This window comes from Nannocystis pusilla, assembly GCF_026626665.1.
Classification (GTDB): Bacteria; Myxococcota_A; Polyangia; order Nannocystales; family Nannocystaceae; genus Nannocystis; species Nannocystis pusilla.
This window is the reverse complement of the sequence record NZ_JAPNKE010000002.1, coordinates 7839167-7953612: the sequence shown is the minus strand read 5'-3', so window position 1 is coordinate 7953612 and position 114446 is coordinate 7839167. Positions and strand designations below refer to the sequence as shown.

Annotated in this window: 98 protein-coding genes and 10 pseudogenes (2 of these 108 running past the window's edge); 53 read left to right on the top strand and 55 right to left on the bottom strand. The window is 72.1% G+C overall.

All coding sequences use genetic code 11. The features are described 5' to 3' along the window. Both OV079_RS34975 and OV079_RS34970 read right to left on the bottom strand, forming a co-directional pair. Positions 1–884, bottom strand: the 5' portion of a protein-coding gene (locus tag OV079_RS34975; RefSeq protein WP_267773722.1) for a DUF5924 family protein. Its footprint begins 175 nt before the window's first position; the window shows 884 of its 1059 coding nt (coding positions 1–884); its start codon is at positions 882–884; its stop codon lies off the left edge, out of view. A gap of 212 nt (positions 885–1096) precedes the next feature. Continuing rightward, positions 1097–2089, bottom strand: a complete 993-nt coding sequence (locus OV079_RS34970; RefSeq protein WP_267773721.1) for a hypothetical protein — start codon at positions 2087–2089, stop codon at positions 1097–1099. 432 nt (positions 2090–2521) lie between these two features. On the opposite strand from OV079_RS34970, the gene OV079_RS34965 reads away from it, so the two are divergent. From OV079_RS34965 to OV079_RS34955, 3 genes are all read left to right on the top strand, one after another. Further along, positions 2522–3064 carry a hypothetical protein gene (locus tag OV079_RS34965; protein WP_267773720.1) on the top strand — a complete coding sequence of 181 codons (543 nt, stop codon included), beginning with the start codon at positions 2522–2524 and terminating at the stop codon, positions 3062–3064. Between the two features lie 7 nt (positions 3065–3071). Next, positions 3072–3608 carry a molybdenum cofactor biosynthesis protein B gene (gene moaB / locus OV079_RS34960; protein WP_267773719.1) on the top strand — a complete coding sequence of 179 codons (537 nt, stop codon included), beginning with the start codon at positions 3072–3074 and terminating at the stop codon, positions 3606–3608. A gap of 124 nt (positions 3609–3732) precedes the next feature. Next, positions 3733–4173 (top strand): hypothetical protein, encoded by a 441-nt coding sequence (locus OV079_RS34955; RefSeq protein WP_267773717.1) that lies wholly within the window; start codon positions 3733–3735, stop codon positions 4171–4173. Positions 4174–4227: 54 nt separating this feature from the next. Here OV079_RS34955 and OV079_RS34950 read toward each other — a convergent pair. The 7 genes and pseudogenes from OV079_RS34950 to OV079_RS34920 all read right to left on the bottom strand — a co-directional run. After that, positions 4228–5049 (bottom strand): annotated as a pseudogene (locus OV079_RS34950) (MBL fold metallo-hydrolase); the annotation flags it as partial. A gap of 121 nt (positions 5050–5170) precedes the next feature. Continuing rightward, the gene (locus OV079_RS34945) at positions 5171–5578 is read right to left on the bottom strand and encodes a DALR domain-containing protein (protein WP_267778729.1); all 408 of its coding nucleotides are present in this window, start codon (positions 5576–5578) and stop codon (positions 5171–5173) included. Between the two features lie 232 nt (positions 5579–5810). Next, positions 5811–6749: pseudogene (gene cysS / locus OV079_RS34940) on the bottom strand (cysteine--tRNA ligase); the annotation flags it as partial. A 20-nt stretch (positions 6750–6769) separates the two neighbouring features. Further along, the gene (locus tag OV079_RS34935; protein ID WP_267773712.1) at positions 6770–7120 is read right to left on the bottom strand and encodes a hypothetical protein; all 351 of its coding nucleotides are present in this window, start codon (positions 7118–7120) and stop codon (positions 6770–6772) included. Beyond that, entirely contained in the window at positions 7117–7992 is an 876-nt protein-coding gene (locus OV079_RS34930) for a hypothetical protein (RefSeq protein WP_267773711.1), read from the bottom strand. The genes OV079_RS34935 and OV079_RS34930 overlap by 4 nt, the downstream gene beginning before the upstream one ends. Before the next feature lie 65 nt (positions 7993–8057). Beyond that, positions 8058–9269, bottom strand: a complete 1212-nt coding sequence (locus tag OV079_RS34925) for a COG1361 family protein (RefSeq protein ID WP_267773710.1) — start codon at positions 9267–9269, stop codon at positions 8058–8060. A gap of 210 nt (positions 9270–9479) precedes the next feature. Next, positions 9480–11138, bottom strand: a complete 1659-nt coding sequence (locus tag OV079_RS34920; RefSeq protein WP_267773708.1) for a S41 family peptidase — start codon at positions 11136–11138, stop codon at positions 9480–9482. Positions 11139–11319: 181 nt separating this feature from the next. On the opposite strand from OV079_RS34920, the gene OV079_RS34915 reads away from it, so the two are divergent. The 5 genes from OV079_RS34915 (at position 11320) to bioD (ending at position 14208) form a co-directional block, all read left to right on the top strand. Continuing rightward, positions 11320–11808, top strand: coding sequence for a hypothetical protein (locus tag OV079_RS34915; protein ID WP_267773707.1), 489 nt, complete (start codon positions 11320–11322; stop codon positions 11806–11808). Positions 11809–11927: 119 nt separating this feature from the next. Continuing rightward, positions 11928–12305 carry a tellurite resistance TerB family protein gene (locus OV079_RS34910; protein WP_267773706.1) on the top strand — a complete coding sequence of 126 codons (378 nt, stop codon included), beginning with the start codon at positions 11928–11930 and terminating at the stop codon, positions 12303–12305. Positions 12306–12359: 54 nt separating this feature from the next. Further along, a complete protein-coding gene (locus OV079_RS34905; RefSeq protein WP_267773705.1) occupies positions 12360–12962 on the top strand; it encodes an SPFH domain-containing protein in 603 nt (200 codons plus the stop codon). Next, positions 12959–13435 (top strand): SPFH domain-containing protein, encoded by a 477-nt coding sequence (locus tag OV079_RS34900; protein WP_267773704.1) that lies wholly within the window; start codon positions 12959–12961, stop codon positions 13433–13435. The genes OV079_RS34905 and OV079_RS34900 overlap by 4 nt, the downstream gene beginning before the upstream one ends. A gap of 47 nt (positions 13436–13482) precedes the next feature. Beyond that, positions 13483–14208: an ATP-dependent dethiobiotin synthetase BioD gene (bioD, locus tag OV079_RS34895; RefSeq protein ID WP_267773702.1), complete on the top strand. Its 726-nt coding sequence runs from the start codon at positions 13483–13485 to the stop codon at positions 14206–14208. Positions 14209–14247: 39 nt separating this feature from the next. Here bioD and OV079_RS59125 read toward each other — a convergent pair. Continuing rightward, positions 14248–15223: pseudogene (locus tag OV079_RS59125) on the bottom strand (IS110 family RNA-guided transposase). Between the two features lie 393 nt (positions 15224–15616). Further along, positions 15617–16648 (bottom strand): PEGA domain-containing protein, encoded by a 1032-nt coding sequence (locus tag OV079_RS34880; protein WP_267773701.1) that lies wholly within the window; start codon positions 16646–16648, stop codon positions 15617–15619. A 560-nt stretch (positions 16649–17208) separates the two neighbouring features. Between OV079_RS34880 and OV079_RS34875 the strand changes: the two genes are divergently transcribed. Further along, positions 17209–17553 carry a hypothetical protein gene (locus OV079_RS34875; protein ID WP_267773700.1) on the top strand — a complete coding sequence of 115 codons (345 nt, stop codon included), beginning with the start codon at positions 17209–17211 and terminating at the stop codon, positions 17551–17553. Between the two features lie 128 nt (positions 17554–17681). On the opposite strand, the gene mltG is transcribed toward OV079_RS34875, so the two are convergent. From mltG to ruvX, 3 genes and pseudogenes are all read right to left on the bottom strand, one after another. Continuing rightward, entirely contained in the window at positions 17682–18692 is a 1011-nt protein-coding gene (gene mltG, locus OV079_RS34870) for an endolytic transglycosylase MltG (RefSeq protein ID WP_267778725.1), read from the bottom strand. Next, complete coding sequence (locus OV079_RS56475) at positions 18656–19018, bottom strand: hypothetical protein (protein ID WP_267773699.1); 363 nt, start codon at positions 19016–19018, stop codon at positions 18656–18658. Before OV079_RS56475 ends, mltG begins: the two co-directional genes overlap by 37 nt. Next, positions 19015–19468 (bottom strand): annotated as a pseudogene (gene ruvX, locus OV079_RS34860) (Holliday junction resolvase RuvX). The gene OV079_RS56475 and the pseudogene ruvX overlap by 4 nt, the downstream one beginning before the upstream one ends. Before the next feature lie 133 nt (positions 19469–19601). Between ruvX and OV079_RS34855 the strand changes: the two are divergent. From OV079_RS34855 to OV079_RS34840, 4 genes are all read left to right on the top strand, one after another. Beyond that, positions 19602–20966 carry a cytochrome P450 gene (locus OV079_RS34855; protein WP_267773697.1) on the top strand — a complete coding sequence of 455 codons (1365 nt, stop codon included), beginning with the start codon at positions 19602–19604 and terminating at the stop codon, positions 20964–20966. 674 nt (positions 20967–21640) lie between these two features. After that, positions 21641–22654, top strand: a complete 1014-nt coding sequence (locus tag OV079_RS34850) for a DUF1552 domain-containing protein (protein WP_267773694.1) — start codon at positions 21641–21643, stop codon at positions 22652–22654. Continuing rightward, the gene (locus tag OV079_RS34845; protein WP_267773692.1) at positions 22582–22926 is read left to right on the top strand and encodes a hypothetical protein; all 345 of its coding nucleotides are present in this window, start codon (positions 22582–22584) and stop codon (positions 22924–22926) included. The genes OV079_RS34850 and OV079_RS34845 overlap by 73 nt, the downstream gene beginning before the upstream one ends. Before the next feature lie 130 nt (positions 22927–23056). After that, positions 23057–25351 carry a DUF1592 domain-containing protein gene (locus OV079_RS34840; RefSeq protein WP_267773691.1) on the top strand — a complete coding sequence of 765 codons (2295 nt, stop codon included), beginning with the start codon at positions 23057–23059 and terminating at the stop codon, positions 25349–25351. Between the two features lie 9 nt (positions 25352–25360). Here the strand turns inward: OV079_RS34840 and OV079_RS34835 are convergent, their stop codons facing one another. After that, on the bottom strand, positions 25361–25885 hold the full coding sequence (locus OV079_RS34835; RefSeq protein WP_267773690.1) for a peptide deformylase: 525 nt from the start codon (positions 25883–25885) through the stop codon (positions 25361–25363). Positions 25886–25994: 109 nt separating this feature from the next. On the opposite strand from OV079_RS34835, the gene OV079_RS34830 reads away from it, so the two are divergent. Genes OV079_RS34830 through OV079_RS34820 form a run of 3 tightly spaced genes read left to right on the top strand, consistent with a single transcriptional unit; the run spans position 25995 to position 28005 of the window. Next, the gene (locus tag OV079_RS34830) at positions 25995–27068 is read left to right on the top strand and encodes an NAD(P)/FAD-dependent oxidoreductase (protein WP_267773689.1); all 1074 of its coding nucleotides are present in this window, start codon (positions 25995–25997) and stop codon (positions 27066–27068) included. Then, positions 27017–27151 carry a hypothetical protein gene (locus OV079_RS34825; RefSeq protein ID WP_267773687.1) on the top strand — a complete coding sequence of 45 codons (135 nt, stop codon included), beginning with the start codon at positions 27017–27019 and terminating at the stop codon, positions 27149–27151. The genes OV079_RS34830 and OV079_RS34825 overlap by 52 nt, the downstream gene beginning before the upstream one ends. Then, positions 27148–28005 carry a sigma-70 family RNA polymerase sigma factor gene (locus tag OV079_RS34820; protein WP_267773686.1) on the top strand — a complete coding sequence of 286 codons (858 nt, stop codon included), beginning with the start codon at positions 27148–27150 and terminating at the stop codon, positions 28003–28005. Before OV079_RS34825 ends, OV079_RS34820 begins: the two co-directional genes overlap by 4 nt. 381 nt (positions 28006–28386) lie before the next feature. On the opposite strand, the gene OV079_RS56470 is transcribed toward OV079_RS34820, so the two are convergent. The 5 genes from OV079_RS56470 to OV079_RS34795 form a co-directional block, all read right to left on the bottom strand. Next, the gene (locus OV079_RS56470) at positions 28387–29610 is read right to left on the bottom strand and encodes a phosphotransferase family protein (RefSeq protein WP_267773685.1); all 1224 of its coding nucleotides are present in this window, start codon (positions 29608–29610) and stop codon (positions 28387–28389) included. Continuing rightward, positions 29607–30374, bottom strand: a complete 768-nt coding sequence (locus OV079_RS34810) for a M50 family metallopeptidase (protein ID WP_267773684.1) — start codon at positions 30372–30374, stop codon at positions 29607–29609. The genes OV079_RS56470 and OV079_RS34810 overlap by 4 nt, the downstream gene beginning before the upstream one ends. A 521-nt stretch (positions 30375–30895) precedes the next feature. Beyond that, positions 30896–31114, bottom strand: a complete 219-nt coding sequence (locus OV079_RS34805) for a hypothetical protein (RefSeq protein ID WP_267773683.1) — start codon at positions 31112–31114, stop codon at positions 30896–30898. Then, on the bottom strand, positions 31111–32055 hold the full coding sequence (locus tag OV079_RS34800; RefSeq protein WP_267773681.1) for a hypothetical protein: 945 nt from the start codon (positions 32053–32055) through the stop codon (positions 31111–31113). The genes OV079_RS34805 and OV079_RS34800 overlap by 4 nt, the downstream gene beginning before the upstream one ends. Before the next feature lie 569 nt (positions 32056–32624). Next, positions 32625–35342 (bottom strand): tetratricopeptide repeat protein, encoded by a 2718-nt coding sequence (locus tag OV079_RS34795; protein ID WP_267773679.1) that lies wholly within the window; start codon positions 35340–35342, stop codon positions 32625–32627. 229 nt (positions 35343–35571) lie between these two features. Between OV079_RS34795 and OV079_RS34790 the strand changes: the two genes are divergently transcribed. Next, positions 35572–36015 (top strand): hypothetical protein, encoded by a 444-nt coding sequence (locus OV079_RS34790; RefSeq protein WP_267773678.1) that lies wholly within the window; start codon positions 35572–35574, stop codon positions 36013–36015. A gap of 419 nt (positions 36016–36434) precedes the next feature. Here OV079_RS34790 and OV079_RS34785 read toward each other — a convergent pair whose 3' ends face one another. Further along, positions 36435–36602, bottom strand: coding sequence for a hypothetical protein (locus OV079_RS34785; protein ID WP_267773677.1), 168 nt, complete (start codon positions 36600–36602; stop codon positions 36435–36437). Between the two features lie 137 nt (positions 36603–36739). On the opposite strand from OV079_RS34785, the gene prmC reads away from it, so the two are divergent. The 3 genes from prmC to OV079_RS34770 all read left to right on the top strand — a co-directional run bounded on the left by prmC (position 36740) and on the right by OV079_RS34770 (position 40798). Then, positions 36740–37654 carry a peptide chain release factor N(5)-glutamine methyltransferase gene (gene prmC, locus OV079_RS34780; protein WP_267773676.1) on the top strand — a complete coding sequence of 305 codons (915 nt, stop codon included), beginning with the start codon at positions 36740–36742 and terminating at the stop codon, positions 37652–37654. Positions 37655–37777: 123 nt separating this feature from the next. Next, positions 37778–38839, top strand: a complete 1062-nt coding sequence (locus tag OV079_RS34775) for a hypothetical protein (protein ID WP_267773675.1) — start codon at positions 37778–37780, stop codon at positions 38837–38839. Positions 38840–39244: 405 nt separating this feature from the next. After that, a complete protein-coding gene (locus OV079_RS34770) occupies positions 39245–40798 on the top strand; it encodes an RNA-binding protein (RefSeq protein ID WP_420829565.1) in 1554 nt (517 codons plus the stop codon). A gap of 1193 nt (positions 40799–41991) precedes the next feature. Here the strand turns inward: OV079_RS34770 and OV079_RS34765 are convergent. The 4 genes from OV079_RS34765 to OV079_RS34750 form a co-directional block, all read right to left on the bottom strand. Then, positions 41992–42645: a hypothetical protein gene (locus OV079_RS34765; RefSeq protein WP_267773673.1), complete on the bottom strand. Its 654-nt coding sequence runs from the start codon at positions 42643–42645 to the stop codon at positions 41992–41994. A 1-nt stretch (position 42646) separates the two neighbouring features. Continuing rightward, entirely contained in the window at positions 42647–43462 is an 816-nt protein-coding gene (locus tag OV079_RS34760; protein ID WP_267773672.1) for a helix-turn-helix domain-containing protein, read from the bottom strand. 29 nt (positions 43463–43491) lie between these two features. After that, entirely contained in the window at positions 43492–46164 is a 2673-nt protein-coding gene (locus OV079_RS34755; RefSeq protein ID WP_276602878.1) for a cation:proton antiporter domain-containing protein, read from the bottom strand. Between the two features lie 157 nt (positions 46165–46321). Continuing rightward, a complete protein-coding gene (locus tag OV079_RS34750) occupies positions 46322–47815 on the bottom strand; it encodes a pentapeptide repeat-containing protein (RefSeq protein WP_267773671.1) in 1494 nt (497 codons plus the stop codon). A 78-nt stretch (positions 47816–47893) separates the two neighbouring features. On the opposite strand from OV079_RS34750, the gene OV079_RS60650 reads away from it, so the two are divergent. From OV079_RS60650 to OV079_RS34730, 5 genes and pseudogenes are all read left to right on the top strand, one after another. Continuing rightward, positions 47894–48760, top strand: coding sequence for a methylmalonyl-CoA mutase family protein (locus tag OV079_RS60650; protein ID WP_267773670.1), 867 nt, complete (start codon positions 47894–47896; stop codon positions 48758–48760). Then, positions 48667–49290: pseudogene (locus OV079_RS60645) on the top strand (methylmalonyl-CoA mutase family protein); the annotation flags it as partial. The gene OV079_RS60650 and the pseudogene OV079_RS60645, both read left to right, overlap by 94 nt. Before the next feature lie 352 nt (positions 49291–49642). After that, positions 49643–50161, top strand: coding sequence for a cobalamin B12-binding domain-containing protein (locus OV079_RS34740; RefSeq protein WP_267773669.1), 519 nt, complete (start codon positions 49643–49645; stop codon positions 50159–50161). Positions 50162–50249: 88 nt separating this feature from the next. Further along, positions 50250–52328: pseudogene (scpA, locus tag OV079_RS34735) on the top strand (methylmalonyl-CoA mutase); the annotation flags it as partial. A gap of 135 nt (positions 52329–52463) precedes the next feature. Next, a complete protein-coding gene (locus OV079_RS34730; RefSeq protein WP_267773666.1) occupies positions 52464–54521 on the top strand; it encodes an Hsp70 family protein in 2058 nt (685 codons plus the stop codon). On the opposite strand, the gene OV079_RS34725 is transcribed toward OV079_RS34730, so the two are convergent. Next, positions 54457–55158, bottom strand: coding sequence for a M12 family metallo-peptidase (locus tag OV079_RS34725; protein ID WP_267773665.1), 702 nt, complete (start codon positions 55156–55158; stop codon positions 54457–54459). The genes OV079_RS34730 and OV079_RS34725 overlap by 65 nt on opposite strands. Positions 55159–55460: 302 nt before the next feature. Here OV079_RS34725 and OV079_RS34720 point away from each other — a divergent pair, with 302 nt between their 5' ends. Then, positions 55461–56252: a hypothetical protein gene (locus OV079_RS34720; RefSeq protein ID WP_267773663.1), complete on the top strand. Its 792-nt coding sequence runs from the start codon at positions 55461–55463 to the stop codon at positions 56250–56252. Between the two features lie 368 nt (positions 56253–56620). Here OV079_RS34720 and OV079_RS34715 read toward each other — a convergent pair whose 3' ends face one another. Next, positions 56621–56818 carry a hypothetical protein gene (locus OV079_RS34715; RefSeq protein ID WP_267773662.1) on the bottom strand — a complete coding sequence of 66 codons (198 nt, stop codon included), beginning with the start codon at positions 56816–56818 and terminating at the stop codon, positions 56621–56623. Further along, positions 56779–59076: a hypothetical protein gene (locus OV079_RS34710; protein ID WP_267773661.1), complete on the bottom strand. Its 2298-nt coding sequence runs from the start codon at positions 59074–59076 to the stop codon at positions 56779–56781. The genes OV079_RS34715 and OV079_RS34710 overlap by 40 nt, the downstream gene beginning before the upstream one ends. A gap of 366 nt (positions 59077–59442) precedes the next feature. Between OV079_RS34710 and OV079_RS34705 the strand changes: the two genes are divergently transcribed. From OV079_RS34705 to OV079_RS34680, 7 genes and pseudogenes are all read left to right on the top strand, one after another. Beyond that, positions 59443–60408 carry a threonine ammonia-lyase gene (locus OV079_RS34705; RefSeq protein WP_267778722.1) on the top strand — a complete coding sequence of 322 codons (966 nt, stop codon included), beginning with the start codon at positions 59443–59445 and terminating at the stop codon, positions 60406–60408. A 24-nt stretch (positions 60409–60432) separates the two neighbouring features. Then, positions 60433–61707, top strand: coding sequence for a hypothetical protein (locus OV079_RS34700; RefSeq protein ID WP_267773660.1), 1275 nt, complete (start codon positions 60433–60435; stop codon positions 61705–61707). A gap of 215 nt (positions 61708–61922) precedes the next feature. After that, positions 61923–63626 (top strand): vWA domain-containing protein, encoded by a 1704-nt coding sequence (locus tag OV079_RS34695; RefSeq protein ID WP_267773659.1) that lies wholly within the window; start codon positions 61923–61925, stop codon positions 63624–63626. Between the two features lie 15 nt (positions 63627–63641). Next, positions 63642–64178, top strand: coding sequence for an oligoribonuclease (orn, locus tag OV079_RS34690; protein ID WP_267773657.1), 537 nt, complete (start codon positions 63642–63644; stop codon positions 64176–64178). A gap of 5 nt (positions 64179–64183) precedes the next feature. Further along, positions 64184–64705, top strand: a pseudogene (locus tag OV079_RS59115) (MFS transporter); the annotation flags it as partial. A 34-nt stretch (positions 64706–64739) separates the two neighbouring features. Then, entirely contained in the window at positions 64740–65372 is a 633-nt protein-coding gene (locus tag OV079_RS34685; RefSeq protein WP_267773656.1) for an MFS transporter, read from the top strand. A 10-nt stretch (positions 65373–65382) separates the two neighbouring features. Further along, positions 65383–67722 carry a tetratricopeptide repeat protein gene (locus OV079_RS34680; RefSeq protein WP_267773654.1) on the top strand — a complete coding sequence of 780 codons (2340 nt, stop codon included), beginning with the start codon at positions 65383–65385 and terminating at the stop codon, positions 67720–67722. Positions 67723–67894: 172 nt separating this feature from the next. On the opposite strand, the gene OV079_RS34675 is transcribed toward OV079_RS34680, so the two are convergent. The 8 genes and pseudogenes from OV079_RS34675 to OV079_RS34640 all read right to left on the bottom strand — a co-directional run bounded on the left by OV079_RS34675 (position 67895) and on the right by OV079_RS34640 (position 74078). Beyond that, positions 67895–68992 carry a DUF1552 domain-containing protein gene (locus OV079_RS34675; protein ID WP_267773652.1) on the bottom strand — a complete coding sequence of 366 codons (1098 nt, stop codon included), beginning with the start codon at positions 68990–68992 and terminating at the stop codon, positions 67895–67897. Beyond that, positions 68989–69222 carry a hypothetical protein gene (locus OV079_RS34670; protein WP_267773651.1) on the bottom strand — a complete coding sequence of 78 codons (234 nt, stop codon included), beginning with the start codon at positions 69220–69222 and terminating at the stop codon, positions 68989–68991. Before OV079_RS34670 ends, OV079_RS34675 begins: the two co-directional genes overlap by 4 nt. 103 nt (positions 69223–69325) lie before the next feature. Next, a pseudogene (locus OV079_RS34665) lies at positions 69326–69547 on the bottom strand (DUF1585 domain-containing protein); the annotation flags it as partial. A gap of 10 nt (positions 69548–69557) precedes the next feature. Beyond that, positions 69558–70574, bottom strand: coding sequence for a DUF1592 domain-containing protein (locus tag OV079_RS34660; RefSeq protein WP_267773650.1), 1017 nt, complete (start codon positions 70572–70574; stop codon positions 69558–69560). Continuing rightward, a complete protein-coding gene (locus tag OV079_RS34655) occupies positions 70574–71038 on the bottom strand; it encodes a DUF1587 domain-containing protein (protein WP_267773649.1) in 465 nt (154 codons plus the stop codon). Before OV079_RS34655 ends, OV079_RS34660 begins: the two co-directional genes overlap by 1 nt. A 16-nt stretch (positions 71039–71054) precedes the next feature. After that, positions 71055–71693 (bottom strand): hypothetical protein, encoded by a 639-nt coding sequence (locus tag OV079_RS34650; protein ID WP_267773647.1) that lies wholly within the window; start codon positions 71691–71693, stop codon positions 71055–71057. Positions 71694–71887: 194 nt separating this feature from the next. Beyond that, positions 71888–72538, bottom strand: a complete 651-nt coding sequence (locus OV079_RS34645) for a hypothetical protein (RefSeq protein WP_267773645.1) — start codon at positions 72536–72538, stop codon at positions 71888–71890. A gap of 436 nt (positions 72539–72974) precedes the next feature. Beyond that, positions 72975–74078 carry a cytochrome-c peroxidase gene (locus tag OV079_RS34640; protein WP_267773643.1) on the bottom strand — a complete coding sequence of 368 codons (1104 nt, stop codon included), beginning with the start codon at positions 74076–74078 and terminating at the stop codon, positions 72975–72977. A gap of 74 nt (positions 74079–74152) precedes the next feature. Between OV079_RS34640 and OV079_RS34635 the strand changes: the two genes are divergently transcribed. From OV079_RS34635 to OV079_RS34605, 7 genes are all read left to right on the top strand, one after another. Next, positions 74153–74692 (top strand): hypothetical protein, encoded by a 540-nt coding sequence (locus tag OV079_RS34635; protein WP_267773642.1) that lies wholly within the window; start codon positions 74153–74155, stop codon positions 74690–74692. 52 nt (positions 74693–74744) lie between these two features. After that, positions 74745–76406: an ATP-binding protein gene (locus tag OV079_RS34630; RefSeq protein WP_267773640.1), complete on the top strand. Its 1662-nt coding sequence runs from the start codon at positions 74745–74747 to the stop codon at positions 76404–76406. Positions 76407–76620: 214 nt separating this feature from the next. Beyond that, positions 76621–77310 (top strand): hypothetical protein, encoded by a 690-nt coding sequence (locus tag OV079_RS34625; protein ID WP_267773639.1) that lies wholly within the window; start codon positions 76621–76623, stop codon positions 77308–77310. Positions 77311–77410: 100 nt separating this feature from the next. Beyond that, entirely contained in the window at positions 77411–80323 is a 2913-nt protein-coding gene (locus tag OV079_RS34620; RefSeq protein WP_267773637.1) for a hypothetical protein, read from the top strand. A gap of 8 nt (positions 80324–80331) precedes the next feature. Continuing rightward, complete coding sequence (locus OV079_RS34615; RefSeq protein WP_267773636.1) at positions 80332–80607, top strand: hypothetical protein; 276 nt, start codon at positions 80332–80334, stop codon at positions 80605–80607. 48 nt (positions 80608–80655) lie between these two features. Further along, a complete protein-coding gene (locus tag OV079_RS34610) occupies positions 80656–80802 on the top strand; it encodes a hypothetical protein (RefSeq protein WP_267773635.1) in 147 nt (48 codons plus the stop codon). Further along, positions 80799–81404: a patatin-like phospholipase family protein gene (locus OV079_RS34605; protein ID WP_267773633.1), complete on the top strand. Its 606-nt coding sequence runs from the start codon at positions 80799–80801 to the stop codon at positions 81402–81404. Before OV079_RS34610 ends, OV079_RS34605 begins: the two co-directional genes overlap by 4 nt. A gap of 501 nt (positions 81405–81905) precedes the next feature. On the opposite strand, the gene OV079_RS34600 is transcribed toward OV079_RS34605, so the two are convergent. The 5 genes and pseudogenes from OV079_RS34600 to OV079_RS34580 form a co-directional block, all read right to left on the bottom strand. Next, entirely contained in the window at positions 81906–82391 is a 486-nt protein-coding gene (locus tag OV079_RS34600) for an epoxyqueuosine reductase family protein (protein WP_267773632.1), read from the bottom strand. A 46-nt stretch (positions 82392–82437) separates the two neighbouring features. Then, positions 82438–82863: pseudogene (locus tag OV079_RS59110) on the bottom strand (epoxyqueuosine reductase); the annotation flags it as partial. Between the two features lie 137 nt (positions 82864–83000). After that, positions 83001–83219, bottom strand: a complete 219-nt coding sequence (locus tag OV079_RS34590) for a hypothetical protein (RefSeq protein WP_267773629.1) — start codon at positions 83217–83219, stop codon at positions 83001–83003. After that, a complete protein-coding gene (locus tag OV079_RS34585) occupies positions 83216–83818 on the bottom strand; it encodes an NUDIX hydrolase (protein ID WP_267773628.1) in 603 nt (200 codons plus the stop codon). The genes OV079_RS34590 and OV079_RS34585 overlap by 4 nt, the downstream gene beginning before the upstream one ends. Before the next feature lie 20 nt (positions 83819–83838). Then, positions 83839–85095: a metal-dependent hydrolase family protein gene (locus tag OV079_RS34580; RefSeq protein WP_267773627.1), complete on the bottom strand. Its 1257-nt coding sequence runs from the start codon at positions 85093–85095 to the stop codon at positions 83839–83841. Positions 85096–85328: 233 nt separating this feature from the next. Between OV079_RS34580 and OV079_RS34575 the strand changes: the two genes are divergently transcribed. The 6 genes from OV079_RS34575 (at position 85329) to rimK (ending at position 88413) form a co-directional block, all read left to right on the top strand. Continuing rightward, positions 85329–85697 carry a YkgJ family cysteine cluster protein gene (locus OV079_RS34575; RefSeq protein ID WP_267773625.1) on the top strand — a complete coding sequence of 123 codons (369 nt, stop codon included), beginning with the start codon at positions 85329–85331 and terminating at the stop codon, positions 85695–85697. Positions 85698–85700: 3 nt separating this feature from the next. Beyond that, positions 85701–86138 carry a hypothetical protein gene (locus OV079_RS34570; protein ID WP_267773623.1) on the top strand — a complete coding sequence of 146 codons (438 nt, stop codon included), beginning with the start codon at positions 85701–85703 and terminating at the stop codon, positions 86136–86138. 14 nt (positions 86139–86152) lie between these two features. Beyond that, positions 86153–86317, top strand: a complete 165-nt coding sequence (locus OV079_RS34565; protein WP_267773621.1) for a hypothetical protein — start codon at positions 86153–86155, stop codon at positions 86315–86317. A gap of 155 nt (positions 86318–86472) precedes the next feature. Continuing rightward, a complete protein-coding gene (locus OV079_RS34560; RefSeq protein ID WP_267773619.1) occupies positions 86473–86898 on the top strand; it encodes a hypothetical protein in 426 nt (141 codons plus the stop codon). A 154-nt stretch (positions 86899–87052) separates the two neighbouring features. Next, positions 87053–87505 (top strand): ATP-dependent zinc protease family protein, encoded by a 453-nt coding sequence (locus OV079_RS34555; RefSeq protein ID WP_267773618.1) that lies wholly within the window; start codon positions 87053–87055, stop codon positions 87503–87505. Further along, positions 87502–88413, top strand: coding sequence for a 30S ribosomal protein S6--L-glutamate ligase (gene rimK / locus OV079_RS34550; RefSeq protein WP_267773615.1), 912 nt, complete (start codon positions 87502–87504; stop codon positions 88411–88413). The genes OV079_RS34555 and rimK overlap by 4 nt, the downstream gene beginning before the upstream one ends. 549 nt (positions 88414–88962) lie before the next feature. On the opposite strand, the gene OV079_RS34545 is transcribed toward rimK, so the two are convergent. From OV079_RS34545 to gyrA, 6 genes and pseudogenes are all read right to left on the bottom strand, one after another. Further along, positions 88963–89298, bottom strand: a complete 336-nt coding sequence (locus OV079_RS34545; protein WP_267711994.1) for an ATP synthase F0 subunit C — start codon at positions 89296–89298, stop codon at positions 88963–88965. A gap of 40 nt (positions 89299–89338) precedes the next feature. Then, a complete protein-coding gene (gene atpB, locus OV079_RS34540; protein ID WP_267773614.1) occupies positions 89339–90127 on the bottom strand; it encodes a F0F1 ATP synthase subunit A in 789 nt (262 codons plus the stop codon). A gap of 2 nt (positions 90128–90129) precedes the next feature. Continuing rightward, the gene (locus OV079_RS34535; protein ID WP_267773612.1) at positions 90130–90546 is read right to left on the bottom strand and encodes an ATP synthase subunit I; all 417 of its coding nucleotides are present in this window, start codon (positions 90544–90546) and stop codon (positions 90130–90132) included. A gap of 2 nt (positions 90547–90548) precedes the next feature. Further along, positions 90549–90860: an AtpZ/AtpI family protein gene (locus OV079_RS34530; RefSeq protein ID WP_267773610.1), complete on the bottom strand. Its 312-nt coding sequence runs from the start codon at positions 90858–90860 to the stop codon at positions 90549–90551. A 15-nt stretch (positions 90861–90875) separates the two neighbouring features. Further along, positions 90876–92224: pseudogene (gene hemL, locus OV079_RS34525) on the bottom strand (glutamate-1-semialdehyde 2,1-aminomutase). A 47-nt stretch (positions 92225–92271) separates the two neighbouring features. Beyond that, entirely contained in the window at positions 92272–94869 is a 2598-nt protein-coding gene (gene gyrA / locus OV079_RS34520; RefSeq protein ID WP_267773609.1) for a DNA gyrase subunit A, read from the bottom strand. A 383-nt stretch (positions 94870–95252) separates the two neighbouring features. Between gyrA and OV079_RS34515 the strand changes: the two genes are divergently transcribed. Next, positions 95253–95684, top strand: a complete 432-nt coding sequence (locus OV079_RS34515) for a host attachment protein (RefSeq protein ID WP_267773607.1) — start codon at positions 95253–95255, stop codon at positions 95682–95684. Positions 95685–95760: 76 nt separating this feature from the next. On the opposite strand, the gene OV079_RS34510 is transcribed toward OV079_RS34515, so the two are convergent. From OV079_RS34510 to OV079_RS34500, 3 genes are all read right to left on the bottom strand, one after another. Continuing rightward, complete coding sequence (locus OV079_RS34510; RefSeq protein WP_267773605.1) at positions 95761–96786, bottom strand: aldo/keto reductase; 1026 nt, start codon at positions 96784–96786, stop codon at positions 95761–95763. 279 nt (positions 96787–97065) lie between these two features. After that, positions 97066–97245, bottom strand: coding sequence for a hypothetical protein (locus OV079_RS34505; protein WP_267773604.1), 180 nt, complete (start codon positions 97243–97245; stop codon positions 97066–97068). 253 nt (positions 97246–97498) lie between these two features. After that, positions 97499–98326, bottom strand: a complete 828-nt coding sequence (locus OV079_RS34500) for an EI24 domain-containing protein (RefSeq protein ID WP_267773603.1) — start codon at positions 98324–98326, stop codon at positions 97499–97501. Positions 98327–98831: 505 nt separating this feature from the next. Here OV079_RS34500 and OV079_RS34495 point away from each other — a divergent pair. Together OV079_RS34495 and OV079_RS34490 are read left to right on the top strand one after the other, a co-directional pair. Further along, on the top strand, positions 98832–100058 hold the full coding sequence (locus OV079_RS34495) for a metallophosphoesterase (RefSeq protein WP_267773602.1): 1227 nt from the start codon (positions 98832–98834) through the stop codon (positions 100056–100058). Between the two features lie 420 nt (positions 100059–100478). Continuing rightward, on the top strand, positions 100479–101234 hold the full coding sequence (locus OV079_RS34490; RefSeq protein WP_267773601.1) for a hypothetical protein: 756 nt from the start codon (positions 100479–100481) through the stop codon (positions 101232–101234). A gap of 13 nt (positions 101235–101247) precedes the next feature. On the opposite strand, the gene OV079_RS34485 is transcribed toward OV079_RS34490, so the two are convergent. The 5 genes from OV079_RS34485 to OV079_RS34465 form a co-directional block, all read right to left on the bottom strand. After that, positions 101248–101742: an SRPBCC family protein gene (locus OV079_RS34485; protein ID WP_267773599.1), complete on the bottom strand. Its 495-nt coding sequence runs from the start codon at positions 101740–101742 to the stop codon at positions 101248–101250. After that, positions 101739–102080 carry an ArsR/SmtB family transcription factor gene (locus tag OV079_RS34480; RefSeq protein WP_267773597.1) on the bottom strand — a complete coding sequence of 114 codons (342 nt, stop codon included), beginning with the start codon at positions 102078–102080 and terminating at the stop codon, positions 101739–101741. Before OV079_RS34480 ends, OV079_RS34485 begins: the two co-directional genes overlap by 4 nt. Positions 102081–102534: 454 nt before the next feature. After that, entirely contained in the window at positions 102535–102900 is a 366-nt protein-coding gene (gene queD, locus OV079_RS34475) for a 6-carboxytetrahydropterin synthase QueD (RefSeq protein WP_267773595.1), read from the bottom strand. Between the two features lie 81 nt (positions 102901–102981). After that, positions 102982–104037: a histone deacetylase family protein gene (locus tag OV079_RS34470; protein WP_267773594.1), complete on the bottom strand. Its 1056-nt coding sequence runs from the start codon at positions 104035–104037 to the stop codon at positions 102982–102984. Between the two features lie 16 nt (positions 104038–104053). Continuing rightward, positions 104054–104953, bottom strand: a complete 900-nt coding sequence (locus OV079_RS34465; RefSeq protein ID WP_267773593.1) for a YihY/virulence factor BrkB family protein — start codon at positions 104951–104953, stop codon at positions 104054–104056. A 281-nt stretch (positions 104954–105234) separates the two neighbouring features. On the opposite strand from OV079_RS34465, the gene OV079_RS34460 reads away from it, so the two are divergent. From OV079_RS34460 to OV079_RS34445, 4 genes are all read left to right on the top strand, one after another. Further along, positions 105235–107208 carry a BamA/OMP85 family outer membrane protein gene (locus OV079_RS34460; RefSeq protein ID WP_267773592.1) on the top strand — a complete coding sequence of 658 codons (1974 nt, stop codon included), beginning with the start codon at positions 105235–105237 and terminating at the stop codon, positions 107206–107208. A gap of 664 nt (positions 107209–107872) precedes the next feature. Continuing rightward, positions 107873–112237 (top strand): translocation/assembly module TamB domain-containing protein, encoded by a 4365-nt coding sequence (locus tag OV079_RS56465; protein WP_267773590.1) that lies wholly within the window; start codon positions 107873–107875, stop codon positions 112235–112237. A gap of 101 nt (positions 112238–112338) precedes the next feature. Further along, the gene (locus OV079_RS34450) at positions 112339–113784 is read left to right on the top strand and encodes an IS1380 family transposase (RefSeq protein ID WP_267778721.1); all 1446 of its coding nucleotides are present in this window, start codon (positions 112339–112341) and stop codon (positions 113782–113784) included. A 484-nt stretch (positions 113785–114268) separates the two neighbouring features. After that, positions 114269–114446 carry the 5' portion of a CsbD family protein gene (locus OV079_RS34445; RefSeq protein ID WP_346660444.1) on the top strand. Its footprint extends 17 nt past the window's final position, so only the first 178 of its 195 coding nucleotides appear in the window; the start codon lies at positions 114269–114271; its stop codon lies beyond the right edge, outside the window.

Below are 114446 nucleotides of genomic sequence, written 5' to 3'. Positions count from 1 at the left end.
TCGAGCCCGCGGTGGCGCCACACGTGCAGCAGGTTGTCGCCGCGGCCGCCGGGGGTGACGACGTCGGTGAGCGCGTGCATCTCGGTGATCAGCGACTCGTGCAGGGCGCTGACGTGCATGCTGAGGCGTCCGTCGGGCAAGAGCGTCGGCCCGACGGCGCCGACCGACACGTACATCGGCACCGGCGGGATGCCGCGCCGGCCGGCGTAGGCGGTGAACACGGCCGCGCCGACGGCGGCCATCAAGGCGAAGAACCACGCCGGCTTGAGCAGGTTCTTGAACGGCACGTGCATCGTGAAGAACACCACCGTCGCCAGCGCGGCCGCGGCGAGCAGGGTGACGAGCGTGCGCGTGTCGGGGAAGATCGCCGGCAACACCAGGTTGAGGCAGGCGAACAGGATGAACAGGTAGACGACCGAGGCCGGGGCCTTGTAGCGCATCAAGACCTGGTCGAACACGACGTCGACGGTCGACAGCAGCGCCAGGAGGCCGAGCAGGTAGAGGAAGAAGCGGTTGTCGGCGTCGAGCGTGGCGGCCTTCCAGTAGAAGGGCACCAGGAAGAACAGCATGCTCTGGTAGAGGTTCTTCAGCGCCGTGGTCATCACGTAGAAGCGCAGCTTCGACTTGGCGTCGGTGACCTTGTCCTTCTGCCCGCGGCCCTGGCCGAAGTGGCGGAAGAACAGGACGATCACCAGCCAGCCGGCGCACAGCAGCACGACCATCCAGCGCGCGCGGTCGTAGCCCTCGGCGGCGTACATCATGACGAACGCGCCGAAGGTCATGGCGTAGGCCGAGTGCAGCCACCACAGCAGGTGGCCGTGCTTGGCGAAGAAGGCGCGGATCTTGGCGAAGCGCTTGACGGTGGCGATGTCGCCGACCGACATGTCCTTCGGGACACCCGAGGTCGCCCATGTCCTCGCCGACCTGCGCCAGCTCGGCCGCGGCGATCTGCAGGTCGGGGCTCAGCGACGCCGTGGGCGTGCCCGGCTCGGTCGCGTCGGGGCCGGCGTTCGCGTCGGGGACGGCGTTCGCGTCGGTCGGCTCGCTCTTCGGTTCCTGCGGCGTCTCGGCCATCCGGTGGGTGAGGATGCGCGATTCACGAGCCGGTGCCAACCGTCGTCGTCGCGGTGGCGTCGCCGGTGGGGCTGGTGGTGCCGCCGGTGCCGTCGGTCTCGCCGAGCCCGCCGGTCTCAGGCATGGGCTCGGGGCGGTCCGTGGCCCACTGCACGCGCTCGGCCGTGAAGTTGAAGTACATCCACACGCCCTGGCCGTAGAGGCCGTGGTTGTCGATGTCGCTGAAGGTGTTCATGGCGTCGACTTGGCAGCCGGCGCCGCCCGCGAGCACGTTCCACGGGACGAAGCTGATGCCGTTGGCCTGGCCGGCCGGCATCATCGCCGCGGCCGCGGGCATGAAGCCGCGCAGCGCGCCCTGGACGAGCTTCTGCGGCTCGCCGTCGACCGCGTAGGCGGCCGCGAGCTCGACCTCGACGAGGGCGAGGTCGAGCGGCGTCATGCCGGTCTGCGCCGCCAGCCGCACCGGGGTGCCGGAGATCCGCTGGCTGACGATGCAGGGCGCGGGCGGCTGCGCCGGGGCGTCGTAGGCCGAGTTGAGCGAGTTGGGCTCGGTGCCGCCGCAGCTGCCGGCCTCGCGGTTGAAGGCGTCGGCGTCGACGGTGTGAGTGCCGGCGACCATGCGGTCGGTGCAGTTGGTCGGCTCGCCGGCGATGCACAGCGCCGACACGAACTGCAGCTTGGTGACCGCGCTGTTCGGGTCGAGCGGCCGCAGGACGAGGACGTTGCTGACGTCGTAGTCGGCGATGCCCTGGGCGATGAAGCCGTTGAGCGTGGCGGTCGAGTCGGTGCACACGCCGAGCACGGTGTCGAAGGTGTAGGTGTGCGGGTCGACGAGCTCGAGCGAGGTGATCCGGAAGGCGACCGGGCTCTCGGGCGGCGGGTCGGGACACACGCCCGTGTTGGCGCACAGGCCGTCGAGGTACTCGTTGCTGTAACAGGCGGCGCCGAGGCCGACCGCGAGCGCCAGCGCGGGGCGCATCAGAGCGGCGACGAGACGGCGACCGGCGACGAGCAAGGCGGCGCCATCATAGCGAAAATCCGCGCCGCCCGACCGCCGTCCGCGATGTGTGTTGCCGCCGCTCGGCGCCTGTCGCACCATCACGTCCATGAACTCGCTTATTCCGGCGCGCGACGGCCTCAAATCCAGGCCGGCGGGCGCTGACTCGACGGTTGCTCTCGCCGATCCTGCCGCTGGTGGCCGGGATCGCCTGCCTCGCGGGCGCGTGCGAGCTCCGCGTGTACAACGAGTCCGAGACGGCGTCGGGCAGCGACACGAGCAGCACCGACGGCGACGGCGCGCCCGAGGTGTGTCTGCGCTACGTGGCCTGCCTGAAAGAGATCGACGCCGAGGCCGGGGCGGAGGCGGAGGCGACCCACGGCGCGAACGGCAGCTGCTGGGCCGGCGACGAGACCGCCGCGGCCGACTGCCTGGCGCTGTGCGACGCGCATGCGCAACTACGCGAAGGCGTTCCCCGACGTCGCGGCCTGCGAGGACGAGGGCATCGTGTCCGACGTCGAGTTCGAGATCGGTCAGGCAGTGTTCGACCCGGTCGACCCGTTCCTGCCCCCCGTGTACGCGAAGCTCGAGCCCGGCGCGACGCTGCCGGTGGTCCGCGGCGGCCAGGGCCTGCTCATGCTGCCGTTCGGCCTCCGCGGCAAGAACTTCGTCATCACCGAAGACCCCAACGACTGGGACAACCCGATGATGCCGCGCGTCGACATGTGGGTCGACATCGACGGCCACAACGTCGGCTTCGGCGGCCACTTCGCCCGCCTCAACAACTACTCGGTCGGCTTCTACCCGCTGGACGACGGCATGGGCACGCTCGAGCACATGTACATCGCCATCATCGTGCCCGACGCGATCGCCGATCCCCAGACGCTCACCAGCCAGCCGGGCAAGGTGCACATCGAGCTCAACACGTTCGGCGAGCCGACGGCCATCCAGGAGCTGGAATTCGTGGTGGCGCCGGAGATCCAGGAGTATTGATCCCGCCATGACGACCGGCCCGGCCCGCGAATTCATCCCCGTCCACGTCGCAGTGCTGACGGTCTCCGACACCCGCACGGTCGAGACCGACACGTCCGGCCGCCTCGCGGTCGACCGCCTCACCGAGGCCGGCCACCGCGTGATCCGCCGCGCCATCGTCCGCGACGACCGCGAGGACATCCGCGCGGCCCTGCAGGGCTTCATCGACGACCCGGAGGTCGAGGTGGTGATCACCACCGGCGGCACGGGAGTGACGCCGCGCGACGTCACCCCCGAGGCGCTCGCGCCGCTGGTGACCAAGCCGATCCCCGGCTTCGGCGAGCTGTTCCGCTGGCTCAGCTTCGCCGAGATCGGCACGTCGACGATCCAGAGCCGCGCCGAGGCGGCCCTGTGCGGCACGACCTACGTGTTCCTGCTGCCCGGCTCGACCGGGGCGGTCCGCACCGCGTTCGACAAGATCCTGCTGCAGCAGCTCGACCACCGCCACAGGCCCTGCAACTTCGTCAAGCTGCTGCCGCGGATCCGCGGCGAGCGGCCGGGGTGAGCGCGGGCTCTTCCCGTGCCGTCCTCGGGCCAGGGGTGCGCGCGCGCCTGCGGGCTCGAGGCCGGCTCGTGGTGGGCGCCCGGCCCCACGACCGCGCCGGGCGCGGTTGGTATGTTCGGGCCAAATGCGTCACGCGATCCTGGGCAGCTGGATGTGTTGTTGGGCGGTTGTGTCGTCGGGCTGCGACGGCGACGAGGTCGTGCCCGGCGGCGAGGCGGCGGAGCTCGATCTCGCCGTCGAAGCCGCGCTCGAAGCGGACGGCGCCGACTTCGAGTGTGCTGCCCGCGTCGAGCCGGCCTCGCTCGTCGGCGACGGCGAGCCCGCGGTGGCCGGGGAGATCTGCGGCGAGTGGGCCGAGGTCGACGTCCTCGCCCTGCCGTCGCCCGAGCCCTTGACCGGAGTCTGCCACGATTGGACCGAGACGCGGTGGGTCGTCTCGGGCGTCGCGTGCAGCTCGAGCGGGACCTGGAACATCGGGCAGAAGCGCGAATGCTCGCAGTGCGCGCCCAACCCGGCGTCGTGCTCGGGATGGGTCGCGTACACCATGGAGTGCGCGAAGGGCTGAGCCCTGCTGGAGGTCCGAGGGGCATGTCTGACGAGACATGGCCCAGGGGACAGCCTAAAGCACTTGCTGGCCGGCGACCAGGTCGTAGACGTGGCCGGGCAGGGCGATGCGGAAGCCGGCCGCCTCGACGCGGGCGCGGTAGTGCTCGAGGTTGTCCTCGTGGTGCATGATCACGAGCTTGCGCCGGACCGCCTCGGGCAGGGCCTCGAGCTTGTCGAAGAAGCCGTGGACCTGGCCGGGATAGTCGATGAAGGTGCAGTCGTGGAAGTAGATGCTGGTGCGCGGCTCGATGCTGTGGAGGAACGCGGCGTCGACGGTGCCGTCGCCGGACCACCAGGCGATCTTCGGCTGCTGCGGGTCGTCGCCGACGTGCAGCTCGAGCGCGCACGACGGCTTGCCGGGCACGTGCTCGTTCTCGCGGGTGACCACGCGCAGGCCGTCGACCTCGAAGGTCTCGGAGTGGTTCCACGGGTTCTTGCGCGGCGGCTCGCTGGCGGCCGAGGCGATGACGTCGAAGAAGTGCTGCAGGGTGCCGCAGCGCAGGTTGCCGCGGCCGTCCTGCAGGTAGCGCAGCGACGGCGCCAGCGTCTCCCACACCTCGTCGCGCACGGCGCTGTGCGAGATGTACTTCGGCAGCGGCCCGCCGCGGCTCGAGGCCATCACCTCGGCGTGGGTCTCGAAGTAGCGGACGAACGCGAAGTCCTCGAGGCCGAAGACGTGGTCGCCGTGGCAGTGGGTGATGATCTGGCCGTGGATGTCGTGCCAGGCGTAGCCGGCCGCGTGCAGCTGGTCCGGCGCCTGGCGCCCGCAGTCGATCAGCCAGCGCTTGCCGTCGCGCAACGTGACCATCGAGCAGGTCGTCCCGTAGCGGCGGGAGAACGCGCCTCCGCCCCGAACAGGCGCAGCGTGATGGTTTGACTGCTGGCGGACACGACCTTGTCGTTGTAGTGAAGCGCTCGGCTGCGGCGATGCAAGCCCTCGGGCCGCGGGAAGCGGCTCAGAGGGTCCAGGTGGAGCGGTCGACGCCGTCGCGGACGAGGACCCCGATCGAGCTTAACTCAGCTCGCAGGCGGTCCGCCTCTTTCCAGTCTTTTTTGGCCCGGGCCTCGTCGCGGAGGGCGACCTTCCGCTCGACATCGTCCACGTCGAGGCCGAGCCGCGCGGCTTTGCGAGCCCGGCGCCCCAGCAGCCAGGTCTCCGGGTCGGCCGCGAACAGGCCCAGCATGCGCGAGACGGCCGGGAAGTCGGCGAGGAAGCGGCGCAGCGTGGCCGTACGGCCCGCGGCGGCGCCCTTCTTCTTGGCCTCGAGCAGGCGGTTGATCTCGCGCAAGGGCTCGCTCAGGGCGGCCACGGCCGCGGCCGTGTTGAGGTCGTCCCGCAGGGCCGCGGTGAACGCGGCGAGCATCCCGCTCACGCTCGCGGAGACCGCGTTCTCCGGCGAGTCCTCAGACTCGTCCAGAGCGCGGCGAGCGCGCGAGGGTGTCGTAGACGTAGGCGACCCGCTCGTCGGCCTCCTCCAGGCCGGGGAAGCGGATGTGCGCCCGCAGGCGGTCGCGGTCGAGCGCGGCGCCGCACTCCGGGCACGCGCTGCCCTGCTGCGCCTCGGTGTCGAGCGGCCGCGCGCACGCCGGGCACGGGACCTCGACGTCGAAGTTGAGGCCCGAGCGGTAGTGGACCCCGATCAGGAACCACCGCACGGCCTCGGGCGGATAGAGCGCCGTGACCTCGCGGATGGTGAAGAAGTTGCCGAGGCTCTTCGACATCTTCTCGCCGGCGAAGTCGACGAAGCCGTTGTGCATCCAGTGGCGGGCGAAGGTGCCGTGCCCGCACGCGCCCTGCGACTGGGCGATCTCGTTCTCGTGGTGCGGGAAGATGAGGTCGCGGCCGCCGGCGTGGAGGTCGAAGGTCTCGCCGAGGTGGACCTTGCTCATCGCCGAGCACTCGATGTGCCAGCCCGGCCGACCAGGGCCCCACGGGCTCGGCCACGCCGGCTCGCCGGGCTTGGCGGCCTTCCACAGCGCGAAGTCGAGCGGGTTCTCCTTGAGCTCGCTGACCTCGACCCGCGCGCCGGCCTGCATGTCGTCGAGGCTGCGCTTGCTCAGCGCGCCGTAGGTCGAGAAGGCGGCGACGCGGAAGTACACGTCGCCACCTGACTCATAGGCCAGGCCGCGGGCGATCAAGGTCTCGATGAGGGCGACAATCTCGGGGATCGTGCCAGTGACGCGCGGCTCGACGTCGGGCCGCAGGCAGCCGAGCGAGTCGAGGTCCTCGTGGTAGGCCGCGGTGTACTTGGCGGCGACCTCGCCGGCGCTGATGCCCTCGACCTGGGCCCGCTTGATGATCTTGTCGTCGATGTCGGTGACGTTGCGGACGAAGGTGACGCGCAGGCCCTGCTCGCGCAGGAAGCGGACCACGGTGTCGGCACAGATGGCGGAGCGCGCGTGCCCGACGTGGCTCAGATCGTAGACGGTGGGGCCACACAGATAGAGGCCGATGTGTCCCGGCTCGATCGGCTCGAGCGGGCGCTTGCTCCCGCTCATGGTGTCGTAAAGAAGCAGCGTGGGCGTCGTACTCATCTCGGGCGAGGCAGTGTGCCTCATGCCCGCCGGGCGCGCCAGCCTGCGACCAGGCTGGCGACGTTCCACCCGACGACCAGCAGCACCAGGCACCACATCGCCACCTCGAGCCAGCGGTCGCGCGGGCGGACGCCGACGTCGATCACATAGCCCTGCGGGTCGACGACGACCGGCCGTTCGAGCCGCACGGCCCTGACGTCGCCGGGATCGAGCACGAGCTTGCCGCCCTGCAGCGGCCGCGGGACGAGCTTGCCGTCCTGCACGTCGAAGCCCGGCTTGGCGTTGTCCCCGGGCACGAAGCTGAACTTGCCGCCCTCGGCAGTGATGTCGCTCGCAGGCACGGGGTAGCTGGTGATCCACGGCAAGATCACCGCGCCCACGCTCGGGTCGGCCGGCTTGGCGCCCTCGGGGATGACCGCCGCGACCGACAGCTTGGCCTGCGCCGACTCACGCTCGCCGGCGGGGAGGCGCACGTAGAAGCTGTAGAAGCGGCTGCTGCTCTGCTCCGGCGGCGCGTAGTAGGGGAAGCCGAGCGCGGCCACGGCCGCCTCCGCGGACGCCTGCGAGTCGAAGCTGCTGCGCCCAGCTGGACCTGCACGTCGGGCTGCTCGACGACCAGCGTGACGGTGGCCTTGGTGCCGAGAGCGAGGCTCTCGCCGCCGGTGTCGACGACGGTGAGGGCGTCGCCCTGGCGCTTGCCGAGCGCGTCGAGCAGCGCGGCGGGGGTCGCGTCGCGCTCCTCGACGATGCGCTCGCCGTCGAAGTGCTGCTGAATGGCGGCGAAGTTGGGCGAGTCGGCGAGCCGGCGGATGCGGCCCTCGAACACGCCCTCGAACTGCTGCGGCGCGGCCTCGGTGGTCCGCGGGATGGCGGCGAACAGGCTGCCGCCGCCCTCGATGATGCGCAGGTAGCCGATCGTGCGCCCGCTGCCGCCGCCCTTGGGCTCGAGGCGCAGGCGCGCGGCGTGCTGGACGTCAGGGGTGCCGCGGAGGACGACGTAGGTGTCGTCGAGGTCGCCCGGGAGGCCCTTGTCGACGAAGGCGGCGGCGTCGCCGAGATCTTGCGGCTCGCTGCCCTGGAGGAAGTAGCGGACGTCGCCGAACATCCAGTAGAGCAGGTAACCGCCGAGCGCGACCACCGCGACGTCGATGATGGGAGAGCGGCGCCGACGCGGGGCGCCGGCCATGGAATCGGACCCGGAGGGCCGGGGAGAGTCGTCTGCTGGATCCGTCGCTTCGCTCACGACAACCTCGCTATATCACAGGGACGTGCGGGCTGTGGGACCGCCCTCGCGGGGGAGGTTCCCCGTCACTCGCGAAATACCCAGACCTCGCGGGTGGCCTCGATGTCGTCGCCGTCGCGGGCGGTGACGAGGATCCGGTTGCTGCCGGGCTCCAGCGGCACCTGCGCGGAGAATTCGAGGCTGCGGGCGGCGGCGCCCTGGTGCGCGGGATTGGCCCGGTAGTCGAGCTTGCGCTCGACCTGGGCGGTGCCCGGCGGTTTGACGGCGACGACGACGTCGCGGACCCGACCCTCGTGGCGCGCGGTGCCGCGGATCTCCACCGTCGCGCCCGCGGCTACCGGCGCCACCGGGTCGAGCTCGATCACCGGCGGCTGCACCAGAAGGGCCGGCCGATCCGGCAGCTTGCTGCCCTTGCCGGGCGCGCCGCCGGCCTTGACGAGGTCGCTGGGCAGCCAGGCGCGACGGCCGGGTCCGGCAAGGGCGGCGCTCCATCCGCCGGCGGTGCCGAGGATGTCGAGCGCGGTGCCGCCGGCGACCTCGGCGATCTGGCGCGACTGACCGTCGGCGGCGTTGTAGAGGCGCACCGGCTCCTCGCCGGCGACCACGCGCGCGGGCCCGGCGACGAAGCCGGACGCGGGCGGGCCGAGCGGGACGTCGAACTTGTGGCGCACGCTCTCGCGGACGACGACGTCGGCGACGATGACCTCGAGCTCGACGGGCTTGTTCGGGTCGGCCTGCTCGCTGACGCTGAGGCCGAAGGCGCCGCGCACGGCGCCCTTGGCGAGGATCTTCCCCAGCTGCAAAAAGCCCTCCTCGAGCAGCACCTGGGCGCCGGACATGTTGTGGATGAGGGCGCGGGCGTCGGAGCTGTCGGCGCCGCTGTCGTTGCGGATCTCGAGCGCCAGCAGCACCTGCTCGCCGGGTTGCAGGACGCCGTCGCCGTTGCCCTTGACGGCGAACGGCGGCTCGCCGGGGATCGGCGGCGACTTGGGCCGCTGCGGCGCGGCGGCGGCGAGCTCGGGGTCGTCGACGATCCAGTAGTCGTAGGCGAAGCGCGGCCGCGGCAGGCCGGCGATGTCGAAGCGCACGGTGGTGGTGGCGTCGGCCGCGGGGCCCGGCTCGCCGGCGTGGACGTCGACCCGCAAGGTGTCGACGAGGTCGGTGTGCCAGGCCATGACGTAGAGGCGGACGTCGCGGCTGACGGTGGCGCCCGGCTCGATGCGCCCGAGCAGCAGCTCGATGCCGTCGAGCTCGTCGCGCAGGCAGTCGGTGATCACGTGGACGCGCTCGGCAGGTTCGCTGCCGCGATTGGTGACCTCGACGCGCAGGGTGAACGGCTGGCCGGCCGCGATCTTCTTGTCGTCGACGACGCGCGCGCAGCTCGAGCGTGGGGTCGCTGCCGGCCCCGAGCGCGCCGGCCCAGTCGATCTTGGTGGCGGCGATGCCGTCGGCGATCTTCTGATCCTCGCGGGCGGCGATCTCGCCGGTCAGCGCGGCGAGCTTGGCGGCGCGCTGCTTGCTGTCCGAAGGCCAGCCAGCGCGTCGGCCACGTCGCGGGCGATCTGCACCTCCGGGTCGGCCATCGCCGCCGGGCCCTCGGCGGGGCGCGGCAGCGGCGTGCCCTGGCGGCCGGCGAAGTAGCGCAGGCGCGGCCCGTCGCCCGCGGCCTTGCCGGCGAACGCGGCCTCGTGCTTGGCCGAGGGCAGGTGCGCGACCTGGGTCGACTCGCGGCGGCGCTCGAACCGCTCGGTGTCGAAGTAGTTGGCGACGGCGGTGATGTCGCTGAGCTCGACGGGGTAGATCGAGAGGTCGGGGCGCACGCCGACGGTCTGGATCTTGGTGTCGCCGGCGACCTGGTACTCGGCGATCGTCATCTTCAGCGCGAGCTCGCGGCCGTAGAGGTTCTGCGGCTTGAGCAGCTGCACGGTGCCCTTGCCGAAGCTCGGGCGGCCGACGACGACGCCGCGGCCGAGCGCCTTGACGCCGCCGCTGACGATCTCGGCCGCCGAGGCGGAGTCCTCGTTGATCAGCGCGACCACGGCGGCGTTGGCCGGCAGGTTGATCGCGGGCGCGGCGTCCTCGGCCTCGCGACCCAGGGCCGAGCGCACGATCACCAGCTCGCCCTCGGCGACCAGCGCGTCGACGACCTCGACCGCTTGCGTGAGCAGGCCGCCGCTGTTGTCGCGCAGGTCGAGCACCACGCCGCGCAGCGCCTCGCCCGCGGGCGTGAGGTCGGCGAGGGCCTTGCGCACCTGCTCGCCGGTGTTCTCCTGGAAGGTGGAGATCTCGAGGAGGGCGATCTTGCCGGGCAGCAGCGAGGCGGTGACGCTGTCGACGCGGATGATCTTGCGCGTGATCGTCAGCGTCAGCGTCTCCTGGCCGCGCTGGATCTTGACCGAAACCTTGGTGTCGACCGGGCCGCGCAAGAGCGACTGCGCGTCGGGGGAGCGCAGGTTGACCGTGCTCTGCTTGTCGATCTGCAGCAGCAGGTCGCCGTCCTTGAGGCCGGCCGCCGCGGCGGGGCTGTTGGGCAAGACCTTGACGATCCGGATCCGCCGCTCGTCCTCGCGGATCTCGGCCCCGATCCCGCCGAACTGGCCGCGCGTCTTGACGCCGAGGTCGGTGTGCTCCTCGGGCGTGAGGAGGATCGTGTGCGGGTCGAGCGGCGCGAGCATGCCGTTGATCGCGGCGTACTCGACCTTGTGCGTCGCCTCGGCGTCGAGGCGCAGGCTGTCTTGCACGAACGCGAGCACCTCCTCGAGGCGGTCGGCGACGCTCGGCAGGTCGGTCAGCCCGGCGAGCGAGAACTCGCGGCGGAAGTCGGCCACGGTGACGGTGGCGGCGTCGCCGGCGACCGCGGCGAAGAACTCCGGCGTGTTGAGGCCGAGGTGGCGCAGGGCCTCGGCGAACTGCTCGCGCGGGTTGATGCGCTCCTTGTCGAAGTACTCCGCTTGCACGACCCAGGCTGCCCACACGGTCAGCGGGAAGCGGCGGCGGTCAAGCTGCAGGCGGGCGGCGACGTCGACTTCCGGTTCCGCCGCCTCCTCCGCCGGTCGGGCGGCCGCCGCGGCCTCGCCGGGATCCTTCGCGGAGCAGCCGCAGAGCAAAACGGAGGCGAGACCCGCGGCGAGGCGACGAGCGACCATCGGCGCTAGCATAACGTCCGGCGGCCCCTGCCGATGGCCGATGTGGGGGCGTCCAGGGCAAATCTACGAATCATCGCGACGATGATGGTTTTTGTCGCGAGCGGATCCCGCGCCCCCGGCCAAGTCACTTGAAACACTGATCATGCCCCCTGGCACGGGACAGGCATGTCAAGTTTTCCGCTTGCGCACCACGAACCTGCTCTCCCTCGTTGTGGCCATGCTCGTGGTGGGTTGCGTCGACGCGCCCATCACTCCGGAGCACATCCTGCCCGACGGGCAACTCCGCTCCGATCTGTCGTCGTCCCAGGCCGCGTTCGCGGCCACGCCTGCCCGCCCGGTCGGGCGCGCGGTCCAGGTCGCGGCCGTGCTGGCGGCGCAGCCGGCCGGGCCGCTGGTCGACGCTGCGACGTTCACCGCCGAGGCCGGCTCGGTCCACCTCCACCTGCGCGCCGACAGCCTGCTCGAGCCGCGCCCGGTGACCTTCGTGTGGACTCACGGCGAGTCGCGCGAGGAGGTCCCGGGCGTCCTCGCGCCGACGACCACGCTGGCGCTCGCGGCCAGCCATCCGCTGAACCCCGACGAGCGCGGGCGGTGGAAGGTCGAAGTGTTCACGCTGGCGGGGGACGAGCCCGCGCAACTGCTGCTCACCCGCGAATTCGAGGTTCTCTAGACGCTCATTGCTTGGTGGCGTCGAGTCGTGCGACGCCCGCGGTCCAGGCTGGACCGCGGGCGTTTCTATTTGCGGCCGGCGCTGGCGGCGGCGGGTTCGTGCCCGTACCATCTCGGGCCATGGAGAGCCAGCAAGGCAGCATGACCCCCGAGGAGATCGACGTGTTCGCCCGCGGTCTGCACCACCTCGCCAGCGTGGACGGCATCGACCCGCGTGAGGTGGAGCTCATCGCCGACTTCCTGCGCGAGGCAGGCGCCAGCATCACCATCGACGACCTGAAGGACACCAGCTTCAGCAAGTTCGAGGCGGTGCAGGTGCTCGACAAGACCTACCTGCGCCGGATCTTCCTCAAGACCGCGATCGCCCTGGTCCACCGCGACGGGCACACCAGCCTGGCCGAGCGCCGCGCGCTCGCCGAGCTCGCCGACGTGTTCGGCCTGAGCAACGTCGAGTTCGTCGAGCTCGAAACCGAGGCCCTCGGCGCGGGCCTGGCCTGAAACCAACCGGCCGCCTCACCCTCTCGAATCACCCGCAGCAGCACCGGAGCGACCATGGGCATCCTCAGCTTCATCAAGGGCCAGTTCATCGAGATCATCGAGTGGCTGGACAACACCAACTACACGCTGGTCTACCGCTTCCCCGACGACGACCACGAGATCAAGAACGGCGCCAAGCTGGTCTGCCGCGAGAACCAGGCCGCGATCCTCATCAACGAGGGCCAGCTCGCCGACGTGTTCGGCCCCGGCACGCACACGCTCAGCACGCAGAACCTGCCGATCTTGTCGCGCCTGAAGGGCTGGAAGTACGGCTTCAGCAGCCCGTTCAAGGTCGAGATCTACTTCGTCAACCTGCGCCAGTACGTCGACCAGAAGTGGGGCACCGCCAACCCGGTGCTCATCCGCGACCCCGAGTTCTCGGTCGGCGGCCGCCCCGGGCGCGTGCGGATCCGGGCCTTCGGCTCGTACAACTTCAAGATCTCCGACCCCGGCACGTTCTTCAAGGAGATCGTCGGCACCCAGGGCCTGACGACCACCGACTCGATCGCCGAGTACCTGAAGCGCCAGCTCGTCAGCAAGTTCACCGTCGCCGCCGGCAAGAGCGACCTCAGCGTCGCCGACATGGCCGCGCACTACAACGTGCTCGAGACGCGGTGAAGGGCGACCTGGCCGAGGAGTTCGGCAAGCTGGGCCTTTTGCTGACCAGCTTCGTGATCGAGAACATCTCGCTGCCGCCAGAGATCGAGAAGGCGCTCGACGCCGCCGCGGCTCAGGCGGCCCGCGGGGTCGACAACACGATGGCCTGGGAGGGCCTCGGCGTGATGCGCGACGCGGCCCGCAACCCCGGCGCCGGCGGGGCCTCGTCCGCCGGGATGGGCATGGGCATGGGCATGGGCATGGGCCAGATGATGGCCCAGATGATGGGCGGCATGGCCGGCGCCATGAACCCGCAGCAGCAGTTTCACCCGCAGCAGCAGCAGCAGTTCCAGCAGCAGCCGCAGCAGCAGGCGCCCGCGGACGACAACAACCTCGAGGCCAAGCTGCGCAAGCTCAAGGCGGCGTTCGAGGCCGAGCTCCTCACCGAAGAGGAGTACAAGGCCAAACGCGCCAAGCTGCTCGAGGCCTTCTGAGCCGGAACCGCGACCCCGGGCCTGCCGAGCACGCAGGCCCGCCGCGGGTGTTCCTGGTCGGCACCGACACCGACTGCGGCAAGACGACCCTCGCGTGCGCGCTCCTCCGCGCGGCCGCGGGGGCGGGGCTGCGCGTGCTGCCGTTCAAGCCCGCGGCCAGCGGACCGTCAAGGCCGGAGGCAGATCCCGATCGCCTCGCCGCGGCCAGCGACCTCGGCGTGTCGGCCAGCGAGATCTGCCCGCTGCGCTACAGCGAGCCGCTGGCGCCCGGGATCGTCGAGGACGCCGCGGCGTTCACCGCCGGTCCTCGGCTGGATGTCTCCCAGGACATGCTGCAGGAGACAGGGCCGATCGGGCATGTCCGATCGGTCATGGAGAACCTCGAGGCGGCGCACCGACCCGAGGTGACGCTGGTCGAGGGCGCAGGCGGGCTGTGGGTGCCGATGCCCGGCGGGACCTGGCTGCCGGCGTGGATCGCGGGGCTGCGCGCGGCGCCGGTGGTGGTCGGTCGCCTGGGCCTCGGCGGGGTCAACCACGCGCTGTTGACGATCTTCGCCCTGCGCGCGCTGGGCCTGCCGCCGCGCGGGTTCTTCCTGGTCGACACCCACGCGATGCCCGACGCGGCGCGCACTCACAACCCGGCCGTGGTCGCGGCCGCGAGCGGGCTGCCGTGCCTGGGCGTGATGCCCCACGCGGCAGCCGATGCGTCGTGGCTGGCCGCGGACGCGTGGGCGACGATGACGGACTCCGCGCACGGAGCGCCTGGTCTTTGAGACATGCGCGGCGCGCTGATGTCTCTCAGGACATGCCGCTCAGCAACCGTCATGCGTGTCAAGGAGAGCCGACCACCTGGAGTGGGTCCGGACCATCGCGTTGAGAATCACGAGAAGCTTGCGCATGCATGCGACGATGGCGACCTTGTCGGGCTTCCCAGCGGCTCTCAGACGCGCGTAGTACTCGGCGAGCGTGGAGTGTAGCGGAGGCTCACGGCGGCGCGTGTGGTGCTGTACAGCGCGCGTCGGATGTCATGCCGTCCGCCTCGGATGTGCCGTTCGCCGCGCATCTTGCCCGAGTCACAGTTGAAGGGCGCGACGCCGACGAGCGCCGCGATTGCGGAGCGGCCGAGCTTGCCGAGCTCGGGTAGGCCTGCGAGCAGAGTCATCGAGAGCACCCGTCCGACGCCGGGGACGCTCTGGAGCAGCTTGTCGGCCTCGCGCCAGATCGGGCTGTCCTTGATGAGGCGCTGAAGCTCCTTTTCGACGCTCTTGAGCTCCTGGCCGAGCCACTCGATGTGACGCTCGAGACTCGCTCGCTCTCGCTTGTGCAGCGCTGTGCGCAGCCGGTTGTTCTCGCTGATCTGGTTCTCCTGAAGCTGCTTGCGCCGCCGGACCAGCGAGTCGATCTCCATCGTCTGTTCGTCCTTGAGCGGCCGCGGCTCGGGCTCGAAGGCTTCACCGAAGCCGGCGATCACGGCCGCGTCGATCTTGTCCGTCTTCGCCAGCCTGCCCTTGGCCCGCGCGAAATCCGGATCTGCCGTGCGTTCACCACGGCGATCGGGAGCTGCGCGGCCGCCAGCGCGGCTGCCAGCGGGATCTCGTAGCCGCCGGTCGGCTCCATCACGATCAGCTGCGGACGTGTCTCCTGCAGCTGCTCGATCAGCCCCGCGATGCCCTCCGGCGTGTTCTTCACCTCGATCACCGTCCCGCGGCTTCCGAACGCCACGTGCAGGCTGTCCTTCAGAATATCGATGCCGATGTACGGACCTTTGCTGTCGTTCGTCTGGGTCATGGCTGGTTTTCTGAGTGATCCCGCGTCCCTCCCACCGCCCTCCCTTGCGAGATTCGAGCTCGGCCAAGCCGGCTCAGGCAACCGTTCGGGCTCTTGGAGGAAACTTGATCACTCCGCGATCAAGCGCTGATGCGCGGGCTGAGTCCTGGACATGAAAGCGATCTGCGGAGTGCTGGGACGAAGGTCGTATCCACACCGCCGCGAAATTCCAGTTTGCTCGCTTACCAGGACTTCCGTGGAAAAAAGCGGAGCGGCCAGCGATCCTTGCTGACAGGCGGGCTCGTGCACCAGGACATGTTCGATCTGCTCGCCGCTCCAAGAGCTCGCGGCGCTTCTCAGGTCACCGCGAGCTGCGGCCCTGATACAAGGACATGTCCCGAGCGGCAGGCCCTTTTAAAATTGCCCGCGGAGGATCAGGCTGCCCGGGCCGATGCCGAGCTGGCGGACGCCGCGGCGGGCGGCGCGCTTGTCACCGGCGTCGGTCTTGGGCCGGGAGTTGATGAGGATGACCGTGCCGAGGGTGAGGAGCGCGGCGCCGGCGATGGTGGCGGCGACGCCGTACCACTTGGTGTTGAAGAGGTACTTGCACTCTTTCTCGCCGGTGATGCCCGGGTTCATCACGTTCTCGCCCTCGCAGTCGAGCGAGTAGTTGCGGCCGTCGATCGCGGTGAGGGCGATGCCGCCGCCGATGCCGAGGATGCCGACGGCGATCGAGGCGTAGCCCCAGCCCTTGCCGGGCAGGCGGCTCGGCAGTTTTTCCAGGGCGTACTGCAGCTCCTCGCCGACGCCCTCGACGAAGGTGACCTCGCGCTCGAGGGCGATGAAGCCCTCCTTGCTGATCCGGATGACGTGCTTGCCGGGGACGATCGGGCGGTTCAGCGGGGTGGTGCCGGCGATCTCGCCGTCGATGGTGACGAGCGCGCCGGGCGGGTCGGTCTGCAGCTTGAACGAGGCCGGCCCCTTGGCCAGAGCGTCGAGCTTGAGCCGCAAGGTGGCGGCGGCCGAGTCGATGAGGCCGCTGGCGTCGACGACGCCGCAGATCTCGCAACCATCCTGGGTGGCGGCGATCCGCTGGCCGTCGGCGCCGTTGAACAGGTCGACGTGGACGTTGTAGTCGCGGTCGCGCACGGTGACGGCGGCGCGGACGATGTAGGCGGCGCCGGTCTTGGTGGCGATCGACTTGTAGCAGACGGCGTTGTCGCAGCTGGCAGCGCCACTGTCGGCGGTGATGACCTGGTCGGGCGTCAGCACGGTGAAGTTGCCGCGCTGCAGGCCGCTGCTGAGCGACTGCGTGAGCGGATTCTGGTCGGCCTCGCTGAGCGAACCCTCGATCACGAGCGGCAAGATCGCCAGCTTCGCGCCCGCCTGCTCGGCGCCCTCGCCAGGAGCCACGAACATCGGCACGGGCCGCGGGGCCGCAGCCAAGACCTCACCGATCCCCGAAGTGCTGAGGCACACACTGGCGGCCATCGCCACCGCAAGGCTCCGTCGCGCGAGGTCCATCTCGTCCCGAGGCTATCACGCTTGACCTTAGCCCCTCCACCATCCCACCCTGTGCATGCCCCGGTGACCCCCCTCCGCACCGCTTTGCTCGCCGCGTCGCTCGCGTTCGCGCTCGCTTGCCCGCAGGGGCCCGCCGCGGAGCCACCGCCTCCGCAGCCCGCGCAGACCCCCGCACGCGCGCCGGAGCCGTGGCTGTACGGGCCGGCCCTGCGCGACAGCATTCCGGCCGGGCTCGCCGTGCGCCCGGTGTTCGAGCTCGCCGACGGCCGGCACGGGCGGGCGGAGATCGGCGTGGCGGTGGCGAGGCCGGGCGCGGCGCCGCGGCTCGAAGTGTGGGAATTCAGCCAGAACAACCCGCGTGAGCGGCTGGAGCGGGTCGGCGAGGCGCGCGAGCTGGTGGCCCTGGAGGGGCCCGCGAGGCCCGCGGTCAGCTCGACGCGATACGCACGGCGATCGCCCACCCGGGCAACGAGTTCGTCCGCATGCGCGGCCTCGACGGCGAGCCGGAGGCGATCGTCGCCGAGCTGCAGCGCCTGGCGGCGGCCGTGCGCGACGATGCGGCGAGCCCGGAGCTGCGCGCGCAGGCCCTGGCCGACCTCACGCGCGCGCTCGACGATCACCTCCTGTTCACCGAGAACCGCCTGCCCGAGCTGCTGGCAGCGTCGAGCCGTGAGCTCACGGTGGCCGCGCGCGAGGCGATCGGCGAGCGCCGCGTCACCGTCACGCTGCGCGAACCACCGCACCGCCTGACGTTCGCCCGCACCGGCGACCGCTGGGCCCTCAGCGAGCTGCAACTGGCAGCGCCGCCGAGCGCCAAGGCTCCCTGAGCCCGCGAGCGCTGCGTCGGTCCGGGGCCTGATTGTCCGGAGATTCGACGAATGTCCGAAGGGACAGGCTTCATGGTCGGTCCGGGGCCTGCTTGTCCGGAAAGTTGGCGGATGTCCGAAAGGACATGTCATGCGACGAGGTGACTCGACCGCGGCGTGTCCGAAGGGACAGATGGGCCGCCTGGCCCTCGGCGAGCCCTTCGGTTGGTCTGCCCGCTCACATGTCGCGAAGGACATGTGACTCGGCGGCCCACGCGGGGCCGACTACTCCGCGTCGGGGTCGGCGGCCCCGGCGGCCGAGCCGTCGCCGACGGCGCCCTGGCGCATGAACTTCTCGACCGCGGCCTCGTGCTCGGCGATCGTCTTTGAAAATGGTGCGTCTTGTCGTTGCGCGACACGAAGTACAAAAAGCGCGACTTCTTCGGCGCGAGCACGGCCTCGAACGCGGCCTTGCCGGCGTTGGTGATCGGCCCCGGCGGCAGGCCCTCGTGCGTGTACGTGTTGTACGGGTTGTCCGGGTCGCGCAGGTGGATCCGGCGGATCCGCCCCTCGAACTTCTCGCAGGCCGCCGACTTCTTCACCGCCGCGGTGCAGCCGTAGATGATCGTCGGGTCGGTCTCGAGCCGCTTGGGCTGGAACGACGAGAAGCGCAGGCGGTTGAGGAACACGCCGGCGATGAGCGGCCGCTCGTGCTTGGCGGCGGTCTCCTTCTCGACCAGCGAGGCCATGATGATGATCTCGCGGTCGCCCCAGCCGAGGGTCTTCTTCAGCTCCTCGAGCGCCTCACGGTGGCTGCGCTTGAGGTTGTCGAACACCTTGCGGTGCTGCTCGACCATGCGGCGGATCACCTGGTCCGGCGTGGCCGCGGTCGGGAACTTGTAGGTGTCGGGGTAGAGGTAGCCCTCGACGCTCTCGCCCTCGATGCCGAGCTCCTTGAGCAAGGCGGGATCGCGCATGGTGGCGAGGATCACCGAGGCGTCGCCGTAGCCGGCGACCGCGAGGATGTCGGCGACCTCGAGGATGTTGCGACCCTCGGGGATCGTCACCCGCGTCTCTTCGGTGCGCTGGGCCCGGACGAGCTCGGCGAGGACCTGCTCCGGCGTCATGTCGGCGCGGAAGGTGTGCGCGCCGGCGGTGATCTTGCCGGCCGCGCCGCGTGCAGCACGAACAGCTTGAAGTAGAGGCCCTCGTCGTCGGGGATCACCCCGGCCTCGAGCAGCTGGGCCAGCACCTGCGGGAAGCTGGCGCCCTTGGCCACCTCGAGGGCGATCGGCTCGGCGCTGCCGACCCCCGGGCGATCGGGGTAGTCGATGACCCGCTGGTACGTGCGCGACAGCCACACGCCGCCGACCACCAGCGTGACCGTCACCACCACCAGAGCCACGTATTGCGCCCAGCGCGAGCGCCGCGGTCGCCACCACGGCAGGCGCTGGCGCTTGCTCGCTGCGCTCGAGGCCTGGGTCATGTGCCTGTCTCTCCGGACATGTCCTTACGGCGCTGGCCGTCGAGCCAGCCCTGGAGGATGAACTGGGCCGCGGCGGCGTCGATGACCTGCTTGCGGCGCGCGCGACACGTCGGCCTGCAGCAGCGCTCGCTCGGCGCCGGCGGTGCTGAAGCGCTCGTCCCAGGTGAAGGCGCGGGGCGAGCCCGGGAGCGCGCTCAGGGCCGGCTCGAGGATGGCGAGGAAGCGCTGGACCTGGCGGGCGCGGTGGCCGACGGAGCCGTCGAGCTCGAGCGGGAGGCCGACCACGACGGCGCCGGCTTCGAGCTCGCGGGCGAGCGCGGCGACGGCGGCGGCGTCCTCGGCGTGACCGCGGCGCGTGAGGACCTGGCGTGGACTGGCGATCGTGCCGCTCGGGTCGGACACGGCGACGCCGATCGTCTTGCTGCCGACGTCGAGGCCGAGGGCGCGCATGCCCGGGGTTTTTAGCACAGCGGGGCCTCCTCCGGGCAATTCGCGAGCTTCGGCCCGAGCTTGCGCGGGCTCACCGCACACTCGGGGAGGCCGGTCTTGCGCGCGCCCGGCCGGGAGGTCGATGCTCCGCCGCATGCTCGATCAGGTCCCGCACGCGCCGCAGAAGCTGCCTGTCGTCGGTCACATGGCCGCGCTCATGGCCGGGGCGCCGTGGGACGTGACGGAGCGGTGGCTGCGAGAGCGCGGGCCCACGGTGCGGCTGCAGATCCCCGGGGCCAGCTACCTCGTGACCTCGGACCCCGAGTTCATCCGCCACGTGATCGTCGGCGCCGCCGACAACTACGTCAAGGACCTGCGCGCCATGGGCGCCTTCCTCGACATCCTCGGACATGGCCTTTTGACCAGCGACGGCGAGCTGTGGAAGAAGCAGCGGGCGGTGCTGGCGCGGGCGTTCCGCATCGAGGCGCTGCGCAACGTCGCCGAGGCGTCGATCCGCGCGGTCGACCGGCTGGCCGCCGTGCTCGACGCGCACGCGCGCAGCGGCAGGCCGGTCGACATCGGCGCGCAGATGCGGCGGCTGACGCTGCAGGTGATCGCCGAGGCGACGCTGCAGATGCCGCCGCACCAGAGCGACGACGTGCTGCCGCGGCTCTACGAGCCGTTGGTGGAAGAGGCCAACAAGCGGGTCTGGCTGCCGTTCCGCGGCTACCTGCCGACGCCGGCGAAGTTCCGCTACGACCGCTCGCTGGCCCAGCTCGACGCGTTCTTGGCCGAGAAGATCCGCGCGCGCCTGAAGGCCCGCCGCGCCGACCCGAAGGCGCGCCCGGCCGACATGCTCGACATGCTGCTCATCAGCCTCGAGGAGCGCGGCTGGGACGACGACAGCGAGCGCCTCGTCAGCGACGAGCTCAAGACGATGCTGTTCGCCGGCCACGACACGTCGAGCGCGATGCTGACGTGGACGCTGCACGCGCTGACGCAGCAGCCGGCCGAGCTCGAGCGCCTGCGGGCCGACGCCGCCCTCGTGTTCAACAAAGGCGACGCCGTGCCCGACTACGAGCAGCTCAAGCGGCTCGACTTCGCCGGGGCGTGCCTCAAGGAGGCGCTGCGGCTTTACAACATCGTGCCGGTGGTCGTGCGCGAGGCGGTGGTCGACGACCGCTTCGGCGAGCTGGTGATCCCGCGCGGCACCAAGGTGATGGTGCACATGCAAGCGCTGCACAAGGACGCGCGCCACTGGCCCGAGCCGGAGGCGTTCCGCCCCGACCGCTTCCTCGGCGACGAGCCGGTCGGCCACCGCTGGCTGCCGTTCATCACCGGGCCGCGCAGCTGCGTCGACCAGCACTTCTCGCTGCTCGAGGCGAAGATCGTGCTGTCGCGCCTGGCGCTGCGCTACGAGTTCTCACCTGTCCCCGAGAACAGCGACGCGCGCCACCGCTTCAACATCCCGGTCGGCCCGGCGGCGAGCATCTGCATGCACGTGCGACCGCGGGCGTGAAGCGCCGCGGGGCGGCGAGCGCCGCTCACCGCTCGCTGCTCGCTGCGAAGCGAGTTCTCACCTGTCCCCGAGGACAGCGAAGCGCGCCACCGCTTCAACATCCCGGTCGGCCCGGCGGCGAGCATCCGCATGCACGTGCGACCGCGGGTGTAGCTGTCCGGACCACGGCCAACAGCAAGGGCGGCTGCCCGCACCGTGGATGTCTTTGCGGACAGGTTATCCGTGAGGTGGCCTCGGCGAGCGCCGGGACATCCGTCACGAGCTGTCCTCGGGGACATGCGCTCGTTCACGTTACAGACGTGACAGGTCGAGCGTTCAGGACGACCCCGAGGCCGATCTCTCGCGCGGCCCATGGCGAGCTCTGCCGGCGTGGCGGCGCCGCGGAGCGGCCGGAGTTCCGGCGGGCTCGGCCGTGGCGCGGAGTCATATGTCCTCCGGGACAGGCGAGCGAACGAGCCGGAGAGGCGGGGCGGCGGGGACATCATTCCTGTCCCGAGGGACACATTTAAATTGTGTCGGCGTCCTGTCATCAATGGTCCGCACCCGTGGATCCCCGCGCGAGTTGCGAGGCGTGGGCGCGGGTGTGCACCGGGCGTTCATGGACAGGACTTACATGTGCCGAATCGACGCGCATCGACAGATGCGCCGCCGCTCCGCTATGCAGGAGCGAGTCTATGTCGATACGTCGTCGAAGCGTCCTGCACGGCCTCGGGATCGGTCTGGTCGCCGCCCCCTTTTTGAATCTGCTGACGGCGCCGAGCAGTCGGGCCGAGGGCGGGCCGACGGCGCGGCGGCTGATCGTGTTCTTCAGCCCCAACGGCACGATCCCGCAACACTGGAAGCCGAGCGGGACGGAGACTGACTTCAGCTTCCCGGCCGGCTCGATCCTGGAGCCGCTGGCGGAGATTCAGGATCAGCTGATCGTCGTCGAGGGCCTCGACTTCTTCGGCGCCGACAACCACGAGGGCGGCATGGCGGCGATGTTGACCGCCAGCGGCACGGCCTCCGACGAGTCGGGCGGGATGTCGATCGACCAGTACGTGGCGGCGCAGGTCGGTCAGGACACGCGCTTCTCGTCGCTCGAGTTCGGGGTCCAGACGTCGGCGTGGGGCGGCGGGGTGCAGACGCGCATGTCGTACGCGGGCCCGGGCGCGTGGGTCACGCCGGACGACGACCCGATCCACGTGTACGGGCGGCTGTTCGGCGACTTCATGGGCGGGGACGAGGCCGCGGCGGCGCTGCGGGCCCGGCGTCAGCGCGTGGTCGACCTGCTGGTCGACGAGGCCAGCGCGCTGCGCGGGCGCCTCGGCAGCGAGGAGCGGCCCAAGCTCGACGCGCACCTCGACGCGCTGGCGAAGGTCGAGAAGGGCCTGATGGGCGCGGTGGGCTGCGGCTTGCCCGAGTCGCCGATGGGCGGAGGCACGCAGGACAACGCGAACTTCCCGAACATCACGACGGCGCAGATCGACATGATGGTGGCGGCGCTGGCGTGCGACATGACGCGGGTGGCGTCGCTGCACTGTCGCACACGGTCAGCCCGACGGTGTGCTCGTGGCTCGGGGTGGCGGAGGGGCACCACTCGCTGTCGCACATCGACGACTCGAACGTGGCCGGGGTGGCCCAGTTCGTCGAGTGCGAGCGGTGGATGGCCGAGCAGTTCAAGTACCTCGTGCAGAAGCTGGCGATGACGCCCGAGGCCGACATGCAGGGCTCGATGCTCGACAACTCGATCGTGCTGTGGGCCAAGGAGATGGGCGACTCGCGGCTGCACACGTGCGTCGGCGTGCCGTTCGTGATCGCGGGCGGCGCGGGCGGGCGCTGGCAGACCGGCCGCTACCTCAAGTACAGCGGCGAGTCGCACGGCAAGCTCATGGTGTCGCTGTGCCAGGCGATGGGCCTGAGCAACGAGACGTTCGGCAACCCGATGGTCGGCAACGGCCCGCTCCCCGGTCTGGTGTGAGGAGGACGAGGACGATGCGCACGATTCACGTCAGCAACCTCGCGATCTTCCTGAGCCTCGCGGCCTGCCAGAGCGGCGGCGGGGGGCGGGCACCGACTCCGACGGCGACACGGCGGCCACCGGCACGAGCATGGGCACGAGCAACGGCGACCCGACCGACGGCGGCGGCGATTGCCCGAGCGACGCGCAGTTCTTCGAGACCAGCGTGTGGACGCCGATCCTCAGCAAGACCTGCATCACCTGTCACAACCCCGAGGGCCTGGCCAAGGACACGCGGATGGTGCTGCTGGCCGAGGGCGAGGAGGGCTGGCTCGAGGCCAACTTCGCCGCGGCGAAGGAGGTCGCGCTCGACGACGACGGCGGGACGTCGATCTTGCTGCTCAAGCCGACCAACCAGCACCCCGACATGCACAAGGGCGGGATGGTCGTGACGCCCGACACCGAGGCCTACGACGCGCTGGCCCAGTTCGTGGCGCGCAGCCAGGGGACGTTCTCGTGCACGGGGCCCGACGGTGAAGGCGCGGCCGGCTGCGACGAGGGCGGGGCCGGGGTCAGGCGCGTGCGACGGCTCAGCCACGTCGAGTACAACCGCACCCTGAGGGCGGTGCTCGGCGCGCCGACCGAGCTCGGGCTCGGCTTCGCGGCCGACACGGTGGTGCAGGGTTATACGAACAACGCGGGGGCGCTGGTGGTCTCGGGGCTGCTCGCCGATCAGTACCGCGACGCGGCCGAGAAGATCGCGGACCTGATCGTCGCCGATCTGCCCACGCGGCTCGGCTGCGACCCGGTGGCCGACGGCGAGGAGACCTGCGCGCACGACTTCATCGCCCGCTTCGGCAAGCAGGTGTACCGCCGGCCGCTCACCGCCGACGAGCAGGCGCGCTACGAGACGCTGTGGAAGGAGGCCGCGGCGATCGAGAAATTCGACGGCGGGATCCGCTGGACCATCGCGGCGATGCTGCAGTCGCCGGGGTTCCTCTACCGCACCGAGCTCGGCGAACACGCGGGCGAGGGCATCTACGAGCTCACGCCGTACGAGCTCGCCAGCGAGCTGTCGTATCTGATCGTCGGCGGCCCGCCCGACGCCGAACTGATGGCCGCGGCCGACGACGGGACGTTGAAAGATCCGGACGTGCTGCGGATGCAGGCCACCCGCCTGCTCGCCGGCGCCGACGCCGACGCGACGCTGCACCGCTTCGTCGACGAGTGGCTGCACATCGATCGCCTGCGCACGGTGCCGCGCGACGCGATGCTGTACCCCGAGCTGACGCCGCAGATCCGCGAGGCCATGCTCGGCGAGACGCACCGGTTCGTCGGCGACGTGTACCGCGGCGGCGGCTCTCTGGCGGAGCTGCTGACCGCGAACTACTCGTTCATGACCGACGAGCTGGCGAGCTACTACGGGGTCGAGGCCGGCGCGGGCGAGCCCGATCCGGCGGGCTTCAAGCGGGCCGACGCCGCCTCGTCGGCGGGCCTCCTGACGCACGGGGCGGTGATGACGACGCACGCGCTGCCGACGTCGTCGTCGCCGATCCACCGCGGCAAGCTGGTGCGCGAGCGGCTGCTGTGCCAGGACATGCCGCCGCCGCCGCCGGCGCTCGACACGTCGCCGCCGCCGGTCGACCCGGGCCTGAGCACGCGCGAGCGCTACACCCAGCACTCGGCCGATGCGACCTGCGCGGGCTGTCACGCGCGCATCGACCCGATCGGCTTCGGCTTCGAACACTACGACGCGATCGGCCGCACGCGCTCGATGGACGGGATCCACGCGATCGACGCGACGGGCGAGGTCCTGCTGACCGACAACACGAACGGGCCGTTCGACGGGGCCGACGAGCTGGCGCAACTGCTGGCGGGGAGCCCGGATGTCGAGGCCTGCTACACGCTGCAGTGGGCCCGCTACGCGGTCGGCTCGGCGGCGGGCAGCGAGCTGAAGTGCGTGCAGGACGATCTGACCGCGGCGTTCGTCGAGGCCGAGGGCCGGCTCGACAGCCTGGTGCTGGCGCTGGTCGGCACGCGGTTCTTCCGCGAGCGCGGCGGCGCGCCGAGCCCGGGCGGCGACCCGACGACGGGCGAGGACCCGACGACGGGCGGCGAGACGACGACGGGCGACGAGACGACCACGAGCGGCGGCAGCACCACCGGCGAGCCGCAGCCGGGGCCGATGACGTCGCCGGGCATCGACGTGCAGATCACCCAGGACTCGAAGTGGGAGCAGGGCGAGTGCAACTCGGTCACGGTCAGCAACACGACGGGTGCGCCGATCGTGTGGCAGGTGGTGATCGCGATGCAGGGCACGATTCAAAACGCGTGGAACGCCAAGTACACGCAGGACGCGATGCACTTCGTGTGGACCGGCGAGCCCTACAACGCGGAGGTCGCGGCCCAGGGGACCACGAGCTTCGGCTTCTGCATCCTCTACTGAGGTCGCAGGTCAGCGATCGACCATGGCCGCGTAGCGCTCGGGCTCGCGGTCGTGGTCGGCGCGCGTGACGATCGCGTCGGGGCCGTCGGCGCGATCGACCGCGAGGATGCCGTCGAGGTGGTCGAGCTCGTGCTGCAAGAGCTCGGACTCGGCGGCGGGCAAGCGCTCACGCAGGTGAAGTCGGCCGTGTTCGTCCTGGTACCGGACCGAGATCGAGGTCCACCGCCTCACGCGCACGAGCAAGTCGGGAAAGCACAGGCAGTCGTCCCAGAGGGTGAAGGTCTCGTCGCCGTGCCACACGATCTCGGGATTTAATAAAGTCCGTGGACCGTCGCCGAGGTTCATGGCGACGAGGCGCAGATCGATGCCGAGCTGCGGCGCCGCGATCGCGCGGCCGAAGCCGTGCTCGGCGCGGAACTCGGCGAGGGCGCGGTGCAGCCGCTCGACCGCGAGCGGGAGCTCGGGCGCGGCGAGGTCAACGGGTCGAGCGACCGCACGCAACCGCGGGTCGCCGAGGCGGAGGATCGCGGACACGGCGGGACGATCGCACGGAGCGTCGGAGAGGAGGTCGTGGTGCGCGAAAAAAATCGTGTCACGCGGCGCGGGGGCTGCCTCGTCATGCCGGCGAACCAGGAGAACTCGCATGACCCCGCATCTCGTCGTCATCGGTACCGGCTACGCCGGCCTGCTCGCGGCCCTGCGCGCCGCGCGGATCGCCCGCGGTCGCGTCGCCGTCACCCTCGTCGGCGCCAGCGACCAACTCGTCGAGCGCGTCCGCCTCCACGAGCAGGCGGCGACCGGCCGCAGCGTCGCGCACCCCATCGCTGCGCTGATCGCCGGCACGGAGGTCCGCTTCGTCCACGCGCGCGCGCTCGAAGTCGCGCCCGGGCGGCTCGTCACGGACGCGGGCGTGCTCGAATTCGACCGCGCCATCGTGTGCACCGGCGGCTCGGTCGACCTCGACCTCGTGCCCGGCGCGCGCGAGCACGCCTACGCCATCGACGGCGACCGCATGAGCCGGCTGTTCAGCGAGGCGCGGCGCGTTGCCGCGCGCGGCGGCCGGCTTGCCGTGTGCGGCGGGGGGCTCACGGGCGTCGAGATCGCCACCGAATTGGCGGAGGCGCTGCCCGGCCTGCGGGTCAAGCTGGTGGCGGCGAGCGAGATCGTGCCGGGGCTCAGCCGCAAGGCGCGCGAACACGCGCGGGCGGTGCTGGGGCGCCTCGGCGTGGCGGTGCGGGAGGGGGTCCGGGTGACGGCGGTGGCGGCCGACCACCTCGACAGCGCGGCCGGGCCGATCGGCTTCGACCTGTGCGCCTGGGCGGCCGGCTTCCGGGCGGTGCCGCTGCTCGCCGGGCTCGGCTTGCCGATGGCAGCCGACGGGCGGGTGATCGTCGACGCCTACCTCCACGCCCGGCCGGACCTGCTGGTGGCCGGCGACGCGGCGGCCTGCGCGGCGGCGGGCGGCGGCTGGCTCGGGGCCGGCTGCAAGACCGCGATGCCGATGGCGGCGCACGCGGCCGACACTGCGGTGGCCGAGCTGACCGGCGGCACGGTGCACGAGTTCCGCTACGCCGACCCGGGCTACTGCGTGAGCCTGGGCCGGCGGGATGGCATCGTGCAGTTCATGGACGGGGCCGGGCCGCGCGAGCGGATCGTGAAGGGCGCGTGGCGGCGTGGATCAAGGAGCAGGTGTGCCGCTACACGATGCTGGCGCTGAAGGCCGAGCAGCGGCGGCTGCTGGCGTATCGCTGGCGGCGCGGGCCGGTGCGGCCGCTGGTGGCGGTGGAGGCGGCGCCGTGAGCCCGGACGAGGCGGCGACGCTGTTCGGGGCCCATCGCTCGCGGCTGTTCGGGCTGGCGTATCGCATGCTCGGCAGCGCGGCCGAGGCCGAGGACATCCTGCAGGAGGCGCACGTGCGCTGGCAGGCGGCCGACCACGCGGCCATCGAGGCGCCGGGTGGGTGGCTGACGACGGTCGTCTCGCGGCTCTGCCTCGATCAGCTCAAGTCGGCCCGCTCGCGGCGCGAGGCCTACGTCGGCACGTGGTTGCCCGAGCCGTTGCCCACCGAGCGGACCGGGTCGGCGCCGGATCTGGAGTCGATCTCGCTCGCCTTCCTCGTGCTGCTCGAGGCCCTGAGCCCGCTCGAGCGGGCGGTGTTCGTCCTGCGCGAGGTGTTTGATTACGACTTCTCCGAGATCGCCGCGATCGTCGGCCGCGAGGAGGCGGCGTGCCGGCAGCTGGCCCACCGCGCGCGCGAGCACGTGCGCTCGAAGCGGCCGCGGTTCGCCCGCTCGCGCGAGCAGCACGAGCAGCTGCTGGGGGCCTTCCTCGGGGCGGTCGCCCAGGGCGACCTCGACGGGCTGCAGCAGCTGCTGGCGGACGACGTGGTCGCCTGGTCCGACGGCGGCGGACGAGCGCGGGCCGCTCGCAACCCGGTGCTCGGGCCCGACCGCGTGGCCCGCCTGCTGGTCGGGACGGCCAAGAAGGGCGGCGCTCACGGCACGCTCTCGCTGGTCGAGATCAACGGCTGGCCGGCCGCGGTGCTGTGGGACCACGGGGTGGCCGTGGCGGCGGTGTCGATCGAGGTCGACGACGAGAAGATCCACTCGGTGCAGATCATGGTTAACCCGGACAAGCTGGCGGCGCTGAACTGACTGTCCTTTCGGGCATGCTCTAAGGTCATGTCCATTGGGACATGCTTTGAGGAGCATGTCCTGGCGGACATTGCCATTACGCGATGAGATCGCTGTCGGGGCCGACCCGGGCGGCGCGGGTCCGTCCTTCGAGCTCCTCTACGACGGCCCAGGCGGCGCGCTGCCGAGTTTGCCCGGCCAGGGTCGGCGAGACGAGCTCGCCGGACAGCGCTGCGGCGCTCTGTTGCCAGCGGCTACCCGGCCAGGCGTCGGTGCGACGAGCTCGCCGGACAGCGCCGTGGCGCTCTGTTGCCAGCGGCTGCCCGGCCAGGCGTCGGTGAGACGAGCTCGCTGGACAGCGGCGTGGCGCTCTTCGTGCCGGCGAGTGTGCGGCGGATCGGCCTAGGGAGCGCGCTCGAGAGCGACGGCGAGGGCGCGGCGGCCGAGGGCGCGAAAGGCCGGGTCGTCGTGGCGCTCGGCCCAGGCCAGGGTGGCCGCGGCGTGGAGGGCCAGCAGGACGTCGAGGCGGGCGGCCGCATCGGCCGTGAGCGGGCCGTATCCGGCGAGGAAGGCCTCGGCGAGGTCGGGGCGGTCCGGCCAGACATCGGTGCGCAGCTTGACGAGGTCGGCCTCGGGGGCGTCGAGGCGGGCGTGCTCGAAGTCGAGGACGCACAGTCTGTCGGCGTCCAGCAGCCAGTTGTCGGGGGTGAAGTCGCGGTGGCACGGCACCCGGCGGACGCCGGCGAAGGCGTCGCGGCGGGCGGCCAGGCGCTGCAGTGCGTCGCGCTCGGCGGGGGTCAGCAGGTCGCGGGCGCGGGCGTGCCACTCGCTCTGGCGCGCGGCGACGGCGTCGACGAGGGGCAGGGGGTCGTCGTCGGCGACCGGGATGTCGTGGAGGGCGCGGAGGAGCCGGCCCGCGGCGGCGTGGGCGACCGGAGCGAGCGCGGGGTCGTGTGTCCCGAGAGACAGGCGCTCACCGGGGGCGACGGTCAGCGCGAGGGTGTGGTGGGCGAGGTCGCAGGCGAGCAGCGCCGGGACGTGGACACGAAGCTGGCCGACCGGCGCGGAGCTGCGGGGCTGGGGAGGCAGCGCGCGGGCGGAGCTGGATGTCCCGAGAGACAGCTCGTTCGTGAGGCTGGACGGGCCGAGAGACGGCGCTCCCGTGAGGCTGGATGTCCCGGGAGACAGTTCTCCCGTGAGGCTGGATGTCCCGGGAGACAGCTCTCTCGTGAGGCTGGATGTCCCGGGAGGGAGCGCTGCCGTGGAGCTGAGCGTTTCGGGCGGTTGGTCGCGCGCGGAGGGAGTTGTCTCGGGAGGTGGCCCCGCAGCGCAGCTGGATGTCCCGAGAGACAGGTTGACGCCGAGCGCGAGCAGGTTCGCCGAGGAGGGGCCAGTGAGCGCCGGCAGCCACTCGCGATAGGCGCGGAGCTCTTGCTGGAACGGGCGCGGGTGGCGGTGCCGCTTGAGGACGAGCGCGCCGGCGGGCGCGGCGACGTGCCAGATCTGCGCGCTGTGGGGATGACTTTTGAGACATGTCCAGGAGAGCAGGCTCTCGGGGACATCTTTCTCTTTCTTAAAGAAGAAGCTGCGAGGCGAGCGCGCGCAGCTCGGGGGCACGCGGGTCACCGGCGGAGGTTGGCCAGGCGGATGCGGCTGTCGCCGCGGGTGAACAGCCACAGGCCGAGGACCAGCACCAGCACCGAGAACAGGCCGCAGACGGCGCCCCACAGCATGTAGGAGCCGCCGAGGGCGGCGGCGATGTGGGCCGAGTCGGACGGCATGACGCCGGCGGAGGTCTGGGCGCTGGCGGTGAACAGGTAGTCGGCGCGGGAGAACACGCTGAGGGCCAGCTGGACGGCCAGGAAGACCAGCGCGGTCTGGGCCACCTGGGCGCGGGCGCGGGCGGCGAGCGCCAGCAGCAGCACGCCGACGCCGCCGATGTACCAGAAGCCGAACGGGTTCTCGACGACGAGCGCGACGGCCGCGAGGAAGCCGAGGCCGACCAGGCCGAGCACGACGCGGGCGACCCACGGGCGGCGGGCGAGGGCGAAGCAGGCGCCCGCGACCACCGCCGGACCGATCAGCCCGCCGGCGGCGACGATGGCCTGAAGGGCATGTCCTTCGGGACCTGTATGAACGGCCATGCCCGAACCGTCAGGCCACAGGTAGAACGCGTGGAACGAGCCGCCCGTGGCCAGGGCCGCCAGGCCGTGGCCGAGCTCGTGGGCGAGCGTCGACAGCAGCAGCAGCGGGTAGATGAGCAGGCCGCCGAACGGGACGAGGTAGAGCAGGAGGGTGATCGCGGCGCTGGCGACGAGCGCGCCGCGGGCCCGCCGGGTGACGAGGGCGTGGTCGTGAGCCCTGGCGAAGGCGCGCGCTGCGGAGGACATCGCATCCCAGCGTAGCATGGCGACCCGGGCGCGCTCGCGGCCCCGGCTGCGACGCAGGTACAGGCGAGTCGCGCGGCGCGGTGAAACTCGCGGCAGAGCTGCGGGGTCGTGAGCGCGCTCGAGGCGATGAGCGCGGCGTGTCTCGGGCGCGGCGCTGAGGCGTGGCTTCTTCGGCGCGCGCCCGGCTCGAGCGCGCGGCGCTCGGTTGGCCCGCAGTGCTCGGTGGCTCGGGCCGCTGTCGGGGCGTGGGATTCTTCGGCGTGCACGGGCTCGAGCGCGCGGCGCTCGGTCGGCTCGGGCCGCTGTCCGCGCTCAGCCGGGCGCTTCTTCGGCGTGCCGGCGCGAGCGCGCGGCGCTCGGTCGGCTCGGGCCGCTGTCCGCGCTCAGCCGGGCGCTTCTTCGGCGTGCCGGCGCGAGCGCGCGGCGCTCGGTCGGCTCGGGCCGTTGGCGACGTTCGGTCGTGGCTTCTTCGCCGCGCCCGCTCGAGCGCGGCGCTCGGTCGGCTCGGTCGCCGGCGGCGCTCAGCCGTAGGCTTCTTCGGCGCGCACCGACTCGAGCACGATCGCGCCGCCGAGCAGGGCGCTTTTATAAAGGGTGTGCGCGAGCATCTGCGGGCACTCGCGGACGATCACCGGGCCGCGGGCCGCAGCGGCCCGCAGGCGCTCGACCCACGCGAGCACGACCTCGGGCGCGTCGGCGTCGACCTCGGACAGGTCGAACACCTGCGGCGCGACCGTCACCGCGGCGGGACTCCGAAGCGCTGCAGGAGCTCGCTGATCGGGCGGTCCATCACGTCCCAGAAGTCGTGGCGGCGCGAAAAGTCCTCGGTGGTCGCGCGGCCGCGGTCGCGGGCCGCGAGGATCCGCGACGGATCGAAGCTGAGGCCGCGGTCGTCGCCGACGCGGGCGCCGACCGCGTGCTGCAGCAGCACCAGGAACAGCGCGCTCGACGGGTCCTCGCCGCGCAGGCCGGCGATGAAGGCGAGGGTCTCGAGCTCGCCCTGGAGGTCGGCCTCGTAGCCGGCCAGGATGTGGGTGATGTCGTGGTGGACCAGCGCCTCGGGCACGCCGCCCTGCTCGCCGGCGAACGCGAACTGACGCTCGCGGTAGTACCGCCACAGCTCGCGCCCGAGCGTGCCCTCGGGCAGCAGGCCGATCCGGCGGTAGCGCCAGGCGAGCTCGCTGTTCTCGCGGGTCTTGGGCAGGGCGAGCAGGTCCTCGGTGAAGAAGTTGAGCACGCCTTGCCAGCCCTGCGCGGCGTAGAGGGTGCCGGCCTGCGGCGAGCCGAGGCGGCGCTGCAGCTCGTACTGGGTGCGCTGGCGGTGCTGCTGCACGAGGTCGTGGAACACCTGCATCGCGCCCTCTTCGACGCCGAGCGCCGAGCGGAAGGCCGACAGCACGCGCCACTCCTCCGGCGAGACCTGGCCGTCGACGATGCCCATCACGAGGGAGGCCTTGAGCGCCATGAGACGGCGCTCCGGGTCGACGAGCGCGGCGGCCAGCTCGTCGGGGGTGATGGTGGTGAGCGCGTCGGGGTCGGCGTCGACGCCGAGCAGCTCGGCGGAGGCGGAGAGCAGGGCCCGCTCCTTGACCGCGAAGGTGGCGTCGGCCATCGCCACGGTCTTCAGGGCCCGGAGAACGGCATTCGCCTCGTCGGTCGTGAACGGGAACAGCGCGGCCATGGCGGGGCCCACGCTACCAGGCCGGCCCGGCAGCGCAAACCCTGGCGAGCGGCCGGGCCACGAGAGGTCGGTCGCCCGCCCCGAGGCCCGATGAACGCGGGCTCACCGGCGGTTCGCGGGCGCTCGCGCTGCGGGTCGGGCGCCGTCGCCACGGCGTTTCCCCAGCGTCACGCGCCCGGGGCGGTCGACCGGTCTGTCGGGTCGATCGCCGTCCCTCGCTGTCCGTGAGCCGCGGGCGGCTGTCCGGACTGCAGGGCGCGGGTCGCGTCGGGGTCGATACCCCACGTCGCAGCCCCGGCGGTCGCGTCGACGCGCCGTCCTCTCGCGGTTCGAACCTCGCCGCGGGCGTGGCGGTGCGCGTCGAGGCGTGCGCGTGGCGGTGCTGCTGGCGCTGTGCTCGAGTCGGGGGCCCGAGATCGCCGGCTCAGCGACGACGCTCGCCGACTCGCGCCTCTCGGTCGGACCCCCTCGCAGGTTCGCATGCGCGAGGGGACATGTTCACGAGAGCATGTCCTCGGAGACATTCCCGAAGGACATGCTCCGAAGAGCATGCCCATGGCTAGGAGAGTTCACTTCGCGGTGCGCACGCGCTCCATCGCTTGCTTGGCGGGGGCGGGCAGCTTGGGTTCGGCGCCGGCGCGGGCGGCGAGGATCTTCGCGCGGGTGGCGTCGCCGGCGGCGTCGGCGGCGAGGGCGAGGACCACCAGGGTGTCGACGGGGCCCTTGGCGAGCGGGCCCTCGTTCATGTTCTTGAGGGCGCGGTCGCTGAGGCTGCGGGCGCGGGCCTTGTCGCCGGTGGCGGCGGCGCGCAGGGCCTGGCCGCCGAGGGTGAGCGGGTGGAGCGGGGCGATCGCGGCGGCGCGGTCCAGCGCGTAGTCGCGGTTCGGCGCGTCGGCCGTGACGGCGGCGAGCATCACCAGGCGCGCGGCCGGGTCGTAGCTCATGCCGTCGATCGCCAGACCCTCGCGCAGCAGCGCCTTCTCGCGGGCCACGTCGCCGTCGCGGCGGGCCAGCTCGGCCAGGCGGATGATCGGCTCGACCGACTCGGGGCGGAAGCCGCGGGCCTTTTCATAGTGCTCGGCGGCCTGCTTCCAGCTCGGGCCCTGCATCAGCACCTCGGCCAGGGTCATGCGCGGGACGAAGCCGTCGCCGCGGCCCTGGATCAGCTGCTGCAGCACGCGCGCGGCCGAGGTCATGTCCTTCTTCTGCGCGTGGGCGAACGCCTCGGTCAGCAGCTTGTCGCGCTCGTCGGGCTTGTCGCCGCGGCTCTTGGCCGGCTCCCAGCCCTTGATCTTGGCGTCGATCTGGCCGAAGAGCCAGGTCTCGAATTCCTTCTCGACGACCGCCAGCGGCTTGCCGAGGTGGCGCTCCATCAGCGCCTCGGTGGTGCCGCCCTCGCCGTAGCCCTTGAGCATGGCGATGAGGCGCGGCAGGCCGTAGGTCTCGCCGAGGTAGCGGACGGCGTAGGCGGCGGTGGTGTAGGCGACCTCCATGGCCTGGGCGCTGCCGGCCCGCAGGAACGCGAGCTCGAGCTCGGACAGGCGGCGCAGGGTGCCCTTGCGGCGGGCGACGGCCAGCAGCTCGGCGCTCTCGCGGGCCCACGACGGGTCGGCGAGCTCGGACTCCCACTCGGACAGGCCCTCGGTGAACCACCGCGGGACGCGGCCCTTGCTGAGCTGGACGGCGTAGACGTGGGCGAGCTCGTGCCACACGACCTGGTGGAAGTTGTGGGTGCCGGCGTAGGGACCGAGGGCGGTGATGAGGCGGCCGAAGCACACGCCGACGGCGCCGAGGCTGGGCACGCCGATCGTACGGACCGAGAAGTCGCTGGGGTCGGCGAACACCTCGATGCGCAGCGGGGTCGGGCGCAGGGCGTAGCGCTTGTCGAGGCTCTGGCGGGCGCGGGCGATGATCGCCAACATGTCCCCGGAGACATACTCCTGGTCCTCCTTGAGGAGGCGCAGGCTGAGGTCGCCGTCGCTCACGTCGGTGTAGAGCGGGTCGATGCGCTGGTCGTAGAGGTCGAGGGTGTTGCGGGTGCGCTCGTTGAAGCGGTCGCGCTTCCACGCGGCCTTGAGCGCGGCCCGGCCCTCGGTCTCCTTGCCGAGGCGCAGCAGGTTGAGGCCCATCGCCGACTGCACGTAGGCGTTGTCGGGCGCGCGCCTCGCCGCCTCGTCGAGGACCGTACCTGTCTGTTCGTACATGTGCATCGAGACGAGCAGGTCGGCCAGCGCGAGGTAGAAGGCCAGCGGGTTGCCGGCCACGGCCTGGTCGCGCAGGCGGGCGTAGGCGGCCTGGTCGTCGCGGGCCAGCGCGGCCCCGGCCAGCACCGCCAGCGCGTCGGGGTGGCCGGGGCTGGCGGCGAGCATGTCGCCCTGCGCGCGCGCGGTGGCCTCGTCGCGGCGACCCTCGACCAGCGCGACCTTGGCGAGGACGCCGAGCGCCTCGGGCTGGCGCGGATTGACCTGCAGCGCCCGCTGGGCCGTCTCGCTCGCGGCGGCCAGGCGCAGCTCCTCGAGGTGGGCCGCGGCGACTCCGGCGAGGGCTTCGGCGTGCCACGCGTCGCGGCGCAAGATCTGCTCGTAGGTCTCGATCGCCTCGGTCGCCGCGTACTTCTCGCGGAACATCACCCCGCGCAGCAGCAGCGCCCGGTCGCGCAGGGCGAACGCGGGCTCGAGCGAAGCTGTCTCGAGGGGCAGCTTCTCGGCCTCGCCGAGGACCATGTTGGCGTCGTGGAAGGCGCCGGTCGAGCCGCGGGCCAGCGCCGCGCGGGCCACCGCGGTCAGCTCCTCGACGGTCTTGGCCTTGCCGGCGTCGTAGGCGTCGTAGAGCTGCTCGCGCAGGGCCACGGCCCTGGGGTCTTTCTCCTGGCCGGCGGCGACCAGCAGGCTGAGCAGCTCGCCCCGCGCGGGCAGCTCGGAGGGATCGTTCGCGGCCTTCTGCAGCAGGGCGATCGCGCCGGCCTGGTCGCCCTTCGCGGCGAGCAGGCGGGCGAGCAGGCGCAGCCGTGCGGGGCTCGGCTGACCGGCCTTGAGGTCGAGCGCGGCGGCGGCGAGGTCGGTGGCGCCGGTGGCCAGATGGGCGTGCGCGAGCGCGAGGCGGACCCGCTCGTCACCTGGCTTTTGGCGCAGGGCGCCGGCGAGGAAGGCGGCGGCGCCCTCGGGGTTGCCTTGCTCGAGCGCCGCGAAGGCGCCGGCCAGATCGCTGACGACGACGGGCTCGGGCCGCTTCGGCGGCTCCTTGGCGACCGGCTCGTCGCCCTCCTCCGGGACCTCGAGGCCGCCCACGTCGAGCGAGGGCGGAGCTGTACGTTCGGACAGGTCAGGGCCCGCGGAAGGGCCTGCGGCCGGCGGGGCCGTGCGACACGCGGCGGTGGCGGCGGCGAGGGCCGCGAGCAAGCGCACGGGCCACGCGGCACGCGGACGGGACGACCATGAGCGCGGCATGCGGGCCGGAATGTGCGAGCCGCGCGCGGCCGTGTCAAAGGAATCCGAGGGCTCTGCTATGCTGGCGCGCATGGCAGCCAGCAGCAGCAGTCACACGGCCTACCCGAGCGAGGTGTACGAGTCCTTCGACGCCTTCATGCAGCAGGTGATCAAGGACACCTACGAGCGCGGGGCCAAGCGGCCGGAATTCGTGGCCCTGGTGCTGGCCTCCGGCGAGCTGCTGCCGATGGCCTGGGGCAAGATGAAGAAGAGCGGGATCCGCGAGCTCGCCGTCGGGGTCGGCGGCGTCGTCGCCCTCCGCTACGGCCTCGCCTACATCGTCAGCGGCCCGATCGGCGTCGCCCTCACCGGCTTCACCGTGGCCGCGATGGTCTCGTTCTTCTGGCAGAACCAAAAGAAGTCCTGGCCCGCCGCAAGCCCTACAAGCAGCTCATCAACGACACCCGCGAGAAGTACGAGGACATCCAGGCCCGCTACCACGACGGGGTCTACGACTCGGGCGAGCGCGCGCTGATGGTCGAGGGCCTCTTGCGGCGCATGGTCGCGCAGATCGAGGCGCCGCTCGAGGAGCCGGCCAAGGCGTCGTCCTGAGCGGCAGGCGATTTTCGCCCGCGGTGTCCCCAGAGACAGGTTCGCTCGCGCGGGTGGAGGCGCGCGGCGGCGCGCGGCGCGGCGTGAGGATGACGGCTGGCAATCCTCCGCGAACTGCGCGACACGAGGGGACATGCCGCTGCAGCGCGTCACCCACGTGCCGTCCGACCTGCCGCTCCGCGAAGGCCGCGACCGCTACCTCGAGCGGAACGGCTTCTCGATGGCGGAGTACTCGTCGCCGGTGTTCGCGTTCTACATCTTCGGCCGCACGCTGCGCCTGCCGAACCCGCCGGCCCGCCGCCGCGTGGTCGCGCTGCACGACCTCCACCACGTGCTCACCGGCTACGGCACCGACCTCGCCGGGGAGTCGGAGATCGGGGCCTGGGAGCTGCGCTCGGGCTGCAACACGCCCTTCTTGTGGATGATCAACCTCACCGCGGTGGTCGGCGGGCTGTTCGTGGCCCCGCTGCGGACGCTGCGGGCGTTCCGCGCTGCGAAGGGCCAGCGCACCCTCTACGTCGACGGCCGCGACGCCGAGGCGGTGCTGAAGCTCCCGATCGCCGAGCTCCGGCGGCAGCTGGGATCCCCGCCGGCGGCCACACCGCCGCGCCCTGAGACCGCGAACTCCAAGCTACACTCCGCGCCCAGTGTCCTCCGCGTCCCCGACCCGACCCGCGCGCCAGCAGCTCTGGACCGTCCAGGAGGTGCTGCAGTGGACCTTCGAGCGGTTCGAACGCGCGGGCTTCGGCGAGGCCCGCGCCGACGCGCAGCACCTGGTGGCGCAGGCGCTCGGTTGCACGCGCATGCAGATCTTCCTCCGCTACGACGCGCTGGTCGACGACGACCAGCGGACGACGCTGCGCGAGCTGATCCGCCGGCGACTCGCGCGCGAGCCGGTGGCGTACATCGCCGGCAAGCGCGGCTTCCACGGGCTCGGCCTCGAGCTCGCGGTCGACCGCCGGGTGCTGATCCCGCGGCCGGAGACCGAGCACCTGGTCGACTGGTTGCTCGAGCTGCTGCCGCCGCCGCCGCCGCCGTACCCGCTGCACGTGCTCGACGTCGGCACCGGCTCGGGGGCGATCGCGCTGGCAGTCAAGCACGCGCGCCGCGACGTCGACGTCACCGCGGTCGACGTCTCGCCCGACGCCCTCGCGGTCGCGCGCGAAAACGCGGCCAGGCTCGGCCTGCAGGTCGAGTTCGTCCGCGGCGATCTCCTGCGCGGCGTGACGGTCCCCGCCGGTGGCTTCGCGGCCATCGCCGCCAACCTGCCCTACATCGCCTCGCCCGAGATCGCCGAGCTGCAGCCCGAGGTCCGCGACTACGAGCCCCGCCTCGCGCTCGACGGCGGGCGCGACGGCCTCGATCTGGTGCGCCGGCTGATCGACCAGTGCGCGGCCCCGGGGGTGCTGACGGGCGAGGGACGGCTGTTCCTCGAGATCGGGCTCGGCCAGGCGGAGGCGACCCGCGAGCTGTTGCTGGCGCGCGGCTACGAGGCGGTCGAGATCCGCCGCGACGCGGCCGGGATCGACCGGGTCGTCAGCGGCGCGGCGCCTCTCGGCTGACGAACTGGCGGCCAGGACGCGGCTCTCCTATCCTGAGGCGGATGCCCCCTCGTCCGCGCGCAGGTGGCCCACGATCGGCCCGGGCGCGCCGCCGCGCTGGCGCTCGGGCTTGTCCTTTGGGACATGTCCTGCGCGACAGGAACCGAGAAGATGGTCCGCCGGGCGGTGCCGGCCGCGATCGACGAGACGCTGAACACGCTCGAGGACCCGCGCACGCAGAAGCGCATCGAGGGCCTGCTCGACCTGCCCGAGGTCCAGCAAGCGGCGCGCGAGCTGGCCGGGCAAGTCGCGGTCGGGGCGTTCGACGGGCTCACCGACGAGCAGCGGTTGGCGAAGGTCCGCCAGGTCAGCGAGGACTACGTCGGCGCGCTGTCGAAGGCGGTCGGCCAGGGGCTGCGCGAAGACGTGAGCCCGGCGGTGGTCGACACGACGCGGCAGGCGGTCGAGCAGGCGATCCACGCGGCGCTGTCGCCGGCGACGCGGCAAGGCGCGGCGAACATGGCCGAGGCGCTGACGCGCAGGACGCTGACGACGCTGAGCGAGGGCCTGCGCGACGAGCTCGGACCGGCGACCCAGACGGTGCTCGAGCGCAACGTGGGCCCGGCGATCCAGCGCGTGGTCGAGGACAACGTCGGCCCGGCCCTGCGCCACACGATCGAGAAGGACGTCGCGCCCGCGCTGCGCGAGGCGCTGACCCGCGAGCTCGCGCCGGCGGCCGGAAAGGTGTCGCGCGAGGTCAGCCGCGAGGCGCTGCTCGGCGCGGTCGATGCCCTCGAGGTGGTCGAGACCGACCCGCAGTACCAGCAATTCCGCGAGCGCTTCTGGGGCCGCATCGACGACACGCTCCACAAGGGGGCGCAGGTCGGCGAGCGGATCGCGTGGATCCTCGCGCTCGTCGTCATCATCCTCGGGCTGCTGCTGGCCCGCGCGATCGTGGTCCGCCGCCGCGAACAGACGGAGCGCGAGCGCAGCGAGCGGATGCTGCTGGCGATCTTGCAAGAGCTGCAGCAGGGCGGCGCGGTGAAGGTCGAGCAGGTGGTCGACCACGTCCGCGCCCGTGATCCCGACCTGGCCCGCTCGAGCACGCTCAACGCGATGATCCAGCGCGCGGTCGCCATCAGCCGCGACCTGTTCGACGGCCGCCCCGACCTCGACGGCAAGCCCGACACGCCGCCGAAGCGCTGACGCCCGGGCGGCGCCGTCCCGATCCGGATGTCCTGAGGGACAGGCTGAAGGCCCGGCCCTGTCGAGCTGTCTCGAAGGCCAGGCGAGTCGAAGGGATGACTCGAGTGCGGCCGCCTGCCACCGGCTCGCCGCACGCTCGACGGACCGTCGCCGCGCAGAGGTCAGCTGACCCGAGAGACAGGCGTCTGCAGGCGTCGACCTGCGTGCGGCGCGAGCTGACCCGAAAGACATGCGATCGTCCGCGCGCGATCATCATCTACCACTGGATATGAGCGGATAAGATAAAAGTTCCATTTTTCCCCGGACATAGATATTCAAATATTCGGAATCATGAAGATCCAGGCCTCCGTTTGGCCTTCGGTCCGCCGCCTGCTCAAGGGGGTGGACAAGGACAAGGAGCCCGTCATGGTCAACCTCTCGATCTTCACCTCCCGCAAGGTTGCTCCCGCTGCTACTGCGGTCAACGAGGCCGGTGGTCGGGCCTACGCGCTGAGCGACAAGCACGCGCTGGCGCAGTACGCCGCGACCGGGTGCCTGAACAACACGTTTTATACGAGCGGGCAGGGCCAGCTCGACGCGGTGCGGGCGCTGGTCGCCAAGGTCGACGCCGAGTTCGTGGCGAAGACGGCCGTGTACACCCGGAAGCACAGCCACATGAAGGACATGCCGGCGCTGCTCCTGGCGGAGCTGGCGAGCCGCAACGGCGAGGCGCTCGAGAAGGTGTTCGGGCGGGTCTGCGACAACGGCAAGATGCTGCGCAACTTCGTGCAGATCGTGCGGTCCGGCGCGACCGGGCGGCGCTCGCTCGGGACGCGGCCGAAGCGGCTGGTGCAGCGCTGGCTCGACCGGCGCACCGACGCTCAGGTGCTGGCGGACTCGGTCGGCAACGACCCGTCGCTGACCGACGTGCTGCGGATGGTCCACCCGAAGCCGGGCAACGACGGCCGGCGGGCCCTCTACGGCTACCTGCTCGGCCGCCAGCACGACGCCGACAAGCTGCCGGCGTGCGTCCGCGCCTTCGAGGACTTCAAGGCCGGGCGCACCGAAGAGGTCCCCGACGTGCCGTTCCAGCTGCTCACGGGGTCGCCGCTGCGCGAGAGCGCGTGGCGGGCCATCGCTGCCCGCGCCGGCTGGCAGATGCTGCGCATGAACCTCAACACCTTCCTGCGCCACGGCGTGTTCGACGACGCGGCGCTCACCAAGGCGCTCGCCAAGAAGCTGGCCGCGCCCGACGAGGTGCGGAAGGCGCGGGTGTTCCCGTACCAGCTCCTCATGGCCTACAAGCAGGCCGACGCCGCGGTGCCGAAGAAGATCCGCGACGCGCTGCACGACGCCATGGAGGCGGCGCTCGACAACGTGCCCGAGGTCGAGGGGCAGATCTACGTCCTGCTCGACGTCTCGGGTTCGATGCACTCCCCGGCCACGGGGTTCCGCAAGGGGGCGACCTCGGCGGTCCGCTGCATCGACGTGGCGGCCCTGGTCGCCGCGGCGTTCCTGCGCAAGAACCGTGACACCACGGTGATCCCGTTCCACGACAAGGTCGTGCCGTGCAAGATCGACGGCCGCGACAGCGTCCTCACCAACGCCCAGCTGCTGGCGAAGCTGCCGTCCGGCGGCACCAACTGCGCGGCGCCCCTGCAGGAGCTCAACCGCCGCAAGGCCAAGGGCGACCTCGTGATCTTCGTGTCCGACAACGAGTCGTGGATCGACACCCGCAGCACGTACCGCCGCGGGACGCAGGTGATGGAGGAGTGGGGCGAGTTCAAGCGCCGCAACTCGAAGGCGCAGCTGGTCTGCATCGACGTCCAGCCGGGGGCGACCACGCAGGCGCCTGACCGAAAGGACATCCTCAACGTCGGCGGCTTCTCCGACGACGTGTTCTCACTGATCGCCGCGTTCGCGCGCGGCGGCCTCGCGGGCGAGCACTGGGTCCGCGCGATCGAGGCGGTCGCGCTGTGAACGCCTGAAACTTTGGCTGCGAATGCCGGGCGGGACTACATCCTCGAAACATGCCCGTCTCGCCCACCGCCTCGTCGCAGCCGCTTTCTTCGGGCTTCGAATGCCGAAGGGACTACATTCCAACGGTGAAACGCCGGTAAGACTCCGGCTCGCTCCGCGAGGGGCGGTAGTTCAAGCGGGACAGAACGCACTGGCTTGTCTCTTCAAGCCTCGTCGAAGCCCACCTTTTTCGCCCGACGATCTTCGGGCCTCGAATGCCGAGGGGACTACATTTTAACGGTAGGGACGCCGGTTCGAATCCGGCCCGCTCCGAGTGTGGGGCGGTAGCTCAGCGGTAGAGCGGACCGCAGTTTGTCTCTTCGATCCCTCGTCGAGGCCCACCTTTTTCGTTTCATAAAAGCACGCTTTTGGACTCCGAATGCACGGAGGGACTACATCTTACGGAGATCGAGGTCGCTGGTTCGAATCCAGCCCGCTCCACTTCACGGGGCGGTAGCTCAGCGGTAGAGCGCGCACGTCTCTCCGACCCTCGTCGGGGTCCACCTTTTCCTCAACGCGCCGTCTCGGGCCTCGAATGCCCGCGGGGACTACATCGATAATGTCGAGGTCGTCGGTTCGAATCCGACCCACCCGCTCGCGCGGGGTGGTAGCTCAGACTGGTAGAGCACGACAAGTAACGTCTCCGTACCCTTCGTCGAGGTCCACCTTTTTTGGCTGCGAATGCTTGGCGGGACTACATCTTTTCCCGATCCACGTCTCGCCGAATTCTCGTCGCAGCCGCCTTTTCCCTTCATCACGCCGTTTCGGGCCTCGAATGCCCGCGGGGACTACATTTTTAATGTCGAGGTCGTCGGTTCGAATCCGACCCGCTCCACTTCCCTTCACATGGGGCGGTAGCTCAGGCCGGTAGAGCACGAATGTCTCCGTACCTTTCGTCGAGGTCCACCTATTCTCCACCCAACTATGGCCGCGAATGCTCGGCGGGACTCCATCTTCACACGATTGCCCGTCTCGCCGAATTCTCGTCGCAGCCGCCTTCTTCAGGGTCACGAATGCCGAAGTGACTACAAGGGACCGCGAGGTCGCTGGTTCGAATCCAGCCCGCTCCTCCGGGAGCGGTGGCTCGGTCTGGTAGAGCGCGCGGTAAAAATGTCACTTCGAATCTCGTCGCGACCCGCCTTTCTCGCGGCGCGTCAGCGGTAGATCTTCGGGCGCGCCGTCGTCTCGCGCACGGTCTCGCCGGCGTCGTCGCGCAGCTCGGCGAGCGCGCGCACGCGGTGCGGCGGGCTGAACGACTGGCCGCAGCGCGGGCCGCCGCACACCCACGCGTCCTGGGTGGCGCGGTAGACCGACGACGTGCGCGCGCAGTGCGGGCAGGCCAGCGGCTGCGCCAGGTGGGCGTAGAGCTTCTTCAGCTTGCTGGGCAGCGGCAGCGGGGACGGTTCGGCGGGCGGCGGGCCGGCGCTCGTGGGCCGGCGCAGCGAGACCAGCACGACGTCCTCGCCGGGCACGAGCCACACCCAGCGGGCGGCGTCGGGGATCCCCGTGAGCGCGTAGCCGTCCTCGTCCTCGAGCCGGAACGCGAGCGCCTGTCCTTGCGGACAGATCTGCGCGCGGGCCAGGAGCGCGAGGAGCATCGCCGGCGCCGCCTCGCTGACGTACGGGATGGCGCCGCCGCCGGCGAAGCGGACGACGAAGCCGCGCGGCGAGATCTCGGTGTCCGTCTCTCCGGTGAACAGGGCGCGCAGGACGAAGGTGATCTTCGCCGACGGGCGCGGCTCGGACGCCTCGCCTTGCAAGATCTGCCGGACCCGCGCGAAGTGGACGGGCGGGTCGTGGAGCGGCATGTCAGCCGAGCTCGCTCTCGGCGTGGCGCACCCGCCCGAGCGCGGCCTCGGGCGTGGTCGCCTGGCACAGGTCGGCGACGGTGTCCGGCGTGGCCAGCCGGGCCGCGCGGGCCAGCAGCTCGAGCGGCGCCTGCCCGCCGCCGAGGATCACGAGCAGGATCTGCAGCGGGATGTCGTCGGGGGTGGCGACCGGGAGCGGCCGCGCGAGGGTGACGAGCGCGGCGACGGGCTGCACGCTGGCGTTCATCGCGTGGGGGACGGCGACGCCGTGACCGACGCCGGTCGGAGATTCGCGCTCGCGCTCGCGGATCTCGGCGGCGATGGCGGCGGCGTTGAGGCCGGGCGCGGCGCTGGCCAGGCGCACCGCGGCGACGTCGATGGCGTCGCCGAGGTAGCTGCACGACAGCTTGAGGAGGACGCGCTCCGGCGCGAGCAGCTCGTGGAGGCGCGGGGTGATGCGCCCCGCGGCCGCGCCCCGGACCGGGAACTCGGCGTCGAGGAAGGCCTGGACGCGCGCCAGCTGGGCGGCGTTGAGCTTGCGGCGGGCGATCTCGAGGAACAAGTAGCTGGCCGAAGGGACATCCTCGAGGTAGCGCGCGACGAACGGCGAGACGCGCTGGGCCAGGTCGATGAGGAGGGTCGGCGGGAGGTCGAGCGCGCGGGCGATCGCCATCAGGCGGTCGGGCGTGGGGGCCTGGTCGTGGCCGTTCTCGACCCGGCTGAGGTACGCGCTCGAGACGCCGATCTTCTGCGCCAGGGCGCGGAGGCTGACGCCGGCGTCGACGCGGAGGAGGCGGAGGGTGGCGCCGAAGTGCATGGGGGGACCTCGCGGGGGATGATACGCGACTAGGCGCTCACGACCGCATGGGCCTGCGGCTCGGTGAGCGGGCGCGGACGACGCTGGGCCGGCTCGCGCCGCTCGTGGTGGTGGACGACGAGGAAGGAGGTCGGGCAGCGCGTCATGATCTGGTCGGGCGAGAGCGGGTCGGCCCCGAGCACGACGAGGTCCTGGCCCTCGGCGGCCGTGACGACCAGGTCGACGGCCTTGTTGCCGTCGTCGACGGCCTCGACCACCTTGACGCGGTCGGCGGCCATGTGGGCGAGGAAGGCGTCGACGCGCGGCGCGTCGGCGTTGCGGAAGCGGATGCGCAAGATCGTGACCTCGGCGCCCACGGCGAAGGCCATGCGCCGCGCGAGGCGGACCGCGACCTCGTCGTGCGGCGAGCCGCAGAAGGGGACCAGCACGCGGCGCACGGCCGCGAGGTCGCGGCTGACGAGGACGGCGACGTCGGCCCGCGCGTCCTTCATGACGTCGTGCACCGTGCCGCCGAGGAGGGCCTGACCGAACAGGGTCTTGTGCCAGCCGAGCAGGATCAGGTCGACGTCCTTGACCTCGGCGACGCTGCAGATGTCGCGCGCGGGCTCGCCGGAGACGAACGACAGCGGCCGCACATTGAGGCCGTGGTCGCGGCCGCGCGCGAGCAGGGGCTCGAGGGCGCCGGGGCTCTCGGCGTCGTCGCCGTCCTCGAGCAGGGTCGAGGTGCGCTCGGCCGGGCGCTGCAGCTGCAGGCCGTAGAGGCGGTCGGCGGCGGTCTGCTTGCCGACCAGGGCGCCGGCCAGCTGGGCCATGCCGGGGCCGGAGCGGTCGAAGGCGACGCACATCAGGACGCTGAAGCCCTCGGGCAGGGTGGCGCGCAGGTCGGCCTGCGGCGGGTCGACCAGCTCCTGCGCCAGCAGCTCCGGCGGGTAGACGACCTGCAAGATCGGCGTGGTCATGAAGGTGGTGACCAGGGCCATCAGCACCATCATCGTGAACAGGGTCGGCGAGATCACCCCGAGCTCGAGGCCGATGTTGAGGACGATCAGCTCCATCAGGCCGCGGGTGTTCATCAGGATGCCGAGGGCCGCCGACTCGCGCCAGCCGAGGCCGGTCCAGCGCGCGGCCACGTAGCTGCCGCCGAACTTGCCGAGGCAGGCGACCATGATGATGAGCAGGCACTGGACCCAGTGCTCGGGCGTGTTGAGCAGGCCGATGTGCGTGCGCAGGCCGCTGAGGGCGAAGAAGGTCGGCAGCAGGACGATGACGACGATGTCCTCGAGCTTCTCGGCCAGGACGCGGGCGAAGCCGGCGTCGCGCGGGATGATCGCGCCCATCAGGAAGGCGCCGAACAGCGCGTGGATGCCGATCAGCTCGGTCGCCCAGGCCGACAGGAACAGCAGCACGAAGGTGACCGCGACGACGTTCTGCGTCAGGCCCTCGCGGCCGGTGCCGCGCGCGGCCAGGCGGGCGAGGAACGGGCGCACGACCAGCAGCATGCCCAGCGTGTAGGCGATGGCGAGGACGGTGGTGACGACGGCCTCGGTCAGCGCGGTGGCGCGGACGATCGAGACGACGAAGGCGAGGATGCACCAGGCGGTGACGTCGTCGACGGCGGCGCAGGTGATGGTGACCGCGCCGACCTTGGTGCGGAGCAAGCGGCGTTCGGTGAGGATGCGCGCCAGCACCGGGAAGGCGGTGATGCTCATCGCCACGCCCATGAACAGGGTGAACGACGAGAAGGCGACGCCCTCGGGCATCAGCGTCGGATAGATGTAGAGCGCCAGCACGGCGCCGAGCGCGAACGGGACGACGATGCTCGTGTGGCTGATGATCACCGAGGTGTGACCGCGGCCGCGCAGCAGGCCGAGGTCCATCTCGAGGCCGACCAGGAACATGAACAGCAGCAGGCCGACCTGACTCAGCATGCCGAGGATCCCGAGCGAGGCCGCGGGGAACAGCGCGGCCTTGACGTCGGGCGCGACGAGGCCGAGCAGCGAGGGCCCGAGCAGGATGCCGGCGACGACCTCGGCGATCACCAGCGGCTGGTGGATCTTCCGCGCCGCCAGGCCGAGCACGCGCGCAGTGACGATGATGACGACGAGCTGCGCGATCAGCAGGCACAGCGGGCTATGCAGGAGAAACGCCATGAAGCCTCGTGCGGGTATTAAGTGCTCGCTTATCACCGGGCTGGAGGGGTCGTCAATCAGGGCGAACGCCCCCGGCGGGCGGCCCGCGGGCGGCGCGAGCGCTAAACCGGGCGCACGCCGTAGCGTCGGCGCAGCGCGGCGATCGGCACGTCGAGGGCCTGCGCGTAGGCGAAGAAGGGCCACGGCGCGCGCATGCGACGGGCGCGAACGATCGCGCGGAGCACCCGCGGGAGCGCGCGCGGTGCCGGTGGTCATGCGCCACCCGCCGATCTGTTCAATGAGGCCGGCGATCTCCGGGTACCTGAGGTAGGAGGCGTAGCGGCGCAGACCGACGTCGGAGCCGAAGATCGTCCAGGCGTCGGCGACGGCCTCGTCCTCGACGCTGGTGCCGAGGCCGAATAGGACGTGGCAGGCGTCGTGAGCGCGGATGAACTCGCGCAGCTCGCGGTCGCCGGGCGGCAAGAGGCCGGGGTTGGCGGTGGCGAACTCCGCGAGGCCCTCGGCGAGGGTGAGCGAGCAGTCGACCGCGAGGTAGGCTGGCTTTTGGGTCATGTCACTCCGGGCTTTCGCGAGCGGCGGTCCTCGTCAGCATGACACAGGTCGCTGCGCCGGCGAGCGGCCGGACGAGCCAGGCTCGACCCGGCGGACGAGCGGCAGGAGCGGACGATGCCTCTTCGCATGTCCGTTCGGACATGCTCTGGCGGACAGCTCAACTCGGGGCGTTGGGGGCGGCGGCCTTGGCCTCGGCGAGGATCGCTTTCGCGGCGTCGAGCGTGGTGGCGGCGCGCATGCGGGTCAGGGCCTCGCGGTTCTTGGCGTTCTGCGCCGGGCTGACGCCGAGCTTGGCGGCGTAGTCGTCGCTGTAGACGGCGAGCCACCACGACGCCGCGGCGCGGACCTTGGGGACCAGCGGGGTGCGGTCGACGGCGCTGAGGTCGGCGAGGGCGAGGTCGGCGTCGGTGAGGTCGACGCTGGCGAGGTCGCACTGGGTGAAGTCGACGCCGCTCAGGTTGGCGCTGCCGAGCTGGGCCTGCTTGAGCACGGCCTTGCGCAGGCTGGCGCGCGTGAGGTCGGCGCGGACGAGGTTGGCGTCGGTGAGGACCGCGTCGACGAGGATGGCGTCGGCGAGCTTGGCGTCGGTGAGGTTGGCGCCGCTGAGGTCGGTGCGCGCGAGCTGGGAGATCGACAGGTCGGCCAGGGCCAGGTTGGCGCCGGGGAACTTGGCGTCGTAGAGCGCGGCCTGGCGGATGCTGACGCCCGGGAGCTGCACCTGCGGCAGCTCGGTGCTGTGCAGGTCGACGTGGTCGAGGAAGGCGCGCGACAGGTCGAGCTCGCTGACGTCGACGTTGACCGCCGACAGGTAGCGCAGCACCTGCTCCTGCTCGGGGCTCTTGATGTCCGGGGTCACGCTGTTGGTGACCGGGTCGACGCCCTTGTACGGCTGCAGCTGCGAGACGGTGGCGGTGACGAGGAGGCGCGTGCCCTGGGTCAGGATCTTGCGGCCGTCGTTCTCGCCCTTGCCGGGGTCGTTGGCGATCGCGGCGAACACCTCGCGGGCGGTGGTCTGGCGGCGGTCGGCGATGCTCAGCGCGATCTCGACGGCCTGGCGCTTCTCCTCGAAGTCGAGCTGCTTGATCGTCAGGTCGGTCTGGACTCGGATGAGCTCGTTCTGCTCGGTCATCCGCTCGACCTGCATGAAGGAGGTGAGGAACACGGCGAAGCTGATCGCGCTGCCGAGCACCGCGAACAGGGCCGACAGCGCGGCCATGCGGAAGAAGGCGGCGAGGCCGAGGCCGGCGACCTCCTCGACCGCGGGGCGCAGGCGACGGAGCCGCTCCCAGATGCCCGGGAGGTGGCTCATGTCGCGCTGCAGGACCACGACGGCGAGCTCGTCGCCGAGGCCCGGCAGCTCGCTGCCGGCCTGGCGCAGCATGTTCAGGCCGTGCCGCTGCAAGCGCTTGCGGCGCGCCTCGAACAGGTAGTGGCCGACCACGGCGCCGAACACCAGCGCCGCCAGCACGAGCATCAGGCCGCTGGCGATGTACCAGGCGGCGTCGAGCTTGAGCGCGACCCCGCCGAGGAGCGCTAGCACGACGCCCACCGCCATGCCCTTGATCATCGATGGTTCGGTGAACCACAGGACCAGGCGCACGATGGGGTTGCGCGACGGGCGGAACGGGGGCGGCGACGAGGGCGAGGTCACGGGCGGCGGGGGGGTCATCGCGGGCTCGGGGCGGGGCGCACTATAGCTGGTCGCAGGGGCCGGGCGTATCATCGCCGCGTGGCGGAAGACGACGCGACGCGCGACAGCCTCTGCGGATTCCCACCGGTCACGCTCGCCGACTGGCGCGAGCTGGCCACGCGCGAGCTCAAAGGCGCGCCCGTCCAAAAGCTGGTCCACCGCACGCCCGAGGGCATAGGGCTGGCGCCGCTGGTGACCGCCGAGGACGTCGGCCCCGCGGTGCCGCGCGCGCCGCTGCTGGCCCGCTCCCGCCGCGGCTGGGCGATCGCCCAGGAGTACCGCCAGCGACGCCCCGCCGACGCCGGCGCGGCGGCGGTGGAGGACCTGTCCCACGGGACAGAAGCGGCGTGGTTCGTGCTCGACGAGCTCGTGGCGGCCGGGGTGGCCGCGGACGGCGGAGCGGCGCGCGAGGTCGCGGAGGCAGCAAGCAGGGGCCGGGCCGGGGCGACCGAGGTCGCGGACAGGGATGGGCGAGGCGGCGAAGGCCGGGCGCGGGCCGGGGTGGTCGTCGGTGACGCGGCCGACGTGGCGGCGCTGCTCGCCGGGATCGATCTGGCCGGGGCCGAGGTGGTGATCGACGCCGGCGTGCGGGCGCTGCCGGTGGCGGCGGCCCTGGCGGCCGAGGCCCAGCGGCGCGGAGTCGCGCCCGGGCAGCTGCGCGGGGCGGTCGCCGGCGACCCGCTGGCGCTGCTGCTGGCGGTCGGCGAGGTCGGCTGGTCGATCGAACATGTCTATCGGGACATGGCCGAATTGACAGGCTGGGCGCGAACCACGGCGCCGGGCCTGCGCACGGCGCTGGTCGACGCGACGGCGTGGCACGAGGCCGGCGCGAGCGCGGCCGACGAGATCGCGGGGGCGCTGGCGGCCGCGCTCGAGCATCTAAAAGGCTCGTGGGGGCCGGCGTGACGGTCGACGCGGCCGCCGGGGCGCTGTTGTTCGTGCTGGCGGTCGGGCGCGACCTGCCGCTCGAGCTGGCCAAGCTGCGGGCGGCGCGGAGCCTGTGGGCCCGGGTCGCGGCGGCCTGCGGCGTCGGTCCCGAAGGACAGGTGATGCGGCTGCACGCGCGGGCGTCGCGGCGCGAGCAGAGCAACCTCGACCCGTGGGTCAACCTGATCCGCGCGACCTCGGAGGGCGTGACCGCGGCGCTCGGCGGGGCCGACTCGCTGGCCCTGCCGGCCCTCGACGAGGCGCTCGGCGAGCCGTCGGCGCTCGGGCGCCGGCTCGCCCGCAACACGCAACTGCTGCTGCGCGACGAGTCGCACCTCGGGGCGGTGCAAGACCCGGCCGGCGGGAGCTACACGATCGAGCGCGCGACGGAGGCGCTGGCGAGGGCGGCGTGGGAGCGGCTGCAGGCGATCGAGCGCGAGGGCGGGCTGCTCGCGTCGCTGCGCGCGGGCGCGGTGCAGGGGCGCGTGACCGCGGCCGCGCAGGCGCAGGCGCAGGCGGTGGCGACGCTGCGGCTGCCGATCGTCGGCGCGAGTCGCTACGCGGCGCGGCCGATGGGGCCGCGGCTCGGGGCGCAGATCGAGGGCGACTCGGCGGCCGCGGAGCAGGACGCGGGCGGCCGCGGCTCGGCGGGTTCGCCAGGGCCGAGCGAGGACGCGGGTCCGAGCGAGAGCGCGGGCGAGCGGGGCTCGGCGAGCTCGGGACCGGGCTCGGCGGGTTCGAGCGAGAGCGCGGGCGGCTCGGCGGGCCCTGGCGAGGGCGGGTCGGCGCGGCAGGCGGCTGTCCGAAGGGTCCTGTCGCAAGCGCCATGGCCGAATGCACATGCTAAAGAGCATGTCCGAAGTGCAAGCTGGGCTTGGCGGCGGGCTCGGCGGGTTTGTGCGCCCGGGGCCGGGCGAGCGGGTGACGCCGCTGGACCGCGGGCGGCTGGCGGCCCCGTTCGAGGCGCTGCGGGCCCGCGGAGAGGCGCTCGGCTCGCCGAGGGTCGCGCTGGTGGCGTTCGGCACGGCGAGCGAGGTGCGGCCGCGGGTCGAGTACGCGCGGGCGTACTTCCCGGTCGGCGGCTTCGAGGTGGTCGAGGACGAACCGACGGAGTCCGTCCAGGTGGCGGCGGCGCGGTTCGCCAACAGCGGGGCCAAGGTCGCGGTGATCTGCGGGGCCGACGCTCGCTACGCGACGGCCGTGCCCGAGCTGGTGCCGGGGCTGCGGGCCGCGGGGGCGCGGGTGATCGTGCTGGCCGGCCGGCCCAAGGATCTGTGGGAGGCGCTCGCGGCCGCGGGCGTCGATGTCTTCATCGCCGCGGGGGCCGACGCCCTGGCGGCGCTCGGCGCGGTGCAAGAGCGCCTGGAGGTGCTGGCGTGACGACGACACGGCCGATCCCCGACTTCTCCCAGCTCGGCTACGACGAGCTGCCTCAGGTGTCTCTCAAAATGGGACAGGTCCCGAAGGACAGGCCTGGGCGACGCCCGAGGGCATCGCGGTGCCGCCGGTCTACGAGGGCGCGGCGCTGCAGGCGATCGAGCCGGCCTGTCTGACCACGCTGCCGGGGCTGCCGCCGTTCACGCGCGGGCCGTACGCGACGATGTACACCCAGCGGCCGTGGACGATCCGCCAGTACGCCGGGTTCTCGACGGCCGAGGAGAGCAACGCGTTTTACCGGCGCAACCTGGCGGCCGGGCAGAAGGGGTTGTCGATCGCGTTCGACCTGGCGACCCACCGCGGCTACGACTCCGACCACCCGCGGGTGCTCGGCGACGTCGGCATGGCGGGGGTGGCGATCGACTCGATCCTCGACATGCGGGTGCTGTTCGCCGGCATCCCGCTCGACCAGATGTCGGTGTCGATGACGATGAACGGGGCGGTGCTGCCGATCCTCGCGCTCTACGTCGTCGCTGCGGAAGAGCAAGGAGTGCGGCCGGAGCAGCTCAGCGGGACCATCCAGAACGACATTTTAAAAGAGTTCATGGTCCGCAACACGTACATCTATCCGCCCGAGCCGTCGATGCGGATCGTGGCGGACATCTTCGCCTACACGGCGAAGCACATGCCGCGCTTCAACAGCATCAGCATCTCCGGCTATCACATGCAGGAGGCGGGGGCGACGGCCGACCTCGAGCTGGCGTACACGCTGGCCGACGGGCTCGAGTACGTGCGCACGGGGGTGCGCGCGGGCCTCGACGTCGACGCGTTCGCGCCGCGGCTGTCGTTCTTCTTCGGCATCGGCATGAACCTGGCGATGGAGGTGGCGAAGCTGCGGGCGGCGCGGCTCCTGTGGGCGAAGATCGTGCGCGGCTTCGGGGCCAAGAGCGACAAGAGCCTGGCCCTGCGCACGCACTGCCAGACGTCGGGGTGGAGCCTGGCGGCCCAGGACCCGTACAACAACGTGGCGCGCACGTGCGTCGAGGCGCTGGCGGCGGTGCTCGGCGGGACGCAGTCGCTGCACACCAACAGCTTCGACGAGGCGCTGGCGCTGCCGACCGACTTCTCGGCGCGGATCGCCCGCAACACCCAGATCTACCTGCAAGAGGAAGCCGGGGTGTGCCGCACGATCGACGCGCTCGGCGGCAGCTACTACATCGAGTCGCTGACGCACGAGCTGGCCCAAAAGGCGTGGTCGTTGATTCAGGAGGTCGAGGGGCTCGGCGGGATGGCGCAGGCGATCGTGCAAGGCCTGCCGAAGCTGCGCATCGAGGAGGCGGCGGCGCGGACGCAGGGGCGCATCGACAGCGGGACGCAGGCGGTGATCGGGGTCAATCGCCAGCGACTCGAGCAAGAGGAGCCGCTCGAGGTGCTGGTGGTCGACAACTCGGCGGTGCGCGCGGCCCAGCTGGCGCGGCTCGAGGAGCTGAAGCGCGGGCGCGACGAGGCGGCCACGCGAGCGGCGCTGGCGGCCCTGACCCGCTGCGCCGGCGACGGCCAGGGCAACCTGCTGGCGCTGGCGATCGACGCGGTGCGGGCCAAGGCGACGGTCGGCGAGGTGAGCGCGGCGCTCGAGCAGGTGTGGGGCCGCCATCAGGCGGTGACGCGGACGATCCGCGGGGTCTATAGTGCGGCGGTGGACGACGACCGCAGCGTCGCGCGCGTGCAGGCGAGGGCCGAGGCGTTCGCCCGCGCGGAGGGCCGCCGGCCGCGCCTGCTGGTGGCGAAGATGGGCCAGGACGGCCACGACCGCGGCGCCAAGGTGATCGCCACCGCGTTCGCCGACATGGGCTTCGATGTCGACATCGGGCCGCTGTTCCAGACGCCGGCCGAGACGGCGATGCAGGCGGTCGAGAACGACGTCCACGTGGTCGGCGTGTCGTCGCTGGCGGCCGGCCACCTGACGCTGGTGCCGCAGCTGCGCGCCGAGCTGGAGCGCCTCGGCCGCGACGACATGATGGTGGTGGTCGGCGGCGTGATCCCGCCGCAGGACGTAGCCACGCTCGAGTCGATGGGCGTGGCCGCGGTGTTCGGCCCGGGCACGGTGCTGACGCGCGCGGCCGAGGCGATCATCGACGAGCTGGCGCGCCGCCTCGGTCACGCGGACTGAAGCTCCCGCGGAGCGAGCGCCGCGCTCGCTCCGCGGCCGATGCGTCCTGCGAGGTCGCGATTTCGGGACATGTCCTCGGGGACATGTTCTGCGGGTGTTGACAGGGCTGGCGGGGGTTGCAAGAGTGCGCCGCGCATGAGCACGGCGATCGGGATCGATCTGGGGACGACGCGCTGCACGGTGGGGATCTTCGAGCACGGTCGGGCGTCGGCGCTGCTGCAGGGCAAGGGCGTGATGGTGCTGCCGGCGGCGGTGGCGATCGACGGCGAGGGCGCGGTGGTGGTGGGAGACCGGGCGCGGCGGATGGCGCTGCTGCGGCCCGACGGCAGCCAGCTCTACGTGCACCGGCTGCTCGGGCGCCGCTTCGAGGCGGTGACGCCGGGGGTGTGGCAGCCGCAGACGCTGGTGCGGGCCGAGCACGGCGACGCGTCGGTCAAGCTCGGCGAGCACGCGATCTTGCCGCAGGCGCTGGTGGCCGCGCAGATCGCAGAGGCGCGGGCGGTCGCGGAGGAGCAGCTCGGCGAGCCGGTGCTGCACGCGGTGGTGACGGTGCCGGTGTACTTCGGCGACGCGCAGCGGCGGGCGCTGCTGCACGCGTGTCGGCTCGGCGGGCTCGAGGTGAGGCGGCTGGTCCACTCGACCACCGCGGCGGCGTTGCTCTACCAGGCCGAAAGGACAGGTGTCGAGGACGAGGTGATCGTGCTCGTCGACGCCGGCGCGGGCGGGGTGAGCTGCGCGGTGGTGGAGATCAAGGAGCGCGAGATCTCGGTGCTGGCCCAGCGGGGACTGGCGATGGGCGGCGAGGACATCGACGGGCGGATCGTCGAGTGGCTGCTGAGCGAGCGCGGCGAGGAGGGCGGCGACGCCGAGCTGGTGCGCTCGCGGATCCGCGACGCCGCCGAGAAGGCCAAGATCGCGCTGTCGGAGCGCAAGGACGTCGAGGTCCACCTGCCGTTCCTCAGCGCCGACGAGGCGGGCCCGAAGCACCTGGCGGCCAAGCTGACGCAGGCGCGGCTCGAGAAGCTGGCCGGCGACGTGGTCCAGCGGATCGCGGGGCTCGTAGGTCGCGTGTTCGAGGAGTCGGGGGTCGCGCTCGAGCGCGTCGGCGACATCATGCTGCTCGGAGGGACCAGCCGGATCCCCGCGCTCCACGAGAAGGTCGAGGCGATTTTCAAGAAGATTCCGTCGAGCAAGCTGGACACGCTCGACACCGTCGCGCGCGGGGCGGCGATCCTCGCCGGGCTGTTGGCGTCGCGTCACCCGGAGGTGCGGGTCCACGAGGCGCTGGTGCAGCCGCTGGTGGTGCGGCTGTCGGGCGGCGAGGTGCAGACGCTGTTGACGGCGCGCGCGGCGGTGCCGGCCGAGACCGCGGTGACCCTGAGCACGCCGGGCGACGGGCGGGCCTCCGCGGAGGCGCGGCTGTTTCAGGGCGACCGCGGGGCCGAGGAAGATGACCTTTTGGCCAGCTTCGTGGTGACGGGCCGGCCCGAGGTCGAGGTCAAGCTGCGGGTCGACGACAACCAGGTGCTCGAGCTGTCGGTGCGCGAGCTGTTGCGCGGCAAGGAGGCGCGGCTGATCGTGCGCGAGCGCGGCGGGATCCCCGAGGAGCAGCTGACCGCGATGGTCGAGGCGGCGCGCGAGCGCGAGGCAGCGGCGCGGCTCGAGCGCGAGGCGCACGAGCGGCGCGCGCGGCTCGAGGGCATGGTCCAGCGCTGCGAGCGGATCCTCGGCGAGCAGGAGAAGCTGGCGCCGGAGGTGCGCGCGACGGTGGAGGGCGGCCTGCGCGACGCGCGGGCGGTGCTGGCCGGCGGCGACCCGGAGCTGGTGCGCACGGCGATCGACGGGCTGGCCGCGCTGCTGCAGCCGCTCGGGGGCGAGTGGGCGGCCATCGCCGCGCCGCCGCCCGCGCGCGCGCCTGCAGCCCGTCGTGGCGCCGCCGCCGAAGCGGGTGACGGCCGACGCCGCCAACGCGCTGGAAGAGGTGGGCGAGGCCGTCGAGGTCGAGGACGACGACTAGAAAATTTCAAGAATGAGGGACATGCTCGAAGGAGCATGTTCCTCCGGACATGCCCCTCGGGGCATGTCCTCGAGCGCGCCCGCGGAGTGACCTGTCCTCGGGGACAGGGGCTCAGGGCTGGCGGGCGACGAAGGCGAGGGCGCCGCTGCGCATGCGCCGGCCCTGGTCGAGCGTGAAGATCTGGCGCGGGCCCTGGCGGCAGGAGCACATCAGGTTTTGGTGCGAGGTATCGTGCTCGAGGCCGAAGAGGTGGCCGAGCTCGTGGACGAAGGTGGTGGCGGGGGCGTCGTTGCTGACGATGAGGTACTCGCGGTTGCGCATCTTGCCGAGCAGGCCGCGGTAGCGCCAGTGGAGGCCGCGGACGCTGCGGTCGGCGCGGCGCGAGCCGCCGAGCTCGAGGTTGCCGACGAGGAAGACGTGGACGGTGCCGTCGGGCTGGGCGAACTTGGCGAGGTGCCGGCGATCGCGGCGGTGGCGGACCGCGGCGAAGCCCTCGGGCAGGAGCTCGACGCGGGCGACGTAGACCTCGATGCCGGAGGCGCGCAGGGCCTCGTTGGCGCGCCACACGGCGCGGTTGAGGCGGCGCAGGTCGAACACGACCTTGTCCGCGCCGGTGGCGACGTGGACCGTCAGCGGCAGCCGCACGAGCCGGGCGCCGGCGCGCGTCTGGGGCTGCGTCTCGCCGCGGATGTCGGGGACGACGTGCCTGTCGGCGGCGAACGCCGGCGTGAACGACAGCGCAGTGACGAACAGGACCGCCAGCGCTGCGAGGCGCGGTCCGACGAGCCGACCGAGACGCGAGGCCAGTATCACCCGAGATCGACAGTACCTGAATCGCAGCAGAAAAAAGCTGCGCGGTGCGCACCGAGAGGTGCGAAGCACATCGCGCGGGTGATCGCGAGCGTGCAGCGAACGGAGACTCGGGACCGGACGCGATCGCGGGCGACCGCGGACCGTCCTCGGACCCGCCTCGTGACCGGGGCCCTGGCGCTGCGGGTGGCCCTCGAGCCGCGATGCGCCTTACAGGGCTGCAACTCGCGGGGCCTCGCCGAAGGGGCGTCGCGCACGCGGGTGGCCTGCAGGGGGGCGCCCTTGCTGCTATGTTGCAGCGGAAGATGCTGCAGTTCGGAGAGCGGGCCGCGAAGGCCCCGGAGTTCGTCCCCGACCCCGAGACCCGCACCTGGCTGGCGCGCAGCCTCGCCGCCGTCGTCGCCCACCTGGGTCCACCGGCGCGCAAGCAGCAGTGGGTGTCCGATTCGCCGCTGAAGAAGGCTGCGCCGCGCGACCTCGACGCGCTGTTCGAGCTGGTGTGCGTCGCCCAGGAGCACATCGGCCAGGGCGACGTCGAGATCACGCTGGCACCGCCGGGGGCAGGCTCCGCGGCAGTACCGCCGGGCTTCAAGGTGCTCGGCGATCCGTCCGGACACTTGCTTCACACGTTCGCGCGCGGGTCCGAACTCGCGCTGGTGGTGATGCCGCAGGTGTTCCGCGCGCCGTCGCTGCTGCTCGGCAACCTGGCCCGCGAACTGGGACGGATCGGCTTGTGGATACAACCGACGCCGTCGCCGGCGCTCGCAGAGATCGACGGCGAGGCCGCGGCCGAGCTGGCGGCGATCTCCCTCGGCCTCGGCGTGTGGGTGGCCAACGGCGCCTACATGTTCGAGAACGCCTGCTGCGGCGGCGGCTGCGGGATCGACCTGCGGAACATGCGAGCCGGCCTGTCGCTGCCGGAGGCCAGCTACGCGCTGGCCCTCGACGCCCACCGCAAGGGCCTGTCCCGCCGCGCGGCCGCGAAGCAGCTCGAGACGACGCAGGAGGCCGCCTTCAAAAAATGCTTCGAGGCGTGCGCGAGCGACGTGATCGCCGCGCTGCCGCCAGCCCGCGAGCGGCCGGCGCTGCGCGCGTGAGGCTCCTGGAGACATGTCTCTAAAGGCATGTCTCTTCGGGCAGATGAGCCGAGTAGGGGACCCCGCGCTTCATGCGGCGCGCTCGTGCGGCCCGCTCAAGAGGGGATGCAAGGATGCTGCGCCCGCGAGTGATGGCGGCGGGAGTGACGAGCGCCGCGAGAAGGCGGCGAAGAGCGACGGGCGCCACGAGAAGGGGGGCGAGTGACGGTCGCCGCGAGAACGCGGGGAGTGACGGGCGCCGCGAGAAGGCGGGTGCTGACGGCCGGGAGTGACGGGTGCCGCGAGGAGGCGGCGACGAGTGACGGGTGCCGCCAGGTACGAGCGTCGCCAGGGTCGGCTAGCGCTTTTGATGTCCCTGCGGACAGGTCCTACGGGACAGGAACCTTGAGCAGGGTGTAGTGGGCGTTCTCGTAGGCGACCTCGGTGCGGGAGCGGAGGTCGGCGGGGAGCGAGCTCTTGGCGCGGGCGCCGTGGCCACCGGTGGTGATGAGCCAGACGTTGCGGCCGTGGCCGCGGTTGGCGTCGATCAGCTCGGCCAGGGTCTCGCGGTCGGCTTCCTTCTGCACCCACACCGCGCCCTTCGTAAAGAAGGTCTCGCCGCGGTAGTAGAACCACGCTTGGCCAGCGGGTCGTCGGGGCCGCGGTGGTCGTAGTAGTGGCGGATCGCCGAGCGCTGCGACCAGTGCTCCGACACGGCCGGCAGGTAGCTGTTCAGCGTGTAGTGGAGGGTGATGAAGCCGGCCAGCAGCATGGCGACCAGCGCGGCTCGCTGGCGCCGCGCGGCCCACAGCGCGAGGCCGAGGGCGAACGGCAAGGCGCAGGCGACGAGCCCCGTGGTCTCGGGCGCGCCGTTGCGCCACATGTGGTCGTAGAGGTAGGTGGTGAGGTGGGTGATCCACGCCGGCTCGACGATCGCGTCGCGCAGGACCAGCGCCAGCAGGGCGGTGCCGAGGCCGGCCGCCGCCCACGCGAGCTTGCGGCCCTGCGCGGCCGGGGCCGGCTCGCTCAGCCACAGGCCCAGCAGCAGGGCCAGCGGCGGCAGGGTCGGCAGCAGGTAGTGGTAGTACTTGGTGACGCTGGTGGTCAGCAGCGCCAGGGTGGCGCAGAACCACAGCAGGGCGAAGCGCCACAGCTCGGACGAGCTCGGGGCGGGCTTGGCGGCGTTGCTGGTCGTGAGGGCATGTCCTCCGGGACCTGTCGGCTGCGCCAGGTCGCTGGGGACATGTCCGGAAGTGCCGTCGTGGCGCAGGTGGCGGGCGGCGGCCCACAGCGCGGCGGGCAGGGCGGCCGACCACGGCAGGGCGGCGACGCCGAGGGTGCGCAGGTAGTAGGCGAAGCCGCCGACGGCCTGGTCCTGCTCGCCGCTGCCGAAGCGGGCCAGGTTGTTGACGATGATCAGCTCGTTGAGCCACGAGTCGCCGCGGTAGATCCACATGGCGTGGTGCCACGGCAGCGAGGCCAGCGCGAACAGCAGGAGGCCGGTCAGCGGGCCGCAGCGCCACAGGTTGGTGACGGTGAGCCGGCCGCTGACGAGCAGGTGCAGCAGCACGAGCAGGCCGACGAGGCCGGGGCCGATCATGCCCTTGCCGACCAGCGAGACGCCGGCGGCGAGGTAGAGCACGCCCATCCACACCTGGGCGCGGGTGCGCCAGCGGAAGGTCCGCAGCAGCACGAGCAGGGCCACCGCGGCGTAGCCGAGCATGACGAGGTGGATCTTCACCAGAGTGGCGAAGTTGGGGACGCCCGGCTTCTTCACGAAGCGAGACACGCGCGCGACGGTGTGGTCGCTGCTGACGTGCAGGTCGAGGGCGACGATCGGGGCGACCACCGCGAGCAGGAAGAGCAGGAAGAAGCCGAGGTAGGCGGCGTCCCAGGGGATGGTCCAGCGCGCGACGCCGGCCAGGCGGGCGCGCCAGCCGGTGGGCGCGGGGGCGGCTGGCGGGAGGGACAGGTCGCCGGTGGGCGCAGCGTCGGCTGGCGGAAGGGACAGGTCGCCGGGGCGGGCGGTGCCAGCTGGCGGAAGGGACAGGTCGCCCCGAGTCGCAGCGTCGGCGGACGAAAGGGACAGGTCGCCGGAGTGGGCGGTGCCGGCGGACGAAAGGGCCAGGTCGCCGGGGCGAGCGGTGCCAGCTGGCGGAAGGGACAGGTCGCCCGGAGTCGCGGGGGCGGCTGGCGGAAGGGACAGGTCGCCGGTGGGCGCAGCGTCGGCTGGCGGAAGGGACAGGTCGGCGCGGGCGGCCTCGGTGGCGCGCAGATCGGTGCCTGGAGCGGCGGCGGCGCGCGGGAGATCGGCCCCGTCCGCGCGGACCGCGAGGGTCGGGGAAGCTGTCGGCGCGGACAGGTCGTCGGCCGCTGCGCCTGGCCTTCGGGACATGTCGCCGCTCGCCGGCGCGCTCGCGGCCGCGGCGCGCGCTTCGGGAGAGGATGGCCGATCGGACATGTCGGAAAGAGCATGACCGTCGGGCCCGTCGTCGCGGTTCACGAATCGGGCGCGGAGGCGGCGCGGGAGCAGGGTGACGAGGGCGCGGCGGCGCAGGGGCCGGTCGGGGCGCAGCCAGGCGAGGGCCCAGGCGGCCATGGCCAGCGTCACCGGGGCGACGAAGAACATGTCGGTCAGCGCCTGCCGGCTGACGATCGCCCACTGCGGCATGGTGACGAGGGCGAGGGCGGTGTAAAAGCCGGCGCGCACCGGCTGGCCGGGGTCGGCCGGGCGGGCGGCGGCGAGCAGGCGGGCGCAGGCCCAGCCGAGGAAGACGGCGCAGGCCAGGCCCGTGAGCATGCTCGGCAGGCGGATCGCCAGCTCCGGCCAGGGGGCGCGCACCATCTCGTCGGGGGGCCGCGCCGAGGCCGACGCCGAGCAACTTCATGCTCAGCGCCATCAGCCAGAACGGCAGGGCCGGCTTGGACCAAAAGGTGTTCTCGGCGTTGCCGTCGGGGCCGACGCCGGGCTTCCACCACAGGTCGAGCGGGTCGTTCCGCAGCAGGATCTGCCGCGCAACCTCGCCGTAGTGGGTCTCCCACGGGTCCCAGGGGCCGCAGGCGGCGATCGACCAGGCGCTCAGCGCGACGACGGCGAGGGCGGCGAGTGCGAACAGCGCCCACGTGGGCGGGCGAAAGGCGGGTCCGAGGGCCACGAGCGGGAGAGTCGTACCAAAGCCGCGGCCGCCGGTGTAGCCTGGCGCGCGTGACGATGTCCGTCGAAGACGTGCGCGCCGCGGCGGAGCGCCTCGCCGGGAAGGTCGTGCGGACGCCGGTGCTGCGCTCGCCGGCCCTCGACGCGCTGGCCGGCGCGGAGCTGTGGCTCAAGGCGGAGTGCCTGCAGCGGATCGGGGCGTTCAAGGCGCGCGGGGCGCTGCACGCGGTGGGGCGCATGAGCCCCGAGACCCGCGGCCGCGGCGTGATCACCTTCAGCTCCGGCAACCACGCGCAGGCCGTGGCCCTGGCCGCGCGCGAGTTCGGGGTGCCGGCGACGATCGCCATGCCGGTCGACGCGCCGGCGGTCAAGGTCGCCGGGGTGCGCGCGCTCGGGGCCGAGATCGTGTTCGCCGGCACCACCTCGGACGAGCGGCGGGCGGCGGCGCTCGCCGTGCAGGAGCGCACCGGCGGAGCCATCGTCGACCCGTTCGACGACGCCGACATCATCGCCGGCCAGGGCACCGCGACCCTCGAGCTGGTCGAGGAGGCCCGAGCCCGCGGGTCGAAGCTCGACGCGATCGTCGTGCCGGTCGGCGGCGGCGGCCTGCTCGCGGGCGCCTGCCTGGTGGCCGAGGCCGCCGACATCGCGGTCTACAGCGCCGAGCCCGGCACGTGCAACGCCCTGGCCCGGAGCCTCCGCGCCGGCGAGCGCGTGCCGGTGCCGCCGGGGCCGACTCTGGCCGACGGCCTCAAGCCGGTCCGCGTCGGCGCGCAGAACTTCGAGATCGCCCGCCGGGTGGTCCGCGGCAGCTTCGAGGTCGACGACGAGGCGCTGGGGCGCGCGCTGGTGGCCCTGCTGCTGCACGCGAAGGTCCTGGTCGAGCCGTCCGGCGCGGCCGGGCTGGCGGCGGCGCTGTCGGGGGCCCTGCGCGGGCGCCGGGTCGGGGTCGTCCTGTCGGGCGGCAACGTCGAGCCGGCCCTGGTGGCGGCGCTGATCGCCCGCCACGCGGAGGCCGTGTGAACTTTGGGACAGGTCAGGAAGGACATGGCCCTGGGGACAATGTTTAAGAAGACATGTCTTTGGGGGCATGTCCTGACGTACACCCTTGCGTGCGGGCGCCCGGCCGAGCCGGCGCGCGAGCGCGCGAGCGCGCCGGAGCAGCCGCCGCCGAGCGAGGCGAAGGAGGCGACCCCGCCGGCGCCGACCCCGGAGGAGCTGGCGGCCGAGGAGGCGCGCCGGGCCGAGGCCGCCGCCCACCGGGTGGTGTTCGCCGACCGGATCACCTTCGGGTACGTGCTGCTGCTACCCGGCCCGCCCGGGCCGGCCCCGACGCGCGAGGAGCTGCAGGCGATCGTGCGCCGCATGTTCGCCGAGAGCGTCGACGACCCGGAGGTCGCGCTGCTGCTCGACCTCGTGGCCACGCCGCCGCGCGCGGACATGAGCGCGCTGCACGGGCCGAACCAGGCTGTCCCGAAGGCCAGTGACGAGCCGCCGCTCGACCCCGAGGCGGCGGCGAGGATCTGGGCCACCACCGACCTGCTGGGGCTGGAGATCGACGCGCTGCCGGCCGCGGCGGTCGAGCCGAAGCTGCTCGCCGACCCGGAGCTGACGCGGGCGCTCGAGCCCGAGGAGCGGGCCAGCCTGCCCGAGCGCACTCAGCTGGTGATGGTGCGCGCGCTGTATCGCAACCAGAACGGGGTGCGCGGGCTCCGACTCCTGCAAGCGCTGGTCCGGGCGGTCGCGGCAGACACCGGCGCGCTCGTCCACGACCCCGACACGCTCGAGACCTTCGGGCCGGCGGCGTTCGCTGCGCGCCGGCTGCAGGCCAGCCTCGGCAACGTCGCCGACCAGGTCGCGGTGGTCCCGTTCATCGATCCGCGGCAGCCCGAGGCGGTGCGCCTCACGACCCGCGGCATGCGGCGCTTCGGCAGCGTCGACCTCGAGCTCGACGGCCTGACGCGCGACCTGCCGGCGCTGCAACAGGCGACCTACTTCCTGCACGGGATGGGCCTGGTGATGGCGCGGCTGGGAGAATTCGACCGCTCGGGCTTCGCGGTCGAGGCCCCGGAGGTCATCGGGCTGCACTATCGCGACTGCGTCGACGCCTACGGCGGTCAGGTCGCGCTGCCGCGGTGCAGCGCGTGTCCGGAAGAGGTGGATATCCACCTCGTGGAGCGCCCGGCCGAACCGCATGACCCACCCGGACACGTGGTCGCGCGGATCGTGGCGCCGCAGGCCGTCAGCGGCCGCTCCGACTACGATCACATCGCATGGATCCGCGCCGCCCTCGACAAGGTGCTCGGACGGCCCGCGAGCTGACGCCGGTCTGCGCTCGCCGGGGCCGGTCGGGTCGCTGCCGCGGGTTGGCGCGTCGCAGCGAGGCCCGATATACTGAACTCGGGCCGAGTTCGGCCTCTTGAGTTCAAGCTTGCGCTCCGCAGGCCCCGTGCGGGGCTTCGGACGGGCCCTCGGGCCCCCACTGAATACTCCTTGTCTGAGGTCGCCATGCCCTCTCTTCGCGGGTCCCCCCCTGCGTGTCCGCCAACCTCTGCCGCCGCTGCCGTCCCCTCGCGGACGCAGTTCGCACCGAGCAAGCACCGCGAGCGCGGTCCCGGCGTGGACCCGGCGCGGCGCTCGGCCTGTGGGTGCTGGCGACGGGCTGCTCGTCGGCGGCCAACCTCGACGGCGACGGGGGCGAGACCGACAGCGACGCGCTCGGCGGGTTCGCCTCGGGTGATTCGCTGTCCGCCTCGCAGGGCGACTCGAGCGGCGATGACGGCACCTCGGCCGCGTCCGGTGGGTCGTACACCACCGGCGACGACCCCGGCTCCGAGTCGACCTCGGGCACGAGCGAGCTGCCGGCCCCGCCCTCCGACGAGCCGGCGCCGAGCGACGAGAAAGACCCGCAGAACGTCCCCGAGGACGACGTGTGCAGCGGCGACCAGGTCACGGCGTGGCGGCTGGCGGCGCGCGACCCCGACGCGATGTCGTCGCCGGCCCACGCGCGCGAGGCGATGCTCGGGCAGTGGCCGTCGCTCGTCAGCGTGGAGATCCGCCCGTGGGAGTTCCTCAACTACTACACGTTCGCGTACCCGCTGGCGCCGCCGGGGCAGCTGCTCGCGGGGGCCCAGCTGCGCAAGAGCAAGGATGACCTCGGGGACATCTTCGAGCTGCAGGTGGCGATCCGCGGCCCCGAGCTCGCCGAGGCCGACCGCGCGCCGGTCCACTTGACCCTCGCGCTCGACAACTCGGGCTCGATGGAGGGCAAGGCGCTCGAGCTGCTGAAGAGCGCCGGCCACGTGCTGGCGGCCGAGCTGCGCGCCGGCGACACGGTGGCGGTGGTCAGCTGGAACGAGGCCGACCCGCCGCTGCTGCCGGTGACGATGGTGACCGGCCCCAACGACGCCAAGCTGCTGAAGGCGATCGACGGCTTCACCGTCGGCGGCTCGGCCGAGCTGACGCAGGCGCTCTCGGCCGGCTACGCCCTGGCCGACAAGGCGTATGTCCCGAAGGACATCAACCGCCTGATCCTGATCAGCGACGGCGGCGCGACCGCGACCCAGGACGACCTCGAAGAGATGGCCAAGCGCGCCGGCGACGTGGGCAACAAGACCGGCGTCCACGCGATCGGCGTCGGCGTCGGCGACCCGGGCCTCTACCGCAGCGGCCTCATCGACGCGATCGGCGTCGCGGGCGCGGGACCCTCGATCTACGTCGGCAGCGCCGAGGCGGCCCAGACCCAGCTCGGCGAGCGCTTCCTCAGCCTGGTCGGCCTGACCGCGTCGTCGGTCGACGTCCGCGTCACGCTGCCGCCGGGCCTCGAGCTGGTGTCCGAGTCGCCGGCCGACACCGAGGTGGTCGGCCCGGACCACGTGACCGCGGCGCCGACCGACAACTCGGTGATCCACCGCCACCTGCGCCCGTGCGTCGGCGACCTCGACATGAGCACGACGCTGCAGGTCGAGCTCCACTGGGTCGACGCGGTGTCCGGCGAGCAGAAGCAGACCACCGCCGAGTGGAAGCTGATCGAGCTGCTGTCCGGCGACACGGCCTGGCTGCAGAAGGGCGAGGCGGTGCTGGCGTACGCGACGGCGCTGCGGGCGATCCAGTACTTCGCCGGCGACACCGGGGCCATCGACCGGGCGTGGGAGCGGCTCGAGGCGGCGAAGAAGGCGCTGCCCGGCGATCCCGAGCTGGCGGAGATCGGTCAGGTGCTCGCGGCGCTGCAAGAGCCGTAGTAGGATCGCGCGGCCATGGACGCCGCGCCGCCGCTCGTGTGGATCGACCTCGAGATGTCGGGTCTCGACCCCGACCACTGCCAGATCCTCGAGATCGCCGCGATCATCACCGACGGCGACCTCAACATCGTCGCCGAGGGCCCCGACCTCGTGATCCACCAGCCCGACGCGGTGCTCGACGCGATGGACGAGTGGTGCACGCGCCAGCACGGCAACAGCGGGCTGACCGCGGCGGTCAAGGCGTCGACGGTGGCGCTGGCCGAGGCCGAGGCGCAGGTGCTTGAGCTGGTCCGCCGCCACTGCCCGCCCGGCAAGTCGCCGCTGTGCGGCAACTCGATCGGCCACGACCGCCGGTTCCTCGTCCGCTACATGCCCGCGCTCGCCGGCCACCTCAGCTACCGCAACATCGACGTGTCGTCGATCAAGGAGCTGGTCCGCCGCTGGTACCCCACGGTCAGCGCGCCGGCCAAGCGCGAGACCCACCGCGCGCTCGACGACATCCGCGAGTCGATCGCCGAGCTGCGGTTCTACCGCGAGCACGTGTTCCGCTGAGCCGCATGCGCACGGCGGGCTTCAAGCTCCACTACTTCCTGCTGTACGCGGTGGTGGGGGCGTACCTGCCCTATGTGCCAGTATTCTTGGGACATGACCTCAAGTTACCGGACAGCCAGATCGGCTGGATCACCGGGGCTTACGGGCTCGCGGTCCTGGTCGCGCCGCCGGTGATGGCGGCGCTGGCCGACCGCAGGGTGCCAGGGCGCACGCTGGTGGCCGTGGGTTACTCGCTGTCGTGCGCGGTGCTGGTGGCGTTCGCGTGGGCCGAGGGGTTCACGGCGCCGCTGTTGCTGTCGGCGGCGTTCGGGCTGGCCTACACGCCGATGACGCCGCTGCTCGACGCGCTGGCGTTCACCGAGATGGCCCGCGCGCGCTCCTCCGGGGCGACGCCGCCGGACTACGGGGCGCTGCGCGTGTGGGGCAGCCTCGGCTTCATGGCGCCGGCGTTCGTGCTGTTCGCGCTGATGCACTCGGGGCTCGCGGGCGGGCGCGCGGCGATGCTGACGGGCGCGGCCGCGGCGGCGCTGGCGGTGGTGCGCGCCGCTGCTGCCGCGGGTGGTGCCCGAGCCGCGCGCCGCGGCGACGGTGCCGACGGCGGCGGCGTGGGCCGAGCTGCGGCGACCGTCGACGTTCGCGCTGGTCGGGCCGCTGGTGCTGCTGTTTGTGTCGATCAGCGTGTTCTACGCGTTCTACCCGCGGCTGGTGGTCGAGGTCGGGATCGATCCGGCGTGGGTCGGCCTGGCGTCGAACCTCGGGGTGCTGTTCGAGCTGCCGTGGCTGTTCCTGGCCCCGGCGATCCTGCGCCGCACGAGCGTGCGCTCGCTGATGCTGTTCGGCGCGGCGTGCATGACCGTCCGCATGGCGCTGCTGGCCACCGTGGCGACGCCGACGACGGTGCTGGCGACGCAGGTGCTGCACGGGCCGGTGGTGATGAGCCTGTACCTGATCCCGCCGATGGTGCTCGACCACAAGGCCTCGCCCGACTTCCGCAACTCGGTGCAGGGGCTGTACGCGGCGCTGTGCTACGGCGCGGCGCGCTTCGTCGGCTCGGGCGCGGCCGGGCACGCGGCGGAGTTCGGGCTGCAGTGGGCCTTCGCGCTCGCGGCCGCGTTCGCGCTCGCGGCCGCGCTGTGGTTGTGGGCGTCGTGGCGCGATCCGGCGGTCGAGACGGCGCTGCGCGGCTCGCGGTAAGCTCGCGCCGATGCGACGACTCGCGCTCGTGGTGGCCCTCGCGGCCGCGTGCAAGCCCGCCCCCGCCACCACGACGCCCGACGCGACGCCCGCGGCCGCGGCCCCGAAGGCGGTCGACAAGGAGCTCGCGGCGGTCGCCGACCGCCTCGACCCCGGGCCGCAGGCGCCGATGTACGAGGTGCTGCCGACCTGGCTCAAGAGCAAGGTGGAGTCGTCGCTGGCCGGCGACCCGAAGTCGCCGAAGTCGGTGGCCGAGGCGCGCGAGGCGATCGCGGCGTGGGACAAGGTCGACACCAAGGACTCGCTGGCGACGATGCAGGGCGCGCTGGTGTTCGCGCGCGGATTGATTCTGGCCGAGCGGGCGGTCGCGGCCGGCAGCGACGACCCCGAGCTGCTGGCGGCGCTGACGAACGCGTACCGCGTGGTCCACAGCCTGCGGATGTTCCAGCGCAGCGGGCTGCTCGGGCAGATCTTGCAGATGGGGGTCGAGATGGCGCGCAAGGAGGCGCAGCTCGAGACGCAGCAGATCGAGGAGGCCGTGGCGGCGCTGGGCCGGGCGGTGGAGCGCGCGCCGGCGTTGCACATGCACGCGACGGCCCGGCTGCTGCGCGAGCACCCGAACCACCCGACGGTGCCGGAGGCGCTGGCGCGCGCGAGCCAGGCGAAGGTCGAGGCGGAGCAGTACGAGGAGGCCCTGGCGCTGCGCCGGCTGGCGGTGCAGCGCAAGGGCGAGCGCGCGAGCGGGAGCGACTGGGCGGCGCTGATGGGGGTGTGTTACTCGGCGCTCGACGTCGCCTGCGCGGACGCGGCGCGCAAGCAGGCCGAGGCGCTCGGGCCGGGCGAGCCGGGCGACGACAAGGCGGCGGCGTTCAAGAAGCGACTCGCCGACCTCGAGGTGACCGGGACCATGGTGCGGCGGACGCTGGCGCTGACGCAGGCGACGTCGCTCGAGGCGCAGCTCGAGCGCGGGCACCTGCTGCTGAAGCTGAACCGGCAGGGCGACGCGCAGCGGATCTTCGAGGGGCTGGCGGCGGCGCACCCGAACGACGCGCGCCCGCAGACGGGGCTCGGGGTGGTGGCGATCCACCGCCAGTTCGACCTCGAAGGGGTGATCCGCCACGTCCGGGCGGCGCGCAAGCTGGCCAACCACGACCGCCTCTACTACGAGGTGGCGCTCGGCACGATCTCGCCGCTGATGTTCACCGAGGTCGCGGCCCAGCTGGCGCAGGCGCCCGATGCCCCGGTGCCCGACCTCGACGCGCGCTTCGACGAGCTGCTCGAGCTGACCCGGGGCTTCCGCGCCCACGACCCGGCCCGCGCGGCGTTGCTCGAGCTGCTGTTCACGGTGACGCGCGAGGCGATGCCGAAGTTCCTGGGCAAGCAGCGCGAGGCGGGGCTGGCGACGCTGCGCAAGCTGCCGGACAAGGCGATGGCGCTGACGCGCAAGTTCCCCGAGTCGCGCGACGCGTGGCGGCTGGTGTTCTCGAGCTCGCGACTGACCGACGACCCCCGCAAGGCGCGGCTCTTGGCCAACGCGCCGCTGCCGGCGGCGCTGCAGCAGGACCCCGACCTGCGGGTGCAGCAGGTGCGGGCGCAGCTCGACGCGGCGCTGCTGTGGGAGGACGGCGACCTGCTGCTGGCGGCGATGAAGTCGGGGATGACGCTGCCGGAGACGGTCGACGCCGACACCGCCCTGACGATCCGCGCGACGCTCGACGCGGTCGCCGGGCGCGAGGGCGACACGGCGTCGCTGCAGCGGGCGGCCGCCGGGTTCGCGGCGCTGGCCGAGCGCAAGACCGGGAAGGAGCTGGCGCTCGCGCTCAACAACGCGGCGATGGTGACGGCTTACTCGGGCGACGTGCCGGCGGCGATGGCGATGCTCGAGCGCGCAGCCCAGGCGGCCCCGGAGAGCGTGACCGCGGCCTACAACATGGGCGCGCTGGCGTACCGCATGAACAGCCGCGAGGGGCTGGTCGAGCTGTTCGCCAAGATCATCGGGGCGTCGGAGATCGCCGGCGTCCGGCTGCATTCGCGCGCATTTTTGGTGACGCTGGCCGAGGCCGGGCAGGGCGACGTGGCGGTGACGCGCGAGGAGTTCGCGGCGGCCCTGGCCGGCGAAGAGGTGTACGAGTTCCGCGGCCGCGTGCCGCTCGGCCGCTGGGGGGTGGTCGAACAGGGCGAGTTCAAGGTGTCCCTCGGCTACGCGACCAACGGCGGGCTCACGGTGCTCGACGAGGTGGTGCCCCACTGGTGGCTGGTGGTGCCGGCCCCGGCGATGGACTCGCTGCTGGCGGGGCGGACGAAGGGCGGCAAGGGCGCGAAGAAGGCGGCGAAGGCGGCGAAGCCGTGAGGGCGAGGACGGCGAGCGGCGGATGAACTTCAGGACATGCTCGAGTGAGCATGCCCTTGGGGACATAAACAAATCTCGACGGATGCTCGCTCTGCTTCGGCGTGAGGGTGGGTGTTGGAAACTCAAGGACATGTTCTCATGAACATGTCCTAAAGGTCAGATGGACGACGGATCAGGCGCCCAGGCGCAGGCCGGGGAGCGGGCCGTCGCCGTCCTCGCCGAAGCTGTCGTCGGGCAGGCCGAGCGCCTGGAGGATCGAGACGTAGAGGCGGGCGAGCGGCGTACCTGTCTCGTAGACCAGGTGACGTCCGCCGCCCCACAGGTCGTCGCCGCCGGCCAGCAGCACCGGCATGTCGCGGTGGGTGTGGGCGTTGCCGTCGCCGACGTCGCTGCCGAGCAGGACGATGGTCGAGCGCAGGAGGTCGCCGTCGCCGTCGGGCGTGTCGGCGAGCCGCTGCAGCAGGCGCGCGAACTGGGCCGCCTGCCAGGCGTCGACCTTGCGCAGGCCGGCGATCTTGACGGCGTCACCTGCGTGATGGGACAGGTCGTGGTGGCCGCCCTCGACGCCGAGGAAGGGGAAGGCGCGGTTGCTGGCGGCGTTGCCGAGCATGAAGGAGATCGCGCGGGTGCGGTCGCAGGTCAGCGCGAGGACCATGAGCTCGGTCATCATGTCGACGTGGGCGAGGAAGTCGGCGGGCTCGTCCGGCGGACTCGCGGCAGTGCAGGCGCCGAGCCCGGCGGGGGCGTCGACCTGGCGCTCGAGCTCCCGCACGCCCGCGAGGTAGGCGTCGAGGCGCACGCGGTCGGCCGCGCCGAGGTCGCCCTCGAGGTCGTGGACATCGGCGAGGACGACGTCGAGGACGGAGCGCCGGGCGGCCCGTCGCGCGGCGCGGGCGGTCGCGCTGGCGCCGGGGTCGTCGCCGGCGAGGATGACGTCGAAGGCCAGCCGCGGGGAGGTGAGCTTGGGCAGCGGGGTGGTGGGCGAGGACCAGGAGATCGATCGGTGATAGGCGCAGGCGAAGCCGATGTCGCAGGCGCCGAACGAGCCGCCGCCCTCGCAGCCGAGCTGCAGCGAGGCCAGCGGCGTGGCGCCGGCGATCGCGGCGGCGTAGCGCTGGTCGAGCGAGACGCCGACGTGCAGGTCGACCTCGGACCGCCGCGCCTTGCGAGCGGTGAGGAAGGCCGCGGTGCCCGAGGCGTGCGAGCCCGGCAGCTCGGGCATGCCGGGGGTGTTGGCGAGGCCGGAGAAGACGATGAGCCGATCCTTCACCGGCGCGAGCGCGGCCAGCGAGGGCGAGAGCTGCAGCTCGGGTCTGGCGCGGGGAACCAAGCGTCGCCGCGCACGCCGTTGGGCACGAAGTAACACAGCAGCCGCCGCGGTCGCATCGCCTCGGCGGCGCGGGCCCGCGGGCGCATGACGTCGAGGAACGGCAGGCCGAGCGCGACGCCGCCGGCCAGGAGGGCCCGGCGCGACAGGCCACGACGTGTGGCAGACTTCATGCGGCCTCCTGCGGGGCGAGAGATGGAGAGCTCGACTCAAGCGGCCCCGGAGAACAGGGTGCATGTCCGTCGGGACATGGGATGGCGATCCGCGGGGCCAACATCACGGGGCCTCCTGCGCGCGGCGGACCCGGAACGGATCGCTCTGCACCACCGCCACCAGCAGCGCGACCAGGTCGCGCTCGGCAGCGATGAATTGATTAATGATGTCCTCGAGGACAGGTTGATCCTCGGTCACCAGCGGGCGGGCGAGCGCGTAGGTCAGGACCTTCGTGGCGACGCAGCGGGGGAAGCGGGGGTCGTCGGCGACGATCTCGGCGAGCTCGCGGACATCTTTAGCATTCGCCGGTGGGGAGTTCGCCGGACGCGTCGATGAGCTCGCCGTGTTCGCTGCCGCGCCAGGCGCCGACGGCGTCGAAGTGTTCGAAGGCGAGACCGATCGGGTCGAGGATTGCGTGGCAGCCGGCGCAGGCCGGGTTCGCGCGGTGCTGGGCCAGGCGCTCGCGGGCAGTGCTGGCGTCGCTCTCGGCCTGCGCGGCGGCCTCGGGCGGCGGCGGCGGCAGGGGTGAGCACAGTAGCTGCTCGAGCACGAAGCGGCCGCGGCGGGTCGGCGAGCTGGCGAACGGATAGGCGAGCACGGTCATCAGGCCCGGCTCGGTGAGCAGGCCGCGGCGCTTGTGCGGTCCGAGGTCGATGCGCGTGAAGTCGTCGACCGCGAGCTCGTCGGGCAAGTAGTAGAGCGCCGCGAGCTCGGCGTCGACGTGGGCGTGGGTGTCGAGCAGGAGGTCGCGGAGGTCGCGGCCGGGGACCAGGAACTCGCGGAAGCGCCGGCGCATCGCCTCGCGCATCGACTCGCGGACCGCGTCGTCGTAGCGCGGGTAGCGGTGGGCGTCGCGGAAGATGTCGTCGAGGCCGCGGAAGTACAGCCACTGGCCGGCGAAGCCGTCGACGAAGCCGGCGCTGCGCGGGTCGGCGAGCATGCGTCGGGTCTGCTCGGCGAGGACGGGCTCGCTTTGCAGCTCGCCGACCGCCGCGAGCGCGAGCAGCTCGTCGTCGGGGGCGCTGCTCCACAAGAAGTAGGACAGGCGGGCGGCGAGGGCGTAGTCGTCGAGCCAGCGCGACTCGCCCGGCGCTCCGGCGTCGAGCTCCCAGCGGAAGGTGAAGTGCGGCGACAGCAGGGCGGCCTCGATCACGATGCGCAGGCCGGCGTCGAGCTCGGCGGGATCGACGAGCGCGAGGTAGCGCTCGGTCTCGCTGTCCGACGGAGGACGGCGCCAGGCGCGGGTCAGCAGCGGCTCGACGATCGCGCGCAGACACGGCGCGGGATCGGCGGGGTCCGGCGTGCAGACCATCAGCGCCGCGCGGGCCGACTCGGAGGCCAGACTCGCGGCCGCGATCGACTCCGCCGAGTGTTGGAAGATCTGGACCAGCAGCGCCGAGGAGGTTGCGACGCCGCCACGGTGTCGAAGCCGAGCGCCGGCGGGTCGGCCGGGAACTCGCGCGTGAGCGCGGCCTCGACCCCGAGGACGTCGCGCACCGTGTTCGCGTACTCGAACGCGGTGAGTCGGCGGACCATGGCCTCGGGGACAGGTGGCGCGGGCTCGGGCTCGGTCGCGCAGGCGAGGAGACCGGCCGCGGCCGTGATCGTGGCGAGCGTGGCGAGCCGCGCGCGAGCGCGACGGAGGCCGGTCGCGGCCGCGATCGGGGCGAGCTTGTCGAGCCGCGCGCGAGCGCGACGGAGGCCGGTCGCGGCCGCGATCGGGGCGAGCGCGCCGGGCTGCGCGCGCGCGTGACGGAGGCCGCTCGCGAGTCGCATGACGCCTCGGCTGCGATCAGGCATGACGCCGGCGGCGCCACGGAGCGAACAGGGCCAGCAGCGCCAGGCCGAGCAGGTCGGGGAGGCCAGGGGCGGCCTTGCAGCCGCAGCCCTCCTTGTCGCCGCTGCCGCTGCCGTCGGTCGCGTCGCCGGTGGCGTCGGTCTCGTTCGCGTCGGTGTCGGTGGCAGGTTCGGCGCCGCCGGTGGGCTCGGTGTCGGAGCCGGTCTCGGTGTCGCTCTCGGAGGCGGAGCCCTCGGAGGCGCTGCCGGTGTCCTTCACCTCGAGCGAGATCTCGTGCTCGTCGCGCAGGGCGACGCCGTCGTCGCCGATGGCCCACAGCTTGTGGACGCCGGGCGCGACGGTCACCTCGATGGTACACGGCGGTGCATCGGGGCAGGGGCCGACCTCGACGTCGTCGACGCGGAGGGTGATGTCGCTCGGCTTGGGGAAGCCCTCGTGCTCGATGGTGACCTGGACGACCGCGTCGGGGCTGCCGTCGATCACTGCGCCGTCCTCGGGCGAGACGATGAGGACCGAGGCCGGGTCGAAGTCGGTGTCGCTGGTGGTGACGAGCTCGGCGGCGGAGGCCGGCGCAGCGGCGACCAGCAGAGCGACGGCGGATAGTTCAAGGCAAGCCAGCAGAAGTGAACGCATGCATCGATGGGGGTAGCCCGGCGGTCAGGGTCGGTCAAGTGTGACAGCGATGGCGCGGTCACCCGGCGGAGGATGGCTGAAGGGGCAGGTCGAAGGCGCGCGCGATCGTCTGTCCTCGAGGACAGGCGATCGCGCGCGAGAGCAGCGGGTGCCGGTCGCGGGTCGCATGGCGCTTCGCTGCTTCTTCGCAGGGATCAGGCGTGACGACGGCGGCGCCACGGGGCGAACAGGGCGAGCAGGGCCAGTCCGAGCACATCGGGGAGGCCGGGGGCGGCCTTGCAGCCGCAGCCCTCCTTGTCGCCGCTGCCTTCGCTGCTGCCGTCGCTGCTGCCGTCGCTGCTGCCGTCGCTGCTGCCGTCGCTGCTGCCGTCGCTCTCGTCGCCGTCGGTGTCGCCCGCGGTGGCGTCTGTGTCGGTGGCAGGCTCGGCGCCGCTGGTGGGGGAGCCGGTGTCGGTGTCGGTTTCGGTGTCGCTCTCGTTGGAGCTGCCGGTCTCCTTGACCTCGATCGAGATCGCGTGGCTGACGGCTGGCGCGATGCCGTCGTCCCCGATGGCCTCCACCTTGTGGGTGCCGGGGGCCACCGTCGCCTCGATCGTGCACGGCGGGGCGTCGGGACAGGCGGCGATCTCGACGTCGTCGATGCGCAACGAGACCGCGTTCGCGCTGCCGAAGCCCTCGTGCTCGATGGTGAAGGCGATGACGGCGTCGGGGTTGCCGACGATCACGGCGCCGTCCTCCGGCGAGACGATGACGACCGAGACCGGCTCGAAGTCGGTGTCGCTGGTGGTGACGAGCTCGGCGGCGGAGGCCGGCGCGGCGGCGAACAGCAAGGAGACCACGGACATGCTCAAAATTAAGTGAACGCATGCGAATGGGGGTAGCAAGGCCGCCCCGACCGGTCAAGTGTGACACCGATGCCGCGGTCACGCGCCTGCAGCGAATGGGATGATATGTCTGGAGAGACATGTCGCGCGCGGTTGAACATGTCCTGATGGACATATCAGGCGAGGGCCGTCGTCGGCGAGCGCGGCGGCGCCGACGAGGCGCGAAGACGTGTCCTCGGGGACATGTCGCGCACCGGCCGTCGCGCGGCGGGACGCCGGCCTCGGTCGCGGTCGCCCGGCGCGGTGCAGCAAGCCGGCGGCCTCGGTGGCTGCGAGTGGTCGAGCCGGCCGTGGCGCAGCGAATCGCCGGCGTCGGCGACACGAGGAGCACGGCCGCACGGCGCGGTGCGGCGAGCCGGCGGCCAACCACCGCCGGCGAGCTGTCCTTCAGGACAGATCAGTTCGGGTCGGGCTTGATCGTGTCGGGCCCGCTGATCGGCAGCTCGGGCAGCTTGATGTAGTCCATGTCGATCTTGCCGGTGAGGCTGTCGAGGAAGGCGATGAGGTAGGTCTTCTCCTCGTCGGACAGCTTGCCCTTGGCGAGCTGGTACTCGGCCATGACGTCGAGGGCGTCGCCGAGCTCCTTGGCCGAGCCGTCGTGCAGGTAGGGCGCGGTCTTGGCGACGTTGCGCAGGCCGGGCACCTTGAACACGTGCTTGTCCTCGGGCTTGTTCGTGACCTTGAAGCGGCCGACGTCCTTGGTCTCGTACGGCTTCACGGCGCCGAGCTTCTGGTACATCGTGCCGCCGAGCGTCGGGCCGGTGTGACAGCTGACGCAGTTGAGCTCGATGAACAGCTCGAGGCCGCGGAGGGCGTCGGAGCTCAGCGCGGTCATGTTGCCGTTCAGGAAGTCGTCGAACGGCGCGGGGGTGACGAGGCCGCGCTCGAAGGCGCCGATCGCCAGCGAGATGTTGCGCGGGTTGCAGGGGTCGGGGTCGGCCGGGAAGGCGGCCTTGAACAGGTCGGCGTAGCCCGGGACCGACTTGACCGAGTTGACGCAGGCGGCCTCGTCGGCGAGCGCCATCTCGACCGGGTTCGTCACCGGCTTGAGCGCCTGGTCCTCGACGTCGGTCGCGCGGCCGTCCCAGAACTGGGAGATGTGCATGGCCGCGTTGTAGACCGTGGGGGTGTTGCGCTCGCCGCGTTGCTTCTTGTGGCCGGGCGAGGTGGCCTCGTGGTCGACGCCGTAGTCGTCGAGCTTGTGGCAGCTGTTGCAGGACAGGTCGTGGTTCTTCGACAGCCGGGTGTCGTAGTAGAGGATCCGGCCGAGCGCGACCTTCTCGAGGGTGATGGGGTTGTTCGGCGATTCGGCGACGGCGGGCAGCGGCGAGAAGTACTTCTTCGCCGTCTCGAGCAGCTGCGCGGCCGAGGGCACCGGCCGGCTCGCCTTCTTCTTCGGGGCCTCGGACTTGCTCTCGGACTTGCTCGCGACGGCCGGCGCCGGGGCGGTCTTGCTTGCGCCTCCCTCGCAGCCGGTCGCCAGGAGAGCGGCCCCAAGCATGAGCAACGGGCCAGAGCAGTGAACTGTTGCGGGACGCTTGCGACGAACCATGACTGTTGCGACCATAGCGCACCGTGACCAGCTTTTCGCGCATTCTGCAAACTGCGACCCTGGCGCTTTTCGGGGTCTCCCTGACATCCCTGGCCGCGTGCGGCGGAGGCGGCGCCGAGAACCAGCTGCCGCTGACGAACCGCGTGTGGCTCACCCACGTGCCGAAGAAGCTCGACGACAGCGTCGGCGCGCTGGTGGTGTTCGAGGCCAAGGGCCGGCGCCAGTTCGGCGCGCTGTACAAGGGGTCGATGTTCCGCGGCAGCTTCGAGGTGTTCGAGTGGCAGCCCGACGAGCACGAGGGCCGGGCCCACCTGCGCCTGCTGCAGGACGACAAGTCCGTGAAGATCCGCACCGAGCCGTGCGAGCCGGACGCCGGCCTCGACAGCTGCATCATGCTGCACGGCGACCCGCTCGGCGCGGTCCGCTACCAGTCGAAGCGGATCTGGGGCCTGCGCGGGAAGCCGGCCATCTCCAGCCCGATCGAGCTCGACATCGCCGGCGACGTGCGGGCGCTGCTGGCGGCCGACCCCGAGCTGGCGGCGCTGCTGTCCGAAGAGACATGAGGCTTCGGGACATGTCCTTGAGGGCAGGTCTCGAAAGACAGGTCGGCGAGACGTGAGCGGCGTCGCGGCGCTGCTCGACCGCCTGGTCGCGCAGTTCGAGGGGCCCTACGACTTCCTGCGCGAGCTGGTGCAGAACGCCCTCGACGCGGGCAGCGACCGCGCCGAGGTGGCGCTCGACGTCCACCCCGGCGAGTCGGCCGACCCCGACGAGGTGGTGTTCGAACTGCGGGTCGCCGACGCCGGCGCAGGCATGGACGAGGCGATCATCGACGGCGGGCTGACGCGCCTGTTCGCCTCGACCAAGGCCGACGACCGCACGATGGCCGGCGGCTTCGGGATCGGCTTCGTCAGCGTGTTCGCCTGGCAGCCCGACGCGGTGGTGGTGCAGACGGGCCGCGCGGGCGAGGCGTGGGAGCTGACGTTCCACGCCGACCGCCGGTTCGACAAGCGGCCGCTCTCCGAGCCGCTGGAGGGCACGACGGTGACGCTGCTGCGCCGCGGCCGGGCGCCCGAGCGGGCCCAGATCGCCGAGGCCGTGCGCGACAGCCTGTGGCGCTGGTGCCGGTTCTGCCGGCTCGAGCTGTCGTTCGAGGACGTGGCCGGCGGCGAGGGGCCGGAGCTGATCCAGGACGCACCGGCGCCGCCGGGGGCGCTGGCGGCGATCGAGCCCCACCCCGACGGGGCGATCCACGTGGCCTTCGCGGTGCCGCCCGAGGCGGTGCTGCTGCGGCGCGGGCTGGTGCTGTCCCAGGGGACAGCCGCCGATCTGCTGGCCGACCTGCAGCCGCCGCCGGGGCCGACGCTCGAGCACCTGCAGGTGTGGGCCGACTCGCCGAACCTGCGCACGACGATGGCGCGCGACAAGGTGGTCGACGACCCGGGCCGCGCGGCGGTGCTGGGGCGGATCGCGCAGGCGATCGCGGGGCTGCGCGAGCGCCTGGTCGAAAGGACAGCCGAGGCGGCGGGCGAAGCCGGGCCGTGGACGCGCGCCCGCCACGACCACTACGCGTACCTGCACGCGCACCTGGCCCGCGAGCGCAGTCACCTCGGGGCAGGCCTGCTCGGGCGCCCGGTGCTGCGCGACCTGGCCGGCGAGCGGGCGCTGTCGCTGGCGCAGCTGCAAGCGCTGGCGCGGCCGCTGCTGTGGGCGCCTCTCGCGGCGAGGGAGGCGGCGACGAAGCGCCTGCTGGCGGCCGCGGCGGGGGCAGGGGTGCCGGTGCTGGCGGCGGAGGCCGGCGACCTCGAGTGGCTGGGTCGCCTGGTCGAAGGGACAGGTCTGACGCTCGCGGAGCTCGGCCGCGGGTGCGCGCTGATCGGCGAGGCGGCCGGCGAGGCGGAGGCGCTGCGCGCCAGCGTCGAGGCGGGGCTGGTGGGCGCGGGGGCGCAAGTGCGGCTGTGCGTGGGGACGGGCGAGGCCGGGGATGCGCCGCGCGGGGGCTGGGGATCGAGCTCGGACGCGGGCCGGCGGGGGTGCTGGTGTCGTGGACAGGTCAGCCGGTGGCAGCGGCGTGCTGGCGGGCGACGCCGCTGTGGCTCGACGCGGGCGAGCCGCTGCTGCGCGCGGCGGCGAAGAGCCACGCGGCCGAGCCGCGAGCGGCCTGCCGCTCGCTGGCGCTGGCGATCCGCGCGCAGCTGGTGGATGCTCCGGCGCCGGAGCGAGTGGCGGAGGCGATCGACGCGGCGCTCGGGCGCGCGGGGTGAGGGAGGCTCGTGAGCTGAGATGTCCCCGGGGACAGGGCGCGCTCGAATCGCCGTGGGGGCTCGCGCCTGCAGGTCGGGGGCCGCGGGATGAGCTGACTGAAGAGACAGGTGGTCCGTGGGTGGCGCCGAAGGTCCGTCGCGGTGGTCGGCGATGGCGGCGGGCGCCTTTGCGTGCGAGATTCACGGGCATCACCTGCGAGCGAGCGACCTTGACGACGACGAAGCGGATGACCCTCCTCGGTGCGCTGGGCTTGATGCTCTCGGCCTGCGGGCCCGAGCCGGCGACGACCGCGACGACGACGGCGGAGACGACGACGGGGACCGACGGTACGACGACGGGCACGACGACGGGCACGACGACGACGAGCCCGACGACGACGGGGCCGGGGACGACGACGAGCGACACGACGACGAGCGACACGACGACCGGCGGGGCGTGCCTCGAGTTCGCGACGACGGTGCCGCCGGACGGGGAAGAGGTGCCGGCGCAGTTCACCTGCGGGCACGAGGCGCCGGTGTGCCCGTCGAACGGGGTCGCGGGGCTGTTCTCGTTCGAGGAGTCGCCCGAGTTCGACGACAAGGTCAGCACCGAAGATCTGTCTCGGGTGCACTGCCTGCTCGAGGCGCTGCGCGACCGCACGGCGGGCGAGGTCGCGTACGAGCTGAGCTGGCCGGTGCTCGGCACGGACAAGGGGACGCTCGAGATCGCGGGCGAGTTCGTGATAGCGCGCCGTGAGGTCGTCGAGGACTTCAACTACGAGTACGAGGAGGCGGCGCTGGTGCTGGAGCCGCCGCAGGTGTTCGCCGACTGCCGGGCGCAGAACACCGCGAGCGCGGCGTGGGGGTGCCTGCGGCCGTACATCCTGGTGGACACGCAGCAGCTCGCGTGCGTGGCGGCGCCGCTCGTGTGCGAGTGACGGGGTTCGCGCGGGCAACAGCGACGAGGCCGACTTGCGGTAGACTGGCGCGCGTGCCGGCGGGGCGGACGGGGACGAGCGCTCGCGGGAGGGGCCGCGGATGAGCGAGCCGCACCCGAGCGTGGCCGCGGCGCTGGCGCGGATCCGCCGCGCCGAGGGCGAGGCGGGGGCGCTGCGCGCGTTCACGGTGGCGCGCACGGAGGCGGTGCTGCGCCTGCGCGAGCTGCCGCGGCCGGGGGCGTGGCACTTCACGCTGCCGCTGGTGCGGGCGGCCAACGCGGTCGCGCCGGGGGCCCGCGGCTGCGCCCGCGAGCGCGAGGACGGGGAGCTGCGGACGCTGACGCTGACGTTCTCGACGGCGGGCTTCGACTTCGCGCCGGTCGACCTGCGTGGGCTGGTGCTGGCGGCGGCGGAGGGCGATTCGGACATGTCCGAAGAGTCATGTCCGAAGGGACCTGCCGCGAGCTGGCGGCGGCTGGTCGGCGCGGGCGTCAACGAGGCGCTGGCGGGGGCGCCGGTGGCGGTCGAGGTGCGGACGGCGGCGGGGGCGGTGCGATATGTCCGCAAGGACAGCCACGCGGCCGGCCAGGACCCGTACGCGGAGCTGCCGGCGGCGGGGCGCTGCCTGCCGCAGGCGTTCGAGGTCGAGCTGCAGTGGCCGCGGCCGGGCTTCGGGCGCCGGTTGACGAGCTGGCTGGCGCGCCAGGCAGGGGCCGAGGCGGCGCTGACGGAGCTGTGGCTGGCGGCGCTGCCGGGGGCGGAGCCGAGCGAGAAGGCGAGCTCGTGGATCAAGCTCGGGCGGCCGCTGCCGGGGATGAAGGTGTCTCTCGGGACAGCCGAGGCGCCGGTCGGGACGTGGGGCTGGGCGCCGGAGCAGGGCGGGCCGTGGCTGGTGCGCGAGGGGGTGCGGCTGGTGTCGCTGGCGCCGGCGCTGACGCGCCTGGGGCTGACGCCCGCCGAGTTCGCGGGGTGGATCGAGTGCCCGCGGGTGAGGTTGACGGCGGACGAGGCGTCGGTGGCGCTCGACGCGGGTTGCGAGCTGCTGGCGGCGTGGCTGCTCGACGCGCGCGCGCACAGCTTCCCCGACCCGAGCGCGGCGGGCTTCGCGGTCCAGTGGCCGACCGAGCTGCGCCACGTGCCGACGGTGAGCGGCCGGCCGGCGCCGATCGAGCAGGTGGCCCAGCGCTGCCGCCAGGGCCGCGACCTGGTCTACGCGTGGCCGCATCAGGCGCAGTCGGTGGCGCCGGCGATCCAGGCGCGGGTGTACGCGCTGTGGCCGTCGGAGCTGGCGCTGCTGCAGAAGGCGATCCCGGAGGCCCGGCCGGTGCCGGCGCGCGCGCTCGGCGAGAGCCCGCAGTTCGAGCGATCTGACCTTTCGAACCTGTTCAAAAGCGCATTGCCTCCGGAACAGGTGCCGATGGGGGCGGAGGCGAGCGCGAGCACGTCCGCGGGGGCGCGGGTGCAGGTGACGCTCGAGGCGTTCGTGCACCGGTTCGCGTCGGCGGAGGAGGGGGCGATCGCGCTGCTGTTCCACGAGCGGCGAGTGGCCCACGTGCGCGAGTCGGGGCGGACGATCGCCGGGGTGACGCTGGTGGCCAAGCTGGTCGGCGAGACGCCCGAGGCGCTGACGATCGACGGGCTGCGGGCGGAGAAGGGGCTGCTGAACGCGATCGCGGAGAGCTGCCGGGCGGCGGCGCTGCGGGTGATCGATCGGCTGCTGGCGCCGGCGCTGGCCCACGAGAGCCCGTGGGAGCTGCCGCTGGTGCGCGCGCAGGCGGGGGCGTTGACGGGGGCGGCGCTGGCGGTGCGCTACCGGCCGCGGCGCGAGCCGGGCGGCGAGGAGGCGGCGGAGCTGGCGTGGGACGAGTCGCCGCTGCTGGCGCTGACGGTCGGGCACGACATGGCCGGGCAGCCGGTGACGCTGCAGCACGCGCTGGTCCGCTGCCGCGAGGTCGGCGGGATCGTGGTCGAAGATCCGAAGCAGCGCTGGACGACCTTCCGCTCGCCCGACCCGCGCCACGAGCCGTGGGCGCTGAGCCGCGAGGGCCGCGCGCTGTGCCAGCGGGTGCTCGGTGATGCTGTCCTCTGGGACATGCCGACGACGCCCGAGGGGCACCTGCTGCCGGCGCCGGCGGAGGAGCAGCGCCGCCTGGTCCTCGGGCCAGGTGCGATCGCGCAGGCGCAGGCGTCGGCCCGGCCGCCGTGGGAGCGCGCGGAGCTGCGGGCCCACCTGCTGGTGGCGGAGGCGCTGGGGCTGGCGGTGGCCGAGGTCGTCGACGCGCCGCTGTGGGTCCGCTACGACCCGCGTACGCTCGAGCCGGTGCGGATGGTGTCGCGCTCGGACGCGCGGACCGAATGCCTCGGGCTGCTGCCGCCGGGGTCGGGCTCGCGCGCGCTGAGCGGGCCGGCGCTGCTGGTGACGTCGGGGGAGGCGCGGCTGCTGCACGCGGCCGGTCATCCGCTGGCGGCCGCGGCGACGGGCGCGACGACGATGACGACGCGGCCGAGCCGGGCGCCGCTGCGCCGCGCGGGAGGTGCCGCGCCGCCCTTGGCGGTGCTGCCGGTGGCCGACGCGCTGTGCCTGGGGGCGCTGCGGGTGGAGGCGGGGCCGGCCAAGATCGCGGTGTGGGGCGGCGGGCTGCACATCAACGACGTCGAGCTGCCGCCGCCGCTGGACTGGATCGGCGGGCGCCTGACGCTGACCCGCGAGGGGACGCGGGCGGGGAGCGAGCGGCTGGCGGCGCAGGTGAAGGGGCTGGCGCGCGAGGTGGTGCGCACGGCGCTGCGGGAGCGGCTGCTGCACGCGCCGGGGTCGCCGCAGCGGACGGGGCTCGACGCGTTCCGCGAGCGCTGCGCGGCACCTGGTTCGTCTGTCTCGGAGTTTATGCGCGAAAAGCCATGTCTCGACGGACATGCTCTGGCAGACATGTGCGCGCAGTCGCTGAAGCAGCACCCGCTGCGCCGGCTGGCCCGGGGCCGCGGGGGTTCGAAGACCTGCTGCGGCAGGCGCTGACGCGGCCGGTGGCGATCGAGGGGGCGTTCCTGTCGTGGCAGGCGGCGCGGCTCGGCAACGCGGAGGGGCGGGCGTGGTCGATCGAGCTGGGGCGCCGCAACGCGGAGATCCAGCAAGCCCTGGCCGAGGACGCGAAGCTGGACGCGCTGTTCGCGGCCGCGGGGCTGGCGCTGGCCCAGCTGTTCGCGGAGGCGCGGGCGCGCGGGCTGCCGGGGTCCGGGCTTCCCGAGGAGCTGGTGGCCGGGTATCGTGTCCTCGCGTTGCTGTACGCACATGTCCCTTGAGACATCCGTGACGCACGCTCCCGACCGCACATGTCCCTCGAGTCATCCATGAAGTACGCGTCCAACCGCGAGTGGCTCGCCGCCGAGCCGTTCACGCTGGCCCTGTCGGCCGGGTTCTTCGGCTTCTTCGCCCACACGGGGTGCTGCAGGCGCTCGAGGAGACCGGGCTTTCGCCGCGGCGGATCGTCGGGGTGAGCGCAGGGGCGCTGGCCGGCGGGCTGTGGGCGTCAGGGCTGTCGGCGACCGAGCTGGCGGAGGAGCTGCTGCGCCTGCGCCGGGCCGACTTCTGGGACCCGGGGCTGCCGCTCGGTGGATTGCTGAAGGGCGGGAAGTTCGCGGCGAAGCTGCGCTCGCTGCTCGACGACCGCGGAATTCGCCGGGTCGAGGACTGCCGGCTGCCGTTCGCGGCGGTGGTCTACGACGTCGCGTCCCGCCGGGTCCGCGCGGTCGACCAGGGGCCGTTGGGTCCGGCGATCCAGGCGTCCTGCACGGTGCCGCTGATGTTCCGCCCGCTCCGCCACGAGGGCCGGCTGCTGCTCGACGGAGGGGTGGCGGATCGCCTGGGCCTGTGCGCGCTGCAGCCGGGCGAACGCGCGCTGCACCACGCGCTCCGCTCGCGCAGCCCGTGGCGCGGGCTGTCGGCGGCGGTGCCGAGCGGGCTGTCCGATGGGCCAGGTCGCAAGGTGCTGATGGTCGACGACCTGCCGCGGGTGACTCCGTTCCGCCTCGACGCCGGGCCGGCGGCGCTGCGCCGCGGACACGCGGCGATGACGGCGTGGCTGGCGGCGCCGGGGTGAGCGGCAGGCCGCGAGCGGCAATGAAAGGTGGCATGACCGCGAGCTGTCTGATGGGACAGGCTGGAAGCGTGGTCGCTAGCGATGCGGGTGGCTCCCTTCCACCTCGATGTAGGGCGGCGGCGCTGCGCCGCGGACACGCGGCGATGACCGCGTGGCTGGCAGCGCCGCGGTGAGCAACAGGCCTCGAGCCGAAAAGAAAGATAGTGGCCGAACCTGTCTGATGGGACAGGCTGGACGTGCGGCGGCGAGGATGATGACAGGCGAGAGAATGTCCGATGGGACAGGTCGACCATGCGTCCTGGAGCGATGATGAGGGGCCGCGAGGCTGCCCGATGGAGTAGCCTGGCCGATCTGGCTGCCGATGGGACAGGCTGGCGGCGCGGCCCGAGGCACCGAGGCGGCGCGATCGCCCGACGGGCGCGATGTCTGCGCGGATGATGATGAGGTGGTAGCGAGGCTGTCCGATGGGACAGGCGACATGAGGACGCGCAATTCGGGGCGTCAGTCGTCGTCCTGTTCGCGGGCCTCGGCGGCGGCGAGGGCGGCGGCGGCGGCCTCCTCGCGTTGACGGCGGATCTCCGCGAGCTCCGGGGCGAGGGCCTGCTCGTCGAGGCCGCGGCGGGTGGCGGCCCACAGGGCGGCGTCGTGGACGCGGGAGTCGGGCTCGAGCAGGCCGGCGGCGAAGGCGTGGCGCTCGTCGGGGTCGGGGGCGCCGGTGCGGTTGCCGAGCGCGAGGAGGGCGTTGCGGCGCATGAGGCGGTGGGGGATCCGCCTCAAGGCGGTGTGGCGGACGAAGCCGCGGTACTGGGCGCCGCCGAGCGCGGCCATGGCGGTGACGGAGGGCGCGGGGCGGGGCGCGGGCGGGAGCCAGGCGACGGCGGGGATCCGCGCGTTGCGGCCGAGGCCGGCGTTGTACGGGCAGACCTCCTGGCAGACGTCGCAGCCGGCCAGGCGCTCGCCGAAGTACGGAGATGTCCTCGGGGACATGTCCGCGGTGCTCGATGGTGAGGTAGCTGAGGCAGCGCCGCGGGTCGAGCTGGCCGGGGGCGTCGAAGGCCGCCGTCGGACAGGCGTCGAGGCAGCGGGTGCAGGCGCCGCAGGCGTCCCACGGAGGATTGGCGGGCGCGGCAGCCGGCTGGTCTTCGGGCCAGGTAGCAGTGCAGAGGATCTCGCCGAGCAGGACGTAGCTGCCGAGGCCGGGGACGATGAGGCAGCCGTGCTTGCCGAGGAAGCCGAGGCCGGCCAAAGCGGCGGCGCTGCGCTCGAGGACGGGCTTGGTGTCGACGCAGATCAAGCTGCGCACGCCCGGCAGTTCGGCGTGGAGGGCCGCCTCGAGGGCGATCAGGCGCTGGTGGACGACGGTGTGGTAGTCGCGGCTGCGAGCGTAGCGGGCGATCGGGCCGGGATCGCCGCCGTACGGGACCGCGGCGACGAGCAGGGTGCGGGCGCCCGGGAGCATGCCCTCGGGACGCTTGCGCAGGTCGAGGGTGCGCGCCATGAAGTCCATGTCGCCGGCCTTGCCGGCCGCGACGTAGGCGTCGAGCGCGGCGCGAGCCGGCGCGAAGCCGGGATGGTCGAGGCGCACGACGCCGAGTTTTAAAGGCCGTTGGCCTCGGCGACGGCGGCGAGGCGGGCGAGGATCGCGGGGGTCAGCTCGCGGGCGGGGGCGGCGTCAGGGACAGAATTCGAGCTGTCCTGAGGGACATGTGATGGCGCGACCGGGCCTGTGCTGGCGGCGCTCGGGTCGTTCGCCGGAGGTTCGGGGCGCAGCTCGTGGTCTTCCGCGGGCCTGGCTTTCGGGACAGGTGGATTCACGGCGCCTCTGGCGGGCGGGCGGGGGCGAGGTCGAGCCTCTGCAAAAGATCGTAGACGATGCGGGCCGTGGCGCCCCACAGCGGGGGCTCGTGGATCTGGAACTCGTGCAGCTCGTAGCGCTGGCCCTGCCACTCGCGCTCGCCCGCGAAGCGGTAGACGGCGGGGTCGGAGACGCGGCGCAGCGAGGGCATGAGGACGGCGGTGACCTCGGCCTCGGCGTGCGTGGGGACGAAGGGGCCGTCGACCAGGCCGACGAAGGGGATGATGACGTAGCCGGTGGGGACCGGGACGGGGTTCAGGCGACCGAGCACGGTGACGCGGCCGGGCGGCAGGGCGACCTCCTCCCAGGCCTCGCGCAGGGCGGTGGCGACGAGGTCGGCGTCCTCGGGGTCGGGCTTGCCGCCGGGGAAGGCGAGCTGGCCGGGGTGGCTGCGCAGGTTGCCGGCGCGCTCGATGATGAGGAGGCGCGGGCCGTCACCGGGTGTCTCTTCGACCAGGATCGGGGCGAGCACGGCGGCGTGGCGGAACGGCGCGGGATCGGGCAGGGGGCTGCCGATCGCGTCGAGGCGCAGGCTGAGGTCGCGCGGGAGAGAGGGCACGCGCGCGGAAGTTTGGCACATCACCAGGCGGGCGGCCGCACCGGTCGACCGCCCTGCACGACCAGCGCGGGGCGCTCGAGCACGCGGATGTCGGCCAGCGGGTCGCCGTCGACGACCACGAGGTCGGCGATGAAGCCGGGCTTGACCTGGCCGAGGTCGCGCAGGCCGAGCAGCTCGGCGGCGTTCCTGGTGGCGGCGACGATGGCGTCCTTCGGGGCCATGCCGAGGTCGACCATGACCGAGAACTCGCGGGCGTTGTCGCCGTGAGGGAAGACGCCGGCGTCGGTGCCGAAGGCGATCTTCACGCCGGCCTTGGCGGCGCGGGCGAAGCTGTCGCGCATGCGCGGGGCGATGAACCTGGCCTTGGCGGCGCTGTCGGCCGCGAGCTTGCCGCCGTCGGCGGCCTGCTCGATGACGCGACCGACGTAGACGGTGGGCACGAGGAAGGTGCCCTTCTTCTTCATCATGGCGATCGCGTCGGCGTCGAGCAGGCTGCCGTGCTCGATGCTGTGGACGCCGGCGCGCACGGCGTCCTTGATGCCCTCGGTGCCGTGCGCGTGGGCGGCGACCTTGCGCCCGGCGCGGGCGGCCTCGTCGACGATGGCGACCAGCTCGGCCGGGGTGAGCTGCGGGTCGCCGGCGCCGTCGCCCGAGCTGAGCACGCCGCCGGTGGCGCAGACCTTGATCACGTCGGCGCCGAGCTTGATCTGGTGGCGCACGGCCTTGCGCACCTCGTCGGGGCCGTCGGCGATGCCGGCGCGGAAGTCGGGCGGGCCGCCGAAGACGTCGGGGCGCAGGCCGTTGGTGTCGTCGCAGTGGCCGCCGGTGATGCCGATCGCGTGGTTGGCGGCGACGATCCGCGGGCCGCTGATCCGGCCGGCGGTGATGGCGTCGCGCAGGCTGCGGATGGCGAAGGTGCCGCCGACGTCGCGCACGGTGGTGAAGCCGGCCAGCAGGGTGGTGCGCGCATGGGCGGCGCCGCGCAAGGCGAGGTCGGCGTCGCTCTCCTGGACCTCGCGCATGACGCCCTCGGCGTGCGAGGGGGCCATCTCGCTCAGCAAGTGGGTGTGGGCGTCGATGAGGCCGGGCAGGAGGGTGCGGCCGCCGAGGTCGATGACCGCGGCGCCGGCGGGGGTGGCGAGGCTCTTGCCGATCTCGGCGATCCGCCCGCCGCGGACGAGGACGTCGACGCCGACCTGCGGGGCGCCGCCGCTGCCGTCGATGAGCCGGGCGTTGCGCAGCAGGAGGGCCTCGGCGTCGGCTGTCTCTGGGGACATGTCACTGGCGCGCACGACGGGGGCGTCACGGTCGGGGACCGGACAGACGGCCACGGGCGCAGCGGTTCGGGGCGCGGGGCTCGCGGCGCAGGCGGAGAGGAGGGCGCAGGCGAGGAGCAGGCGGGGCGACACGCGGGGATGATGCCACGCCCGCGGGGGCTCGACGCGGACGGCGAGCGCGGCGATAGTCGCGGCCGGATGGCGACGCCCCCGAAACCGAGTGGCCCTACGAGGTGTCCGAGTTCGCGTGCCATCGCTGCGGCAACTGCTGCCGCGGCGACGGTGACGTGGCGCTGACGCCGGACGACGTGACGCGGCTGGCCGCCCACGCGGGGCTCGCGGTCGAGGCGTACCTGGCCCGCTACACGTGGCAGCGCGAGGACGGGGCGACCTGTCTCATCGACCAGGGGGACGCGCTGCGCTCGTGCGTGTACCTGACGCCCGAGAACACGTGCCAGGTCCACGCGCTCAAGCCGACGCAGTGCGTGGGCTTCCCGATGAAGTGGCGGCCGAGCGACGCGCTCGAGATCTGCGCCGGGCTGCGCGCGGCGGCGGGGTTGCCGTACCCGACGCGGCGGACGATGAACCGGCGCACGGGATAAGCCATGGCGCGCAGGCAGGACCTCCCGGCCGGGGCGGTGGCGCCGCTGTTCTGGCTGTTCACGCTGGTGTTCGCGGCGATGGTGCTGTCGCGGTTCGACGGCTTCGGCGGGCAGCTCCCGGCGCCGGCCCACGCGGCGATGCTGTGGGCCTGCTTCCCGTTGCTGCTGGTCGCCGGCGCGCTCGAGGGGCGCATCGACTACGGCGAGCACGCGCGGCGGATGCCGCTGTGGATGGCGATCGACTCGCGGCCGGTGCGCTACACGTTCGCGCTGGCGCTCACCTACCTCGGGCTGGTGGCGATGCAGACGTTCGAGGTGTCGCTCGGGGTGGTCGACCCGCGCGCGCCCGCCGAGTGGCCGCCGACGCAGCGGCTGTTGTGGTTCCTCGGGTTCTCGTTCGGCATGGGCTTCGCCAATACCTGGCGGCCGCCGGGGCGTTGATCCCCGGGCTGCGAGTGCTGACGGCGCCCTTTTCGCGCCTGCCCGCGCCGGTCGGACTCGGCTTGTTGCTGGCGCTCGGGCTCGGCCTCGCAGCGGCGGCGTTCGAGCTGCTCGCGTTCGGGCCCGACGTGCGCGCCGGCGTGGCCGAGGCGGCCGCCCGCGTGTGGCCACCAGAGTAGCCGGCGGCGCCGCCGAGAGCTGGCGACGGGTGTTGCGGTCGAGATCGGTGTTCTGATCGATAATTGAATAATTTCAAGGAGAAATGCGACGGCGCGGAGATTGAACAGGGCGCGGCATCCGGTCCAGCAGCGGACCACAAAAAGGATTTATGGCCATGTCGTTCATCACCCGTATTCGCACGCTCTCCCTCACCGCCCTCACCGCCGCGATCGTCGTCGCGCCCGGTTGTGACGATGCCGCCACGTACGAGGCGCTCGGCGTGACGGTCGAGGACCTCGAGGTGATGTCCGCCGACGAGCTCGATGCGCTCGACGCGGAGCTCGAGCAGCTCGACCTCGCCGAGGAGCGGCTGGTGACCCACCGCCCGCACAAGCGCCCCGAGGGCCTGAAGGAGCTCCGCAACCCGCTCGTGTACACTCACACGGAGGGTCTCGGCGTCAACGAGGACCTGAAGATCCGGCCGCGCCCGACGCACGAGGGCGAGGTCCCCGCCCCGGCCTCCGACGCGTTCGCGGCCGAGCCCGACGTGCTCCCGCCGTGTGACACGCACGGCGAAGATGTCGAGTTCGCCGCGGAGTGAGCAGACACGTTCACGACCTCACCAAAGCGTGAGGTCGCACGCCCCCCGGAGCGCGCAACGGTCGCGCCGGGGGGCGTGCGCTTGAAAGTATCATCGAGTTCGGCAAGCGTTGGGTCCTGGCGCACGCGCCGACGAGGTGAACAGAGTGGTGGTGATGACGACGCTCGGGGTCGACGCCCTGGTTGTGCTCGGTTGGCGCGAATGGGTCGCGTTGCCAGATCTGGGGATCGGCGCGCTCAAGGTCAAGGTCGACACCGGCGCCCGCACCTCGGCCTTGCACGCGTTCGGCGTCGAAAAGCTGCCCAACGCCAGGGTCCGCTTCCGCGTCCATCCGCAGCAGAACCACGACGACGAACACGTGGTGTCGGAGGCCACGCTGGTCGACGAGCGCGTGGTCCGGACGTCGGGCGGCCACAGCGAGCTGCGACCGGTGGTGCAGACGACCGTCCGGGTCGGGATGTACGAGTTCGCGGTCGAGCTGACGCTGTCGAACCGGGCGCTGCTCGGCTTTCGCATGCTGCTCGGGCGCGAGGCGGTGCGCGGGCGCTTCCTCGTCGACCCCCAGCGGAGCTACTGCTGCGGTCACAGGCTGCGGAGGGTGTCGTGAAGCTCGCGATCTTGTCGCGCGACGCGTCGCTGTATTCGACCAGCCGGCTGCGGGAAGCGGCCGAACACCGCGGGCACGAGGTGAAGGTCGTCGACTACCTGCGCTGCTACATGAACATCACGTCGAGCCGGCCGCACGTGGTCTACCACGGCGAAGACCTTACCGACGTCGACGCGATCATCCCGCGGATCGGGGCGTCCAACACGTTCTACGGGACGGCGGTGGTCCGCCAGTTCGAGATGATGGGGGTGTTCACGCCGAACCGCTCGCAGGCCATCTCGCGCTCGCGCGACAAGCTGCGGTCGATGCAGATCCTGGCGGCGAAGGGGATCGGGCTGCCCGTCACGGGTTTCGGCCACTCGATCAAGGACATCGAGGGCCTGCTCGAGGTGATCGGCGGGCCGCCGGTGGTGGTGAAGATGCTCGAGGGGACGCAGGGCATCGGCGTGGTCCTGGCCGACACTCCCGCAGCGGCGCGCAGCGTGATCGAGGCGTTCCGCGGGCTCGACGTCAACATCCTGGTGCAGGAGTTCGTCAAGGAGGCCGAGGGCGCCGACATCCGCGCGTTCGTGGTCGGTAACCGCGTAGTGGCGGCGATGAAGCGCCAGGGAGCACCGGGCGAGTTCCGCTCGAACCTCCATCGCGGAGGCAAGGCGACGAAGATCAAGCTGACGCCGAAGGAACGTTCGACGGCGGTGCGGGCGGCGGGGATCCTCGGGCTCAAGGTGGCGGGCGTCGACATCCTCCGCAGCCGCCGCGGGCCGGTGGTGCTCGAGGTGAATTCGTCGCCGGGGCTCGAGGGGATCGAGCGCACGACCGAGATCGATGTGGCGGACACGATCATCGCTTACATCGAGCGGTCGGTGGCGGGGGCGGACAAGAAGAGCGAGACGCCCAGTCCTTACTGAGCTGCCGCGGTTGCAGCAGGGCGAGCTTCGAGTGGTGGTTCGCGTATTGCCGACTGCGCCTCGCGGGGGTCCGGGAAGGTCCGGCCGCGAGTTAACCGGCCGGATGCGCGCTCGTTCCTCGCACCCATCCTGCCTCTAATTCGCGGCCGGCCCTTCCCCGGACCCCTGGCACGGCTGCAGCCGTGAGAAGCCGACTCGCCGTCGTGGGCTCCGCCATGGGCTGTCCTTTGGAGCAGATCGTCGGCGCCGGTTCGACGGCCAGGGCTGGCCGCCGAACCGACGCTCTCTCGCGTCAATAACGGCGTGTCCTTGCCGCGCGGCGAGCTCGCGCGGCGAACTCGCGCGGTGTGCTCGCGCGGTGAGGCGACGGGTGACTCGAACGCGGCGAGACCTCGAGTGAGGTGTCGGGACGCGGCGTTGGCTGTCGCTTGGAGCATGTCGCATGGGACATGTCCCGAGATTCAGGAGACCCAAGTACGAAACCCCACGGACGGGGTCGTCCGAGGGGCTTGCGGAGCGCCGAAGAGCCGGGGCGCGGCTCGGGTGGGCTCAGCCGATGGTCGGGGCGACGTAGCCGCCGAGGGTGAAGGCGATGATCAGCGCGAAGATGACCAGCGACTCGATGAAGGCGAGGCCGAGGAGCATCGGGACGAGGACCTTGCCGGCGCTGTTCGGGTTGCGGCAGATACCCTCGAGGGCGGCCGCGACGGCGCGGCCCTGGCCCAGGCCGCCGCCGAGGGCGGCGAGGCCGATGGCGATCGCCATGGCGAAGCCGTAGATCGAGCGCTCGGAGCCGGAGGTCTCGGCGGCGCCGGGAGCGGCGAGGACGATCGCGGGGACGAGGAAGGTGAACAGGAAAGAGGCGATCTTGGTGATGTTGCGCATGGGACAGCTCCGAAACGGCCAGGGCCGCGAGGACAGGGGCTCAGTGCTCTTCGGCGTGCTCGACGGCGAGGCCGATGAAGATGATGGTCAGCAGGGTGAAGACGAGGGTCTGGACGATCGCCACGACCGTACCCAGCAGGAGGAACGGCAGCGGCACCAGCAGCGGCACCATCAGGGCGACCACGCCGACGACCTTGTGGTCGGCGACGATGTTGCCGGTGAGGCGCAAGGACAGCGAGACCGGGCGGGCCAGGTGGCTGACGATCTCGATCGGCAGGAACAGGAAGAACAGCCAGGGGAAGCCGCCGATCTTCGGCCCGAGGAAGTGCGCGAGGTAGCCGAAGCCGTTCCTCACCACGCCGGCGACGTTGTAGACGATGAAGACGATCAGCGCGAAGACGAGGTTGGTCTTCAGCGTGTCGGTCGGCGGCAACATGCCGGGGATCAGACCCTGGATGTTGCAGACGAAGATGAACAGCGCCAGCGAGCCGGTCAGCGGGAGGAACCGCTTGGCGTCCTCCTCGCCCATGACGTCGGCCGAGAGGTTGTAGACGGCGCCCACGAAGCCGTCGACCATCGCCGCCAGGCCGAAGTTGCGCGGCGGGATCACCCCGCGCGAGCTGTCCTGCAGGCTGGCGCGGTAGCGCAGCGCGGCGATGATCAGGACCACGAAGGCGAGGAGAGCCCCGGCGACGTGCACCAGCGTGAAGTGCGTGGCACCGAAGATCAGGAACGCCTTGTCACGGGCCAGATGCTCGGCGGCGCTGGACTCCAAGTGCGCCCAGAACTCGGGCATCAGGAGCGTGTACCAACTGTCGTGATCACCCATGTTCAGGCGTCCGGTTCGGGATCGTCGCGGGAGAGGTCGGCGCGGCTCTGGAGAGCCGCCAGGCAGAAGGCGACCAGGGCCGCCAAGACCCCTGCTGCGAGCCCCTCAGGTCGGCCGGGCATGTACCAAAGGACGGCGACGGTCGCAAGAGCAGCGACCGGCCAGCGCACCAGTGCAAGACCGACTCCGCCGGCCCCGCCGGCCCCCCGCTGCGGGTCGGCCTGGACCTCGGCCACCAGACGCACCACGGCCCGCGCGAGCGAACCGAGGTTGACGAAGCCGATCAGAGCCCCCGCGACCACGCTCCACGCCTGCTCCGCGCCCGCCAGCGCGGCCGCCGAACCGGCCGCGATCACGGTGAGCGTGAGCGTCCACAAATACACGCGGCGCCGCACGAGATCCCAGGTGTCGGCGCGCACGACTACCGGACCTCGGGATCGTCAGTCGACTCGTGACTTTGCCCCGCAGCAGCCCGCTCCTCGGCCTCGAGGCGGGCGCTGAACTTGCGGGCGGTGCGGACGATCGCCACCCCGGCGGCGCCGATGCCGACGCCCAGGCCGATGTACGTGGTCCACGGGGCCCAGTGCGTGACGTGGCGCTCGAGCCACATGCCGCCGAACGCCCCGATGGCGATCGCCACGGCCATCTCGATGCCGACCGAGCCGGCCTCGGCGAGCACGAACCACCGCCCCTGCTGCTTGAGCAGCGGCTCTCTCTTGCGACGCTCGGTCATGGCAAACCTCCCCCGCTAGCCGTAGCGACGGGCGACCGCGGCGAAGGCGGCCTCGGCGGCCGAGAGGGTGTGGTCGAGGGCCGCGGCGTCGTGGGCGAGCGAGACAAAGCTGGCCTCGAATTGCGACGGCGCCAGGTAGACGCCGCAGGTCAGCATCTCGCGGTGGAATTCGGCGAACGCGCCGAGGTCGCTGGCCTTGGCGTCGTCGTAGTCGTGGACCTCTCCCTCGCGGAAGAAGCCGGTGAACATGGCGCCGACGCGGTTCATCACCACCGGGACGCCGGCCTTGGCGGCCCGCGCCGACAGGCCGGCGGCCAGGGCGGCGGAGGTCGCCTCGAGGGCGGCGTACGGGTCGTCGCGGGCGAGGATCTGCAGGGTCGCGAGGCCGGCGGCGACGGCGACCGGGTTCCCGCTGAGGGTGCCGGCCTGGTAGACCGGGCCCAGCGGGGCGACGTGCTGCATGATGTCGCGCCGGCCGCCGTAGGCGCCGACCGGCATGCCGCCGCCGACGATCTTGCCGAGGCAGACGAGGTCGGGGGTGACGCCGTAGCGCTGGCCGGCGCCGCCGAGGGCGACGCGGAAGCCGGTCATGACCTCGTCGAACACCAGGACCACGCCCTCGCGGGTGCACAGGTCGCGCAGCGCCTGCAGGTAGCCCGGGCGCGGGGGCACGCAGCCCATGTTGCCGGGGACCGGCTCGACGATGATGGCGGCGACGTGGCCGCGGTGCTGCTCCAGCACCTGCTCGACCGCGTCGACGCTGTTGAACGGGACGGTGAGGGTGTCGGCGACGGTGGCCGCGGGCACGCCCTCGGAGCCGGGGATGCCGAGGGTCGCGGCCCCCGAGCCGGCGGCGACCAGCAGGAAGTCGGCGTGGCCGTGGTAGCCGCCGTCGATCTTGACGATCTTGCTGCGGCCGGTGAACCCGCGGGCCAGGCGCAAGGCGCTCATGGTCGCCTCGGTGCCCGAGGAGACCAGGCGGACCATGCCGCCGTGCAGCGCCGGGACCAGCCGGCACAGCAGCTCGGCGAACTCGACCTCGCCGGCGCTACATGCCCCGAAGGACAGGCCGTCACGGGCGGCGCGGCAGACCGCGTCGACCACCTCGGGGTGGGCGTGGCCGAGGATCGCCGGGCCCCGCTGCCGACGTAGTCGACCAGAGTGACGCCGTCCTCGGTCAGCAGGTAGGGCCCGCGCGCGGCGCGGATGAACGGCGGGTCGCCGCCCACGGCCTTGAACGCGCGCACCGGGCTGTTGACGCCGCCGGGGATGACGAACTGGGCGGCGTTGAAGAGCGCGCGGCTGTTGGCGCCGGCCCGGCCGTCGCCGGGGATCTGGGTCCAGAACTCGGGCGTGGTGCTCATCGCTGTCCTTCAGGCCAGGTGCCTCGGAACATGTCCGTGGAGGCAGGTTACTCTTCGCCGCCCTCGTCGCCGGCGGGCTCGTCGCCGGCGGGGGCCTCGACGGCCTCGCCGACCTCCTCGCCGGCCTCCTCCTCGCGGTCGACGATGCGCTCGACCGCGACCACGCGCTCTTCCTCGCCGATGCGGATGATGCGGACGCCCTGGGTGTTGCGACCGATCTCGCTGATCGAGGCGGCGGTGGTGCGGATGACCTTGCCGCGGCTGGTGACGACCATGACGTGGTCGTCGGCGTCGACGCGGAGGGAGGCGACCACCGGGCCGTTGCGCTCGGTGACCTTGATCGTGATGATGCCGAGGCCGGCGCGGTTCTGGACCTTGTAGTCCGAGGCGGCGGTGCGCTTGCCGTAGCCCTTGGCGCACATGGTGAGGATCGAGCCCTCGGTCTCGGGCTCGAGCACGGCCATGCTGACGACGGCGTCGCCCTCGCGCAGGTCCTGGCCGCGCACGCCGCGGGCGGTGCGGCCCATCGGGCGCACGTCGTCCTCGGTGAAGCGGATCGCCATGCCCTGGGCCGAGGTCAGCATGATCTGCTGCTTGCCGTTGGTCAGGCGCGCGTCGATCAGCTGGTCGCCGTCCTCGATGGTGACGGCGATGATGCCGGTCGAGCGGATGTTGGCGAACTCGTCGAGCGCGGTGCGCTTGATGTAGCCCTGCTGCGAGCACATCACCACGTAGAAGTGGCCGCCCTCGAGGTCCTCGTCGCGGTACGGGACCATGCCGAGCACGCGCTCGCCGTCGCGCAGGTCGAGGAAGTTGACCAGCGCCTTGCCGGCGTGGTCGCGGCGGCCGGCCGGCAGCTCGAACACGCGGGTGCGGAACACCCGGCCGGTGTTGGTGAACATCAGCACGTGGGCGTGGGTGCTCGCCTCGAACAGCTCGACCACGAAGTCGGCGGCGTCGCGGCCGACGCCGCCCTTGACGCCGGTGCCGCCGCGGCCCTGCACCCGGTACTCACCGACCGGCAGGCGCTTGATGTAGCCGTTGTTCGTCAGCATGACGATCATCGGCTCGTCGGCGACCAGGTCGATCGGCTCGATCTCCGAGTCGTCGTCGACGATCTCCGTGCGGCGGTCGTCGCCGTACTCGTCGCGGATGCCGACCAGCTCGCCGCGGATCACCTGCATCAACATCGCGTCCGAGCCGAGGATGCTCTCGAGGTACGCGATCGTCGCGCACAGCTCCTTGTACTCGCCCTCGACCTTCTCGCGCTCGAGGCCGGTGAGCCGCTGCAGGCGCATGTCGAGGATCGCCTTGGCCTGGTTCGGCTTGAGGTGGTACGGCCTGCCCTTCGCCGCCTCGACCTCGGCCTCGGGCCGGCCGCAGCGGGCCAGGAAGCCGGAGAAGCCGTGCAGCGGCTCGGCGCACAGGGCCTCGCGCGCGGCGTCGGGGTCGGGCGCGGCGCGGATGATGGCGATGATGCGGTCGATCGCGTCGATCGCGACGCCGATGCCCTCGACGATCTCGCGCCGCTCCTGCGCCTTGCGCAGCTCGTAGCGCGAGCGGCGGGTGACGACGACGCGGCGGTGGTCGAGGAAGTGCGTCAGGCACTCGTGCAGGCTCAGCACCTGCGGCCGACCGCCGGCGATGGCGATCATGTTGACGCCGAAGCTGACCTGCAGGTCGCTGGATTTGTAGAGCGAGTTGAGGACGACCTGGGCCGAGGCGTCGCGCTTGACCTGAATCCAGATCCGCATGCCCGTGCGGTCGGAGTAGTCCTGCAGGTCGCTGATGCCCTCGAGCTTCTTCTCGCGCACGAGCTCGGCGATGTGGCTGATGAGCCGCACCTTGTTGACCTGGTAGGGGATCTCGTGGACGATGATCGCCTCGCGGCCCTTCTCGTCCTCTTCGATCGTGCACTTGGCCCGCAAGGTGAGGCTGCCGCGGCCGGTCGCGTAGGCCTGGCGGATGCCGGCGCGGCCGATGATCTGACCGCCGGTCGGGAAGTCCGGGCCGGAGACGATCTGCAGCAGGTCGCGGGGCGGCAGCTTGGGGTCGTCGACCAGGGCGATGCAGGCGTCCACGATCTCCCGCAAGTTGTGCGGCGGGATGTTGGTCGCCATGCCGACGGCGATGCCGACCGCTCCGTTGAGGAGGAGGTTCGGGATCTTGGTCGGCAGGACGCTCGGCTCGAACTCCTTGTCGTCGTAGTTCGGCGTCCAGTCGACGGTGTCCTTGTCGAGGTCGGCCAGCAGCTTCGAGGTGAGCCGCTTCATGCGGACCTCGGTGTAACGCATGGCCGCCGGCGCGTCGCCGTCGATCGAGCCGAAGTTGCCCTGGCCGTCGACCAGCGGGTAGCGCATGGCGAAGTCCTGGGCCAGGCGGACCAGCGCGTCGTACACCGAGGCGTCGCCGTGCGGGTGGTACTTGCCGATGACGTCGCCGACGACGCGCGCGGACTTCTTGTAAGGCTGCGCGTGGGTGTTGCGCAGCTGGTCCATCGCGTACAGCACCCGGCGGTGAACCGGCTTGAGGCCGTCGCGCACGTCCGGCAGCGCGCGCGAGATGATGACGCTCATGGCGTAGTCCAAAAAGGAGCTACGCATCTCGTCTTCGATGTTGATCCCGGTCTTCTGCTCGCTCGCCATACGCCGTGAGGGGCGGGAGGATAGCGCGGGCCGTCCGACGCGGCTACGCGCTTTTGCCGGCCGCTGCAGGCCCCGGCGGCGCCCCCCGCGCCCCGGCGGTGCCCGGCCCTCCAGCGCCTTCGCAGGGGCCCGCAGCGGCGGTCCGTGAGGGCGTCGTCGCGGATGCGCCGCCTCACGAAGCGCGCCAGCGCCTCCAGGCGGGAAATTCACGCGTAGTCACGGAGTTTTGCCGCGCGTGCGGCGGGATCGCGGCCCCGCGGTGGGGGATCGCCGGGCGGGAATGGGCGACCGCGGCCCCGCGGTTGTTCACGCGGCCGGGCGGCCCGTTGCGGCTTGTAAGGCCCCGCGGCCTGCCCCAGCATCGAAAATGAGGAGGTACCGGAATGGAATCGACCTGGTTCGTCGTCGCGGATCGCAGTCAGGCCCTGGTCTTCGAGGTCAACGGCTCACGCATGAAGCCCACGCTGACCCCGATCGAGACGCTCGAGAGTCCGGAACGCCCGCGGTACGAGCGGCGCGGCGGCCAGAGCAGCGCGTCGGGCCGGCGCGATCTGGTCAGCGAGACCCGCGGCGCGGCCGAGGAGCAGGACTCGAAGTTCGTGCGCCAGATCGTCGAGCGGCTGACGCAGGCCCAGCACCAGCGCCAGTTCGGCCGCCTGGTCATCGCCGCCCCGGCCGACTTCGTCGGCCGCCTGCGCGAGGTCGCCAGAGGCCCCCTGCAGAAGTCCGTGGTCCGCGAGATCATCGGCGACTACACCAACGACTCGGTCCAGGCGCTGCAAGAGCGGGCGCGCCGGCACGAGTGGCTGCACTGAGACAGTCTCTTCGGACATGATGAAAGGGACAGGTCCTCGGGGACCTGTCCCTTTTTCGCGGGCGCGACGGCCGGCGCTACCAGCGGCCCTGGATGTTGCGGATCATCGCGTAGGGGTAGGGCAGCGGGCTGGCCGAGGCGTCGTCGAGGGCGCGCAGCTGCTCGCCCGACAGCTTGAGGTCGGCGGCCTTGAGGTTGTCGCGCAGCTGGTCCTCGGTGCGGGCGCCGAAGATGCAGGAGGTGACGCCCGGCTTGTGCAGCAGCCACGCGAGCGCGACCTGCGACGGCGTGGCCCCGAGCTCGGCGGCGACGGCCTTGACCGCGGCGAGGGTCCGCCAGTTGCGGTCGGTGTCGAAGGCGGCCAGCCGCTCCTTCCACTTCTCCAGCCGGGTCCCGGGCGGCGGCGGCGCGCCGCGCTCGATCTTGCCGGACAGGAAGCCGCCGCCCAGCGGCGACCACGGCAAGATGCCGAGCCCGTGGCGCACGCACGCGGGCACGAGCTCGAGCTCGAGGTCGCGGACGATCAGGCTGTACTGCGCCTGCAAGCTGACGAACCGCTCGAGGTGCCTGGCCTCGCTGGTGTAGATGCTCTCGACCAGGCGGTAGGCGGCGTAGTTGCTGCAGCCGATGTAGAGCACCTTGCCGGCGCGGATCAGGTCGTCCAGCGCGCGCAGGGTCTCCTCCTCCGGCGTGTCGCTGTCCTGCATGTGGATCTGGTAGAGATCGATGCGGTCGGTCTGCAGCCGGCGCAGCGAGTCGTCGACGCAGCGGACGATCCGCCGCCGCGAGGCGCCGGTGCCGTTGGCGCCCTTGCTCATGCGGAAGCGGAACTTGGTCGCCAGCACGACCTCGTCGCGCCGCTTGGTGTCGGCGAACCACTTGCCGATCACGCGCTCGCTGAGGCCGTCCTGGCCGTACACGTCGGCGGTGTCCCAGAAGTTGACACCTGCCTCGAGGGCCAGGTTCATGATGCGGAACGAGGTCGCCTCGTCGCACCCGACCTTGTGCATGAACGAGTTCTCGTCGGCCTCGCCGAACGTCATCGTGCCGAGGCACAGCGTCGACACCGACAGGCCGCTGCGGCCGAGATTGCGGTACTCCATGGGTCCTCCCCCGCGCGGTCGCGGGCGGGTGGACTCTACGAGCGGCGAGGGCCGGTCTGACGCGCGACGCCGACCGAAGGCGATCGGTCGGCGTGCCACGCGACGCAGCAGGCTCTACAGTGGAGGTGACAGCCCGGAGCGGACGAGAGTCCACGCGTTCGGGCTGGGCGGTTCGGGTCCGGCGCGCGGCCCCGAACGCAGGGGCCGTACCCGGAGACGGGGTGGAAGGTGAGGTCTGGCGCCTCCAGGTGAAGGCCGCCAGGGTGCGAGAACAGCGGTCTAGGCGCTGTCCCGACGGGCGCCGAGCTTGCCCGGCGAGGCAGGAGCCGGGGCTTCTGCGCTGTCGTTGGCGGGCCAGGTGTGGGCAAGCCCCAGAGCCAGGCGGGCACCAACCTGCGGAAAGGCGTACTGCACCTTGAGGCACAGGTAAACCCAGGGAACTTCGGTCTTCGCGGACATGGCGGCTCCAGGGGGGCAGGTCTGTAACAGCAAGAAGCTTGCCAAGCATGCGGAGCGTCAATTTGCCGAGAACGGGCCGCCAGGACGCCCTCCGAGCCGACATAGCGGTGTTTATCCCACGTCGTAAGCACAGGGCTGGAAGGCCACGTGACAGGGGACAGCCTGGGGGGGCGCGTCCACGACCCTCAGGGGCCTGACGAACGCGGTTCGAGCGCTGTCCCGATCGCGGACCCCGGGCCTTCGGCGAGGGCTGTCAGCGGCCTGATCTTCGGGACAGGTCTCGGACGGTCGCCCGGACACGCGTCCGATCGTCCTCGCGGACAGGATCAGCGCGCTGATTCCGCTTCGAGCTCGTCGGCGACGACCGCGGCGACCGCCGCCTGCGCGAGACCAAAAGCAGAGGGCCCACGAACGGGAGCGCCATGACGGCCACCCACGGCAGACCGAAACCCACGAGGGTCCCGCGATGCGCCCGCACGAGGGTCTTCTGATGCGAGTAGTCGCGGCCGGTGCGCTCGAAGTACGGGTCGAGCAGCTCCCAGGTGAAGGTCCGGGCGGCGTACCACAGCTGCAGCGGCGGCCCGAGCAGCGGCCCGACGAAGGGCACGAGGGTGAGGCCGAACAGGAGCACGGTGACGCCGAGGAAGTAGAGGGCGCGGCGGATGCTGCCGAGCGTCGAGGCCACGAACCCGAGCTCCGCCGGCCGCTCGAGCCGGGCCGCCAGCGCCGGGCTGGTCGCCCGCACGCCCGCCATGAACACGCCGTCGGCCAGGAACGGGAGGCCGATGCTGACGACGAAGTACGACAGCATCGGCGCGGCGACCAGCGCCAGCAGACCGCCGCCGATCCGCAGCGCCCATCTTCCGAGCCATGTCGTCCAGGACATGTCCCCATCGACAGGTACCATCCACCACAGGAGGCCGCCGAGCGCCGCCGTCAACGCGACCGCGAGGACGACGAGGACGATCGCCAGGCGGGCGTAGGCGCGGCGGACCTCGGCGCTGGCGAGCGCGAGCTGAAGCCCGCGAACGGCCAGCTGGACGCCGCGCGGGAGGCCCTGGGGGACGGCAGCAGGAGGCATGGCTCGCGAGTAGCACGAATCTTCGGTCGGGGTCGCGCTTCGGGCGCAACGGCGCGAGAACGCGGTCTGTCGGCTGGCACGATCGTCGGCGCCGGACTCCGCGCCGAACTCGCGAGGCGAGCGCGGGCGCAGCCGAGGTCGTGGTTCACCGAAGAGCCTCGAGTCGCTCCGCCGGGCTGACTTCACGCCGAGGTGACGCTCGCGTCGCGCACCTCGTCGCTCGAGAGCGCAGCGAGAGCGCGGGCCGAGGACGAGGTCACGAGCGGACGAGCCGTCGGCGAGGAGTTTCCACGCGCGGCGCAGGAGGTCGCCGGTCGCGTGCGGTTCGGAAATCGCGGACGGGCGACCGCCGTCGCGTCGAGGCCCCAGCCGTGACGCTCGCAGAAGACCCGCGAGCTTGCGCACGTGCGTCGACGACGGCAGCGGGTGTCCCCGCGCGTGGCCTTCCGGACGCGCAGCGATCGGCCGCTCGTGTATATTGCCGCGGCCTGAGGGGACGATGGACATGAAGATGGTCAGCCGAATTGCGCATGGGACAGTGCTCGCGGCGGTGTTCGCCGGTGGTTGCAGCGACGACGGGGGCACGGGCGCGGGCACCCAGAACGTCGACACCACGGCGCAGACGACCGACACGGGCGGCACGACGCAGAGCCCGGGGCCGACCTCGCAGCCGACCGGCGCGAGCGACGGCACGCAGTCCGGCGGCCAGACCAATACGACCAGCGAGCCCGACCCGACCGCAGGCCCGACGACCACTCCGCCGACCTCGACGACGACGACCGCGACGGCGACGACCACCGTCGACACGACGACGACGAACACGACCGCGTCCTCCACCACCGACGACGAGACCACCGGCGGCGCGGCCGGTGTGGTCCGCTTCGTGGTGCTCGGCGACGTCGGCGAGGGCAACGAGGACCAGTATCAGGTGGCCGACGCGATCATCGCGGTGTGCGAGCAGCGCGGCTGCGACTGGGCGATGCTCACCGGCGACAACTTCTACGACAGCGGCGTCGAGGGCGTCGACGACCCGCAGTGGCAGGAGAAGTTCGAGCTGCCGTACATGGGCATCACGTTCCCGATCTACGCGGTGCTCGGCAACCACGACTACGGCGGCAACGGCATCGGCGTCGACTTCGACACCAGCAAGTCGGACTACCAGGTCGAGTACACGCAGCACAGCGAGCTGTGGCGCATGCCCGACAAGTACTACTCGTGGAAGCAGGCCCACGCGGAGTTCTGGGGCCTCGACACCAACCAGGTGATGACCGACCCGTTCAACGGCAGCTCCGACGACCAGCAGAACTGGCTCGACCAGACCGTGGCGGCCAGCACCGCGACGTGGAAGATCGCCTTCGGCCATCACCCCTACCTCTCGAACGGCGACCACGGCAACGCCGGCGCCTACGAAGACCTCGAGGGCATCCCCCTGCCGTTCGTGGCCGGCGAGAGCGTCAAGGAGTTCATGGAGGAGTCGGTCTGCGGCAAGATCGACGTCTATATCTGCGGCCACGACCACACGATGCAGTGGCTGCAGGCGGCCTGCGGCACCGAGTTCATCGTCGCCGGCGCGGGCAGCAAGGCCAACACGATCGAGGGCGACAACCCGTTCCACTTCCAGATCGCCGAGATGGAAGGCTTCACCTGGGTCGAGCTCAACGACAACAGCTTCACCGGCGTCATCTACGACAAGAACGGCAACGAGCTGTACTCGCGCACGTTCTCCAAGTGAGCGCCCGCCCGCCCGCGACGCGCCCTCTCGTCAGGGGGCGCGTCGCTCGCGAGCGGCGCAGACGAGATGCGGTCGGGCCGCCGCGGGCGAGCGGCTGGAGCGTCGACGTCGAGCTCGTCTCGTCCCCCATCACCGGTGTCATCGACGGCAGGGCCGGGCCCCGGGCCGAACCGTGTGAACGGCGAAGTCCGCGGCCGTTCGGCGCGAGCGCGAGCGAGGCCCGCGGGTTGCCGCCGCGGTCCCGTCGAAGCACGGTGAACGCAGTCGGAGGACGACATGCCGTGGTCGATGTTGGGCTCGCTGATGAGCGTCGTATGGGCTTTCGCGGGCGCGGATGCCGGGGCGATGGCGTCGGCCCTGCGCGAGCGGGCGGCCGGTGATGCGGCGAGGTCCGCGGAGAGAGCGGGCGACGAGCCGCCGATGTGTCCGGCGGTCCCGACGATCGCCGAGGGAGAGTTCGCCGCCCGATTCACCGCGGCGGTCTGCGCCCAGAAGGCCGCGTGCGGCTGCGGCGGCGGGGTGGACTGCGTGGTGAGGCTGCGACCCAAGTTCGAGGCGGTGCAGAGGTACGCGCGGGACCATTCATGGGAGTACGACCCCGCGTGCGCGCTGCAGATCCTCGCCAGCGCGGTGTATCGGCGCGGATGCGGCCTCGAGTCCGGATTTTATGAGCCGTTTTCGCAGTGTGGCGGGCGCTGCGAGGTGTTCCGCGGCGACGTGCCGAGCGGCGGAGCGTGCCCCGATCTGGACACCGACGTGGCCGCCTACGCCGACTCCTGCGCCGCGGCTGACGAGTCTTGCGACATCCTCGACACCTTCACCTGCATGACTTTCGGCGAGCTGCCGACCATGCAGGTCGGCCAGACCTGCGCGGAGGACAACGGCAACGAGCTGGGCGAGTGCGCCGAGGGTCTGACGTGCAGCGTCGAATCCGACACGTGCGTGCCGGAGGTCGGCGCGGGAGAGGCCTGCGCCGACGATCCCACGGCGTGCGAGTTCGGGCTGTTCTGCGACGCCGGCGTGTGCGCGCCGCGACGCCTCGCCGGGGAGGCGTGCGTCGACAACTTTCAGTGCGAGGCGCTCGCCTGCATGAACGGCGTGTGCCGCGACGAGCCGGTGATCTGCCTCGTCGACGAGCCGAGCGACCTGGTGTTCCGCTTCACGATACGGCCCTGATGCGGCCTCGCGCTCAGGCGGCGGCTTCGGCGGTGCGCCCGAACAGCGCGAGGATGTTGCCCCAGCCGCCTTCGCCGCCGAGCGCCGCGGCCATCTGCTCGGCCTTATCGCCGTAGCGCTCGAGCAGGCGATGCTCGAGCTCGACGCGGGTGCCGTCGCCCTCGGGGATGAAGCGGACCTCGACCTCGGTCTGCTGGCCGGGGTCGTAGGCCCACTGGCAGTTGAGCTCCCACGAGAGGACCAGGCGACCGGGCGGCTGCCACACCTTCACATGTCCCCAGAGACACTCGGTGCCGTCGACCCCGCGCTCGAACCAGCGGCCGCCGGCGAACGGCTCGACCACGGCGGTGACGGCCGCGACCTGGCCGATGTGGTGGCTGACGAGCGGCCACCAGGTGCCGAGCTGCTCGGTGAACACGCGGAACGCTCGCTCGGGGGTGGTGGCGACGTGGATGGACTTGGAGACGAGCAGGCTCTGGCTCTGGGGGACGGGGATCGGTTGGTTCATGGCGCTTCCTTGTCGTCGTCGTGGTGGCCGGGCTCGTCGGCCTCGGCCGCCTGCTTGAACGCCGACAACGCGAGCATCCAGAAGCGGTCGAGGTCGGCGCGCAGGCGGGCGATGCCCGCGGTGTGGATCGTGTAGACGCGCCGCGTGCCCTCGGCGCGGTACACCACGAGCCCGGCCTCCTTGAGGACGCGCAGGTGCTGCGAGACCGCCGGGCGACTGATCGGCAGCTTGTCGGCCAGCTCGCCCACGGAGTGGGGCCGGTCCGCAAGACGCTCGAAGATCACCCGCCGACTCGGGTCGCCCAGCGCGTCCCAGGGGTTGGTTTGGTAAGTCGGCACGAACGGTAAGTTACAACGAACTCATGGCGCGTCAAGCCGCTTTGCAGCCATCGGGCGCGCTGCGGAGAATGCGCGGGGCGTCGATGCCGAGCACGGGAAGCGGCTTATGACCGGCGGTCAGATCGTGATCGGGACGGCCGGCAGCGACGCGACATGTCCGAAGAGACATGTCTTCGTGGCCCGATGCATGAGCGCGCCATCCCGTGCCGCGAAGCGCGAGCTCCCGCAGCGGCGGCACGAGGGCAGCGTCCCTCGGTCGGCGTGGCGGGGGGCGCCGCGAACGTCGCCGGAAGACCTGGCCTGAGGGGCATGGCCTATGCGCCATGTCTCATCAGACAGCAGCGCATGTCACCGTCGGAGCGCCTGGCGTTCGTCTTCGCGGTTCGACGCGGGCGGAGGCGCAGGCCTCGCGAGCCACGACCTGCGGGCCGACGATGCGCGCGCAGGAAAAGGCTCAGCGCTCGTCTTCGCCGCGGTAGATGCAGCCGGAGGTGCAGGTCTCGCGGACCACGACCTGCGACAGGCCGGGCAGGGCGGGCAGCATGCGGCGCCAGATCCACCGGGCCAGCAGCTCGCTGGTCGGGTTCTCGAGGCCCTCGACCTCGTTGAGATAGTTGTGGTCGAGCAGCGCGTGCAGCGGCTGCCAGGCGGCGCCGATGTCGGCGAAGTCGACGACCCAACCGCTCGTCTCGCCGACCGGGCCGGTCACGTGGATCTCGATCATGAACGAGTGGCCGTGGAGGCGCGCGCACTTGTGGTTCGCGGGCACGTTCGGCAGGCGGTGGGCGGCCTCGAAGCGGAACTGTTTAAAAATGTCCATGGCTCGGCGGCGGGGGCGGAGAGTAACGGAAGCCGGCGCGCGCGCCGAGCTGGGCGAGCTCACGGGCGCCGGGGTGGCCGGCTAGAAGCGCCAGAAGAGGGCCTGGGCCGCACGGGCGCGGCGGACGGCCGCCTCGCCGCCAGGGCTGGCGGGGCCGCCGCCGGGTGGGGTGCTGCCGGCGAGGACCGCCGTGCAGGCGTGGACGCTGTCGGCCAGGCCGCGCAGGTCGTAGCCCCCCTCGAGCAGGAGGACCACGCGGCCGTCGGCGAGGCGGTCGGCGAGGTCGCAGACCACCCCGCAGAGGTGGGCGAAGCCGTCGGCGGTGACCTGCATGTCGCCGAGGGGATCGTCGCGGTGCGGGTCGAAGCCGGCGGACACGAGGATCAGCTCGGGGGCGAATTGCTCAGCGATCGGGGTCAGGAGGTCGCGGTAGATCGCCGCGTAGTCGCCGTCGCCGAGGCCGCCGGGCAGCGGGACGTTGACCGTGAAGCCGCGGCCGTCGCCGTTGCCGACCTCTCCCGCCGCGCCGGTGCCCGGGTAGTGCGGCGACTGATGGGTGTTGAACACCAGGACGTCGCGCCGGCCCTCGAACAGGTGCTGGGTGCCGTTGCCGTGGTGGACGTCCCAGTCGATCACCAGCACGCGCGACAGCCCGAGCGCGACGCGGGCGTGCTCGGCGGCCGCGGCGATGTTGCTGAACACGCAGAAGCCCATGGCCATGCTGTGCTCCGCGTGGTGGCCCGGCGGGCGCACGAGGGCGAAGGCGCGGCGGGCGGCGCCGCCGACCACGGCCTCGACGGCGGCGATACCTGCCCCTGCGGCCAGGTAGGCGGCGTCGACGCTGCCGGGGGCGAGCAAGACGTCGGGGTCGAGGTCGAAGGCGACGCCGCGGGCGCGGTCGACGGCGTCGACGTAGATCGGGTGATGCACGCGGAGGACCTGCTCGCGCGTGGCCGGGGTGGCCGACTGCCAGCGCGTGCCGGCGATCGGCTGGCTCTGCAGCTTGTCGCGGATCGCCCGCAGCCGCGCCGGGCTCTCGGGGTGGTGAGGGCTCTGCTCGTGGCCGAGCATGCGATCGTCACAGACGAGGAGCGTGTCGTGCGCCATGGCGTGGCTCGGCAGCATAGTCGCCGGCATCCGCCGATGCTACCGATCACGAATGCGAGGTCGCGGCGCCGGCCGGGACCTGGCGCACCTCCTGCTTCCCGTGCGAGACGATCGCGCGACCGGAGCGCCGCGCGTGGACCTGCGTGATCTCGGCGCCGAACAGGACGATGAGCGACGAGTAGTAGACCCACGCCATCAGCACGACCACCGAGCCGGCCGCGCCGTAGGCCGAGCCGACGGCGGCGCGGCCGAGGTAGACGCCGAGCCCCCACTGGCCGACGGTGAACAGCAGCGAGGTGGTGGCGGCGCCGATGGCCACCTCGCGCCAGCGGACCTCGGCGTTCGGCAACAGCTTGAACAGCAGCGCGAACACGCCGGTCATCACCGTCAGCGAGACGCCGAGGTCGACGAGCCGCCAGAACCACCCGAGGCCTTCGACGCCGGGCATCGACGACAGGCCGGAGACGATCGAGCCGGCCACCAGCAGGGCGACGACCGCGGCGCCGAGGGCGAGGATGAGGACGAGGCCGAGGAGGCGCCCGCGCACGGTGTTGCGCCAGCCGGTCTGGCTCGGGGCGGCGCCCCAGATGTGATCGAGCGCCGACTGCAACTGCCCGAAGGCCGTGGTCGCGCCGACCAACATCACCACGCCGCTGATGATCGCCGACAGCCACCCGCCGCCGGCCTTGTGCGCGTGGGCGAGGATGTCCTGCGCCAGCCCGGCGGCCTCTCCGCCGATGAGGTGCTCGAGCCGGTCGACGACCTCGCCGCGCGCGGCCTCCTCGCCGTAGATAAGGCCGACGATCGCCACCAGCAGCAGCAGGAACGGCGCCAGCGACAGCATCGTATAGTAGGACAGCGCGCCCGCCTGCGTGAACGGGTCCTCGCGCGAAAACTCGAGCCCCGCGTCCTTGAGCAACAGGAAGATCTTCCGCAGTGTTCGCATGGCGGCTTCTCCGGCTTGCCCGGCGATCTTGATCCGGATCGCCGGGCGCGGCCAGCGAAGCGCAGAGCGGGGGTGTAGAGGGGCGTCGGCGAACACATGTCCGAAGGGGCATGTTGTTGCAGGCATGTCATGATCGCGTCGGCGCGGACGTCGTCCGTTCGCGGACTTTGCGCGGCAGCGCGGCCGGACAGCCTCAAAACGGCTGGAGGACGGCCCGCGCGAGGAATCTTGCGCCCGCGCGCGTGGCCCCTGAGGCCGGTCGAGATCATAGTTCGCGCGTCATGCGCCCGCTGTGGACATGTCTCTTCGGACTGGTGCTCGCGGTCCTCGTCGGCTGCTCGAGCAAGCTCGACGACGTCCGCGGGTCCGACGCCTACATCAAGGACGTTCAGTTCGTCGGGGTCGAGCGGTTCCCGGAGAAGGAGCTGCTGGCGTACCTGCACATGGGGGAGACGTCGATCCTGCCGTGGAAGGACCGCTACGCGTTCCTGCCCGCCAACATCCCGGTCGACGCCAAGCGCATCGTCGAGGTCTACAAGGCCCACGGCTACTACGACGCCGAGGTGGTGTCGATCACCCCGGTGGTGAAGGCCGGGCGCGTGCGCCTGTTCACCCGCACGCCGGGTGAGCGCCGCCCGGGCAAGGCGACCATCAAGGTGGTCGTCCGCGAGGGCGAGCCGACGCTGGTCAAGAAGATCGAGCTGACGTTCCCGGCCGGTCGCCCCGGCGTCGCCGTCGGCGACCCGCGGGTCGGCGAGGACGCGCTGCGCAAGCGGATCGCGCTCCAGACCGAGAGCGCGTTCGAGGTGCCGAAGCTGAACCGCTCGACCGAGCAGCTGCTCGAGACGCTGCGCGACGCCGGCTACGCGAAGGCGGAGGTGCGCGAGTCGGCCGAGGTGATGCCCGGCGTCGGCGCCACCGTGCGCTTCGAGATCCGCCCCGGCCCGTACTACAAGATCGGCGAGATCCGCTTCGAAGGCCTCGGCAACGTGCCCGAGAAGTACGTCCGCAACGAGTCCGACTACGCGCCCGGCAAGCCGTACTCGCCGAAGCTGGTGAAGAAGGTCGAGGCGGCGACCTACGGCCTCGAGGTGTTCGACACCGTCACGATCGAAGAGAAGCCGTCGGAGTCGAAGCCGGGGACGATCGACCTGGTCGTCAAGGCGCGCCCGGCCAAGCCGCAGTCGATCAAGCTCGGCGCCGGCTTCGGCCTCGACCCGGTGCGCTGGGAGCAGCGCGGCAGCCTGCTCTACACCCACAAGAACCTCTTTAAAAACCTGACCCGCTTCGACCTGCGCGCGCGCGCCGGCTACGCCGAGCTGCCGAGCATGTTCAACCCGCAGGAGCACGGGCCGATCGTCAAGTTCGAGCCGACGCTGCGGCAGAAGGGGCTGATCGAGAAGCGCACGGTGGCGTCGCTGTCGCCGGCGTTCGAGCTCGGGATCTGGGAGGGCTACCAGTTCTACAGCCCGACCATGCGGGCCGGCCTGTCGCGCTTCTTCAGCCGCTTCGTCGAGGCCGAGCTCGCCTACAACTTCCGCTTCGTCGACTTCTTCAACGTGTCGCCGACCCTCAAGGGCCAGGACTCGATCCTCGGGCTCGACTTCCGCGACCCGTACACGCTCAGCTACCTCGAGCCGTCGCTGCGCATCTACCTCACCGACTCGGTGCTGCGGCCGAAGAACGGCGCGATCCTCGGGGTCGTCTACGACATCATGGGCCTGGGCGGCGACTTCAGCGCGCATCGCGTGCGCCCCAGCATCCGCCTGTACTGGACGCCGCACTGGCGCATCACCTTCGCGGGCCGCTTCGAGATGGGGTGGATCGTGCCGTGGGGCCCCCGGGGCGGCGCGCCGATCGACATGCGCTTCTACCTCGGCGGCGCCGACACCGTGCGCGGCTGGGGCCTGCGGCGGCTGTCGCCGCAGGTGTTCCCCGACGGCTGCGTGCCCGGCGAGGCCGATTGTCGCGGCATCCCCGTGGGCGGCAACACCATGATCCTCGCCAACATCGAGGCGCGCATCCGGGCCACCGAGATGCTCAGCTTCGTCGCCTTCGTCGACGGCGGCGACGTGCGCGCCGGGGTCAATCAATTCGCGCTGAAACAATTCAACTACTCGGCTGGGCCCGGTGTCCGCCTCGACACGCCGATCGGCATGTTCCGCCTGGACGTGGGCTTCCGCCTCAACGAGACCGAATACGCCCGCGACCAGAAGATCTGGGCCGTGCACTTCGGGCTCGGTGAAGCATTCTAACCAAGGGCTGCAGGGGACGCGATGACGAGGCTCGGGAAGATCGCACGCACGACGCTGAAGGGGCTGGCGATCCTCATGTCGATCGTGGTCGGCGCGGTCGTCGTGCTCCTGACCACCAACGTCGGCCTGCGGCTCGCGCTGCGCGTCGGCCTGCCGATCTACAACGACAAGATCGCCGGCAGCGTGGCGATCGAGGCGGCCGAGGGCTCGCTGCTGGGCTCGTTCACCCTGCGCGGCGTGACGCTGTCCGACCGCGAGGGCCGCGCGCTGATCACCGCCGACGCGCTCGCGCTGGAGTGGTCGCCGCTGGCCCTGCTCGGCAAGGACCTCGCGGTCGACTCGCTGGTGCTCGAGCGCCCGCGCGTCTACCTGCCCGGGCCCGGCGGCAGCTTCGCCGACATCGCGCCGCCCGGTGATGATGTCCCGAAGGACATGTCCGAGCCGCCAGGTCCGAACCTGCCGCTCGCCATCGCCGCGGCCCTGCAGCTGCGCGACGGCGCGGTCTACTTCGCCGACGGCGCGCCGATCGTCGAGGCGCTCGACCTCGACCTGCGCGCGCGCGGGGTCGGCCGCGCGGCCGAGGCGGAGATCACCGCGGGGCGCGGGCGACTGCTCGGGAGCCGCGAGATCGAGGAGCTGGTGCTGCGCGCGCTGGGGCTCGCCGGTGGCGACGGTCGAGGGATTGCGCGTGGTGGCGGACGCGGCGTCGATCGAGATCCCCCAGGCGCAGCTCGATGTGCGCTCGTGGCGGATGCTCGTCGACGTGAAGGCCCGCGCGGCGCTGGGGCTGCTGGCGGAGTACCTGCCGCCGGGCTCGGTGGAGAAGCTGATGGCGCCGGCGGGGACGCTCGAGCTGGCGGTCTCGGCGGAGGGTGTCCCCGAGGACATGGCGGGCGAGGTCCGCCTGGCGCTGGCGCCGAACCTGGCGCTGCGGCTCGCGGGCGCGGGCGCGTGGCGCGGGACGCCGGAGGCCGACGTCACGATGATGGTCGACGCCGACCTGGCGCCGTGGACGCAGTCGCGGCTCGGCCGGGTGCGCCCGACGCTCGAGCTGCACGCGCGGCAGATGCCGAGCAAGCGGCTGGCGCTGGCCGGCGGGCTGCGCTGCCCCGAGTGCGCGTCGCTCGGCGGGCTGTCGCTCGACGTCGACGGCGTGGTCGACCCGGCCGGCAAGAACCTGTCCCTCGAGGCAGCTCTGGACGCGGCCGGGATCGGCGCGCTGGTCGACGTGACCGCCGTGGGCGGGTCGCTGCGCGAGATCGACTGGCGCCTGTCTGTGATCGACGTGGCCCGCCCGGCCGGGGTCGGGCGTCAGTTCGCCAGGCTGCCCGACCTGGCCGGCACGCTCTCGGGCCGCGGCGCGTGCGTCGGGCCGGAGCTGCGCTGCGCCGGCGCGCTCGAGCTGCGCCGGGTCGACGCCGCGGGCGTGGCGGTCGACCACGCGCGCATCGATCTGGATGTCCTTCAGGGCATGTCCGGTGGGACAGTCGCGGTCGCGCTCGAGGCGCTGCGGGTCGGCGGGCAGACCGTCGATCGCGGCGAGGTCCGGCTCGACGTCGAGAAGCTGGCGCCCGGGCCGGTGGCGCCGCCGGTGCCGGCCGCGCTGCCGCCGCTGCTCGCGCGGGTGCGGGCGGGGGCGCTCGGGCCGGGCACGGGGGCCGAGGTCGACGTGTCCGTTCGGACAGGTCAGGAGCTGCGCGCCGACCTCGACAAGCTGAAGGCCGAGTTCGCCGGCTTCCACGCCGAGCTCGAGAAGCCGGCGAAGGCGGTGCTGTCGGGCACGAAGCTGGAGGTCGACGACCTGGCGCTGAAGATCGCCGGCGGGCGCCTCGCGGCCGGGGGTGTGCTCGACGCCGACGGGCCGAGCGACATCAAGGTCGACCTCAGCGGGCTGGCGCTGGCGCGGCTGCGGCCGCTGCTGCCGAAGCTGCGGCCGGCCGGGCTCGCCTCGGCGAACGTGCGCGTCCACGGCCGCCCGGAGGCGCCTTCGGTCGCGGCGGACGTGCGGATCGCCCGCGCCGGCCTCCAGGGCAAGACCTTCGGCGACCTCGACGTCGCGGCTCGCCTCGACGGCGGCCGCGCCGAGGTCGACGTCAATCTGCACGGGCCGCTGGCGCGCGAGCTGAAGGTGCGGGCAGAGGTGCCTGTTCATGTGAACATGTCACTGCGGACAGGTTCGATCGGCCAGGCGTACACCAAGGTCGAGCTGCGGGCCCAGGAGGTGCGGCTGGCGCAGCTGCAGCAGTGGGTGAAGCGGCCGGAGATCGCCGGGCGGCTCGACGGCATGGTGCTGTTCGAGGCCAACGGCACCGACGGGCCGCTGGCGACCCCGCGGGTGCTGACCGAGTGGCGCGCGAAGGGGCTGACGATCGCCGGCGCGCCGGTCGGCGACGTCGCGGTCAGCGTCAGCCACCGCGGCGAGTGGCTGCAGGGCAAGGTCGACCTCCACCGCAGCGGCGGGCGGGCGCAGGTCGACGTGCAGGTGCCGCTCGAGCTCGACCCGCTGCGCGGCCGCTTCGCGTGGCACCGCGAGCGCGACCACCGGGTCCTGGTGCAGCTCGACGACATCGACGTCGCCGACCAGCTCGACGCGATCGCGCCGGGGCACGACGCCGGCGGCAAGCTGACCCTGCGGGCCGAGATGACCGGTCCGGCCACCAAGCCCGAGCTGCAGGCCGAGCTGCGCGGCGAGAACCTCATGCACCGCCGGATCGCCCTCGGCTCGCTGTCGCTGCTGGCGACCATGCGCGACGGCGGCGCGGCGGTCGACCTCTCGGGCGGCGGCGGCCAGGTCGGGCGCTTCCAGGTGCGCGCGCTGGCCCCGGTCGCGCTCGACGCCTCGGGCGTGCGCTGGCGTCGCGACGGCTGGTACGCGCTGATGCTCGACCTCCGCGAGCTCGAGCTGGCGCCGCTCGAGCCGCTGCTCGGGCTCAACCTCGGCGGGCGCATCAGCGGCGGGGTCACCTTCGACGGCGCGGGCCGTCACCCGAAGCTGCGCGGAGCTGTCCGTGCGGACAGGTTTTCGTTCAAGGGCCAGCCGGTCGGCGCGCTGCGGGCCGAGCTCGAATTCCGCGACGGCCTGGCCAAGGTCGACGCGCACGGCCGCATGGGCAAGATCACGACCCTCGAGCTGTCGGGCCGGGTGCCGCTCGACGTCGACCTGCGCTCGGGCGAGTTCGCGTGGGCGACCGAGCGGCCGGGCAAGGTCAAGCTCGCCATCGAGAAGCTCGACCACGACGCGCTCGAGCCGTTCAGCCCGCTGCCGCAGCAGGCGCTGGTGGCCCTGAACATCCACGCCCAGGCCGAGATGGACGCCGAGCACGTGCGCGGCAAGGCCCTCGTCAGCGGCGAGATCGGCCACAAGGTGCTGGGCGGGCTGCCGCTGAAGATCCAGGCCGACGTCGACGACGCCAAGCAGGCGGTGCGCGGCAGCCTCGGCCGGCGCACCGAGAAGGGCAGGCTTGAGTTCGCGGTCGACACCAAGGCGTCGATCCCCGAGCTGCGCGCCAAGCAGGCCAAGCTGACCGACGCGCCGCTGCGCGGCGAGCTCAAGGCGAACGCGACCGACCTCCGCTACCTCAGCGGCTTCTTCCCCGAGGCGATCTACGACTTCACCGGCTTCTTCTCGAGCGAGGTCACCGCCAGCGGCGTGATCGGCAAGCCGAAGCTGCGCGGACAGGCGCGGCTGCAGAAGGGCGGCGTGACGGTGGTGGCGCTGCAGCAGCGGTTCCGCGACCTGAACTTCCAGATCGACGCCGACGGCCCGGAGGTCAAGCTGACCAGCCTCACCGCGACCAGCGGCGAGGGTCGGCTCAAGGCCACCGGCGGGGTCAAGTTCGCCAGCGGCGGCAAGATCGACGCCGACGCCGACCTCACCCTGCGCAGCTTCCCGGTGGTCCGTCCGGGCCTGCCGCAGATGATCGTCGACACTCACGTGCGCGCCGACGTCAAGCGCAGCGCGGAGGGGCTCGGCGTGGCGATCGACGTCGACGGCGCCGAGGTGTGGGTGTCCGACCTGACGACGCGCGCGCCCGACCCGCTGCCGGAGAACGAGCACGTCAAGATCGTCACCGGGCCGCTGCCCGAGCTGCAGGCGGCGCTCGGCAGCCAGGCGGCCGCGGCGAGCGACAAGGAGTCGGCGGTGGTGCTCGCCGAGGAGCGCACGCTGCCGCCGTCGAAGACCCCGCCGACGGCCGACGTCGAGAACAGCCACCTCGACCTCGAGGTGCGGCTCAAGCAGCCGGTCCATATCAAGGGCGTGTCGATGGACATGAACTGGAGCGGCGCGCTGGCGCTGCACCGCAAGGGCGAAAAGGCCGAGGTCACCGGCGGCTTCCGCTCCGACCGCGGCCGCTTCGAACTGCTCGGCAACCGCTTCACCATCGACCAGGGCCGCGTATTCCTGCCGGAGGACGGCACGACGGTCGACCCGTACCTCGACCTCACCGCCGACACGACCACGCCGCAGGCCGAGGTGACCGTGGCGATCCGCGGCCGCCTCAGCCGGCCCGAGCTCAAGCTGCGCTCGCGCCCGTCGCTGACCGAGGGGCAGATCTTCGCGCTGCTGCTGACCGGCACCGCCGACACGCAGGAGAGCGACCCGAAGAAGACGCAGGCCAGCGCGGCCGGCCTGCTCGTCAACTTCAGCAACCCGACGCTGTCGCGCTTCGCCGACCAGAAGCTCGGCATCGACCGCATCAAGTTCGGCTTCGCCGACGACGTGACGCAGCCGGTGCTGAGCGTCGGCAAGCACCTGACGAAGAAGATCTACGCCGAGACCACCTACCACCACAACGCGCCGATCCGGACCAACCGCATCGAGGGCTCGTTCGAGTACCGCTTCAAGCCGCAGTGGTCGGTGGAGACCTTCTTCGGCGACGCCGCCGTCGGCGGCCTCGACGTGTTCTGGCGTCGCACCTTCGGCCGCACCGGCGCCGAGAAGCTGCCCCCGATCCGCGACCCCGAGCACCACCCGCCGCCCAAGACGACGCCGACGAAGCAGACGGCGCAGGTCGACACGACCCGCTGAGCCTTCGCCGGGAGCCAGGGCCGCGTCGGCGCTAGCCCGGATTTCTCACCACGGATAGGAATTCCGGCCGTACATCCCGAGTTAGAGCGGGTGTGAAACGATTGCCTGTCACCCAGGGGTACGGCCGGAACACGACAAGGTGTATCCGCACCGAGTTCGACTTTCAACCCGCCGGGCGGCGGCGAGTCGAGGCCGCCTTCGACGCCGGGCGGGTCAGCTCGGACGGCGGCTTGCTGCTGCTGCGCGAGCTGACCAAGAGTTCAGGAGTGTTCCGACGCTTCGCGGCCTGCTTCCGGGACCACCGAGATTCGAGCCGCATCGAGCACACCGTCGAGGAACTGCTCGCGCAGCGCGTGCTGGGCTTGCTGTGCGGCTACGAGGATCTGAACGACCACGACACGCTCCGCGACGACGCCCTGTTGGCGCTTGCGGTGGGCAAGGCCGACCCGACGGGCGAGCAGCGCAAGCGGGAGCGCGACCGGGGTCACGCGCTGGCCGGCAAGAGCACGCTGAACCGTCTGGAGCTGGCGAGGCCGATCGTGGCCGGCGACGAGCGCTACAAGAAGAGCAGCTACGACGACCACGGCATCCAGCGCCTCTTCGTCGACACCTTCCTCGCCGCGCATGACCGGCCGCCGGCCGAGCTCATCCTCGATCTCGACGCGACGGACGACCCCGTACACGGCCAGCAGGAGGGCCGCTTCTTCCACGGCTTCTACGACAGCTACTGCTACCTTCCGCTGTACGTCTTCTGCGGCGACTTCCTCCTCGGCGCTGCGCTGAACACGGCCGACAAGCAGCCGGTCAGCGGCGCGCTCGAGGAGCTCGAGCGGATCGTCGGGCAGCTCCTCGCGCGCTGGCCCGACGTCCGGATCATCGTGCGCGGCGACTCCGGCTTCTGCCGCGACGAGGTCATGCGTTGGTGCGAGGACAACGGCCTCTTCTTCGTCCTCGGCCTGCAGAAGAACTCGCGCCTGATCGCCGAGATCGAGGACGAAATGAAGCAGGCCCGCGCCCTCTCCGAGCAGACCGGCAAGAACGCGCGCGTCTTCAAGGACTTTCGCTACGAGACCACCCGTTCCTGGTCCTGCGAGCGTCGAGTTATCGGCAAGGCCGAGTACACGACGGACAAGGAGAACCCGCGCTTCGTCGCCACCAATCTGTCGAGCGACGAGTACGACGCGCGCACGCTCTACGAAGACCTCTACTGCGCCCGCGGTGACATGGAGAACCGCATCAAAGAGCAGCAACTCGGCCTCTTCGCCGACCGCACCAGCGCCCACACGCTGCGTGCCAACCAGCTCCGCCTGTGGCTCTCGTCCGTCGCCTACATGATCCTCAACGAGCTCCGCCGCCTCGCTCTCGCCGGCACCGAGCTCGCCCACGCCCAGGTCTCCACCATCCGCACGAAGCTGCTCAAGATCGGCGCCATCGTCACCACCTCGGTCCGCCGGATCCGCGTCTCCCTCAGCTCGGTTTTCCCGCTCCAGCAGGTGTGGTGGCGGGCCCTCGAGAACCTCCACCGACATCACGTCATGAGACCCTGACGCCCCTCGACAACCTCCGTCTCAGCGGTGCGCCGCGCTGCGCGCCGGGGCTCGTCTGTCCTCATGGACATGTGGCTCAGAAAGCGTCGCCAGCCTTGTAATCCGGCTTACAGCTCGATCTCGCGCGATCCCGACAGCATGACAAGCGCAGCCCTCGCCCACGTCATCACCGCCCGCGAGTTCGCCCGCCAAGCCGCTCAACAACCGCTCGGCAGGCGCTGCTAACCCGTGGTGAGAAATCCGGGCTAGCGAGGCGTCCACGCGGCCCTCGCGTTTGCGCTGCATGCCCGCAAGGACAGGTGGTGCATTCGCCGGAATCCTGCGGCATGCGCGCCGTAGGCCTGCGCGCTCGCCGCGTCGCCTGCCGCGCCCGCCCAGATCGCCCGCTAGAGCCGAAATAACGACGTTCAAAGGGCGTAGGCCAGTTCGCCCGAGGGGCAACCGCGATCAGACTGTGAACAGGAGCAGAGAACGAAACATGGCCATCAATCAGGATCAGGCGCAGGGTAAGTGGGACCAGATCAAGGGCAAGGCCAAGCGGATCTGGGGCGAGCTTACCGACGACGATTTCCTCAAGGCAGAGGGCTCGGCCGACAAGCTGTACGGCATCATTCAGGAGCGCTTCGGCGACGGAAAGGAGGCGATTCAACGCAAACTCGAGG

Coding starts and splice junctions, on each gene's coding strand:
- OV079_RS34965 (WP_267773720.1), top strand. CDS start 2,522: ATGCGCAACTACGCGAAGGCGTTCCCCGACGTCGCGGCCTGCGAGGAC.
- moaB (WP_267773719.1), top strand. CDS start 3,072: ATGACGACCGGCCCGGCCCGCGAATTCATCCCCGTCCACGTCGCAGTG.
- OV079_RS34955 (WP_267773717.1), top strand. CDS start 3,733: ATGCGTCACGCGATCCTGGGCAGCTGGATGTGTTGTTGGGCGGTTGTG.
- OV079_RS34945 (WP_267778729.1), bottom strand. CDS start 5,578: ATGCTCGCCGCGTTCACCGCGGCCCTGCGGGACGACCTCAACACGGCC.
- OV079_RS34920 (WP_267773708.1), bottom strand. CDS start 11,138: ATGGTCGCTCGTCGCCTCGCCGCGGGTCTCGCCTCCGTTTTGCTCTGC.
- OV079_RS34910 (WP_267773706.1), top strand. CDS start 11,928: ATGGAGAGCCAGCAAGGCAGCATGACCCCCGAGGAGATCGACGTGTTC.
- OV079_RS34905 (WP_267773705.1), top strand. CDS start 12,360: ATGGGCATCCTCAGCTTCATCAAGGGCCAGTTCATCGAGATCATCGAG.
- OV079_RS34875 (WP_267773700.1), top strand. CDS start 17,209: ATGCGCGGCCTCGACGGCGAGCCGGAGGCGATCGTCGCCGAGCTGCAG.
- OV079_RS56475 (WP_267773699.1), bottom strand. CDS start 19,018: ATGACCCAGGCCTCGAGCGCAGCGAGCAAGCGCCAGCGCCTGCCGTGG.
- OV079_RS34855 (WP_267773697.1), top strand. CDS start 19,602: ATGCTCGATCAGGTCCCGCACGCGCCGCAGAAGCTGCCTGTCGTCGGT.
- OV079_RS34850 (WP_267773694.1), top strand. CDS start 21,641: ATGTCGATACGTCGTCGAAGCGTCCTGCACGGCCTCGGGATCGGTCTG.
- OV079_RS34840 (WP_267773691.1), top strand. CDS start 23,057: ATGGGCACGAGCAACGGCGACCCGACCGACGGCGGCGGCGATTGCCCG.
- OV079_RS34830 (WP_267773689.1), top strand. CDS start 25,995: ATGACCCCGCATCTCGTCGTCATCGGTACCGGCTACGCCGGCCTGCTC.
- OV079_RS34810 (WP_267773684.1), bottom strand. CDS start 30,374: ATGTCCTCCGCAGCGCGCGCCTTCGCCAGGGCTCACGACCACGCCCTC.
- OV079_RS34800 (WP_267773681.1), bottom strand. CDS start 32,055: ATGGCCGCGCTGTTCCCGTTCACGACCGACGAGGCGAATGCCGTTCTC.
- OV079_RS34790 (WP_267773678.1), top strand. CDS start 35,572: ATGGCAGCCAGCAGCAGCAGTCACACGGCCTACCCGAGCGAGGTGTAC.
- OV079_RS34775 (WP_267773675.1), top strand. CDS start 37,778: ATGTCCTGCGCGACAGGAACCGAGAAGATGGTCCGCCGGGCGGTGCCG.
- OV079_RS34770 (WP_420829565.1), top strand. CDS start 39,245: ATGGTCAACCTCTCGATCTTCACCTCCCGCAAGGTTGCTCCCGCTGCT.
- OV079_RS34765 (WP_267773673.1), bottom strand. CDS start 42,645: ATGCCGCTCCACGACCCGCCCGTCCACTTCGCGCGGGTCCGGCAGATC.
- OV079_RS34760 (WP_267773672.1), bottom strand. CDS start 43,462: ATGCACTTCGGCGCCACCCTCCGCCTCCTCCGCGTCGACGCCGGCGTC.
- OV079_RS34755 (WP_276602878.1), bottom strand. CDS start 46,164: ATGACCCAAAAGCCAGCCTACCTCGCGGTCGACTGCTCGCTCACCCTC.
- OV079_RS34730 (WP_267773666.1), top strand. CDS start 52,464: ATGAGCACGGCGATCGGGATCGATCTGGGGACGACGCGCTGCACGGTG.
- OV079_RS34720 (WP_267773663.1), top strand. CDS start 55,461: ATGCTGCAGTTCGGAGAGCGGGCCGCGAAGGCCCCGGAGTTCGTCCCC.
- OV079_RS34710 (WP_267773661.1), bottom strand. CDS start 59,076: ATGGTGCGCGCCCCCTGGCCGGAGCTGGCGATCCGCCTGCCGAGCATG.
- OV079_RS34705 (WP_267778722.1), top strand. CDS start 59,443: ATGTCCGTCGAAGACGTGCGCGCCGCGGCGGAGCGCCTCGCCGGGAAG.
- OV079_RS34700 (WP_267773660.1), top strand. CDS start 60,433: ATGGCCCTGGGGACAATGTTTAAGAAGACATGTCTTTGGGGGCATGTC.
- orn (WP_267773657.1), top strand. CDS start 63,642: ATGGACGCCGCGCCGCCGCTCGTGTGGATCGACCTCGAGATGTCGGGT.
- OV079_RS34680 (WP_267773654.1), top strand. CDS start 65,383: ATGCGACGACTCGCGCTCGTGGTGGCCCTCGCGGCCGCGTGCAAGCCC.
- OV079_RS34670 (WP_267773651.1), bottom strand. CDS start 69,222: ATGAAGTCTGCCACACGTCGTGGCCTGTCGCGCCGGGCCCTCCTGGCC.
- OV079_RS34660 (WP_267773650.1), bottom strand. CDS start 70,574: ATGGTCTGCACGCCGGACCCCGCCGATCCCGCGCCGTGTCTGCGCGCG.
- OV079_RS34655 (WP_267773649.1), bottom strand. CDS start 71,038: ATGCGACTCGCGAGCGGCCTCCGTCACGCGCGCGCGCAGCCCGGCGCG.
- OV079_RS34650 (WP_267773647.1), bottom strand. CDS start 71,693: ATGCGTTCACTTCTGCTGGCTTGCCTTGAACTATCCGCCGTCGCTCTG.
- OV079_RS34645 (WP_267773645.1), bottom strand. CDS start 72,538: ATGTCCGTGGTCTCCTTGCTGTTCGCCGCCGCGCCGGCCTCCGCCGCC.
- OV079_RS34640 (WP_267773643.1), bottom strand. CDS start 74,078: ATGCTTGGGGCCGCTCTCCTGGCGACCGGCTGCGAGGGAGGCGCAAGC.
- OV079_RS34625 (WP_267773639.1), top strand. CDS start 76,621: ATGACCCTCCTCGGTGCGCTGGGCTTGATGCTCTCGGCCTGCGGGCCC.
- OV079_RS34620 (WP_267773637.1), top strand. CDS start 77,411: ATGAGCGAGCCGCACCCGAGCGTGGCCGCGGCGCTGGCGCGGATCCGC.
- OV079_RS34610 (WP_267773635.1), top strand. CDS start 80,656: ATGAAGTACGCGTCCAACCGCGAGTGGCTCGCCGCCGAGCCGTTCACG.
- OV079_RS34600 (WP_267773632.1), bottom strand. CDS start 82,391: ATGTCCCCGAGGACATCTCCGTACTTCGGCGAGCGCCTGGCCGGCTGC.
- OV079_RS34580 (WP_267773627.1), bottom strand. CDS start 85,095: ATGTCCCCAGAGACAGCCGACGCCGAGGCCCTCCTGCTGCGCAACGCC.
- OV079_RS34570 (WP_267773623.1), top strand. CDS start 85,701: ATGGCGCGCAGGCAGGACCTCCCGGCCGGGGCGGTGGCGCCGCTGTTC.
- OV079_RS34560 (WP_267773619.1), top strand. CDS start 86,473: ATGTCGTTCATCACCCGTATTCGCACGCTCTCCCTCACCGCCCTCACC.
- OV079_RS34555 (WP_267773618.1), top strand. CDS start 87,053: ATGACGACGCTCGGGGTCGACGCCCTGGTTGTGCTCGGTTGGCGCGAA.
- OV079_RS34545 (WP_267711994.1), bottom strand. CDS start 89,298: ATGCGCAACATCACCAAGATCGCCTCTTTCCTGTTCACCTTCCTCGTC.
- atpB (WP_267773614.1), bottom strand. CDS start 90,127: ATGGGTGATCACGACAGTTGGTACACGCTCCTGATGCCCGAGTTCTGG.
- OV079_RS34530 (WP_267773610.1), bottom strand. CDS start 90,860: ATGACCGAGCGTCGCAAGAGAGAGCCGCTGCTCAAGCAGCAGGGGCGG.
- gyrA (WP_267773609.1), bottom strand. CDS start 94,869: ATGGCGAGCGAGCAGAAGACCGGGATCAACATCGAAGACGAGATGCGT.
- OV079_RS34515 (WP_267773607.1), top strand. CDS start 95,253: ATGGAATCGACCTGGTTCGTCGTCGCGGATCGCAGTCAGGCCCTGGTC.
- OV079_RS34510 (WP_267773605.1), bottom strand. CDS start 96,786: ATGGAGTACCGCAATCTCGGCCGCAGCGGCCTGTCGGTGTCGACGCTG.
- OV079_RS34505 (WP_267773604.1), bottom strand. CDS start 97,245: ATGTCCGCGAAGACCGAAGTTCCCTGGGTTTACCTGTGCCTCAAGGTG.
- OV079_RS34500 (WP_267773603.1), bottom strand. CDS start 98,326: ATGCCTCCTGCTGCCGTCCCCCAGGGCCTCCCGCGCGGCGTCCAGCTG.
- OV079_RS34495 (WP_267773602.1), top strand. CDS start 98,832: ATGAAGATGGTCAGCCGAATTGCGCATGGGACAGTGCTCGCGGCGGTG.
- OV079_RS34490 (WP_267773601.1), top strand. CDS start 100,479: ATGTGTCCGGCGGTCCCGACGATCGCCGAGGGAGAGTTCGCCGCCCGA.
- OV079_RS34485 (WP_267773599.1), bottom strand. CDS start 101,742: ATGAACCAACCGATCCCCGTCCCCCAGAGCCAGAGCCTGCTCGTCTCC.
- queD (WP_267773595.1), bottom strand. CDS start 102,900: ATGGACATTTTTAAACAGTTCCGCTTCGAGGCCGCCCACCGCCTGCCG.
- OV079_RS34470 (WP_267773594.1), bottom strand. CDS start 104,037: ATGCCGGCGACTATGCTGCCGAGCCACGCCATGGCGCACGACACGCTC.
- OV079_RS34465 (WP_267773593.1), bottom strand. CDS start 104,953: ATGCGAACACTGCGGAAGATCTTCCTGTTGCTCAAGGACGCGGGGCTC.
- OV079_RS34460 (WP_267773592.1), top strand. CDS start 105,235: ATGCGCCCGCTGTGGACATGTCTCTTCGGACTGGTGCTCGCGGTCCTC.